At 38.8% G+C, this 115,343-nt stretch carries 102 protein-coding genes (2 of these 102 cut by a window edge); 38 read left to right on the top strand and 64 right to left on the bottom strand.

What is annotated here, in order from left to right; translation table 11 throughout:
* The 6 genes from hflX to tsaE all read right to left on the bottom strand — a co-directional run.
* Positions 1 to 417: the 5' end (the start) of a ribosome rescue GTPase HflX gene (gene hflX / locus PCNPT3_RS02335; RefSeq protein ID WP_015464265.1), read on the bottom strand. It extends 876 nt beyond the left edge of the window; 417 of the gene's 1,293 nt are visible here — the first part of the coding sequence; it begins with the start codon at positions 415 to 417; the stop codon falls past the left edge of the window.
* Positions 418 to 518: 101 nt separating this feature from the next.
* Positions 519 to 746 carry an RNA chaperone Hfq gene (gene hfq / locus PCNPT3_RS02330; protein WP_015464264.1) on the bottom strand — a complete coding sequence of 76 codons (228 nt, stop codon included), beginning with the start codon at positions 744 to 746 and terminating at the stop codon, positions 519 to 521.
* A gap of 212 nt (positions 747 to 958) precedes the next feature.
* On the bottom strand, positions 959 to 1,882 hold the full coding sequence (gene miaA / locus PCNPT3_RS02325; RefSeq protein ID WP_041771244.1) for a tRNA (adenosine(37)-N6)-dimethylallyltransferase MiaA: 924 nt from the start codon (positions 1,880 to 1,882) through the stop codon (positions 959 to 961).
* The gene (gene mutL / locus PCNPT3_RS02320; protein ID WP_015464262.1) at positions 1,875 to 3,677 is read right to left on the bottom strand and encodes a DNA mismatch repair endonuclease MutL; all 1,803 of its coding nucleotides are present in this window, start codon (positions 3,675 to 3,677) and stop codon (positions 1,875 to 1,877) included. Before mutL ends, miaA begins: the two co-directional genes overlap by 8 nt.
* A gap of 18 nt (positions 3,678 to 3,695) precedes the next feature.
* Positions 3,696 to 6,440 (bottom strand): LysM peptidoglycan-binding domain-containing protein, encoded by a 2,745-nt coding sequence (locus PCNPT3_RS14315; protein ID WP_015464261.1) that lies wholly within the window; start codon positions 6,438 to 6,440, stop codon positions 3,696 to 3,698.
* On the bottom strand, positions 6,437 to 6,895 hold the full coding sequence (tsaE, locus tag PCNPT3_RS02310; protein WP_015464260.1) for a tRNA (adenosine(37)-N6)-threonylcarbamoyltransferase complex ATPase subunit type 1 TsaE: 459 nt from the start codon (positions 6,893 to 6,895) through the stop codon (positions 6,437 to 6,439). Before tsaE ends, PCNPT3_RS14315 begins: the two co-directional genes overlap by 4 nt.
* An 843-nt stretch (positions 6,896 to 7,738) precedes the next feature.
* Between tsaE and queG the strand changes: the two genes are divergently transcribed.
* The 3 genes from queG (at position 7,739) to PCNPT3_RS02295 (ending at position 11,038) form a co-directional block, all read left to right on the top strand.
* Positions 7,739 to 8,908 carry a tRNA epoxyqueuosine(34) reductase QueG gene (gene queG, locus PCNPT3_RS02305; RefSeq protein ID WP_015464259.1) on the top strand — a complete coding sequence of 390 codons (1,170 nt, stop codon included), beginning with the start codon at positions 7,739 to 7,741 and terminating at the stop codon, positions 8,906 to 8,908.
* A 192-nt stretch (positions 8,909 to 9,100) separates the two neighbouring features.
* The gene (locus PCNPT3_RS02300; RefSeq protein ID WP_015464258.1) at positions 9,101 to 9,493 is read left to right on the top strand and encodes a DUF2750 domain-containing protein; all 393 of its coding nucleotides are present in this window, start codon (positions 9,101 to 9,103) and stop codon (positions 9,491 to 9,493) included.
* A 174-nt stretch (positions 9,494 to 9,667) separates the two neighbouring features.
* Positions 9,668 to 11,038: an L-serine ammonia-lyase gene (locus tag PCNPT3_RS02295; RefSeq protein WP_015464257.1), complete on the top strand. Its 1,371-nt coding sequence runs from the start codon at positions 9,668 to 9,670 to the stop codon at positions 11,036 to 11,038.
* 20 nt (positions 11,039 to 11,058) lie between these two features.
* Here PCNPT3_RS02295 and PCNPT3_RS02290 read toward each other — a convergent pair whose 3' ends face one another.
* Both PCNPT3_RS02290 and PCNPT3_RS02285 read right to left on the bottom strand, forming a co-directional pair.
* A complete protein-coding gene (locus PCNPT3_RS02290) occupies positions 11,059 to 11,511 on the bottom strand; it encodes an FKBP-type peptidyl-prolyl cis-trans isomerase (protein WP_442852366.1) in 453 nt (150 codons plus the stop codon).
* A 35-nt stretch (positions 11,512 to 11,546) separates the two neighbouring features.
* Complete coding sequence (locus PCNPT3_RS02285; protein ID WP_015464255.1) at positions 11,547 to 12,704, bottom strand: amino acid permease; 1,158 nt, start codon at positions 12,702 to 12,704, stop codon at positions 11,547 to 11,549.
* Between the two features lie 236 nt (positions 12,705 to 12,940).
* Between PCNPT3_RS02285 and udk the strand changes: the two genes are divergently transcribed.
* Complete coding sequence (gene udk / locus PCNPT3_RS02280) at positions 12,941 to 13,576, top strand: uridine kinase (protein ID WP_015464254.1); 636 nt, start codon at positions 12,941 to 12,943, stop codon at positions 13,574 to 13,576.
* Here udk and PCNPT3_RS02275 read toward each other — a convergent pair.
* Together PCNPT3_RS02275 and PCNPT3_RS02270 are read right to left on the bottom strand one after the other, a co-directional pair.
* Positions 13,571 to 14,044: a LabA-like NYN domain-containing protein gene (locus PCNPT3_RS02275; RefSeq protein ID WP_015464253.1), complete on the bottom strand. Its 474-nt coding sequence runs from the start codon at positions 14,042 to 14,044 to the stop codon at positions 13,571 to 13,573. The genes udk and PCNPT3_RS02275 overlap by 6 nt on opposite strands.
* Positions 14,045 to 14,164: 120 nt before the next feature.
* On the bottom strand, positions 14,165 to 15,445 hold the full coding sequence (locus tag PCNPT3_RS02270; protein WP_015464252.1) for a DEAD/DEAH box helicase: 1,281 nt from the start codon (positions 15,443 to 15,445) through the stop codon (positions 14,165 to 14,167).
* 332 nt (positions 15,446 to 15,777) lie between these two features.
* Here PCNPT3_RS02270 and PCNPT3_RS02265 point away from each other — a divergent pair, with 332 nt between their 5' ends.
* On the top strand, positions 15,778 to 17,370 hold the full coding sequence (locus PCNPT3_RS02265; protein WP_015464251.1) for an ABC-F family ATPase: 1,593 nt from the start codon (positions 15,778 to 15,780) through the stop codon (positions 17,368 to 17,370).
* 66 nt (positions 17,371 to 17,436) lie between these two features.
* Here PCNPT3_RS02265 and clpB read toward each other — a convergent pair whose 3' ends face one another.
* The 3 genes from clpB to rluD form a co-directional block, all read right to left on the bottom strand.
* Positions 17,437 to 20,001: an ATP-dependent chaperone ClpB gene (gene clpB / locus PCNPT3_RS02260; protein ID WP_015464250.1), complete on the bottom strand. Its 2,565-nt coding sequence runs from the start codon at positions 19,999 to 20,001 to the stop codon at positions 17,437 to 17,439.
* Positions 20,002 to 20,135: 134 nt separating this feature from the next.
* Positions 20,136 to 20,891, bottom strand: coding sequence for a peptidoglycan editing factor PgeF (gene pgeF / locus PCNPT3_RS02255; RefSeq protein WP_015464249.1), 756 nt, complete (start codon positions 20,889 to 20,891; stop codon positions 20,136 to 20,138).
* A 42-nt stretch (positions 20,892 to 20,933) separates the two neighbouring features.
* Positions 20,934 to 21,902: a 23S rRNA pseudouridine(1911/1915/1917) synthase RluD gene (rluD, locus tag PCNPT3_RS02250; RefSeq protein WP_015464248.1), complete on the bottom strand. Its 969-nt coding sequence runs from the start codon at positions 21,900 to 21,902 to the stop codon at positions 20,934 to 20,936.
* A gap of 172 nt (positions 21,903 to 22,074) precedes the next feature.
* Here rluD and PCNPT3_RS02245 point away from each other — a divergent pair, with 172 nt between their 5' ends.
* Positions 22,075 to 22,836, top strand: coding sequence for an outer membrane protein assembly factor BamD (locus tag PCNPT3_RS02245; protein ID WP_041771243.1), 762 nt, complete (start codon positions 22,075 to 22,077; stop codon positions 22,834 to 22,836).
* An 88-nt stretch (positions 22,837 to 22,924) separates the two neighbouring features.
* Here PCNPT3_RS02245 and PCNPT3_RS02240 read toward each other — a convergent pair whose 3' ends face one another.
* From PCNPT3_RS02240 to PCNPT3_RS02230, 3 genes are all read right to left on the bottom strand, one after another.
* Complete coding sequence (locus PCNPT3_RS02240) at positions 22,925 to 23,263, bottom strand: P-II family nitrogen regulator (protein WP_015464246.1); 339 nt, start codon at positions 23,261 to 23,263, stop codon at positions 22,925 to 22,927.
* A gap of 125 nt (positions 23,264 to 23,388) precedes the next feature.
* On the bottom strand, positions 23,389 to 23,703 hold the full coding sequence (locus tag PCNPT3_RS02235; RefSeq protein WP_015464245.1) for a TapY2 family type IVa secretion system protein: 315 nt from the start codon (positions 23,701 to 23,703) through the stop codon (positions 23,389 to 23,391).
* 37 nt (positions 23,704 to 23,740) lie between these two features.
* Positions 23,741 to 24,148 (bottom strand): type IV pilin protein, encoded by a 408-nt coding sequence (locus PCNPT3_RS02230; RefSeq protein ID WP_041771242.1) that lies wholly within the window; start codon positions 24,146 to 24,148, stop codon positions 23,741 to 23,743.
* Between the two features lie 328 nt (positions 24,149 to 24,476).
* On the opposite strand from PCNPT3_RS02230, the gene PCNPT3_RS02225 reads away from it, so the two are divergent.
* Positions 24,477 to 24,992, top strand: a complete 516-nt coding sequence (locus PCNPT3_RS02225; RefSeq protein WP_015464243.1) for a GspH/FimT family pseudopilin — start codon at positions 24,477 to 24,479, stop codon at positions 24,990 to 24,992.
* A gap of 621 nt (positions 24,993 to 25,613) precedes the next feature.
* Here PCNPT3_RS02225 and PCNPT3_RS02220 read toward each other — a convergent pair.
* The 10 genes from PCNPT3_RS02220 to murJ all read right to left on the bottom strand — a co-directional run bounded on the left by PCNPT3_RS02220 (position 25,614) and on the right by murJ (position 38,868).
* Positions 25,614 to 28,964 (bottom strand): PilC/PilY family type IV pilus protein, encoded by a 3,351-nt coding sequence (locus PCNPT3_RS02220; RefSeq protein ID WP_015464242.1) that lies wholly within the window; start codon positions 28,962 to 28,964, stop codon positions 25,614 to 25,616.
* A 9-nt stretch (positions 28,965 to 28,973) separates the two neighbouring features.
* Positions 28,974 to 29,438: a pilus assembly PilX family protein gene (locus PCNPT3_RS02215; RefSeq protein ID WP_015464241.1), complete on the bottom strand. Its 465-nt coding sequence runs from the start codon at positions 29,436 to 29,438 to the stop codon at positions 28,974 to 28,976.
* Entirely contained in the window at positions 29,438 to 30,400 is a 963-nt protein-coding gene (locus PCNPT3_RS02210) for a PilW family protein (protein WP_015464240.1), read from the bottom strand. Before PCNPT3_RS02210 ends, PCNPT3_RS02215 begins: the two co-directional genes overlap by 1 nt.
* Positions 30,400 to 30,984 carry a prepilin-type N-terminal cleavage/methylation domain-containing protein gene (locus PCNPT3_RS02205; RefSeq protein ID WP_015464239.1) on the bottom strand — a complete coding sequence of 195 codons (585 nt, stop codon included), beginning with the start codon at positions 30,982 to 30,984 and terminating at the stop codon, positions 30,400 to 30,402. Before PCNPT3_RS02205 ends, PCNPT3_RS02210 begins: the two co-directional genes overlap by 1 nt.
* Positions 30,985 to 31,347: 363 nt before the next feature.
* Positions 31,348 to 32,292: a 4-hydroxy-3-methylbut-2-enyl diphosphate reductase gene (gene ispH / locus PCNPT3_RS02200; protein WP_015464238.1), complete on the bottom strand. Its 945-nt coding sequence runs from the start codon at positions 32,290 to 32,292 to the stop codon at positions 31,348 to 31,350.
* Between the two features lie 9 nt (positions 32,293 to 32,301).
* Positions 32,302 to 32,736, bottom strand: coding sequence for an FKBP-type peptidyl-prolyl cis-trans isomerase (gene fkpB / locus PCNPT3_RS02195; protein WP_015464237.1), 435 nt, complete (start codon positions 32,734 to 32,736; stop codon positions 32,302 to 32,304).
* Positions 32,723 to 33,244 (bottom strand): signal peptidase II, encoded by a 522-nt coding sequence (gene lspA, locus PCNPT3_RS02190; protein WP_015464236.1) that lies wholly within the window; start codon positions 33,242 to 33,244, stop codon positions 32,723 to 32,725. The genes fkpB and lspA overlap by 14 nt, the downstream gene beginning before the upstream one ends.
* Positions 33,245 to 33,378: 134 nt before the next feature.
* On the bottom strand, positions 33,379 to 36,213 hold the full coding sequence (gene ileS / locus PCNPT3_RS02185) for an isoleucine--tRNA ligase (protein ID WP_015464235.1): 2,835 nt from the start codon (positions 36,211 to 36,213) through the stop codon (positions 33,379 to 33,381).
* A 29-nt stretch (positions 36,214 to 36,242) separates the two neighbouring features.
* Positions 36,243 to 37,172 carry a bifunctional riboflavin kinase/FAD synthetase gene (ribF, locus tag PCNPT3_RS02180; RefSeq protein WP_015464234.1) on the bottom strand — a complete coding sequence of 310 codons (930 nt, stop codon included), beginning with the start codon at positions 37,170 to 37,172 and terminating at the stop codon, positions 36,243 to 36,245.
* A 133-nt stretch (positions 37,173 to 37,305) separates the two neighbouring features.
* A complete protein-coding gene (gene murJ, locus PCNPT3_RS02175) occupies positions 37,306 to 38,868 on the bottom strand; it encodes a murein biosynthesis integral membrane protein MurJ (protein WP_015464233.1) in 1,563 nt (520 codons plus the stop codon).
* Positions 38,869 to 39,281: 413 nt separating this feature from the next.
* Between murJ and rpsT the strand changes: the two genes are divergently transcribed.
* On the top strand, positions 39,282 to 39,542 hold the full coding sequence (gene rpsT / locus PCNPT3_RS02170; protein ID WP_015464232.1) for a 30S ribosomal protein S20: 261 nt from the start codon (positions 39,282 to 39,284) through the stop codon (positions 39,540 to 39,542).
* An 80-nt stretch (positions 39,543 to 39,622) separates the two neighbouring features.
* Here rpsT and PCNPT3_RS02165 read toward each other — a convergent pair whose 3' ends face one another.
* Positions 39,623 to 39,883 carry a DUF4404 family protein gene (locus PCNPT3_RS02165; protein WP_041771356.1) on the bottom strand — a complete coding sequence of 87 codons (261 nt, stop codon included), beginning with the start codon at positions 39,881 to 39,883 and terminating at the stop codon, positions 39,623 to 39,625.
* A 110-nt stretch (positions 39,884 to 39,993) separates the two neighbouring features.
* Positions 39,994 to 40,974: an elongation factor P--(R)-beta-lysine ligase gene (epmA, locus tag PCNPT3_RS02160; protein ID WP_041771241.1), complete on the bottom strand. Its 981-nt coding sequence runs from the start codon at positions 40,972 to 40,974 to the stop codon at positions 39,994 to 39,996.
* Between the two features lie 440 nt (positions 40,975 to 41,414).
* On the opposite strand from epmA, the gene frdA reads away from it, so the two are divergent.
* From frdA to frdD, 4 genes are read left to right on the top strand one after another with little or no spacing between them, the layout of a single operon-like run.
* Positions 41,415 to 43,199 (top strand): fumarate reductase (quinol) flavoprotein subunit, encoded by a 1,785-nt coding sequence (frdA, locus tag PCNPT3_RS02155; protein ID WP_015464229.1) that lies wholly within the window; start codon positions 41,415 to 41,417, stop codon positions 43,197 to 43,199.
* Positions 43,196 to 43,933, top strand: a complete 738-nt coding sequence (locus PCNPT3_RS02150; RefSeq protein WP_015464228.1) for a succinate dehydrogenase/fumarate reductase iron-sulfur subunit — start codon at positions 43,196 to 43,198, stop codon at positions 43,931 to 43,933. Before frdA ends, PCNPT3_RS02150 begins: the two co-directional genes overlap by 4 nt.
* 43 nt (positions 43,934 to 43,976) lie before the next feature.
* Positions 43,977 to 44,366: a fumarate reductase subunit C gene (locus PCNPT3_RS02145; RefSeq protein WP_015464227.1), complete on the top strand. Its 390-nt coding sequence runs from the start codon at positions 43,977 to 43,979 to the stop codon at positions 44,364 to 44,366.
* 9 nt (positions 44,367 to 44,375) lie between these two features.
* Positions 44,376 to 44,753 carry a fumarate reductase subunit FrdD gene (frdD, locus tag PCNPT3_RS02140; RefSeq protein WP_015464226.1) on the top strand — a complete coding sequence of 126 codons (378 nt, stop codon included), beginning with the start codon at positions 44,376 to 44,378 and terminating at the stop codon, positions 44,751 to 44,753.
* 69 nt (positions 44,754 to 44,822) lie between these two features.
* Here frdD and efp read toward each other — a convergent pair whose 3' ends face one another.
* Positions 44,823 to 45,392: an elongation factor P gene (gene efp / locus PCNPT3_RS02135; protein WP_015464225.1), complete on the bottom strand. Its 570-nt coding sequence runs from the start codon at positions 45,390 to 45,392 to the stop codon at positions 44,823 to 44,825.
* A 32-nt stretch (positions 45,393 to 45,424) separates the two neighbouring features.
* Between efp and epmB the strand changes: the two genes are divergently transcribed.
* A complete protein-coding gene (gene epmB / locus PCNPT3_RS02130; protein ID WP_051043823.1) occupies positions 45,425 to 46,438 on the top strand; it encodes an EF-P beta-lysylation protein EpmB in 1,014 nt (337 codons plus the stop codon).
* A 38-nt stretch (positions 46,439 to 46,476) separates the two neighbouring features.
* Positions 46,477 to 46,794 carry a hypothetical protein gene (locus PCNPT3_RS02125; RefSeq protein ID WP_015464223.1) on the top strand — a complete coding sequence of 106 codons (318 nt, stop codon included), beginning with the start codon at positions 46,477 to 46,479 and terminating at the stop codon, positions 46,792 to 46,794.
* Positions 46,795 to 46,806: 12 nt separating this feature from the next.
* Here the strand turns inward: PCNPT3_RS02125 and xerD are convergent, their stop codons facing one another.
* Positions 46,807 to 47,703, bottom strand: coding sequence for a site-specific tyrosine recombinase XerD (gene xerD / locus PCNPT3_RS02120; protein WP_015464222.1), 897 nt, complete (start codon positions 47,701 to 47,703; stop codon positions 46,807 to 46,809).
* Positions 47,704 to 47,740: 37 nt separating this feature from the next.
* On the opposite strand from xerD, the gene fldB reads away from it, so the two are divergent.
* The 4 genes from fldB to rlmA all read left to right on the top strand — a co-directional run bounded on the left by fldB (position 47,741) and on the right by rlmA (position 53,087).
* Complete coding sequence (fldB, locus tag PCNPT3_RS02115) at positions 47,741 to 48,259, top strand: flavodoxin FldB (protein WP_015464221.1); 519 nt, start codon at positions 47,741 to 47,743, stop codon at positions 48,257 to 48,259.
* 669 nt (positions 48,260 to 48,928) lie between these two features.
* A complete protein-coding gene (gene pflB, locus PCNPT3_RS02110; RefSeq protein WP_015464220.1) occupies positions 48,929 to 51,214 on the top strand; it encodes a formate C-acetyltransferase in 2,286 nt (761 codons plus the stop codon).
* Positions 51,215 to 51,449: 235 nt separating this feature from the next.
* A complete protein-coding gene (pflA, locus tag PCNPT3_RS02105; protein ID WP_015464219.1) occupies positions 51,450 to 52,190 on the top strand; it encodes a pyruvate formate lyase 1-activating protein in 741 nt (246 codons plus the stop codon).
* Between the two features lie 75 nt (positions 52,191 to 52,265).
* The gene (gene rlmA, locus PCNPT3_RS02100) at positions 52,266 to 53,087 is read left to right on the top strand and encodes a 23S rRNA (guanine(745)-N(1))-methyltransferase (protein WP_015464218.1); all 822 of its coding nucleotides are present in this window, start codon (positions 52,266 to 52,268) and stop codon (positions 53,085 to 53,087) included.
* Positions 53,088 to 53,146: 59 nt separating this feature from the next.
* Here rlmA and yfbV read toward each other — a convergent pair whose 3' ends face one another.
* Positions 53,147 to 53,596 (bottom strand): terminus macrodomain insulation protein YfbV, encoded by a 450-nt coding sequence (gene yfbV / locus PCNPT3_RS02095; RefSeq protein ID WP_015464217.1) that lies wholly within the window; start codon positions 53,594 to 53,596, stop codon positions 53,147 to 53,149.
* A 398-nt stretch (positions 53,597 to 53,994) separates the two neighbouring features.
* Here yfbV and PCNPT3_RS02090 point away from each other — a divergent pair, with 398 nt between their 5' ends.
* The gene (locus tag PCNPT3_RS02090; protein WP_015464216.1) at positions 53,995 to 55,212 is read left to right on the top strand and encodes an acetate kinase; all 1,218 of its coding nucleotides are present in this window, start codon (positions 53,995 to 53,997) and stop codon (positions 55,210 to 55,212) included.
* A gap of 66 nt (positions 55,213 to 55,278) precedes the next feature.
* The gene (pta, locus tag PCNPT3_RS02085) at positions 55,279 to 57,441 is read left to right on the top strand and encodes a phosphate acetyltransferase (protein WP_015464215.1); all 2,163 of its coding nucleotides are present in this window, start codon (positions 55,279 to 55,281) and stop codon (positions 57,439 to 57,441) included.
* A 77-nt stretch (positions 57,442 to 57,518) separates the two neighbouring features.
* Here the strand turns inward: pta and PCNPT3_RS02080 are convergent, their stop codons facing one another.
* Both PCNPT3_RS02080 and PCNPT3_RS02075 read right to left on the bottom strand, forming a co-directional pair.
* Positions 57,519 to 58,433 carry a class I SAM-dependent methyltransferase gene (locus PCNPT3_RS02080; protein ID WP_015464214.1) on the bottom strand — a complete coding sequence of 305 codons (915 nt, stop codon included), beginning with the start codon at positions 58,431 to 58,433 and terminating at the stop codon, positions 57,519 to 57,521.
* Complete coding sequence (locus PCNPT3_RS02075; RefSeq protein WP_015464213.1) at positions 58,411 to 59,493, bottom strand: AI-2E family transporter; 1,083 nt, start codon at positions 59,491 to 59,493, stop codon at positions 58,411 to 58,413. The genes PCNPT3_RS02080 and PCNPT3_RS02075 overlap by 23 nt, the downstream gene beginning before the upstream one ends.
* A gap of 531 nt (positions 59,494 to 60,024) precedes the next feature.
* Here PCNPT3_RS02075 and adhE point away from each other — a divergent pair.
* Positions 60,025 to 62,682, top strand: a complete 2,658-nt coding sequence (gene adhE, locus PCNPT3_RS02070) for a bifunctional acetaldehyde-CoA/alcohol dehydrogenase (RefSeq protein ID WP_015464212.1) — start codon at positions 60,025 to 60,027, stop codon at positions 62,680 to 62,682.
* A gap of 183 nt (positions 62,683 to 62,865) precedes the next feature.
* The gene (greB, locus tag PCNPT3_RS02065) at positions 62,866 to 63,357 is read left to right on the top strand and encodes a transcription elongation factor GreB (protein ID WP_015464211.1); all 492 of its coding nucleotides are present in this window, start codon (positions 62,866 to 62,868) and stop codon (positions 63,355 to 63,357) included.
* Between the two features lie 18 nt (positions 63,358 to 63,375).
* Here greB and PCNPT3_RS02060 read toward each other — a convergent pair whose 3' ends face one another.
* From PCNPT3_RS02060 to putA, 4 genes are all read right to left on the bottom strand, one after another.
* Complete coding sequence (locus PCNPT3_RS02060) at positions 63,376 to 63,759, bottom strand: VOC family protein (protein ID WP_015464210.1); 384 nt, start codon at positions 63,757 to 63,759, stop codon at positions 63,376 to 63,378.
* 87 nt (positions 63,760 to 63,846) lie between these two features.
* Positions 63,847 to 65,343, bottom strand: coding sequence for a sodium/proline symporter PutP (gene putP / locus PCNPT3_RS02055; RefSeq protein WP_015464209.1), 1,497 nt, complete (start codon positions 65,341 to 65,343; stop codon positions 63,847 to 63,849).
* A gap of 220 nt (positions 65,344 to 65,563) precedes the next feature.
* Positions 65,564 to 66,277 carry a hypothetical protein gene (locus tag PCNPT3_RS02050; RefSeq protein WP_015464208.1) on the bottom strand — a complete coding sequence of 238 codons (714 nt, stop codon included), beginning with the start codon at positions 66,275 to 66,277 and terminating at the stop codon, positions 65,564 to 65,566.
* Positions 66,274 to 69,462: a bifunctional proline dehydrogenase/L-glutamate gamma-semialdehyde dehydrogenase PutA gene (putA, locus tag PCNPT3_RS02045; protein ID WP_015464207.1), complete on the bottom strand. Its 3,189-nt coding sequence runs from the start codon at positions 69,460 to 69,462 to the stop codon at positions 66,274 to 66,276. Before putA ends, PCNPT3_RS02050 begins: the two co-directional genes overlap by 4 nt.
* Positions 69,463 to 70,018: 556 nt before the next feature.
* Between putA and PCNPT3_RS02040 the strand changes: the two genes are divergently transcribed.
* Positions 70,019 to 70,615: a pentapeptide repeat-containing protein gene (locus tag PCNPT3_RS02040; protein ID WP_015464206.1), complete on the top strand. Its 597-nt coding sequence runs from the start codon at positions 70,019 to 70,021 to the stop codon at positions 70,613 to 70,615.
* 123 nt (positions 70,616 to 70,738) lie between these two features.
* On the opposite strand, the gene PCNPT3_RS02035 is transcribed toward PCNPT3_RS02040, so the two are convergent.
* Positions 70,739 to 71,941, bottom strand: coding sequence for an NAD(P)/FAD-dependent oxidoreductase (locus PCNPT3_RS02035; protein ID WP_015464205.1), 1,203 nt, complete (start codon positions 71,939 to 71,941; stop codon positions 70,739 to 70,741).
* Between the two features lie 182 nt (positions 71,942 to 72,123).
* Positions 72,124 to 72,894 carry an FKBP-type peptidyl-prolyl cis-trans isomerase gene (gene fkpA, locus PCNPT3_RS02030; RefSeq protein WP_015464204.1) on the bottom strand — a complete coding sequence of 257 codons (771 nt, stop codon included), beginning with the start codon at positions 72,892 to 72,894 and terminating at the stop codon, positions 72,124 to 72,126.
* Between the two features lie 127 nt (positions 72,895 to 73,021).
* Between fkpA and PCNPT3_RS02025 the strand changes: the two genes are divergently transcribed.
* Both PCNPT3_RS02025 and PCNPT3_RS02020 read left to right on the top strand, forming a co-directional pair.
* Positions 73,022 to 74,005, top strand: a complete 984-nt coding sequence (locus tag PCNPT3_RS02025; RefSeq protein ID WP_015464203.1) for a WD40 repeat domain-containing protein — start codon at positions 73,022 to 73,024, stop codon at positions 74,003 to 74,005.
* Between the two features lie 12 nt (positions 74,006 to 74,017).
* Positions 74,018 to 74,227 (top strand): SlyX family protein, encoded by a 210-nt coding sequence (locus tag PCNPT3_RS02020; RefSeq protein WP_015464202.1) that lies wholly within the window; start codon positions 74,018 to 74,020, stop codon positions 74,225 to 74,227.
* A 240-nt stretch (positions 74,228 to 74,467) separates the two neighbouring features.
* Here the strand turns inward: PCNPT3_RS02020 and PCNPT3_RS02015 are convergent, their stop codons facing one another.
* The 5 genes from PCNPT3_RS02015 to PCNPT3_RS01995 all read right to left on the bottom strand — a co-directional run bounded on the left by PCNPT3_RS02015 (position 74,468) and on the right by PCNPT3_RS01995 (position 78,660).
* On the bottom strand, positions 74,468 to 75,751 hold the full coding sequence (locus PCNPT3_RS02015) for a TRAP transporter large permease (protein ID WP_015464201.1): 1,284 nt from the start codon (positions 75,749 to 75,751) through the stop codon (positions 74,468 to 74,470).
* Positions 75,752 to 75,769: 18 nt separating this feature from the next.
* Complete coding sequence (locus PCNPT3_RS02010; RefSeq protein ID WP_015464200.1) at positions 75,770 to 76,279, bottom strand: TRAP transporter small permease; 510 nt, start codon at positions 76,277 to 76,279, stop codon at positions 75,770 to 75,772.
* A 43-nt stretch (positions 76,280 to 76,322) separates the two neighbouring features.
* Positions 76,323 to 77,279, bottom strand: coding sequence for a sialic acid TRAP transporter substrate-binding protein SiaP (locus tag PCNPT3_RS02005; protein WP_015464199.1), 957 nt, complete (start codon positions 77,277 to 77,279; stop codon positions 76,323 to 76,325).
* A gap of 476 nt (positions 77,280 to 77,755) precedes the next feature.
* Positions 77,756 to 78,115: a hypothetical protein gene (locus PCNPT3_RS02000; RefSeq protein WP_015464198.1), complete on the bottom strand. Its 360-nt coding sequence runs from the start codon at positions 78,113 to 78,115 to the stop codon at positions 77,756 to 77,758.
* Complete coding sequence (locus tag PCNPT3_RS01995; RefSeq protein ID WP_015464197.1) at positions 78,115 to 78,660, bottom strand: pilus assembly PilX N-terminal domain-containing protein; 546 nt, start codon at positions 78,658 to 78,660, stop codon at positions 78,115 to 78,117. Before PCNPT3_RS01995 ends, PCNPT3_RS02000 begins: the two co-directional genes overlap by 1 nt.
* Positions 78,661 to 79,000: 340 nt before the next feature.
* Between PCNPT3_RS01995 and aroQ the strand changes: the two genes are divergently transcribed.
* The 6 genes from aroQ to PCNPT3_RS01965 all read left to right on the top strand — a co-directional run bounded on the left by aroQ (position 79,001) and on the right by PCNPT3_RS01965 (position 83,451).
* On the top strand, positions 79,001 to 79,453 hold the full coding sequence (aroQ, locus tag PCNPT3_RS01990; RefSeq protein ID WP_015464196.1) for a type II 3-dehydroquinate dehydratase: 453 nt from the start codon (positions 79,001 to 79,003) through the stop codon (positions 79,451 to 79,453).
* 131 nt (positions 79,454 to 79,584) lie between these two features.
* Positions 79,585 to 80,472, top strand: coding sequence for a 50S ribosomal protein L11 methyltransferase (gene prmA, locus PCNPT3_RS01985; protein WP_015464195.1), 888 nt, complete (start codon positions 79,585 to 79,587; stop codon positions 80,470 to 80,472).
* Between the two features lie 136 nt (positions 80,473 to 80,608).
* Positions 80,609 to 81,568 (top strand): tRNA dihydrouridine synthase DusB, encoded by a 960-nt coding sequence (gene dusB / locus PCNPT3_RS01980; protein ID WP_015464194.1) that lies wholly within the window; start codon positions 80,609 to 80,611, stop codon positions 81,566 to 81,568.
* Positions 81,569 to 81,581: 13 nt separating this feature from the next.
* Positions 81,582 to 81,881, top strand: coding sequence for a DNA-binding transcriptional regulator Fis (gene fis / locus PCNPT3_RS01975; RefSeq protein WP_015464193.1), 300 nt, complete (start codon positions 81,582 to 81,584; stop codon positions 81,879 to 81,881).
* 549 nt (positions 81,882 to 82,430) lie between these two features.
* On the top strand, positions 82,431 to 83,009 hold the full coding sequence (locus PCNPT3_RS01970; RefSeq protein WP_015464192.1) for a YjaG family protein: 579 nt from the start codon (positions 82,431 to 82,433) through the stop codon (positions 83,007 to 83,009).
* 166 nt (positions 83,010 to 83,175) lie between these two features.
* On the top strand, positions 83,176 to 83,451 hold the full coding sequence (locus tag PCNPT3_RS01965; RefSeq protein WP_015464191.1) for an HU family DNA-binding protein: 276 nt from the start codon (positions 83,176 to 83,178) through the stop codon (positions 83,449 to 83,451).
* A 170-nt stretch (positions 83,452 to 83,621) separates the two neighbouring features.
* Here the strand turns inward: PCNPT3_RS01965 and purD are convergent, their stop codons facing one another.
* The 4 genes from purD to nudC form a co-directional block, all read right to left on the bottom strand.
* Entirely contained in the window at positions 83,622 to 84,908 is a 1,287-nt protein-coding gene (purD, locus tag PCNPT3_RS01960; protein ID WP_015464190.1) for a phosphoribosylamine--glycine ligase, read from the bottom strand.
* 515 nt (positions 84,909 to 85,423) lie between these two features.
* The gene (purH, locus tag PCNPT3_RS01955; RefSeq protein ID WP_015464189.1) at positions 85,424 to 87,016 is read right to left on the bottom strand and encodes a bifunctional phosphoribosylaminoimidazolecarboxamide formyltransferase/IMP cyclohydrolase; all 1,593 of its coding nucleotides are present in this window, start codon (positions 87,014 to 87,016) and stop codon (positions 85,424 to 85,426) included.
* 664 nt (positions 87,017 to 87,680) lie between these two features.
* Positions 87,681 to 88,748: a uroporphyrinogen decarboxylase gene (hemE, locus tag PCNPT3_RS01950; protein ID WP_015464188.1), complete on the bottom strand. Its 1,068-nt coding sequence runs from the start codon at positions 88,746 to 88,748 to the stop codon at positions 87,681 to 87,683.
* 48 nt (positions 88,749 to 88,796) lie between these two features.
* Entirely contained in the window at positions 88,797 to 89,615 is an 819-nt protein-coding gene (gene nudC / locus PCNPT3_RS01945; protein ID WP_015464187.1) for an NAD(+) diphosphatase, read from the bottom strand.
* A 138-nt stretch (positions 89,616 to 89,753) separates the two neighbouring features.
* On the opposite strand from nudC, the gene rsd reads away from it, so the two are divergent.
* Positions 89,754 to 90,227 (top strand): sigma D regulator, encoded by a 474-nt coding sequence (gene rsd, locus PCNPT3_RS01940; RefSeq protein ID WP_015464186.1) that lies wholly within the window; start codon positions 89,754 to 89,756, stop codon positions 90,225 to 90,227.
* 50 nt (positions 90,228 to 90,277) lie between these two features.
* Here the strand turns inward: rsd and PCNPT3_RS01935 are convergent, their stop codons facing one another.
* Together PCNPT3_RS01935 and PCNPT3_RS01930 are read right to left on the bottom strand one after the other, a co-directional pair.
* Positions 90,278 to 90,649 carry a DUF3802 family protein gene (locus PCNPT3_RS01935; protein ID WP_015464185.1) on the bottom strand — a complete coding sequence of 124 codons (372 nt, stop codon included), beginning with the start codon at positions 90,647 to 90,649 and terminating at the stop codon, positions 90,278 to 90,280.
* A gap of 223 nt (positions 90,650 to 90,872) precedes the next feature.
* Positions 90,873 to 92,174, bottom strand: a complete 1,302-nt coding sequence (locus PCNPT3_RS01930; RefSeq protein ID WP_015464184.1) for a peptidoglycan DD-metalloendopeptidase family protein — start codon at positions 92,172 to 92,174, stop codon at positions 90,873 to 90,875.
* A gap of 201 nt (positions 92,175 to 92,375) precedes the next feature.
* Between PCNPT3_RS01930 and metK the strand changes: the two genes are divergently transcribed.
* Both metK and PCNPT3_RS01920 read left to right on the top strand, forming a co-directional pair.
* The gene (gene metK, locus PCNPT3_RS01925) at positions 92,376 to 93,524 is read left to right on the top strand and encodes a methionine adenosyltransferase (protein ID WP_015464183.1); all 1,149 of its coding nucleotides are present in this window, start codon (positions 92,376 to 92,378) and stop codon (positions 93,522 to 93,524) included.
* A gap of 38 nt (positions 93,525 to 93,562) precedes the next feature.
* Positions 93,563 to 94,021: a SprT family zinc-dependent metalloprotease gene (locus PCNPT3_RS01920; RefSeq protein WP_232207368.1), complete on the top strand. Its 459-nt coding sequence runs from the start codon at positions 93,563 to 93,565 to the stop codon at positions 94,019 to 94,021.
* Here PCNPT3_RS01920 and PCNPT3_RS01915 read toward each other — a convergent pair.
* The 4 genes from PCNPT3_RS01915 to PCNPT3_RS01900 form a co-directional block, all read right to left on the bottom strand.
* Positions 94,001 to 94,744, bottom strand: coding sequence for a TrmH family RNA methyltransferase (locus tag PCNPT3_RS01915; RefSeq protein WP_015464181.1), 744 nt, complete (start codon positions 94,742 to 94,744; stop codon positions 94,001 to 94,003). The genes PCNPT3_RS01920 and PCNPT3_RS01915 overlap by 21 nt on opposite strands.
* A 12-nt stretch (positions 94,745 to 94,756) precedes the next feature.
* Complete coding sequence (rimI, locus tag PCNPT3_RS01910; RefSeq protein ID WP_015464180.1) at positions 94,757 to 95,212, bottom strand: ribosomal protein S18-alanine N-acetyltransferase; 456 nt, start codon at positions 95,210 to 95,212, stop codon at positions 94,757 to 94,759.
* Positions 95,196 to 95,594, bottom strand: a complete 399-nt coding sequence (locus PCNPT3_RS01905; RefSeq protein ID WP_015464179.1) for a DNA polymerase III subunit psi — start codon at positions 95,592 to 95,594, stop codon at positions 95,196 to 95,198. The genes rimI and PCNPT3_RS01905 overlap by 17 nt, the downstream gene beginning before the upstream one ends.
* 172 nt (positions 95,595 to 95,766) lie before the next feature.
* Complete coding sequence (locus PCNPT3_RS01900) at positions 95,767 to 96,423, bottom strand: Qnr family pentapeptide repeat protein (RefSeq protein WP_015464178.1); 657 nt, start codon at positions 96,421 to 96,423, stop codon at positions 95,767 to 95,769.
* A 492-nt stretch (positions 96,424 to 96,915) separates the two neighbouring features.
* Between PCNPT3_RS01900 and PCNPT3_RS01895 the strand changes: the two genes are divergently transcribed.
* Entirely contained in the window at positions 96,916 to 98,493 is a 1,578-nt protein-coding gene (locus PCNPT3_RS01895; RefSeq protein ID WP_015464177.1) for a BCCT family transporter, read from the top strand.
* Positions 98,494 to 98,580: 87 nt separating this feature from the next.
* Here PCNPT3_RS01895 and PCNPT3_RS01890 read toward each other — a convergent pair whose 3' ends face one another.
* From PCNPT3_RS01890 to PCNPT3_RS01845, 10 genes are all read right to left on the bottom strand, one after another.
* On the bottom strand, positions 98,581 to 99,297 hold the full coding sequence (locus tag PCNPT3_RS01890) for a 3'-5' exonuclease (RefSeq protein ID WP_015464176.1): 717 nt from the start codon (positions 99,295 to 99,297) through the stop codon (positions 98,581 to 98,583).
* An 8-nt stretch (positions 99,298 to 99,305) separates the two neighbouring features.
* Positions 99,306 to 101,174, bottom strand: a complete 1,869-nt coding sequence (locus PCNPT3_RS01885) for a DUF294 nucleotidyltransferase-like domain-containing protein (RefSeq protein ID WP_015464175.1) — start codon at positions 101,172 to 101,174, stop codon at positions 99,306 to 99,308.
* 424 nt (positions 101,175 to 101,598) lie between these two features.
* A complete protein-coding gene (polA, locus tag PCNPT3_RS01880) occupies positions 101,599 to 104,409 on the bottom strand; it encodes a DNA polymerase I (protein WP_015464174.1) in 2,811 nt (936 codons plus the stop codon).
* A 267-nt stretch (positions 104,410 to 104,676) separates the two neighbouring features.
* Positions 104,677 to 105,789, bottom strand: a complete 1,113-nt coding sequence (locus tag PCNPT3_RS01875; protein WP_015464173.1) for a 1-acyl-sn-glycerol-3-phosphate acyltransferase — start codon at positions 105,787 to 105,789, stop codon at positions 104,677 to 104,679.
* 51 nt (positions 105,790 to 105,840) lie between these two features.
* Positions 105,841 to 107,052 (bottom strand): HDOD domain-containing protein, encoded by a 1,212-nt coding sequence (locus PCNPT3_RS01870; protein ID WP_015464172.1) that lies wholly within the window; start codon positions 107,050 to 107,052, stop codon positions 105,841 to 105,843.
* A gap of 10 nt (positions 107,053 to 107,062) precedes the next feature.
* A complete protein-coding gene (gene fre, locus PCNPT3_RS01865) occupies positions 107,063 to 107,758 on the bottom strand; it encodes an NAD(P)H-flavin reductase (RefSeq protein ID WP_015464171.1) in 696 nt (231 codons plus the stop codon).
* A 41-nt stretch (positions 107,759 to 107,799) separates the two neighbouring features.
* On the bottom strand, positions 107,800 to 109,269 hold the full coding sequence (ubiD, locus tag PCNPT3_RS01860; protein WP_015464170.1) for a 4-hydroxy-3-polyprenylbenzoate decarboxylase: 1,470 nt from the start codon (positions 109,267 to 109,269) through the stop codon (positions 107,800 to 107,802).
* Positions 109,270 to 109,346: 77 nt separating this feature from the next.
* Positions 109,347 to 110,615 (bottom strand): transcription termination factor Rho, encoded by a 1,269-nt coding sequence (gene rho / locus PCNPT3_RS01855; protein ID WP_015464169.1) that lies wholly within the window; start codon positions 110,613 to 110,615, stop codon positions 109,347 to 109,349.
* 144 nt (positions 110,616 to 110,759) lie between these two features.
* Entirely contained in the window at positions 110,760 to 111,086 is a 327-nt protein-coding gene (gene trxA / locus PCNPT3_RS01850) for a thioredoxin TrxA (protein WP_015464168.1), read from the bottom strand.
* 424 nt (positions 111,087 to 111,510) lie between these two features.
* On the bottom strand, positions 111,511 to 112,002 hold the full coding sequence (locus PCNPT3_RS01845) for a MarR family winged helix-turn-helix transcriptional regulator (RefSeq protein ID WP_015464167.1): 492 nt from the start codon (positions 112,000 to 112,002) through the stop codon (positions 111,511 to 111,513).
* 256 nt (positions 112,003 to 112,258) lie between these two features.
* Here PCNPT3_RS01845 and PCNPT3_RS01840 point away from each other — a divergent pair, with 256 nt between their 5' ends.
* The 3 genes from PCNPT3_RS01840 to PCNPT3_RS01830 all read left to right on the top strand — a co-directional run.
* Positions 112,259 to 113,434 (top strand): multidrug effflux MFS transporter, encoded by a 1,176-nt coding sequence (locus PCNPT3_RS01840; protein WP_015464166.1) that lies wholly within the window; start codon positions 112,259 to 112,261, stop codon positions 113,432 to 113,434.
* Positions 113,435 to 113,838: 404 nt separating this feature from the next.
* A complete protein-coding gene (gene rhlB, locus PCNPT3_RS01835; RefSeq protein WP_015464165.1) occupies positions 113,839 to 115,095 on the top strand; it encodes an ATP-dependent RNA helicase RhlB in 1,257 nt (418 codons plus the stop codon).
* Between the two features lie 5 nt (positions 115,096 to 115,100).
* Positions 115,101 to 115,343, top strand: the beginning of a protein-coding gene (locus tag PCNPT3_RS01830) for a Ppx/GppA phosphatase family protein (protein WP_015464164.1). It continues 690 nt past the right edge of the window; 243 of the gene's 933 nt are visible here — the first part of the coding sequence; its start codon is at positions 115,101 to 115,103; the stop codon falls past the right edge of the window.

Raw genomic sequence — 115,343 nt, 5'->3', positions numbered from 1 at the left:
ACCACGTATTAAGCGTGTTGACATATGTTTTAGCTGGGCAAGTTCAATTTGTAACTTACCTTCATAGGTACGTGCTCGTTGGGCAAATATATCTAAAATAAGCGCGGTACGATCGAGCACTAAACATTCACAAAGAGCTTCTAGATTACGTTGCTGTGCGGGGGAAAGTGAATGATTAAAAATAACAACATTTGCGCCCAAAGTGCGCACGCCATCAGCGATTTCCTGTGCTTTTCCGGTGCCCACAAAATAACGAGGATGTGGCGTTTTTCGAGGTCCTGTGATCACGCCAATGGAAGCGACGCCTGCTGAGCTTACTAATAACTTTAACTCATCAAGATCCTCTTTTTTAGCATCATCAGAAAAGGTCATATGGACTAAGAGTGCCCGCTCTCCGGCTTTGTAACGATCAAACAATAAAAGCTCCAAAATAGAAATATAAAAATTAATCCTACCACAACAAAGATCAAAGGTTCGATAAAAAATCCTTCATTCAAGACACCGATAGTGCCTTGAAATTATTCTGAGGGAGGAAGGATCGAAAAAGGACGCGTCGGAACAACCGTCGAAATAGCATGTTTGTAGACCATTTGACTCACCGTGTTTTTCAGTAAAATAACAAACTGATCAAATGATTCTATTTGCCCTTGTAACTTAATGCCATTCACTAAATAAATAGCAACCGGTATATGTTCTTTACGTAAAGTATTCAAGAAGGGATCTTGTAATGATTGTCCTTTCGCCATTATTGTCTCCTATTATTATTGTCACTGCCTAGTATAAACAACCACTCAATAAAAAATGCACTACATGTTAATTTTTTTGATCTACAACACTTTCTTTATTTTATTTTAATCAAAGCGTTAGTATTATTTGAAGTGACAAGGGATCTCTTCTTTCTTAGACAGCATACAAATACGTATATTTATTGTTCACCATTGACGTCCGTATTTTTACATCATGTGCTACTTTTCATTATTTTATCAAAATTACAAGGATCTTCACTTTCAAGCCAAGTTAACTCCGTTTTCCAGCCTCGTAACCACGTCATTTGTCGTTTAGCAAGCTGACGCGTAGCAACAATACCTCTAAACTGCATTTCATCATGATCAATTTCACCTTCTAAATATTGCCACATTTGTCGATAACCAACGCAGCGCATAGCAGGAAGATCTAAATGCAGATCCTTACGCGCTTTTAATTTTCTCACTTCGTCTTCAAAACCAGTTTCTAACATATTGATAAAACGTTGCTCTATGCGCTGATGTAATGTTGTTTTTTCCTGTGGCGCAATCGCAAATTGACGAACATTAAAAGGGATAGGCTCACTTTTGATTTGCGTTAAGTCAGTCATGCTTTTACCTGATATTCGGTAAACTTCAAGCGCCCTTGAAAGGCGCTGTGGATCGTTAACATGGATGCGTAGCGCCGCCACTGGATCTATTTGAGCCAACTTATCATGCATAACTTGCCAGCCGAGCTGCGCAGCTTCACTTTCTATTTGCGCGCGCGTATCCGCACAAGCCTGCGGTAACGGTGATAGTCCATCAATTAAAGATTTGTAATAAAGCATCGTCCCCCCCACTAATAAAGGGGTTTTGCCTCGCGCACAAATAGACGCCATTAACGCTAAAGCATCCTCTCTAAAATTACCCACTGAATACGCTTGTAAGGGATCTAAAATATCCACTAATGCATGTGGTGCAAGCTTGCGCTCAGCAAGTGTCGGTTTTGCAGTGCCGATATCCATGCCTTTATAAATTAATGCAGAATCTACACTAATAATTTCACAGTTTTCTTGTGTCGCTAAACGGATAGCAAGATCTGTTTTTCCCGAGGCCGTGGGTCCCATTAAAAAAATGGCAGAGGGGTATTTATGCATCACAGACGCCTTGGAGTAAGAGAGAAAGATCTGGCTCAAAAAAGAGCCCACTGGTTGTTTCTAATGAGCAATGTTGCTCTATGTTTTGTAATAATTCACAGCCATCACTAAAGAGCCATTTCTTATCTTGAGTTTGTAACTGCGCATGGGTTCGCACGATCAAGGCACAAAAATCATTAACTTCAGATTCCGTTAAGGCCTCCTCAAAAGATTTTAAATACGTTAATAACACCGGTAATATTTTAGCGACAGGGCCTTGGCGTAATAGTGCAGGTACTTTACTCACAATTAATTTCTGCATTTTTTGTTTTACGCTAAAACCTAAACGCTGCAAAAGGATTTCACCAGCAGCGTTTAAAGACGGCAATTGTGAGTCTAAAGATAAGCGCACCGGTAATAATAAAGGTTGTGCTATTACTTCTCCGTTTTTCCAAGCCTCAAATAATCGTGTTTGTTGTAAAAGTTGATCCGCTTTTGGCAAAGATAAAAGGTATAAAGGGGAGCTACTTCCCGTTTTATTTACAGAGGCTTGCAGCAATAAATAGTATTCAGAAACTATGGCCAAGGGTAATGTTAATCGACTTTTTGGTAGTGTGGATATTTGCGATTCCGGTACAACATGTGGACGAATAAAGTCACAATAAGCATTAACTTGCGCCTCATCAATAGGGGCTTGATAATGATGTTTTGGTGTATACGTAGGCGTTGGGATGCTCTCGTTTGATGACGCATTGGTGACCGGACTCGGTATATAACTAGGTACGGTTTCACCCTTCTGACTTGTCGCCATTAACATCTCAGGATCGTTTAACGTCACGCTCAGTGTACTCACAATAAAATCATGCACCCAACGCGCTTGATGAAAACGCACTTCATGCTTAGACGGATGTACGTTTACATCCACTTGCTCTGCGGGGCAATCAATATAAATAACAAAACCGGGGAAGAAACCTGCGGGTAATATACGCGCATAGGCTTGCTTTATCGCATGATTAACCAATCGGTCACGAATGATCCGACCATTAATATAACAATATTGTACATCGCCTAAAGTCCGAGGTGAGAGCCTATCTGAGATCCAGCCCGATATTTTTAAACCCTGATCGGCGCTTTCAAAGTGTAAAGCACTTTTGACAAAGCTATCACTGCAAATACTCGCCAAACGTTTTAGTTGTTGCGTTGGCGTTGAGGCAGGGCGATATTGACGGATTATTTTACCGTTGTGTTTTAGCGTAAATGAGATATCAAAATAACTAAGCGCTAAACGACGAATTAATTCATCAATATGCTGAAATTCAGTTTTTTCGGTTTTTAAAAAGCGTCGACGCGCGGGTGTATTAAAAAATAAATCTAAGACTTCAACAGTGGTCCCTTGTGGGTGTGCGCAGGGCTTAATATGCACTTGCATGTCTCGCCCTTCTGCAATCGCTTGCCAAGCCTGCTCTTGATCCTGCGGTTTTGACGTAAACGTTAGCCTAGAAACAGAGCTCACACTTGCCAGAGCTTCTCCTCGAAAACCTAAGCTCATTATTGCTTCAAGATCATCAAGGTGACTAATTTTACTCGTTGCATGACGGCTTAACGCTAAGGTCAATTCATCTTTGGCGACGCCTTGTCCATTATCTTTAACACGTATGCACTTTGCCCCCCCTTTTTCAATGTCGATCTCAATACGCGAAGCCCCTGCATCTAAGCTGTTTTCTAATAACTCTTTGACCACAGAAGCAGGACGTTCAACCACTTCGCCGGCAGCAATTTGATTGGCAAGACGAGGCGCTAAAATTTGAATTGGCATAAGGGCAGATCCGAAAATTTAACTCACAGGTATACGTAGAAGTTGACCTACGGAAAGTCCTGTTGAGTTTAAATGGTTAAATTGTTTTAATCTTTTAATCGACACGCCATAACGCGCAGCAATCACAGAAAGAGATTCTCCACTACGCACTTTATAATGTGTCGATGCTACGTTATTTTCAGGAATTTTAAGCAGTTGCCCCACATGTAGCGTGGCGGACGATAAATTATTATAGCGCATTAACGTGGACACACTAAGCGCATTTTGATTGGCGATTAATGACAGATTTTCACCTGACTTCACTTTATGCATTGGTTTTTTTAATGGCGCATTAATACCTGACAACTTTAATTTTTGTCCTATCCTTAATGCGCTACTACGCAGCTGATTAATACTTTTCAAGCGTGCGCTACTGAGCCCATATTGTTGCGCTATCACAGATAACGATTCGCCACTTTTAACGGTATGCTGGGTTTGTCTTACCTTATTTTTTACAGCATAAAGTTTTAATTTTTGTCCGACCGATAATCTGCTCGAGTTTAAATGATTAAAGCGCATAAGATCACGGCTACTCAGATTATATTTTTTCGCAATCACCGATAACGACTCCCCGCTTTTAACGCGATGCACCGATTGACGTGCTTGGGGTTGTGACGCATACAGTTTTAATTTTTGACCGACGGCTAATTTGCTAGAGCTTAAATGATTAAAGCGCATAAGATCTGCACTGATAAAACCATAACTGTGTGCAATCACAGATAGTGACTCACCACGTTTTACGATATGTAGCCTTGTTTTTTTCGTCTTATCTGCCTTTGATAAGACATTACTTGGTGCACGCACATATAATTTTTGGCCGATGTTAACCGAGTTGGAACGTAACTTATTCCAACGTTTAAGATCGGCTAACGATATCTGCTGATCGCGGGCAATCTCCGATAACGAATCGCCTTTTTTCACTTTATAATAACGAGAGGCTTTCTCTTTTTTCTGTCGTGCTATTTGTGTATAGCTGATCCCCGGTATTTTAATTTTCTGACCGACATTAATCGAATTTTTATGTATATTATTATACGCTTTTAAGCGAGTCATATTAATATTATACTGGGCAGAAATAATAGATAAAGACTCGCCACGTTTAACGATATGTACACTTGCCGTTGACAACACCGCATCCGTTTCTGCCATCACTCGTTGCGTCGCCACTCCGGGTATTTTAATTTTTTGACCTACACGTAACGTACTAGAGTGTAAGTTATTTTGTTGTTTTAACTGACTCACTGAGGTGTTATAACGTTGCGCGATAATGGACAATGACTCACCATTTTTTACTTTATACACGCGCGGGATCTGCCACTTATTTTCTAGGCTAGCATAAGCGCGATTATCAGAGGGTACATCGTGTTTCACCACCAGCTCATAATCTGCAGGAATTTTTAATACTTGGCCAATGCGCAGCGTATTAGAATGCAGATTATTATAGGATTTTAACTGATTCAGAGAAATACTGTAGCGAGTCGCTAAGTTAGCTAATGATTCACCACTGCGCACCGTATGCTTGATAGCACGTTTACGCTGGGCAAATAAAGAGTCATGGGGAGGCGAGTCAATGAAGTGTTTGTAAATTGCCTTAAAGACAGCATTAGCGACTTTCTTTTGATAAGACGCCTGCCCTAACAAGCGCTCTTCTCGATGGTTGGTAATAAAGCCAGCTTCCACTAAAATAGAAGGGATATAAGGCGATTTTAAAACAGCAAGGCTCGCTCGCTCCGGTCTTTTTTTATGTAGCTTCGTAATTTTACCTAATTCAGAAACAACGCCTCGCGCCACTTCTGCGCCCACTAACATCGAATTAGATTTCGACATATCGAAAAACATTTTATTTAAAAAAGGTACACTGGACGATTCTTCTTTTATTTTACCTTTACCCCCGAGTAACTCTGAATGTACTTCATGATTTTCCATACGTCGACCCATTTCAGAATTCGCACGTTTATCCGATAAAATCCAAACGGAAGCACCACTTGGTTGACTCGAAGTAAAACCATCGGCATGAATAGAAACTAAAAAGTCGGCTTTACCTTGATGTGCTATCTCAGAGCGTTTATTCAAATTAATATAATAATCGCCCGTACGGATCAAAATCGCCGTCATGCCTTTTTGTTGATCAATGCGTCTTTTAAGGCGCTTCGCTATTTGTAACGTTATTTTTTTTTCTTGACTGAAACGTCCTAACGCACCGGGATCTTCTCCGCCATGACCTGCGTCAACCGCAATAATGACGTCACGTCCAACCCGAACAATCTTGCGAGGTGGCACTTTTTTTACCGGGATACTTGTGGCCTTATGCGGTAAATCTATCACCAATCGGTGCCCATAAGGTTGTGCAGGAGAAAGTGCAAAAATAATTGCTTTACTGGCTTGTTTTAAATCGATAACTAAGCGGTAAACGCCTTCTTGATAGGTCGCACTGTGACGAATATTTTTAACCAAAGGCCCTTTATGTTTAATTTTAGTGAAATCAAGCACACTCGTGGTGGACTTTAAATCAATCACTAAACGATCCGGCTTCTTTAAATAATGTATGGCATATTTGGCTTTTTGTGATAAATCCAAAACAACGCGCGTATTTTCCGGAGATGGCCATGATCGCACGCCATTTAATGTGTTTTGCGTAGATGCAAAAACAGCACTCGAAAAACCAAATAAGAGGCAACTCATTAAAAATAAAGGTAAGGTCAGTCGTCTTTTTCGCTCTTTCATAGTTTTTTTAATACTCTTTGGCCATTTTCTGTATTTGCTTGCAATTCGATACAGCGTTGCTCACCGACATAACGTAATGTTAAATCAATATCTGCTTGCGCTAACACGCCTTCTCCACGCTCTGGCCATTCGACAAGACAATGACTTTGATCTGTAAAATAGTCGCGGATACCCATAAATTCTAATTCTTCAGGAGAGCCTAATCGATATAAATCAAAATGATAAACAGTCCAAGTTTCAAGTTCGTAAGGCTCTACCAATGTATAAGTAGGGCTTTTAACATGACCTTTATGACCTAAACCTTGAATGAAACCTCGTGTTAACGTGGTTTTACCAGCACCTAAATCACCGTGTAAATAAATACAAATGGCAGTGTCACATGCGGCACTCAAACGTTTACCAAACAGTACCGTTTGCTCTGCATCTACTAAATTTTCTTTATATAAATCAAACATTATGGGTTTACTAATTTCCTAATATAAGGGAAGAGATCACTGCCTAATAAATCTCTAGGCTCTTTTTTACGGTAAACGCTCTACTAAAGCATGGATACATACCGCTGGTGCGTTTAAGCTTTATTCGACGAAGTCAATGATAGCAGAAACAACATCTTATATACCACCACAGGGCATATCCATTCATCCTGTATCTGCGACTTCAATCTGCTTTCCATCAAAAACTAAACTTCCATCGCCTTTAAAATAACCAATCCAGCATTATTAGGTTGTCATGCTCCGATGCAGTATAGCGATATTATTCAACTTCTGCGATAGAGAGACCCAATACACAAGCACTCTTTTATGGATACTTATACCCATATCATACGAATAAATAAATGCATCTGCATCAATGACACTCAAAGAATCAAAGAATGAAGCCTGATTTTAGATCGCTCACTGTGTAATATGCTTTTATTTATCACTTGTGTAAATACTTTTACCATGGCATAGCTACTTAATGAGATTTAAAAGGCCAAAAAACAGATATCCTCATACCTTGGAATGCCTATAGCGAAACAATATTTATACCCCCTTGAGTTACGATTTGTTCAGCCATACGCTTACGATTATTAAGAAGGACTGCTTAAATGTAAAAAAGTTGCATAAATACATGACTAAAGTCCGTAAAATTCCAAACTTTTCCCGCCGAAAGATAATGTGAACCATGGGCCATATCCTCGTTAATTTAATCTCACTTCCTCTCTATTTTTACTGCTGCCTAGTATATAAAAAATGTGCTAGACTGCTTTGAATTTTAAACACAACAAAGCCCATAAAGTTAGACTCTATGAGAATGAAATGACCCAATCAGAACCTATCTTAGAAAATCCTACTAGCACAGAAAATATTGGCCTGATTGGTCTTGCTCAAGACATAAAAATGTGGGGGAAAGAGTTGGGATTCCAACATGTTGGTATCACCGATACTGACCTTAGTGCACATGAAGAAAAGTTACAGCAATGGTTAGATAACGGCTACCACGGCGAAATGGACTATATGCAAAAACATGGCATGATGCGCGCTCGCCCTGCCGAGTTACTTCAGGGTACATTACGCGTGATATCCGTGCGTATGGATTATTTACCAGAAGATGCACAATTTGCACGGACATTACGCAATAAAAATAATGCCTATATCAGTCGTTATGCCTTGGGCCGTGATTACCATAAGGTATTACGAAAACGCCTCAAACAACTGGGTCAAAAGATAGAATTACAAGTGGGTAAACTGGGTTATCGCCCCTTTGTTGACAGCGCGCCTATTTTAGAGCGCCCTCTCGCAGAAAAAGCAGGCCTTGGCTGGGTCGGAAAACACTCGTTACTTATTGACGGGAAGACCGGATCATGGTTCTTTATCGGTGAGCTATTAATTGATCTCGCACTGCCTATTGATAAACCCGTCGAAGAAAAATGTGGACAATGCGTTGCCTGCATTAAAATATGCCCAACGGGCGCTATTGTTGCGCCTTATGTTGTCGATGCACGGCGCTGCATCTCATATCTAACGATTGAATTACAAGGTGCTATTCCCGTTGAATTTCGTAAGGCATTAGGAAATCGGATATACGGTTGTGATGACTGCCAGTTAATTTGTCCTTGGAACCGTTTTTCTAATACAACGCAAGAAGCTGATTTTCAAGCGCGTTCGCAGCTCAAAGAGCAACCTTTATTAGACTTGTTTGCGTGGACTGAAAAAGAATTTTTAACAAATACCGAAGGTTCTCCTATTCGCCGTATTGGCTATCAACGTTGGCTGCGTAATATCGCCGTCGCTCTGGGTAACGCACCTTGTCATGTTGAAACGGTGCAAGCCCTACAATTAAAATTAAAAAATAGCGATGATGCATTGGTTAATGAGCACATACAATGGGCGTTAGAGCAACACCAACAAAATATTCCCATTCACAACGAGCGCCTGACTAATCGATTAGTACGCAGTATCGAAAAAGGCCTACCGCGTGATGCCTAAAATGCGGATTTTGTCCGCATTTTAAAAGATAAATGAAAAAAATATAACCGATATCTTCTTAAAAGAGAAAAAACTCATCAAGCTTGGTACAACGTCTTCATTTCACCTTTTATAACTCGCTAAAATAGCGCTTGTCATGCTATATAATGCAAACTACGCTTGAACCATATCGCATTGCAAAAAGGTAAACATATGAATAGCACATTAACCCCAAAAGATGTTGAATCTATACAACAAAAAAACGCTAAAAATCGATACCAATATTTTTTAGAAGAAGTGTTAAAAAACCAACAAATTTGGTTACTCATTGATGAGTACGGTAGCGTGATGCTTAATAGTGAAGATGAAGACTGTGTACCCGTTTGGCCTAATGAAGAGTTTGCCTTAGCTTGGGCAACGGAAGAGTGGTCTCACTGCACGGCAAGCCCTATTTCGTTAGAACAATGGCACAAGCTTTGGACCCCTGGTTTAGAAGAAGATGAATTACTTTTAGTTATCTTTCCAACCCAACATTGTGAGGGCTTGATCTCATATGTCTATGATTTTGATGCTGAGTTAAAAAAACAAGCCAAAATTCAACCTTAGCTCATTAATGAAACATAAAAACAATGTATACTCACGGCTACTAAGTAAGTACTAACACACTTGGTTGTCATTGAATTATCAATCAACAATCAACAATCAACAATCAACAATCAACAATTTGAAAGTTAAACACCTCCAACGTGGTGATTGAATAACATTAGATCAGGAAACATTATGCTATCCATTTTTGATATTTACAAAATTGGTATCGGGCCATCTAGCTCTCATACCAATGGCCCTATGATTGCAGGCTATCAATTCACCCAATTAATTACCGATAAACTGACCCATATTGAACGACTACAAGTTGATCTTTATGGATCTCTTTCCCTCACTGGAAAAGGTCATCATACCGATAAAGCGATTATTTTAGGCTTAGTGGGTTTTCAACCTGAGAACATTAAAAGCAACACAGCAAATAAGATTTTTAATGACTGTAAAACAGAAAAAACACTTTCATTATTAGGCAAAAAAGAGATCACGTTTGATCCTGAACTCTGTATTATTTTCCACACGGAAAGTCTGCCTTTACATGAAAATGGCATGTCTATCAGTGCATTTGACAAAGAAGATAATCTATTAGAAAAAGAAGTTTACTATTCTATTGGTGGCGGCTTTATCAAGACTGAAGCGCAAATGACCGATAAGAATAGCGCTCAAAGTGTTAAGCTTGCTTTCCCGTTTACATCCGCAGACAGCTTGTTAACACTTGCCGATACAGCGGGCCTTAGCATCGGCACTTTGATTCAAAGAAACGAACTTAGCTACCGTAGCGCTGAAGAAATAGAAGCAAAAACAGAGAAAATTTGGAAAGTTATTTCCTTATGTTTAGAGCGAGGCCTAAAAACAGAAGGTGTTTTAGAAGGGGGTCTTAATGTTATTCGACGCGCGCCAGCCCTACTTAAAAACTTACAAAGCAATGCTAATATAAGCAATGATCCGATGGAAATTTTAGATTGGATCAACCTTTATGCGTTTGCTATTAGTGAAGAAAATGCAGCCGGCGGACAAGTTGTGACCTCTCCGACTAATGGCGCGGCAGGTGTTATTCCCGCCGTAATGATGTATTACAATCAATTTATCCAAGAACTGAGCAAAGCGCAACGCAGAGACTTTTTAGCGGTATCAGCAGCCATTGGGATGCTCTATAAGGTGAATGCTTCTATTTCTGGTGCAGAGGTGGGTTGCCAAGGTGAAATCGGTGTTTCAGCCTCTATGGCGGCTGCTGGTTTAACGGCTATTCGTGGTGGTACGAATGAGCAAATTTGTATTGCAGCTGAAATTGCGATGGAACATTCGTTAGGTATGACCTGCGATCCTATCGGTGGTTTAGTACAAATCCCTTGTATTGAGCGTAATGCTATGGGCGCCCTGAAAGCAATTAATGCCTCACGCATGGCTTTAAAACGTAATAGCAAGTCCCTTATCTCTTTAGATAAAGTGATTGAAACTATGTATCGTACGGGTAAAGATATGAACCGAAAATATCGTGAAACATCGCTAGGCGGGCTAGCAATGATCCACTTAGCCCCACCTTGCGAGTAACATTAATATTGATGCTTGGATTAATTGATTTTTATTAATTCAACTTCAAAAATTAACAAAGATCCTGCAGATATTTTACCCGTACTGCGGGATCCATACGCTAAATCACTCGGGATATAAAAACGAAATTTATCTCCTTCAACCATTAGTTGTACCCCTTCAGTCCAACCTTTGATCACTTGATTTAATTTAAACGAAATTGGCTCACCTCGATCGACCGAACTATCAAAAACAGTACCATCTAATAACGTGCCATGATAATGCACCGTCACTTTGGTTTTCTTATCAGGATGCGTTTCGCCACTACCCGCAGTTAGGATCTCATATTGCAATCCAGAGGCAGTACTTTTAACGCCCTCTTTTAATTTGTTTTCTGTTAAAAAATCAGCACCAATTTTAATGTTTTGGGCTGCATTTTTAGAACTTGTAAAATGTTGAAATATAAAAAACAAACCAACAAGCACAATAATAATAATCAGAGTTTTAGACACTATGTATCCCTTTTAATTTATATAAGTTGTGAGACTAATAAAAACAGACCAAACAAAAAGCAAACAGCTAAAGAGAGAGATCCGCCACACACTTGATAATATGTAACGTTGATTTTATTAATACGTATTTGTCTTACCATTGCTAAGGGAATAAAAATAGCTAAAAACACTAAAATTAAACCGGCATAGGCCAATACACCAATGAATTGATCTTGTGCCCATATAGCGCCAAACATAGGTAAAGAGAACGTGATCACAGCAGTAACAAAACGATTTTTTTCAAATAGATCTCTATTTTGATCAAAGAGTGACATGGATACGCCAATAAATGAGGTTAAAATCGCTAGACTGGTGAATAAGCTTAAAAACATTTCTAAGTTTTTATGTGTTTTTCCTAAGATCGAAATTAAATCAGAGACATTTGAAAAATGCACTAATTGATGCAGAGGTAAATTACCCGCTACTGCATAAAGCCATAAGAGATAACAAAAAAGCGGTATTGTTGAGCCGATAACGACCATATTACGTAACTGCTTATGGGTGGCTTCTTGATTATATTTGACGACAGAGGGGATCACGACCATAAAACCAAAACTGGTAAATAATACCGCACTATTTTTAATCAATTCTATTTTATTCTGATTACTGACTTGTAATATATTATCCAATGCCATATTCGGTAATAAATAAATTAAAATAAGCAATAATGCTGAAATCATCACGAAAAATAAAAGACGATTTAATTTATCAATCATCGCAGTTCCTTGTGCAATAAAAAATGCACTGACGCCCGTAAATATAATTTGGCTTTGTAGTAAACTGATTTGTATTGAAAAACGATTTAATAGTTGTTGTAAGATATCTCCTGCACTGACGATATAAGCTATCATCAAGCAGACAACCAAAGCATATAACAATGCATTAGTCAGTAATTGCCCACCTTTTCCTAAGGTTTTACGTGCAATACTATTCATGCCCAGGCCACCACCTGATTTTAAGGTTGCCTCCAGTAATAATAGGGCTGCATACGTTGTACCCAGCCAAATAAACAACATTAACAATGTACCCCAAAGTAGCCCAAACTGCGCTAATACCATTGGAATAGCTAACATTCCAGCTCCGACGGCTGTTCCTGCAATTAATAACGTCCCACCCATTAATTTTGAATTGATCATATTACCCTTATTTTTATTTTCTTTAACAAAACGATGAATGACCTGAGTTGTTCCAAATCATATAAATAGGCTGTTAGATTACCTTTAAAAGCAATTAAAAAGCAACTTTAACTAAACCAGCGTCTTTTTGCTGACAGCGAAGCGGATTCCTGTAGTATACGGCGCAACATTTGCTCCATCATCTAACATGAATGTGCGCTTCCTTTTCATTACTTACCTATAAAGGTTTTATCGTTATGCCAAATAAATCTGATTGTTTAATTATTGCAATTGCCGGAGCTTCGGCCTCTGGGAAAAGCCTCATTGCAAATACTATTTTTGAAGAGTTAAAATCAGATCTTGGAGAAGCCAAAATTGCGATCATCTCTGAAGATTGCTATTACAAAGATCAATCGCATATGACAATGGATGAGCGCTTAAAAACAAACTATGACCATCCAAACTCACTCGATCATGAATTACTTAATACGCACTTACAACAGTTGATCCAAGGGAAATCCGTTGATATTCCACAGTATTGTTACAATACGCATAATCGATTACCAAGTTGTACCACTATCTACCCGAAAAAAGTGATCATTCTTGAAGGTATTTTACTGCTGAGCTCACCGCCTTTACGTGACCAATTTCATGCCAGTATTTTTATGGATACGCCACTTGATATCTGTTTGTTACGACGTTTAAGTCGCGATGTTGCAGAGCGCGGACGCACGATGGAATCAGTACTGAGTCAATATCAAAGAACCGTGCGCCCAATGTATGTTCAATTTATTGAACCTTCAAAACAACATGCAGATGTGATCATCCCGCGTGGAGGCAAAAACCGTATTGCGATTGAGATGCTTAAAGCGAGAATTTTGAACCTTTTATAATAAAAGCGAAGTTCCAATCGGATTAAACACACTGCAACTGTCGATCAGTGCTTTTGCAGTGTACTTAGGCACACCATATACTTGTGTTTCTACCTTATCGCGTTTATTGACAGTCTCTAATAAAATAGCAAAATCACCATCCCCCGAAAGTAAAATAATACAATCAACCCGTGGCGCTATTTGCATAATATCAATGGTGATCCCAACATCCCAATCTCCTTTTGCACTGCCATCACAACGCTGAATATAAGGCTTTAATTTTATTTCAAAGCCGAGATGGCGTAATACATCTTGAAATTTTTGTTGTTGCCTATCACCTTTATCAATTGCATAAGCAAAGGCATAACAAATATCCCCTTGCTCTTTAATCTGTTGCCATAACTTACGATAGTTAAATGATTTTTTATACGCATCACGAGAGGTATAATAAATATTTTGCACATCCGCAAAAATTGCAATTTTTTTCATAGTAGACGCTCCTTATTATTGATTAAGCCTCTCACAAGCTCACTTTATTTACAATCAACAAGCCATAACAACTGACACAAAATACAGACATAAAAAAACGCTCCTTAGAGCGTTTTTTTATTATTTACCGACAAAATTACTACGTACTCGGCTTTGTCTTGCACCGTTATTGGCTCCGGTGCGTTGCCCATCTTTATGCTCTACTCTCGGTTTTTTAGGCTTTTTAGGCTTCGCTTCGCGCGAATCTAACACCGATGGCGGTAAAGGCGTACCTGGCTCAAAACCCGGCTGAACCTTACGAGGAATGATTTTTTTAATTAATTTTTCAATATCTTTTAATAGTTTAAATTCATCTTCGCAAACTAAAGAGATAGCTTCGCCTTTATTACCTGCTCGGCCAGTACGCCCAATACGATGCACATAATCTTCGCTCACATGAGGCAAATCAAAGTTAACCACTTGCTCTAATTGGTCAATATCAATACCACGAGCAGCAATATCGGTTGCCACTAACACCGTGATTTTACCTTCTTTAAAAGAGGCTAATGCGCGCGTTCTTGCCGCTTGGCTTTTATTACCATGGATAGCAGCAGAAAGAATGCCACGTCCTTCAAGTTGTTTAACTAAGCGATTGGCACCATGCTTTGTCTTTGAAAATACCAACACTTGTTTCCACTTATTTTCTTTGATTAAAGTGCTTAGTAATGGGGATTTTTTAGTTTTATCTACTTCATAAATAAACTGCGTTACACTTTCAGCCGTTGTATTACGAGGGCTAACTGAAATTTCAACAGGATCATTTACCAACCCTTTTGCCAATTTACGAATATCATTTGAAAACGTCGCAGAGAAAAGTAAATTTTGGCGTTTCTCAGGTAAAAATTTAATGATACGTTTAATATCATGAATAAAGCCCATATCTAACATTCTATCGGCTTCATCAAGTACCAATACTTCTAATTGCTTAAAACGTACTGCATTTTGTTGGTAAAGATCTAATAGACGCCCTGGCGTTGCAACTAATACATCAACCCCTCTGCGTAATAATTGCATTTGTGGGTTTATTTTAACGCCACCAAAAACAACCGCAGAGCGCAGTGGTAAATTTTGACCATAATTACAAACACTTTCATGAATTTGTGCGGCGAGCTCGCGCGTAGGCGTTAAAATTAACACACGCACTTGGTTTGCTTTAGCACGCTCTCCCTTCATTAAGTTTGCCAATAAAGGCAAGGTAAATCCAGCGGTTTTACCGGTGCCCGTTTGCGCGGCTGCCATCACATCTTTACCAGATAATATAACCGGTATTGCTTGTTCTTGGATGGGTGAAGGCTTAGTGTAGCCTTGCTCTTTTACTGCACGTAACAACTCTTCAGGTAAACCAAGGGAGTCAAAACTCATAAATTAATCTCTTATATAAATAAAGGTTTTCATAAAATAGGGGCGTAGCTTACAGCAAAGCCATGCGCAGATCTGCTTTAAATCCCTAGGCCACATAAATAAGCACTCTAATAGACTAAATACACTTTTATGGGTTCTTGCATTCAGGGTTTATTAACCTGACTGATAGTTCAGATATAGCATATCGTGAAGATTTTGCCTCTTTATAGTAGAGATACCTTTCACTTTTCGCTGATAAATTGAGCATTTTTATCGCTCTGCTTTTGCTTCTTGGAGTATCATGGGTATAATAGCGCGACTTTTTTATTCATGTTTACTTTAGGAACATTGCCTTGCTTAGTACAAACAATATCACCATGCAATTTGGTGCAAAACCACTTTTTGAAAATATCTCAGTTAAATTTGGTACAGGTAACCGTTACGGTTTGATCGGCGCCAATGGCTGTGGTAAATCTACCTTTATGAAGATCTTAACCGGTGATCTTGAGCCGAGTGCAGGTAATGTAAATAAAGATCCGAATGAGCGCATTGCAAAATTACACCAAGATCAATTTGCTTTTGAAGAATTTAGCGTTGTTGATACCGTTCTAATGGGCCATAAAGAAATGTGGACTGTTATGAACGAACGTAACCGTATTTATTCTCTACCTGAAATGAGCGAAGAAGATGGCATGAAAGTAGCCGATCTTGAAAATGAATTTGCTGAAATGGATGGTTATACAGCCGATTCTCGCGCTGGAGAGATCCTATTAAGCGTAGGCATTCCCCTTGAACTACATCAAGGTTTAATGTCAGGCGTTGCCCCTGGTTGGAAACTTCGAGTGCTACTTGCACAAGTATTGTTCTCAAACCCAGATATCATGTTACTTGATGAGCCAACCAATAACTTGGACATCGATACCATTCGCTGGCTTGAAGCCGAATTAAATGCGCGCCAATGTACAATGGTCATTATCTCGCATGATCGCCATTTCTTAAATTCAGTATGTACACACATGGCGGATATAGATTACGGTGAGTTGCGTTTATATTCTGGTAATTATGATGAATATATGACGGCTGCGACCGCGACACGTGAACGCTTACTTTCTCAAAATGCAAAGAAAAAAGCACAACTTTCAGAATTACAAGACTTTGTAAGTCGCTTCTCTGCAAATGCATCAAAAGCAAAACAAGCAACATCTCGTGCTAAACAAATGGATAAGATCCAACTTGAAGAAGTAAAAGCATCAAGTCGTGTTAATCCTTATATCGTTTTCAAGCAAGAGAAAAAATTATTCCGTAATGCCTTAGAGATGATAGGCGTCAGCAAAAACTTTGACAAACCTTTATTCCAAAACATGAACCTAATGGTTGAAGTCGGCGAACGTATTGCCATTATTGGTCAAAATGGTGTGGGTAAAACCACTCTGTTACGCACATTAATGGGCCAAATTGAAGCCGATTCAGGTACGTTTAAGTGGTCTGAAAATGCGAATCTAGGTTACTACGCGCAAGATCATTCTTATGCCTTTGCAGAAGATAAAACGCTAATGGAATGGATGGCACAATGGATGCAACCTGGTGATGATGAACAATCGGTACGTGGCACGCTAGGTCGCCTACTCTTTGGTTCAAATGATATTGGAAAATCCGTTAAAATTATATCTGGTGGTGAACAAGGACGTATGCTCTTTGGTAAACTGATGATGGATAAAGCCAATATTTTATTAATGGATGAGCCGACCAATCACTTAGATATGGAATCTATTGAGTCACTTAACTTAGCACTTGAAAATTATGATGGCACATTACTTTTTGTGAGTCACGATCGTGAATTCGTATCCTCTCTTGCAACACGTATTATTGAAATCAAAGAAAAAGAAGTGATTGATTTCCATGGTACTTATGCAGAATACTTAGCAAGTCAGGGCGTCGAAGTTTAAATTCTTCCTCTCTCATAAAAAAAGGGCTTACGCCCTTTTTTTTATGTCTTTTTCTTACGCCACTTCTTATTGTTTAAAAATAAGAGCACCATTACGTACATCTACTTTTATATTTTGCCCCTCTTTTAATGTTTCTGAGAGTATTTTATGGGCCAAAGGATCTTCTAATAGTTGTTGGATCGCTCGTTTTAATGGACGTGCTCCATAAACAGGATCAAATCCAGCTTCCACCATAAAATCAACACTACCTTCACTGAAAGTAAGAAAATAATGACGCGCTTTAAGGCGAGCTTGGAGTTTATGTAATTGAATGATCGCTATCGATTTTAGGTGCTGACGCCCAAGCGGATGAAAGACCACCGTTTCATCTATTCGATTTAAAAATTCAGGTTTAAATTTCTCACGTAACACACCTAATAAACGTTGTTTAATATCTTTATAACTCGACTCGTCAAAAGAATCCTGAATAATATCAGAGCCAATATTAGAGGTCATAATGATCACCGCATTGCGAAAATCAACCGTACGACCTTGGCCATCCGTTAAACGTCCGTCATCTAAAACTTGTAGTAAGATATTAAAAACATCTGGGTGCGCTTTTTCTATTTCATCGAGTAAGATCACTGAATACGGTTTACGACGCACAGCTTCGGTTAAATACCCTCCTTCTTCATAACCGACATAACCCGGAGGCGCTCCGACTAATCGAGAAACAGAGTGTTTTTCCATAAATTCAGACATATCGATACGGACCATATTGTCTTCACTATCGAATAAAAAATGCGCTAAGGCTTTACAGGATTCTGTTTTACCCACGCCTGTTGGGCCTAAGAATAAAAAGGAGCCGATAGGTTTATCTGGGTCGCTAAGCCCGGCTCGACTACGCCGAATAGCATTAGCAATGGCGTTAATCGCCTCATTTTGCCCCACCACACGCGTGTGTAGATGTTTTTCCATTTTAAGTAATTTTTCACGCTCACCTTGGAGCATTTTATCAACGGGGATCCCTGTCCAATGCGCCAAAATTTCAGCAATTTCATGCTCTGTTACACAATGCTTGAGTAGCGTCATGTCAGTCATTTCAGCTTGAGTGGCGAGATCTAATTGCTTTTCAAGCGCCGGTATTTTCCCATATTGCAATTCAGACATACGAGAAAGATCACTCGCGCGCGTTGCAACCTCAAGATCTAAACGCCTTTGCTCAAGTTCTTTTTTTATGTTTTGAGTCCCGGAAAGGGCTGCTTTTTCTGTTTTCCATACTTCATCAAGTACTTTATATTCTTTACCTTTTTGGCGTAATGATTTTTCTAAATCTTTTAAACGCTCAATGCTGGCAGGATCTGTGTCATCTTGAAGTGATTTTTGCTCTACTGTTAATTGAATGATTTTACGTCCCAATTTATCTAAACATTCAGGTTTTGAGTCCAGTTGTAAACGAATACTCGACGCTGCCTCATCAATTAAATCAATCGCTTTATCAGGTAGCCTTCTATCTGCAATATAACGATGTGATAACGTCACAGCAGCCACAATAGCAGGATCAGTAATTTCTACTTTATGGTGTAATTCATAGCGCTCTTTAAGGCCTCGTAAAATAGCAATACTGTCTTGAACGTTAGGCTCATCCACTTGTATTTTTTGAAAACGTCTCTCTAATGCCGCATCTTTTTCGATATATTTACGATATTCATCTAATGTTGTTGCCCCGACACAATGCAATTCACCACGCGCCAGTGCAGGTTTTAACATATTGCCCGCATCCATAGCACCTTCACCTTTGCCAGCACCGACCATAGTATGTAATTCATCAATAAAGAGGATCACTTGGCCTTCTTTTTTAGCCAGCTCGTTAAGAACATCTTTTAAACGCTCTTCAAATTCACCCCGATATTTAGCGCCCGCAATCAAAGCGCCCATATCTAACGATAAAACGCGTTTGTTTTTAAGTCCATCAGGCACTTCACCATTAACAATTCGCTGCGCAAGCCCCTCTACAAGCGCAGTTTTACCCACGCCCGGCTCACCTATGATAACGGGATTATTTTTAGTACGGCGCTGTAAGACTTGGATCATACGACGCACTTCATCATCGCGTCCAATAACAGGATCTAATTTTCCAAGCTCAGCGCGCTCAGTGAGATCTATTGTAAATTTAGCCAACGCTTGGCCTTGCTGCGCATCATCACCTTGCTGCTCAGTGCGCATTCTTTTAATCGACTTTAGCACTTTAGCTTTGCTGATTGTCAGTTGTTTTAAAATCTCACCCAGCACGCCTTTATCTTCACAAGCTGCCAGTAAGAAATATTCAGAGGAGAGTAACTTTTCTTTGTTTTTTTGAGTGTATTTATCACAAAGATTAAATAATATGCCCAGCTCAGCAGAGAGTACAATATCTCCCCCAATGCCGGAGACTCGTGGAATTCGATCTAGCGCACTTGAAAGGTGAGAGCGAAATACATTAATATTCACCTCTAAATCGTCTAATATTTGACGAATAGCACCCCCTTCTTGATCCAATAATACGCGCATTAAATGAATGCCTTCGATATATTGATGATCATGACCTAATGCTAATGATTGAGCATCTGAGATTGCTAATTGAAATTTACTGGTGAGTTTATCTAAACGCATAATAGCCTCCTATATAGTTCTAAGATGCGGTCAGATCATGTTTATTTCAAGGTTGAAACAAAAAGATTTAGCGCTAAGTCGCATTTGTTTTTAAAAAAAGGATAAGTGCATTGAATAATCAAAGGTCAGGGGCTTCAAGCCTCATCAATATAAATCAGTGTCGCCATACGTCCACAGACACCATCTCGGCGATATGAATAAAAAAGTGAGGGATCACTATATGTGCAATGATCGCTATTAGTAATTTCTGCGACATTAAATTCTTGTATTCGCAAACGCGCTAACGCATGTAAATCAGCAAGATATTTATCGCCTTGCGCCGTAAAAGCCACTGCCGACTGTTGATCATGGCGCATAAATGCGTTGCGGACATCAGAGCCGACTTCAAAAGTGCTCGGACCAATACACGGACCAAGCCAAACTAAAAGATCGCGACTTTGAATGCAGAGTTGTAAACATATATGAGCAATCGTTTTTTCAATGATAGCGTCGCATAAACCACGCCATCCTGCATGAATAGCACAAACAAAAGAGCCTTGTTTATCTGTGATCATTATGGGTAGACAATCCGCCGTCATAACTACACACACTTGCTGTTGTAACTGAGTCCATACGGCATCAGCTTCTGTTTCTGCTTCTTGCGCGTTGCCTGCTGTCAGGTTTAATAAAATCGTGCTGTGCGTTTGTTTTAACCAACAAAAAGGCGCATCTAATTGTAGATGCGCCTGTAAATTTTGACGGTTTTTTAACACTAAGCTTATGTGATCGCTCACATGAGAGCCTAAATTTAAACCTTGATATACACCTGAACTAACCCCGCCAAGGCGGGTCGTAGAATAACATTTAATATGCTTAGGAGCAGACCAATTTGGCTCTATTAACTTTAACATAAGACTCCTTTACCCTTACTAAATAGGGGTTCTTAGCACATTCTATTGCTCATAAAAGATAGCATCAGCACGTAACACAGCGGCCAGTTCTTTCATATCGTCTGGTACAGGTGCATGCCATTCCATTATTTCACCGGTGATAGGATGCTCTAAACGTAGCATGATTGCATGCAACGCTTGACGCTTAAATGCACGTAATGTCGTCGTTAACGACTCACTCGCACCTTTAGGTGGACGAGGACGACCACCATAGACAGGATCTCCCGCTAATACATGACCAATATGTGACATATGCACACGGATTTGGTGCGTACGCCCCGTCTCTAAACGTAAACGTAAACGTGTGTGCGCGCGATACTTTTCAGCAACTCGGTAATGCGTCACCGCATGTTTACCACCTACTGTCGCTACGGCCATTTTAACTCGGTTAGCCTTATCACGGCCAATCGGCGCTTCAACGCGCCCGCCTGCCGTAAAGCAACCCATTGCTATCGCATCATATTCACGCGTAATTTCACGTGCTTGTAAGCTCGTCACTAAATGCGTTTGCGCTGGCACTGTTTTAGCAATGACCATGAGTCCTGTCGTGTCTTTATCGAGACGATGCACAATACCGGCACGTGGCACTTCGACAATCTCAGGATAATGATGCAGCAATGCATTTAATACCGTACCGTCTGGATTACCCGCACCAGGGTGTACCACTAAACCTGCAGGTTTATTGATAACCAAAATATGCTCATCTTCAAAAATAATGTCTAAAGGAATATTTTGCGGATGGAAAACCACTTCGTCTTCTAACGTTGCATTCACTTCTACTTGCTGGCCAGTGTATACTTTTTCACGAGGGCGATTGACGGTAACATCATCAATTTTAACAAGATCATCTAAGATCCATTCTTTAATGCGCGTACGAGAATAATCAGGAAATAATGCAGCCAGTGCTTTATCTAAACGAAATCCCAGTTGCAAAATGGTAACTTCTGCAGTTAAATGTAACGGTTGACTCATATTTTATTCTCTTCTCTTTCTCTGCGCATATTGCGTCTAGTAAATTTATTTATACGATTTAATCAAAGATCTTGGCACTTTTCTCTTTTTTAACTTTTCTTTTGCAAGTTGATAGAAGATACTGTGCGATTTACTTAGTATTATTTATTCAGTTATAGGCATTATAACACTTATGAAAAAGATCCTCAGACTAATAAGCACTTCCGTATTGATTGTTTTATTTATCAGTAGTTGCTCGTCCTCAAAAACCGAAAAACCTAAAGTTGAAGATAAGCCACCGAGTGTTTTATACCAAGATGCCAAAGCACAGTTACAAGCGGCTAACTATGAAAAGGCCAGTGAAATACTCGAAGCATTAGACAGTCGATACCCTTTTGGTCCGCATTCAGATCAAGTTCAATTAGATCTTATCTATAGCTATTATAAACGTGATGAAAGTGCATTAGCACTCGCCAATATTGACCGATTTATGCGTTTAAACCCGACACATCCCGATCTTGATTATTTATACTATATGCGAGGCCTCACTCAAATTGCAGCAGATCAAGAATTCTTCCAAAGTCTCTTTAATATAGAACGCTTTGACCGCGATCCAAGCCATGCACTACAAGCATTCAAAGATTTCTCTCAACTGGTGAAGTTTTATCCTAAGAGTCAATATGCCGCCGATGCTCAGTTGCACCTTATAGACATAAAATCGCGCTTAGCACGTTACGAACTCAGTATTGCAAAATGGTACTTTAAGCGCGAAGCTTATATCGCCAGTATTAATCGGACTAAAATAATTTTAAATAATTATCCAGATAGCGACAGCATTGAAGATGCCTTAGTACTGATGATAAAAGGCTATGAACGCCTAAATTTAGTTACCCCAAAAACGAATGCGTTGGCAATTTTAAAAATGAATTATCCAAAAAATCGTCTACTTAAATAAATAGCGATAAAAAAACCGGTGTTATCTCATAACACCGGTTCTTTAAATCATTAACACTTCACATGTTTCAGAATAATAAAGCCTTTAACTAAACAGCCTCAGCATCTTCCTCACCGGTGCGAATACGAATAACACGTTCAACTGGCATAACAAATATTTTTCCATCACCGATTTTACCCGTCTGTGCGGTTTGCATTATGACCTCAATGCAACGCTCCACGTCTTCTTTTTTTACCACAAGTTCAATTTTAACTTTCGGTAAAAAATCGACCATATATTCTGCACCACGGTATAGTTCAGTGTGTCCTTTTTGACGGCCAAAACCTTTCACCTCGGAGACAGTCATCCCCGTAATATCAATATCTGCCAGTGCTTCTCGTACATCGTCCATTTTAAATGGCTTAATGATAGCTTCTATTTTTTTCATCACGATCTCTTTAATCAAGGTTATAAAATATTATGCCTTTTCGCATCATACGTTAAGACGTTAGCGGGGCAAGATATTTTACACTTTGATGCGATAAGCATCCTATCCCAATACAATATATCACCTTAGAATTTCGTTTTTTTAGAAACAGAGAAGGCCTCTTGACCTATAAAGTTATGTTTCGGAAGCACACATTCCATAACATGTATAACGTTTGAACTGCTAACACCATCCGAAAAATACACTTTTTCTCCAAGTAAGCTTTTTGCCAACACAGGAGAAGATCTTATAACACTATTAAATTCACGAATCACTTTACTTTGATCTTCTAATTGTACATAACATTTATACTTAAGCGTCTCTCTCGGCTTCGGCTCTGCAAAAGAATACGTACTTAGCAATAAAATAAATAACCCGAACAATATTTTTTTAATTCTCATCCTTTTTCCCCTTCCTTATAGCAACTTAAATACGCTTTTATTTCCAACATTTATCCGTCGCGGTGCCCGTTGCACTCTTTAGCTGATATTGGTTGATACTTAAGGTGGCACATTCTTTATCTTTTGCTTGCGCGTTAATGGCAGTGGCCGTTAACGTAAAACCTTCTGCAGGTGTGGTTGAGGTGCTCTCAATCGAATAATACCGATTTTCAGTAAACGGATTGGTCTTAAAATTTAAGTCCTTTAAATCTGTCGCATAAACATGCTGAGAAATGTAATGTAACTCTTGCATATTAACCAGTTTAATTAACATTGTTTGCGCCTCAACACGTTTTGATCTAAGCATATAACTACTATAACTAGGGTAAGCGATAGAGGCTAACACGCCAATAATTGCCATCGTGATCAATAACTCAATCAGTGTAAATCCATTTTTTTTCATCATACTTCCTTATCTACTCGATTAATAAATAAATTCTAACAAATATATCGTTCTACAACTGCACCGCTCAAGGTCATTTATCAAAAGCAATCACAATGATGCCCACTACTTTAAAGCACCCCGCCCTAAAATCACAATAAATAATCAATAACAATACAAACCAACCCCCCCCCCCCCTAAAGAAAGACGGAAAGATAAATGCAGAACCAAAAAAATATCACGCACAATTTAGAAAAAAATAGACTGTTAATACAATTTACCTTGCCTAAGTACTTGTATATGCTTAAAAGCACGGTATTCTATCTATCCTTTCCCTCAGGTATTATTGATCATGTCCTTACAAAAAGGTTTTACCCTAATAGAGTCTTTGATCGTATTCGCTATTATTGCGGTTCTTTTTATGATCGCCGTTCCAAGTATGAGCTCATTAACACAAAAAAGTAGAGTAAAGGCAGGGGCGAACAACCTGACCATGTTACTGACTTATGCACGAAACCAATCTATCAATACCCTACAAAATATTACGATATGCCCTTTATCTGCAACCAATAACTGTACAAAAATATGGGGAAATGGTATTGATATTTTTATTGATAAAAATAAAAATAAAATATTAGATACTGAGGATATGCTCCTTAAAAAAGGTCAAAAAATACACGCGAAAGATACATTGATATTCCCCACTGACGGTATCACTTTTACACCTCAAGGCGCAGTCACCAACTTACCTAGTACGCCCATTTTTCATTATTGTAGCGCTGACATGCATATGCGCATTAAACTATCTTTCAATGGAAAAAGTAAGACTGAGCACGTCGATGACATGACAAAATGCATCACAAAGTAATACGGATGGGCCTGTTTATCGCAACCTATAAATAGGCCTGATCTACTCCTGTATAGAAACTCCTTAGACGTCAGACAATACCGGACAGACCTCGACTCCTGTATAGAAACCCCTTAGACGTCAGACAATACCGGACAGACCTCTACTCCTGTATAGAAACCCCTTAAACGTCAGACAATACCGGACAGACCTCGACTCCTGTATAGAAATCCCTTAAACGTCAGACGATACCGGACAGACCTACTCCTGTATAGAAATCCCTTAAACGTCAGACAATACTGGACAGACCCTACTCCTGTATAGAAATCCATTAAACGTCAGGAAATACTCAAAGCATATGCATCGAAACTCTTTAAGCGTCCTGCTTAGCCCTTTGTTAATATACTATTATGTCTTCGATGCTAACGATAAGCGTGCGTTAGCGGGCATCGATACAATGCTCTTTTATCTGTTTTTTTGTCACAATAGACAAATTTGATAAGCTATCTTTTAATAAAACAAAAGCGAGGATATCACTAAAAAGTAATACCCTCGTACGCATAAATCAGCTAAAGCATATTTCAGAGCCTATTTATGATTAATGAAGCGTTTATAAGTAACCCTATTTGACAGGTTTTTAGTCTACGGCTCAGCAAAAAAACTATATATTTTGTTGTACATCTTGTAGGTAGACGCACGTAATGTACCACTATAAGACGTTTTTCCACCACCTGATGAACTTATGAGCTTATCCCCACTGCCTACACCTAAGAGATTGATCACTCGCTCACCTTTATCATTTATACCCGAGTAAATAACTAAATCATCCGGTATGCGTGAACCGATGCCTTTTTTAAGCGTTTTAAAGTGATTTAATCCCGTATGAATATTCACAGAATATAGCCAACCTTCACCCAAGTTACTGACACCACAAGTGATGGTTGATAACGCACTCGGTACATAGCTAGTGAAGTACACATTACCGTCTAATAAAGTACCTCGCCCTAATGCTTTTTCGCCAACAATATTAAAATTATATTTCCAGCCTGGTGAATTTTCTAAATTAAGATGATTTAAGTTAGTGTTACTTTTCTTCGTAACGCTTAAGTCTAAATCATACAAATTTTTATTTTCTATGGGAGCCGGTCGTTTTTGCTTAGGTTCAAACATGAGTGGTAACACATTAAAATCTTGCAAAAAATAAAATCTATCTTGCGTCGTTACTTTGGTCGAGGGTGATGTTCTGTCCCCTGAGCCAATAAGCAGACCATCGTAAGCCAACTGTGTCGGAGATATTGTTGAGTGCGTCATATCTTTATAGCTACGCACAATAACAGGCGCGTTAAAAAAGCGTCGATCATCAAGTACATTATTATCCGCTAATTGTGCAAATTTAAAAGATGACCAGAGATTTGGTAGGCTACCTTTAAGATCCATTCGCCACACATTACCACCGGTATCGGCGGCATATATACGATCAATATAACCATCTTCATCACTGTCTAAAATACTCACTTTCGAGGCAAAAGAATGCGCCATACATGATTGGTTCTTCGCCGGATCGGCGACACAAAGATCTTCTTCAAAAGATTTGATTAACTTACCCGTTAACGCGTTTACAATATAAATAGCGCGCCCTTGTGAATCTTCACAGCTATTATCTTTGGTGCGTTGGCAAGTATCTTTTTGTGGATCGTAACCGCCTCCAAAAAAGAGAGCCGGAATAATTGTTGTTTTACCGTCTTTTTTATAAGCAATTTCCCCCGACTGCGGGATAGACCACGTTTCCCCTAACTCTGAAAAACCTCGACTTTGAGGGGTTATTTTCCATAAGAATTTAGGATTATTCGCATTACTTACATCTAAGGCATAATAACTACTACCGCCTCGGCGCATACCTAATACTGCGATCATTTTATCTAATTTCTTTTTAGAGTCGTATGTTTTTATCAGCATTGGCGATAAATCCATACCGTAATTATGCTCTTCGCTACTTCCTTTGGTTTTTAATTGCATCGCATACGATAACAATTCAGCGGGTATGAAAGCCCAATTCTCTTTTACTGTATTGCCTTCATCAGTAAATAAATGCACAAACCCAGAATTATTACCCACTAAAAAGCGCACCACTTGCTTACCATTTTCTACATAAGGGATCACTAATGGTTTTGAATGCAAAGGATCTGCAAATATATTTTTTCGCAGGCCTTTATTATTGGCATCTTTCGTCTCACCTAATAACCATTTTAAGGTAGGTATTAGCTCGCTCTCTTGGGGTAGTCCTAATTTTTTATCTGTATTGGCAGCATAATAAGTTTTCAATGTTGCTATCGAGGGAGCAAGCAGTGTACCGTTAGTCCCTATATTGCTGTATATATGACGTTGATCCGCTTGCATGGCTTCAAACATAGCCACAATGCCGCCTTTTTCTACATTATTACCATCTTTGTTACCTCCCCAAAAAGTAGAGGCATGGTTTTTAATATTACCGGTTTTATTGATCGCTGTCTTTTTGTTACGATCTACGATCATCCCTTCAGAATTGATTTTTAATTTTTTTATATTACCTATCCAAAGGCTATTTTTACTCGGTAAAAAAGAAGAATAATAAAGTGTATTTAAGTTACGCGTAGAGTCAAAACTGTCACTGCCTATCGCAGGAGACGATAAACTGCCCGTTTCATTTAAAATAGAGATGATCATCTTTTTAAAGGCTTTTTGTAATGCAGAGGCATTACTGGCAGGGAAATATTTTCCTCCGCCTAATTCAGCTGTTTTTTTGAGTAAATCGGTCGCGTCTGTATCAGAAGTAATATCACCAAAACCAATTGTGTAAGTGGTAATATTTTGCTCTTCTGCTAACTTGGGGTTGATATCATTATTAAACATCCATTGTGTCAACACTGGCATATAGCTATTTGCAATCCCCTTCAAATTAGAGTTAGGGTTATCCCTTTTTATTAAGGAGCCAATTTCTTTTTGTAAGGCATAAGGGGATGAAGGATCACCATCAGTCATTAATACTAAGTAAGATTTTTCTTGGCATGTTTTAAAAGGTGAAGTGTAAACCCCAGCATCCTCTGCTTTCATATCTCGTATAGGTTCCGATCCTTTAGCCGTTTTCCCTGATTTAACATTTAGGCCTGCATAATATAGATAACTTTCAAACACAGTCTCTAATAATGGGGTATTAGTACTAGATTCTATTTTTAAATTATTTATCGATGCTACCAATTGTTCTTTTTCAGGTTTATCCCTTTCTTTTACGCGATGAATGATACGCCCGCCAGATCCTTTTGAATTAAAAATTGACAGACCAAAGTCCACTGAGGGCGTACTACTGATCAATGTAGTTATCACTTCTTTCGCTATATCGACTCTGCTTCTCGTGTTATTAGATGCCCTTTTATTCATATACCAATAATAATAATTAGCGGTATATAATGTTACTGCGTCAGGAGAAGTAAATATTTTTTTGTTTTTTTTGTTTTTTTTGTTTTTTTTCATATACGGAGATTTTTTATTATTGATAGGGTATTCCGTATTGTTTTTATCATCTTGATCCGCTTTGCAATCATAAATTTCGGTTTGATAAACCCAGGCTAATGGTGCCCACGAATACTTATTTCCTCTTACTATTGCAACTCTCACATTGTCCGTATACTGCCCGAATTTTTTTAAAGGGGTAAGTGAAGATTGGCAATGATTCTGACTACCTGCCTGTAAATGTCGATATGGATTTAAGTTCGAATCTCCCGATGTCGACCAATATATCTTTTTTTCTTTAGTGTACTCTCTATCCGCGGAAAATTTTTCCTCGGGTACTTTAACGCTTGTTAACATACTTCCTGAATTATCAAAAATGATCAGGACCTGTGGACGGATATTGTTGGTGCCTGACATATCAGAAAAAAACATTTCTGTATCATCAGCTTGTATGAGGGGCGAGAAAAGTATGACGAACAAACTAAAATACTTAAATATAGATGACATAAAAACTCCTTAATGTTTAATTTTTTGCTCAATGCCGACTTCTAGCATATTGCTGCCCCATTTCTTTCCATTGATTTGGCGTCCAAAATCATGTGTTAGTTGTACACTGAGATAACGACATTTAAAACGGCCATTATCAAACGCATTTTTACTACGCTTACAAGGAATAGGCTCACTTATTTTAAATATTTTAGCTTTGACATCAGGAAATAATATCAACGATTGTGGATCGGATCCTTTTTTTAAAATTAAATGTTGTAATATGGTTACATCTGTTGTGGTGCCTGAATCTTTATAGGCTAAAATTTCAGAACTGGCAGCCAGTAATGTCATATTCGACGTATCTAAAGATCCTCTCGCATCTGCCATTTTCAGTCCACTAGACGTATTTTGCATCACCATAAAACCTAAAATCATTAATAAAGGCAATGTCATGATGACAATAAAAAGAACAATGCCACGTTGCTTATGCATTATGAGCCCCTACTTTGGTTAACAAACATTAAAATACGTGAGAATACTTTTCTTTTATAAGCATCTTTAAACGCATCTAACTTGGTATCACCCAATTGATAACTATCTGTATTGGTATAATTGAGTGTTTCATCGCTAGCACGTACTAATAAGAAAATTTTAACACCTATCACCCGTCCACTTCCCCAGTCCCATGCACTCACATCCTTACTGCTTACAATCGAATGTACAGAGCGGTCTCGATCAACCGTTTGCCTCGCATCGAGTAAAAACATAATACGCATGTGCTCTACACCTTCAGCAATGATCGCATCTCGGTTCATTTCATCTTTTTGTAATGATATTCGGCGTAATCGAGACACACCGGCTTGTTTGTCTATGTAATAGACATGGTGAATATATTGCCAATGGTCACTACCTGGCGGAGTGACTTTTCCTAGAGAGACTTTAAGGTGGGATATATCTATATTAAGATAGTAACGAAGTTCATCATAATCATCGCTTTCGCGTAAGCCACGTACACGTTTAATTGAAATATAATCATTACCAGGAACAAGTGCGATACTGGCATCATTATTCGCTAAGCATGACATAATAAAATCAGTATTATTATTAGGTACGCGTGATGCCCATAATGGGCGGAATCCAGTGGCGGAGGGGAAAGAGCCTAAGCCATCATTATCGATACAATCTTTTGCGGCGTCTATGCTAGGGATATCTACCCATAATTTACTATCGCCACCGGGCGCTTCGGCAAAAAAATAACTACGTTGCAGATCTTGAGATAATATTTGTAAAGCAAAGTCGCCATTTTCTACTTGCTCATTAGCACGCAGCGTTTCTGAGGTGATATTATTGCTAAATTGAAAGACCTTAAAGATAGCGCCCATCAAAAATAATCCTAAAAACATCGCAATCATCAATTCGAGTATGGTAAAACCGTGTAAATAACGTTTATTCATTATCTGATACCTACAAAGTATTTAATACTCACTTGTTGCCGACGCTTACCTGCGTTCCCACATCTTTTATTCAAACTCGCATTGGCAGAACCTTTAGCAGCATCCACACCTTCCGTATTAGCTGACCATGATAATACAACGGTGATAATACCTTTTGCATCCGTTTCAATACAACCTTCTGCGTTGACTAATCCTTGCTGGGTTTGTTTGATTGATTTATCTTTTTGTTTGTTTAAATCAGCAAGGAGCATTTTACTGCGCCATTCAAGAAGATCATTATCACGTATGTTTTCACCACTACACTGCGAATATTGACCTTTGTCATCAACACAACCCGGTTTTTTTAATGTTTCTTTTTGCAGGCTTAAGGTATCGTAACCCTTTGCATTTTTTATTAACCAGACATGGTTGAGTTGCATACGCTCGGTAATATCAACCAATAATGAATTCGCTAAGCTTATTTGCTGCGTTGTACCCACTGTTTTGAGCGCAACTGACTGCATACTGGCTAACCCCAATAATGCAATAGCAACAATAAAGCTACTTACCATTACCTCAATCAGACTAAATCCTTTTACTTTCATTTGCCCTACCTAGCATCATTATTTCATCAAAAACAAAGTGACATTTATAATTCGTGTATATGAAAAAACGCACAGCATTAGCTAGCATACATCAACAAGACGAACAATAAGTGACCATACACTGATCACAAAAAAAAAGATATAGCTTGATTATTGTTAAGTAAATATCAAAAACACTATGATTGTAATAATATAAATCCATTTTACTCCAAAGATGCTGTGGGTTTAGTACCTTAAGGTGGCTGTAAATGTTGAATGTTTTTTATGCGGAATATATGAAAGGAAATATTATAAAAAAAAACATAAATATAATTATTTATATTTATGTTTTTGGGGAGTTTTTTTATACTAATGCCAAGTCGTTTAGTCGACCTGTTTAATACGCAGTTCCGCAGGGACATCAAAAACAATGTTTTCTTGTACCCCAGGGTTCTCTGTTATTGATTCTCCACCAAGCGCTTTTAACTTTGCAAGCACAGCTTGCACTAACACTTCAGGGGCAGATGCGCCTGCCGTTACGCCCACTTTATCGACATTATCAAACCAAACCGCCTCAATATCGGCTGCGCTATTAATTAAATAGGCATTCACGCCTGCATAATTCGCTTTTTCACGCAGACGATTAGAGTTAGATGAATTAGGGGAGCCGACGACAAGGACAAGATCGGTAAGTTTTGCTAAGTCTTTCACTGAATCTTGACGGTTTTGTGTTGCGTAGCAAATATCATTTTTACGTGGCCCCTCTATTTCTGGGAAATGTTTACGTAAAGCATCAATAATATCGGCGGTGTCATCAATCGACAGCGTTGTTTGCGAGCTATAACAAAGATTAGTCGGATCTTTGATGCTCAGCTGTGCAACATCACTCACGTTCTCTACTAAATATATCCCGCCAGCACTATTATCATACTGACCCATCGTCCCTTCTACTTCGGGATGACCTTGATGGCCAATTAAAATACATTCTTGACCACGGCGACTGGCGCGCGTAACTTCCATATGCACTTTGGTAACCAATGGGCAGGTGGCATCAAATACTTTTAAAGCGCGACGTTTGGCTTCGGCGCGTACTGCTTGTGATACCCCATGCGCACTAAAAATAACAATATTATCATCGGGCACTTCATCAAGATCCTCGACAAAAATCGCACCACGCGCTTTTAAACCATCAACAACATATTGGTTATGTACGACTTCGTGACGCACATAAATAGGCGCAGGAAAAATATCTAACGCGCGCTCTACAATCGCGATTGCGCGATGTACGCCGGCACAAAAACCACGCGGATTAGCCAGTATTATTTGCATATGAACTTCCTAATTTAATACTTCTACAACATCAACATCAAAAGTTAACGTTTGTCCTGCAAGTGGGTGGTTAAAATCCACTGTCACACTATCGGCCACTATCTCACGAATAACACCCGGTAACTCGCTACCATCGGGTTGCGTAAAAGCCACAATAGTACCCACTTCAGCAGGGGTCTCTTTACTGAATTTGCTCAGCTCTAAATGATGTATATTATCGGGATTTATGTTTCCAAAAACATCCTCAGGCGCTAATGTAAATGTTTTTGACTGCCCTTCTTTAAGGCCCAATAATGCAGCTTCAAAGTTAACACTCAAACTATTATCACCTAAAATAAATTTATGTGGCTTATTGTCAACTTTACTACTGTCAACGGCAGATCCATCTGCTAAGCGCATGGAAAAATGCATTAATACGGCGCTGTCTTCTTTAATGATGCTCATTTTCTTTTTCCTCTTTAATACTTGCGGCTGACGCATTGAAGATGCCATCTAAGATTAACAAAGCGGCACCTATAAAAATAGAGATATCGGCCACGTTAAAGGTCGGCCAACGATAAAAACCTAAATCAAAATCTAAAAAGTCGACAACATAACCAAACATTAAACGGTCTACTAGGTTACCTAAGGCACCTGCGAGTATCAATGCAAACGCGATATTTTCACGGCTCTTGGTTACCCTGTTTTTATACAAAGAATGCACTAGAAAAGCAGAAACAAGCACAGCAATTGCAGTAAACAAATAACGTTGCCAACCACCTGCATCGCCTAAAAAGCTAAAGGCGGCGCCATAGTTTCGTGCATAAGTAAAATTAAAAAAGGAGTATACTTCGATACTTTGATGCAACTCAAATCCTTCGACCACCCAATATTTAGACGCTTGATCTAACAACAAGATAAGCATGGTTAGCCATAACCAGCGAATTCCCGATTTTTCAACATTTTGTGTCATTTTATCTCTCTTCTTACTTAAAAAAATACTTATCTAGCGTCGGTTAGTCTATTACAATAAGGATCTTATCGCTGATATAAAAAAACGCCTTAAATATTAAGACGTTTTTCTTTTAAAGCGCAAATTTCAGCGTATTAAGCAAATTGTCTAGATTCACCTTCACCTTCAATATTGCTAATACAACGGATACATAATGAAGCATGTGACGCATTCGTCCCTACTGTTTCAGTATGGTGCCAACAACGCTCACATTTTTCATAGATACTTTTTTCAATGCTAACTACTAAGCCATTCATGTCCGTTTTAAGTGCATTTTCAGGCGCATCAGACAATGCTTTAACAGTTGCTTTTGATGTGATCAATATAAAGCGCAATTCATCGGCAAAAGTATTTAATAATGTCGCGATGCTATCGTCAACATAGAGAGTAACTTCTGCTTCAAGTCCTCCTCCAATAATGCCATCTTTACGCGCAAGCTCTAATGCTTTATTGACTTCAGCGCGCACAGCGATCACTTGTTCCCAAGTTTGATTGCTAAGAGCTTCATTATCATTAAGTGCAAACAAACCCTCATACCAAACGCCAGTGAATACAAATTCATCACGTTCACCTGGCATACGACCCCAGATTTCATCAGCAGTGAAGCTTAAAATAGGCGCTATCCAACGAACCATTGCTTCAATAAGGTGATACATTGCAGTTTGGCAACTACGACGCGCAATACCTTCAGATTTTGCTGTGTATTGACGATCTTTAATGATATCTAAGTAGAAACTACCTAGTTCAATAGAACAAAAATGCGTTAGTTTCTTATGCACAGCATGTAAATTATAAGCATCATAATCAGCAATTAACTCTTTTTGTAAGCTATCCGCTTGCGCCACAATCCAGCGATCAAGCGCTATCATGTCAGAGCTTGCAACCATATCCGTTTTAGGATCAAAACCATTTAAGTTAGATAACAAGAAACGCGCTGTATTACGTATACGGCGGTAACTGTCAGCGCTACGGTTTAATATCTCATCAGAAACGGTGATCTCACCCGTATAATCTGTTGAAGCAACCCATAAACGCAGTACATCAGCACCTAAATTATTCATCACGACTTGCGGAGACATCACATTGCCTATGGATTTAGACATTTTTTTACCGTCGCCATCTACCACAAAACCGTGTGTTAATACTTCTTTATACGGCGCTTTATTTTTAATCGCCATACTGGTCATTAATGATGATTGGAACCAGCCACGATGTTGATCTGAGCCTTCAAGATAAAGATCAATATCAGCTACCGATCCATCTTCTTTTATATATTCAGGACGCATGCCCACAACAGCCGTGTGTGTTGTACCCGAGTCAAACCAAACATCAAGCGTATCGGTTACTTTACGATATTCTTGTGCTTCAAAACCTAATAATGATTCAACGTCAAGATCCCACCATGCTTGGATCCCTTCTTTTTCGATTTTAAGCGCAATAAGCTCCATCATTTCGACACTATTAGGATGCAGTTCATCGGTTTCTTTGTGTACAAATAAAGCGATAGGCACGCCCCAAGTACGTTGTCGTGAAATACACCAATCAGGTCTATTTCCGATCATTTTTTCAATGCGCTGCTCACCCCATGTCGGGATCCATTTTACATTCTTAATTTCTTGTAATGCGCTATCACGTAAACCTTTTTGATCCATCGAAATAAACCATTGTGGCGTAGCACGGAAAATAATAGGGGTCTTATGGCGCCAGCAATGTGGGTAGCTATGCTTAATTTTTTGGTAGCAAAGTAAAGCGTCTTTTTCAGTTAACACTTCAACCACACGATCATTGGCTTTAAACACATGCATACCGGCAAAGTATTCAGTGTCAGGACGGAAAACGCCGTTATCAGCAACCGGGTTTGCGACTTCTAAGTCATATTTTAGACCCACTGAATAATCGTCTTGTCCATGTCCAGGCGCAGTATGTACACAGCCTGTACCCGCTTCTATGGTGACATGATCAGCAACAATAGCCGGTACTTGTAAGTCTAAAAATGGATGTGAAAACAATTGTTTTTCTAAATCGAGGCCACTACAAATTGCTAATGTTTTAGCACCTTCAATTTTATAACGTTGTAGACAACTTTCAGCTAACTCAGTCGCTAAAATTAAACGACGGGGACCGGCTTGTATTAATGAATATTCTACTTTTGCAGCTAAAGCGATCGCGCGGTTAGCAGGTAATGTCCACGGTGTTGTCGTCCAAATAACCATGCAGATATCGCCACTACCAAGATCATCACTTTGTGCATTAAAACAAGCGAGTACTTTTTCTGGCTCAACAGCGCAAAAAGCGACATCGACAGCTGGTGACATTTTATCTTCATATTCAACTTCAGCTTCGGCAAGCGCCGAGCCACAGTCAGTACACCAATGAACAGGTTTTGAGCCTTTAAGTAGGTGTCCTTTACTAATGACTTTCGCAAGAGAGCGCACAATATTAGCTTCTGTTTTAAAGTCCATCGTTAGGTATGGATTATCCCAATCACCTAATACGCCTAAACGTTTAAAATCTTTACGTTGGCCGTCAACTTGACGGGCTGCATATTCACGACATTTAATACGAAATTGTGCGGCAGTTAATTTTTTACCCGGCTTACCGTGTTTTTGTTCTACTTTTAATTCAATCGGTAAACCATGACAATCCCAACCTGGAATATAAGGTGCATCAAAATCAGATAATGTTTTAGACTTTATAATAATGTCTTTTAATATTTTATTAACCGAATGACCAATATGAATATCACCATTTGCATAAGGAGGTCCATCATGCAAAATAAATGTTTTTTTACCTTTTTTAGCAGCACGGATCTTTCCGTAAAGATCATTGCTATACCAATTTTTTAACATATTAGGTTCGCGATTAGCAAGATTTGCACGCATCGGGAAACCTGTTTTTGGGAGGTTTAATGTACTTTTATAATCACTCATCGGTTTTATTCCATGTTACGATTGAATTGTTAATTGTTTTGATGCCACTGTTGGGCTTGCGTAATATCTTTTTTTATTTGTTCTTTTAAAGCGTCAAATGAGCAAAACTTAACTTCATCTCGTAATTTCTTTTCTAAAATCACTTGTAGCTGAGAGCCATAAAGATCACCCTCAAAATTTAGAATATGTACTTCTAACTGTTGCTCAGTTCCATTGACGGTAGGTCTTGTGCCTATGTTTGCCACACCACGATAAATGCGTCCAGCGATACCTTGAACACTGACCACAAAAACACCTGAAACAGGTGCGACACGACGTTTTAAAAAGATATTAGCAGTAGGGACACCAATCGTTCGTCCTAATTTTTTACCATGACTTACTCGTCCCGCTATATTGTATTTTCGTCCCAACATTTTTTGAGCTTGTTGTAATTCACCAGACGCTAAAAATTGTCGAATAGCGGTACTACTTATTCGCAGATCTTGATGCATTAAGCTTTGTGTATCAAGTACCACAAAACCCTGTTTTTTACCCGCCTCTTTAAGTAACTCAAAGTTACCTTTGCGCTGATACCCAAAATGGAAATCATCACCCACGACTAAAAACTTTACATTTAATTTCTTTATCAATAATTCATTGATAAAGGTGTGAGCCTCCATATTAGCAAATTCTCGCGTAAACGAAATACACAATAATCGATCTAATTTTAATTTTTGCAATTGCACAAATTTATCGCGCAATCGGCTCAAGCGAGCAGGGGCTTTTGCACCTAAAAATAATTCTGCTGGTTGTGGCTCGAATGTCATTAACATGGAAGGAACGCGTAAGCGCTTAGCTTCCTGCAATAGGCGAGATAAAACAATTTGATGACCTAAATGAATGCCATCAAAATTACCAATGCTTAAGACGCAGCCTTGGTGTCTTGTTTTAAGATTATGAATACCACGCACTAATTCCATTATTTTGACTTAAATTTTTTAAAGAAAAGAAAATGATTATATAGCATACCTAGCCCCAATCAAGGTGCAAAACGCATCAAAAAGACAAGTCCTTTGTGTGCGTTTCATAATGTTGACGACTTATTCATTAAATTTACGTCGTAGATATTTTAAAATGACGCACACGTAAACCTAATAACAACGCGCAAAAAAGATAAACAGCGCCTCCGGATATAATAAACAAGGCAAGTTTATAAGTCGCTTCAAATTGAGAGTATTGGCTCCATTCTAGCAATAACGGATTAAAGTAAAAAATAGTCCCCCCCATCAGTAAGGCTGCAATCACGACTCTTAGCAACACAAATACCGTATCGGCTTGTTTTTTATAAACCCCGCGTTGATATAAACCAAACCATAATAATCCGGCATTTAAAGAGGCAGAAAGCGCGGTCGCGATGGCGAGGCCCACATACCCAAAAGGAAACACAAAAATAATATTAAGGATCATATTACTAACCATGGCGATAATGCCAAATTTAACCGGGGTCTTAGTATCTTGACGGGCATAATACGCAGGCGCTAATACCTTTACTAACATAAAACTAAGTAAACCTGAGCCATATGCCCATAAACTCATCGCTGAGTGGCTAATATCACCCAGTGAAAATTCACCACGCATAAATAAAACACGTAACATTGGCTCAGCCAAAATAATCAGTCCCAACATAGCAGGAACCCCTAACAAGAACACCATGCGAATGCCCCAATCGATGGTTTTTTTAAACTCATCGCCAGATTTTTGCAAATGTGACGCAGATAAACTCGGTAAAATAACGGTCGCAATGGCTATCCCAAACAAGCCAAGTGGAAATTCTAATAATCTATCTGAATAATAAAGCCAACTAATTGAGCCTGTTTGTAAAAAACTGGCAATAAAAGTATCTAATAACAAATTAATTTGACTGACGGATACACCAAACAAGGCAGGGATCATCAAGGTTCTAATTTTTACCACCCCCGGATGATGCCAATCCCAACGGGGTCTTACCAACATACCCTCTTTACGCATAAACGGGATTTGAAAACAAAACTGAATAATGCCTCCTAATAAAACGCCGATAGCCAAACCAAATTCAGGTTGCGCTAAATGAGGAGAAAGAAGTAATGCACACGCAATGATGGCGACATTTAGAAAAACAGGCGTAAAGGCTGCGACGGCAAATTTACCCATCGTATTTAAAATAGCCCCAGAGAGCGCGGTGAACGTAATAAACCATAAATAAGGAAAAGTAATTTTAAGCATATTTGATGCAAGTTCAAATTTGTAAGCATCAGGCCCGCCATTATACCAGTCTAGAAACCACCCGAATCCAAATAATGCAGTGATCACCGAGGAGCCTAATACGCCCGCTATCGTGAGGAGAGTGACAATACAACCTAAGGTGCCCGAGACCGCAGCCACTAATTTTTTGACTTCACTTTTAGGTTGCGTCTTCTCATATTCAGTCAGTACCGGTACAAAGGCTTGAGAAAATGCACCTTCTGCAAATAAACGACGTAAAAAATTAGGGATTTTATTGGCAAAGAAAAAGACATCAGCAGCAGCTCCTGCCCCCATTAAATGTGCAATAACAACATCACGAACTAATCCTAATATACGCGAAATAAAAGTCATGGAACTGACAATCAAACCGGATCTTAATAATTTTTTACTCACAAACGTTCCCTAAACTTCATTTAGCTCATTTATTGATCGACTTGGGTTTTAATGCCCATAAATATAACGGATATTGAATATTTTTATAAAAAAAATAAAAATAACAAACAAGATATTGTTTTTCTATCTAAAAAACAAATAAATAAGGTCACCTCTTTATGTATTTATGAGTATAAATGCCCAATTAGCGCTCGATCACAAAGAAAATTACAAATACATACAAATTAAAGCGCGCTTAATTTGCTTCTCTCTAGTGTAAAGTATAAAATGCGCGCAGTTTAACCATCTGTCAGGATCATTCACAGTTTTTTTCAGCGGTTAATTATAAAAACCATTTGACAATACACGTGTTACAAGGCATATTCCCCGATCTTTGATTATACCTTGTTATACAGAATTTAGGAGTTAGGATCTTGGCTAATATCAAGTCTGCTAAAAAACGTGCGATTCAATCTGAAAGACGCCGTAAACATAATGCAAGCCGTCGCACAATGATGCGTACATTTATTAAGAAAGTTGTTGTTGCAATTGAAGCTGGTAATAAAGAAGTTGCTACAACTGAATTTGTTAAGCTACAAGCAATGTTAGATAAATTTGCGACTAAAGGCTTAATAAATAAAAATATGGTTGCTCGTAAGAAAAGCCGTTTATCAGCAAAAATTAAAGCACTTTAATTTTAAGCTGAATAAAAAAACCGACTTTATGTCGGTTTTTTTGTATCTAAAATTTATACATCTGTTTTATAAAAAAAACACTAAATTCCCATCCCCGCAAGTGTGTTCATAATATCTTTGATCACTTTCCCAACGACAGGACTTGTTTCTTCAAACAAGAGTAATTGTTGTGTTATCTTTTTATTGCGTAAATACTGCGCAGGATCACCCGACAAAATAGCCTCTTGTAATTGATCATGTACCTCTTTTAGCGTACCGGCAGTACACTCATCCGCAATAATATTATTATTTAAAATATTAGATAGTTTATCAAACTCTGATTGTATTTTTTGTATTGACATAAACACCTCACAAATCATCATTTCCACTCTCATATTAAGCATATATCAAATTATTTAATAAAAGAGATAACAAACTAAAAACAGTGAGCTAACACTCTAAAAACATCCCTTTATGCACCTTTTATGCTAAAGCTCAATACTTTATCGATATGTTTTTGCGCTGTCGCAAGCATTATCAAACGATCAATTCCCAATGCAACGCCTGCGCAATTGGGCAATTTATTTAATGAGGCCACAAAACGAAAGTCGATGGGCATTTCGGGTAATGCATTCGCTCTACGTAAACAATTATCATGCTCAAAGCGCCGTAACTGCTCTGCACTGTCATTTAGCTCATGAAAGCCATTAGCGAGTTCAATACCTTTGTAATAGACCTCAAAACGCTCAGCAACGCGCTTATCTACAGGACTAATACGTGCAAGGGCCGCTTGTGATGCGGGAAAATCATAAATAAAACAAGGTTTCTCTTGTGCAATAACCGGCTCAATTGCAAAACAAAAAAGTAATTGCAGCACGGTATCAAAATCCTTTTCATTGTCTAACACCTCACCAAGATGCAAAGACTGCCCCGCCTCTTTTAATTGCTCTAAACTCGCGCTTAAGGGATCGACTTGCAGTATCTGCATAAAAGCGTGCTGATAGGTCATTTTTTTAGCGGGCTCACAAGACAGCACTTGTTGTAATAATTGATCCATTTCTTGCATTAATTGGAAGTGGTCAAAATCAATGCGATACCATTCTAACAATGTAAATTCAGGATTATGATAACGCCCAGATTCTTCATTACGAAATGCTTTAGAAATTTGGAAAATAGAGCCACTTCCGGCGGACAGTAAGCGTTTCATATGAAATTCAGGAGATGTCTGTAAATATAAAGGCGTACCTAACGGCTCTGCTTTTTCAATGCTAATTTCAGGCCCAATAAAATAGGTTTTAAAACAAGCGAGATGCTGATCCGTAACGCCCGATTGACTTAAACTTGGCGTTTCCACCTCTAACAAATCACGATCGATAAAAAACTGACGAATACCTTGTATGATACGCGCACGTTTTTTCAATAAAAGTATATTTGCATCCGGTAACCAATTCATATTATTCCCTTTTAATTGATAACTATTAAGCTTAACAAACTGTTGTATAGACATGATACTTAAAGATGCTAAGTCAGCAAGCCAAATTGGGCTTCGCTTCCCATCGATAAAATTTAAAGCGTAATATCCCACAGGCAGATTGTATGAAACATGACCACTATAAATATAAATCTCAGATCGCGCAGAGCCTTAAATAGCACTACAAGCAAGGCTGTACAAGGCTTCTTCGATAGCGGGGGTATATAACAGGTCTATTGAGTTCCCCTTAAATCGATAAAATCACTTTATTTTTACATTGAGTTAAGCATCTTTGATTTAAAACAAAGTTCACGCGGATCCTTCGTTAACTCCTTTAAAAACACTACCGCTCTCACATCTTTTTAAACTATGATTGTTACAATTACGTATGAAAAGTTCATATTTTTTTGATGGAGATGCATGTGCAAATAATTACTACCGATGTCGCGATCATAGGGGCAGGAGGTGCAGGGCTACGTGCTGCACTTGAAATCGCAAAACAACAACCAGAGCTCAATATTGCGTTGATCTCTAAAGTTTACCCTATGCGCAGCCATACCGTTGCGGCAGAAGGCGGGGCAGCCGCTGTCACTCAAGATCACGACACGTTGGATCATCACTTTGATGATACCGTTTCGGGTGGAGACTGGCTCTGTGAACAAGATGTCGTACAATACTTCGTTGAAAATGCACGCGAAGAATTGATCCAATTAGAGCATTGGGGATGTCCTTGGAGCCGTAAAGAAGATGGCTCTGTCAATGTACGTGCCTTTGGCGGTATGAAAATAGAGCGCACCTGGTTTGCAGCCGATAAAAGTGGCTTCCATCTGTTACACACTCTTTTTCAAACCTCATTACAATACCCAAATATCACCCGCTTCGATGAGCATTTTTGCTTAGATTTGATTATTGAAGACAACAAAATCCAAGGCGTTTTACTGTTAGATATTGCAGCCGGTGAAGTTAAATTAATACAAGCAAAATCTGTGATCATGGCGACCGGAGGTGCTGGGCGAGTATATCGTTATAATACCAACGGCGGTATTGTAACCGGTGATGGCATGGCTCTCGCTTATCGTCATGGCGTTGCGCTACGCGATATGGAATTTGTACAATATCACCCAACAGGACTACCTGGCAGTGGCATCTTAATGACTGAAGGTTGCCGTGGCGAGGGTGGAATATTAACCAACAAAGACGGCTATCGTTACTTACAAGACTATGGAATGGGTCCTGAAGTGCCTCTTGGCACCACTAAAAATAAATATATGGAACTTGGCCCGCGCGATAAGATCAGTCAAAGTTTCTGGCAAGAGCAACAAAAAGGCAATGTATTTAAAGGTAAACGCGGTGATTACATACACCTTGATTTACGCCACCTTGGCGAAGCTCTCATTAATGAGCGCTTACCTTTTATTCGAGAACTCGCAAAAGCCTATGTCGGTGTTGATCCAGTCCATGAGCCTATCCCTGTACGCCCAACCGTACATTATACTATGGGAGGCATTGAAACCAATAACAAAACAGAAACATCTATCCAAGGCCTATATGCCGTTGGTGAATGTGCATCTGTCGGCTTACATGGAGCTAACCGTTTAGGCTCAAACTCACTGTCAGAAATTGTCGTCTTCGGCAAACTTGCAGGCCAAGAAGCGGGCCTTTATGCATCACAGCAGACGCACTCTGATAGACAAATATTAGAAACAAAAGCACAAGCAATAGTGCAACGAACAGAAGCATTTTTACACAGTAATGGCACTGAAAAAATGTCAGATATTCGTGATGAAATGGGCGATACAATGGAAGAAGGCGTTGGCATTTACCGCACCGCAGTTTCTATGCAAAAAACCATTGATACATTACATGCACTTAAAGCGCGCTATAAGAATATAAAAATTGAAGATAAGTCGAGTGTATTTAATACTGAATTTTTATATGCCATTGAGCTTGGACATCTCCTCGATATCGCATTATCCATGGCATATAGTGCTATCAACCGAGAAGAATCACGTGGTTCACATCAACGTATCGACGGCTTTGAAGCACGCGATGATAAAAAATACTTAAAACATAGTCTCGCGTATTTTAAAGAAGATAGCGCGCCACAAATAAAATATTGTGATGTCACTATCACTCGTAGTCAGCCAGCACAAAGAGTTTATGGTGCAGCTGGTGATAAAAAAGCAACGTTAGAGGGTATAAAATGAGCAAAGACATGATGCTTATCGATATTTTACGCTATCACCCGGAAACGGATGACAAGCCATACACGCAGAGTTTTGAACTTCCTTATGATGAAAACATGTCTATCTTAGATGCATTGCAATATATCAAAGATAATATAGATGCGACTGTCAGTTTTCGTTGGTCATGTAAAATGGCCATCTGTGGGAGTTGTGGCCTGATGGTCAATAATGTACCAAAATTAGGGTGCAAAGTTTTTTTACGTGATTATTATCCTAAAACCATTAGTTTAGCGCCGTTAACTAACTTCCCTATCGAGCGTGATCTTGTTGTCGTAATGGACGATTTCATGGAAAAACTCGAATCGGTAAAACCTTACCTTATCCCTGGGGATAATGTTTGTACTGCGGGCGGAGAATACAAACAAACGCCGTTGCAAATGGAAAAATACAAGCAATTTTCAATGTGTATTAATTGTGGTCTTTGTTATGCTGCATGTCCACAATATGGACTAGACAAGCACTTCATTGGTCCGGCGGCTCTTGCTCTGCTGGCCCGTTATGAACGCGACGACCGTGATGCTGGTAGCGCGCAAAGAATGAAAATAGTGAACCAAGAAGAAGGTGTTTGGGGCTGTACGTTTGTCGGTTACTGCTCTGTCGTCTGCCCTAAAGGGGTGGATCCAGCAGCGGCTATCCAACTACTTAAAGTTGAAAGTAGTAAAGATTATCTAATCGGTTTATTTAACCCCGATTAAATGCCTAAATTCCATTTCATTGTTATCAATGCAGGAGAAACAGATGAGTAAACGTAAGCCTTATACGTATCAAATAGAAACCAATTGGTGGTTAAAATCGCGGTTTTATACAATGTATATGCTCCGTGAAGGTAGCAGTGTTTTTATTACCTTCTATAGCCTTGTACTAACTTGGGGATTACTCTGCTTAAGTCGCAGTGAAGCCGCTTTTAATAGCTGGTTAGACACGTTACAAAATCCTTTGTTTATCGCATTACACCTAATCGTTCTTATTTTTGCGTTATACCACAGCATCACTTGGTTTGCTTTGGCGCCAAAAGCGATGGCTTTATGGATAAAAGGCAGACGCCTTGAAGATAACGTGATTGTAGCAACGCATTATGCGGCTTTTGTCGTGATTAGCGTTTTGTGCTTATTGCTCATAACTTTATAGGAGAATGTGATGACAAAATTAACAGAAAAAGTATATGTACGCTCACATGAGCCTATTTTTTGGGGCTTATTTGGCGCAGGAGGCATGCTTTGTGCTTTTCTTACGCCCGTCATGATACTTATCACCGGCTTACTTATCCCGATGGGTTACATTGATAGAAGTCATTTTAGTTATAATAACCTGCATAGTTTTGCGGGTACTTGGTATGGTGCGATCATTATTTTGGTGCTTGTTGCCCTACCGCTTTGGCATACATTACACCGCATTTTTCATGGTTTACATGATTTAGGCGTTAAACGTGGACGTGACCTGCAACAAGTGCTTTGTTATGGCTTTGCTTTTTCAGTGAGTGTCTTTGTATTTGCATTATTAATACAAATGTTTTAATAAAAGATATCAATATAACGCATAAAAAAACCAGCATAATGCTGGTTTTTTTTATCGGTAATAGCGAGGTTATTTTTTAACACGCCCTACATATTCTGCACTACGCGTATCCACGCGTACCACTTCACCGATTTGAATAAACAAAGGCACGCGAATAGTTGCGCCCGTTGCAAGTGTTGCTGGCTTACCGCCCGTTCCTGCGGTGTCACCTTTAAGGCCAGGATCGGTGTCTGTCACTTCAATTTCAACAAAATTCGCAGGGGTCACTGCAATAGGATTATCATTCCACAGTGTGATTGTGCATATATTTTGTTCTACTAACCACTTTTCCATATCACCGACGGCTTTTGCATCCGCAGCCACTTGCTCAAATGTATTGTTATCCATAAAATGATAAAACTCGCCATCATTATACAAATACACAAGTTCAATATCCATAACATCAGCAGCTTCGACCGTCTCACCTGATTTAAATGTTTTTTCAACCACTTTACCAGACAATAATTTACGAAATTTAACACGGTTAAAGGCTTGCCCTTTACCCGGTTTCACCAATTCATTATCAATGATGGCGCAAGGCTCTTTATCGAGCATGAATTTTAGCCCACCTTTGAATTCACTGGTACTATATGTAGCCATAATAACCTCTTTATAAATTAATTTTAAAAATGATGAAAATAATTAACGTGAATAATACCGATACAGCGCCCTCTTGGCAAAAAGAACTCGCCAATGCGATTAAAAATCCACAGCAACTATTGGAATTATTAGACTTAAATCCCGAAATGTTTGCTTTAAGCGAGCCTGCTCGTAAAAACTTTCCAATGTTAGTGCCTTTACCTTTTATCAAAAAAATGAAAAAAGGTGACATTAACGATCCGCTTTTAAGACAAGTGTTGCCAATCACGGATGAAGATAAACAAGTCGAAGGCTATAGCATCGATCCATTACTAGAGCACGATAATAGCATCCAAGGTGTCTTACATAAGTATAAAAGTCGCATTTTATTGGTTTTAAAGTCAGGATGCGCTGTTAACTGCCGTTATTGTTTCCGTAGGCACTTCCCCTATCAAGACAATAACTTAAATAAAAAACAATTGGCAGAGGTGATCCTTTATCTAAAAGCGCACCCAGATGTCAATGAGGTGATCTTAAGTGGGGGCGACCCATTGATGAGCAAAGATGATTTTTTAGATTATGTGATCAATGAACTACAACAGTTAAAACAATTAAAACGCTTACGTATCCACACGCGTTTACCTGTTGTTATCCCGCAACGCGTCACCGATAGGCTTTGTGAAATATTAAAAGCCACGCGCTTACAAGTTGTTTTCGTCGTACATATTAACCATGCGCATGAAATTGATAAGGCCTTTAAAATAGCGATGCTAAAACTCCACCATGCGGGCATTCAACTTCTTAATCAAAGTGTCTTGTTACGAGGCGTCAATGATAACGCAGAGGCACTCGTCGCGCTTAGCGAGGCCCTGTTTGACGCACACATCCTCCCTTATTACTTATTTCTACTTGATAAAGTACAAGGCGCACAACATTTTGACTTAGAAGAGCAAAAAGCCAAAGCACTGCTTTTAGAGATAAGCGCTGCCCTACCGGGTTATTTAGTGCCTCGACTAAGCCGCGAAATCGCGGGAGAAAAAAGTAAAACATTAATAACTCCGCTATAATAAAAACAAATATAGCCAGGCTCTCCAAAGGAAATGAAATGAGTAAAGAAAGCGTACTGAAATTACTGCAAGAAAATGTGAAAATAATTTATCATCAAGCTGTCGATGCAGATAAAGTACTCGCACATTTACATAATAAAAAAGAAAATAGTTTTACGCATATTTTTAAAGAGCAGAGTGCCTTTAAAAATCATTCCTCTACTTTTCTACCTTATGTAGAGGAATTGGCAGCCGATTTACAAGCCATACAGACAGAAGATGACACGCAGTATAAAAGGTTATTACCTAGCATCATTGTAAAAATAGAGCTTTTATTTAAAACATTAAACGCCTTTAAAACGCAGATAAAAGATTAAAGAAATTCAGTTTTAAGCGCGTGGATGATGCATTTTATGCAATTCTTTTAATCTATCTTGCGCAATATGCGTATATATTTGGGTGCTAGAGAGGTCGCTATGACCCAGAAGCATTTGTACCACGCGCAAATCGGCGCCATAATTTAAAAGATGCGTTGCAAAGGCGTGGCGCAACACATGCGGAGATATTAAGGTCTTATCGATATTGCAACGTAACGCATAATATTTAATACGATGCCAAAATGTTTGCCTTACCATTTGCGAACCACGTCGACTTGGAAAAAGAATATCACAGCTTCGCCCCTTGAGTAATTCAGGGCGAACCTCTTCAATATAGCGATCCACCCAATAATTGGCCTCTTCGCCCAGTGGCACGAGACGTGTTTTTTCGCCTTTACCCGTCACTCGCACTACGCCTTGTTGTAAGTTTAACTCTTGCATTTGTAAACCTACGAGCTCTGAAACACGCAGACCCGTTGCATATAACAATTCGAGCATCGCTTTATCCCTAAACTGTACGCTATCACTTAAATCTGGCGCGGATAAAAGTCCGTCAACTTCTGACTCAGACAACGATTTAGGTAATGGCTTTAATGTTTTGGGACTTTGTAGTTTGGCACTCGGATCGTCATCTCGTAATTTCTCGCGACATAAAAATTGATAATAGCGACGTAAGGCACTCATTAAGCGTGCCGTTGAACTGTTTTTATATGCGATGTCCGAGTATAAACGGAAGCTAAAATAATCACAGAGATCTTGATAACTGGCTTCTGCTAACACTTTATTATTTGCTTCTAAAAAATTCTGCACCAAACACAAATCAAAGCGATAAGACGCTAATGTGTTTTGTGATAAGCCTCGCTCTAGCCACAGTGAATCTAAAAATTGGTCAATCGTTAACGCTTGCATTAAACTATCGCTCTCTTTGGGTATAAAGGTTATAAAAATGAAAATCGGCTTATTTTATGCGTCTAGTACATGTTACACCGAAATTGTGGCAGAAAAAATCCAAGCTTTTATCGGTGACGATCTCGTTGATATTTATAACATAAAAGAGACTGGGCTGAGCCAAATAAAAGACTATGATATTGTTATTTTTGGAATATCTACCTGGGACTATGGTGAATTACAAGAAGATTGGGGCGCTTTATGGAGTGAAGTCTCCGCATTAGAGGTAAGCGGCAAAATAATCGCCATTTTTGGATTAGGCGATCAGCAAGGATACGGAGACTGGTTTATAGATGCCGTTGGCATGTTACATGATGAATTATGTGCACAGTCACCTACGTTTGTTGGGAAGTGGCCAGTTCAAGGTTATGAGTTTGGTGCATCAAAAGCGCTCTGCGCAGATAAACAACATTTTTTAGGTCTGGCTATCGATGAAGACTCTCAATACGAACTCACTGATGAGCGAATTGAAACCTGGTGTTTACAAATTTTAGACGAAATACAATCGCACCTATAAGTATTTAAAAATACCAAGCAACATTCACCCAGTATCCCTAATAAAAACAGACGCATACCCGAGTATGCGTAAAAAAATCAAGGTAAATGTGTTTTAAAAAAAATGAAATCAGATAAAAAACCAATATTTTAGAAAAAAAATAACAACTATTCCCGTTGAATGTCACATTTTTGTACATAAAACAGCCTAAATTAGTTAAAACAACAATAATCTGTAATAAAATTACATCCTCTATTAAAATATTGACCTGCGTCAAGTTTGCACAAGAAGTCCTTTGTTAAACTCATTTTGTTCTCAATATATAAATAACAGCTGACGCGAAGTAAGCTAAAACAGCCCATGTATCGGCATTATTATTGCATGATACAAACGTTCAATACCACGTCAATAAAGATGTTATTTCTCTGCCTTTTAAAAGACGAGTTTATTAAGTATTTTGAACAGTCTGTTAAATGATTTGATAAGCACTTAGCGCTTAACTAAATGATGAAAACAGTTTTATTTGCCATGATGGCACTCAAATTTGAAATGATGTTATTTATTGCATCTTGGTCATTTGAGACCATATTAACAGTGGCAACAATGATTGGTTAAGCCATCAGCGTTAATGCTGACACTAAAACCAATTGATAAGAATTTTTAATACTCTAACAACAAAGGTAAATCTTTATGATTAAATTAAATGAAGACTTTGCATCAGCATGGAATGGTTTTGCTGGTGATGAATGGAAAACCGACGTAAATGTTCGTGATTTTATTCAAAAAAACTACTCTCCTTTTGATGGTGATGAAAGCTTCTTAGCCGGCGCAACTAAAGCAACTGATACGCTTTGGGAAAAAGTCATGGTTGGCATTAAACAAGAAAATAGCACCCATGCTCCTGTTGATTTTGATACTGATGTTGTTTCAACAATCACATCTCATGATGCTGGCTACATTAATAAAGATTTAGAAACTATTGTTGGCCTACAAACTGAAGCTCCTCTTAAACGTGCGTTGATCCCTAATGGCGGCATCCGCATGATCGATGGATCTTGTAAAGTTTATGGCAAAGAATTAGATGCAGGCATTCGCAAAACTTATTCTGAATTCCGTAAAACACATAACCAAGGTGTTTTCGATGTTTACACGGGTGACATTCTTAAATGTCGTAAATCAGGTATCTTAACTGGTTTACCTGATGCATACGGCCGTGGTCGTATCATTGGTGATTATCGCCGTGTTGCACTTTACGGAATCGATTACTTAATGGCTGACAAATCTAAACAGCATAGAAGTTTAGAAGCAGAGCTTGTTAAAGGTGAAACGATTGAAGATACGCTTAAATTACGTGAAGAAATCTTCGAGCAATACCGCGCTTTAGGCCAAATGAAAGAAATGGCTGCAAAATACGGCTCTGATATTTCAGGTCCTGCAACATCAGCTAAAGAAGCTATCCAATGGACTTACTTTGGTTACCTAGCTGCTATTAAATCTCAAAATGGCGCTGCAATGTCATTTGGTCGTACTTCTACTTTCCTTGATATCTACATTGAAAAAGATATTCAAGATGGAAAAATTACAGAAGAAGAAGCACAAGAGCTTATCGATCACTTGGTAATGAAATTACGTATGGTACGTTTCTTACGTACGCCTGAGTATGATGACCTATTCTCTGGCGACCCTATCTGGGCAACAGAATCTGTCGGTGGTATGGGTGTTGATGGACGTACGCTTGTTACTAAAAACAGCTTCCGTTTCCTACATACGCAATACACTATGGGCCCATCTCCAGAGCCAAACATTACTATTTTATGGTCTGAAGAATTACCAATTAACTTCAAAAAATACTGTGCAAAAGTATCTATCGATACTTCTTCTATCCAGTATGAAAATGATGATTTAATGCGTAATGACTTCGACAACGATGACTATGCAATTGCATGTTGTGTTTCACCAATGATTGTTGGTAAACAAATGCAATTCTTTGGTGCTCGTGCCAACTTAGCAAAAACGCTTCTGTACGCAATTAACGGCGGCGTTGATGAGAAGACTAAAATGCAAGTAGGTCCAACTACGCTACCTGCTATTACTTCTGAAGTGTTAGATTACAAAGAAGTCTACGACAACTTAGATCACTTCATGGATTGGTTAGCAGATACCTATGTGACTGCACTAAACTGTATTCACTATATGCATGACAAATATAGCTATGAAGCATCATTAATGGCACTACATGACAGAGACGTTGAACGTACAATGGCATGTGGTATCGCAGGTTTATCAATTGCAGCTGATTCACTTTCAGCAATTAAATATGCAACCGTTAAACCAATTCGTGATGAAAATGGTATTGCGATTGATTTCGAAATTATCGGTGATTACCCTAAATTTGGTAATAATGATCCACGTGTTGATGATATGGCTTGTAACCTTGTTGAAGTCTTCATGAAAAAAATCCAATCACACAAAATGTACCGTAATGCGCGTCCGACTCAATCTATTCTTACTATCACATCTAATGTGGTATACGGTAAGAAAACAGGTAATACACCGGATGGCCGTGCTGCAGGCGCACCTTTTGCTCCAGGCGCAAACCCTATGCACGGACGTGATGAGAAAGGTGCTGTTGCATCTTTAACATCTGTTTCTAAACTCCCATTTGCTTACGCACAAGATGGTATTTCATATACTTTCTCTATCGTACCAAACGCACTGGGTAAAACAGAAGATTCACAACGTGCAAACCTTGCAGGTCTAATGGATGGTTACTTTAAACATACGCCAGAAATCGAAGGTGGCCAACATCTGAATGTTAACGTAATGAACCGTGAAACATTATTAGATGCAATGGATCACCCTGAAAAGTACCCACAACTTACTATTCGTGTTTCTGGTTATGCTGTGCGTTTTAACTCTTTAACTAAAGAGCAACAAAACGACGTGATCAGCCGTACGTTTACATCTAATATGTAAATACAATAGATAAACAGGTTAACTTTTAACGTAGCCTGATATACTAAAAAAGGTTTCATCTTCACGGGTGAAACCTTTCTTTTTATGTGCCAATACCTTTCATTTTAATTGACGTAAATATTTCATTTATTACGCTATTTCGATAAAATCAAAAGGTAAGTACATTCACAGATTGGCACAATGATGCACATGGATCATATATAAAACAATCATACTCATGCATTAGAGGACTAACATGTCAGTAATGGGACACGTTCATTCAATTGAAACCTGTGGCGCCGTCGATGGCCCCGGCATTCGTTTTATCATTTTTTTACAGGGCTGTTTAATGCGCTGTAAGTATTGTCATAATCGCGACACTTGGGCGCTTGATGGTGGCAAAGAGATGAGTGTTGAAGAATTAATGACTGAAATCGTACAATATCGTAATTATATGCAAGCATCAGGAGGTGGTATTACTATCTCTGGTGGCGAAGCGATGCTCCAACCTGAATTTGTTAAAGCGATGTTTGAAGCTTGCCGTCTTGAGGGGATCCACACTTGTCTTGATACGAATGGCTTTGTAAGACGTATTGATGATACGACCAAAGCGGTACTGGAGTTAAGCGATCTCGTGTTACTTGATATCAAACAGATAGACGATCATAAGCATATTGATTTAACCCATGTGAGCAATAAATACACATTAACTTTTGCTAAGTATTTAGCCGAAATGAACCAGCCCGTTTATTTACGTTATGTCATCGTACCGGGTTATACCGATGCGCTTGAGGATGCACATGCGTTAGGTAAATTTATTGCACCGATGAAAAACATCGAAAAAATAGAATTATTACCTTACCATGATTTAGGCCGACATAAATGGATTGCGATGGGTGAGTCGTATCCTTTAGAGGGAGTTGATTCCCCGTCGAAACAAACCATGGACACCATAAAAAATATTTTATTGGAATATAACGATTGCGTCATTTATTAAACACCTGACGTTATCTATTTAGAGTAAGGAGCTTTGCTCCTTCACCCACTCCCGCCCTACAAAATAAGATCCCTTATGAACGCATTTATTTGTCCGCTGTGTAGCACCTCTTTTAGCACTGAAAATAACACTCAAATTTGTCAAAATAATCATCATTTTGATATTGCCAAAGAAGGCTATCTGAACCTGTTACCCGTGCAAGCTAAAAGCTCTAAAAACCCCGGCGATAATAAAGAGATGATGCAAGCAAGGCGCGCTTTTTTAAACAGTGATGGTTACCTGCCAATGGCGCAGAAGTTATGTGAACTGGTGCAACAAAAACTCAGTGAACAAAGTGCACCTCATATTTTAGATCTCGGCTGTGGGGAAGGTTATTACACGCACTTATTAGAAAAAGGCCTAAGCCCACAAGCTTATATCAGCGCCTTAGATATCTCAAAAGTCGCTATCCGCTATGCGGCTAAACGTTATAAGAACATCAACTTTTGTGTGGCCAGTGCTTATGACGTCCCACTGAGCGATCATTCTCTCGATGCGTTAATTCGGATTTACGCGCCCTCTTTAGACAGTGAATTACAACGTTTAATCAAACCTGGGGCTTATCTTTTTACCGTCACCCCCGCGCCACGCCATCTTTTTCAGCTGCGTGAGAAAATATACACTCACGTGAATGAGCATGTCAGCAGTCATAATGCGCCAGCAGGGTTCCAAAAAATACAAAGCGTTAATGTAAATTATATGCTGAGTATTGAAGCCGAGCAGACGTTAAAAGACTTGATCCAAATGACGCCGTTTGCATGGAAATTTAATGAGCAAAAGATGCAGACTCTTTTGGATGAAAAGAAATGGGAAATTGAGTGTGATTTTAATATTGAAATTTACCAAAAAGAGTTTTAATAAAAAAGGCAGAGTCACTTCACACACTCTGCCTTTTTTAAGAACGCGATTTAAGTGATTTAAAGCAGTTCATTATTTTGTAAAAAATTATCGCCACCTTGTTCAAACGCGTTTTTAAGTAATAGCGCCAAATCCGTATAACGAGGACGTTGCGTCATTACCCGATCTTTTTTATGCTGAGAATTTAACGCTTTATCAATCTCGGCATACCACATTAAGAGTTGTGAGGGTAAAAACGTTTGTGAGCGCTTACCCAACCAATATAAACCTTGTAATGGCATACTCAGTAAAAACAAAATAAACGTAACCGTCGTTTCAGGATGCATAGTAATAGGTAAAAACGAACTAAAAACAATACTTATCAATATGAAAACAGGCGTTATTTGCATCGCAAAACGCGTATAGAAAGTAACTTTACTATCGATAAAAAGGCAGTTCAACACTTTTTGTTGTGGCCAGATTTTTAAATAACCCAGTCCTTGTTTTAATATTTCAAAGAAAATATTCACGCGTACCTCCAGTCATTTATTTTTATACCATTTATCAACACTAGCAGATTTTACAATATTGTAAAAAATAAAAACACTGCAAAATTAATATTACATGGATCTTTGCATCTATTTCAAGCAAATCAGAAATCACTGTAACTTTATTACGAAAGATAATTTACAGCGGTTTTTTTGGGGCTTTTTTCTGTTTTTATAAGTAATTTACGCTGAAAATTGATTTAAAATAATATTTGTTCATTTGCCTTTGTAATTTTATTACAAAAGCGTAAAATTTCTTGCAGTATATAAAAAAGATTATTTATCTCGATTTCATCGGCAAATAATCTCTTTTATATGCCATGCATCAGCACTTTTTATGTACTGATTTTACCCTATTTAATTACTTATTGGAATTTTTTATGAGCAGTAAACTCGTTCTTGTTCTTAACTGTGGTAGCTCTTCTCTTAAATTTGCAGTCGTCAATGCCGTCAATGGTGAAAACCTTATCAGTGGCTTGGCTGAATGTTTTAACTTAGCCGATGCACGTATCAAATGGACAACACACGGAAAAAAAGACTCAACAAATCTTCCACCAATGAGCGCGCATTCTGAAGCCGTTGCCTATATCGTTGAACATATCATTAAAAAAGAAGGTAGCTTGGCGAGTCAGTTTGTTGCTATCGGCCACCGTATTGTTCACGGTGGTGAAAAATTCACGCACTCTGTACTCGTTGATGAAAATGTCATCAATAACATCGAAGAATGTATTTCACTTGCACCTTTACACAATCCTGCTCATGTTTTAGGTATTCGTGCGGCTCAAGCAGCCTTCCCTGAACTTCCTCAAGTTGTTGTATTTGATACAGCGTTCCATCAAAGTATGCCAGCTAAAGCCTTTATGTACGCGCTACCGTATGCACTTTATAAAGACAAAGGTATTCGTCGCTACGGCATGCATGGTACGAGTCACTTATTTATCACCCAAGAAGCTGCCATTGCACTTGATAAACCAATCTCAGAGCTGAATATCATCTCTGCCCATTTAGGTAACGGCGCCTCGGTTACCGCGATTAAAAATGGCCAATGTGTTGATACTAGTATGGGCATGACACCGCTTGCAGGCCTCGTAATGGGCACGCGCTGTGGCGACCTTGATCCAAGCATTATTGAACATTTAATTGCGCATGAAGGCTACACTATCGAACAAATCATGGATATTTTGCAAAAAGAAAGTGGTCTATTGGGTATTTCTGGGATTTCGAGTGATTTTAGAACCATTACTGAAGAGCATCTTAAAAACAACCCGAGAGCGACACTTGCTTTAGATATGTTTACTTATCGCTTAGCAAAATATATCGCCTCTTATGCAGTGCCTTTAGGGCGTATTGACGCGATTGTCTTTACCGGTGGTATCGGTGAGAACTCTGCTTTGGTTCGTCAAAAAGTATTAGAGCTTCTGTCTATTTTTTCCTACCACGTTGATGTTCAAAAGAATGAAACAACAATACTTGGTAAGTCAGGTATTATCAGCACGCCTGACAGCCCTATCGCAATGGTTATTCCAACCAATGAAGAATGGGTTATTGCAAAAGATGCTGTAGCACTTGTTGAACAATCAGCACCTGTTTGTGCTTGATTAATTTTTTTAAGGGAGTAAAACAGCTCCCTTATATTATCTAGATCTTAATTTTAAGGAATTATTATGTCCCGTACTATTATGCTCATTCCTATTGGCTCAGGCGTAGGTGTTACCTCCGTCAGTCTTGGAATGGTTCGCGCTATGGAACGTCAAGGTATCGCAGTTAACTTTTTCAAGCCAATTGCACAGCCTCGCCCTGGTGACACAGGCCCTGAACGCTCTACCGCAACGCTGCGTAATGCCTCTGTTCTTTGCCCGCCTGAACCTTTTGCAATGAAATATGCAGAAAACATGCTTTCATCAGGACGCAAATCAGATCTACTTGAAAATATTGTTGAGCGTTTCCGTCAAGGCACCAAAGACAATGATGTGATCATTGTTGAAGGTTTAGTACCGACTGATAAACATCAGTTTGCCAATGAAATTAACTACAGCATTGCTAAAGCATTAAACGCTGAAATGGTTTTTGTGACGCATCCAAGTAATGATTCTTCACAACAGCTAAAAGAGCGTATGGAAATTGCCGTTGATGCTTTTGGTGGTAAAAAGAATAAACGTATTGCGGGCTGTATTATCAATAAAGTCGGCGCACCGGTTGATGAACATGATAAAAGTCGTCCAGATCTTAGTGAAATGTTTGATATCCCAGAAGTAAATGCGCAAACAAATCTTGAAGTATTACAAATGTTCAGCAAGAGCCCATTACCTATTTTGGGTTGTATTCCTTGGAGCGCAGATCTTATTGCCCCACGCGTACAAGATTTAATACAATACTTAGATGCACAAGTGCTAAATAAAGGTGATGCTGCGCATCGACGCTTACATTCCGTTACTTTTTGCGCACGCTCAATTCCAAATATGCTAGAGCACTTTAAAGCGGGCTCAATGCTAGTGACTTCAGGCGATCGTAGTGATGTGATCATTGCTGCGTGTCTTGCTGTTATGAATGGTATGAAAATTGGTTGTTTACTGCTTACTGGTGATTACATGCCAGAAGACGAAGTGATGAAGCTTTGTGAACGCGCGATGGAAACAGGTTTACCTGTATTACTTATCAAAAGTAACACATGGAAAACGGCGCAACGCCTACAAAACTTCAACATGGAAATACCCGTTGACGATATAGAGCGTATTGAAAAAGTACAAGATTATATTGCTAGCCATATTGATAATCATTGGTTAAGTACATTGACCAATGATTCTACTTTGTCACGCCGTTTGTCTCCTCCTGCGTTCCGTTATCATTTAACTGAGCTTGCACGTCAAACTAGACAACGTATTGTATTGCCAGAAGGTACGGAGCCTCGCACCATTCAAGCTGCACTTATTTGTGCACAACGTGGCATTGCAACACCGGTTTTATTAGGCGATCCTAAAGAGATCCATCGCATTGCTTCACTACAGGGTATTGAATTAACAGATGATGTTGAAATCATTAACCCACTTGATGTGTTCGAAAACTACGTTGCACCTATGGTTGAACTACGTAAAGCGAAAGGCTTAACCGCCGTCGTTGCACGTGAACAATTACAAGATACCGTTGTATTAGGCACCATGATGTTAGCTGAAAATGAAGTGGCAGGTCTTGTATCTGGCGCTGTGCATACAACAGCAAATACTATCCGCCCAGCACTACAGCTTATCAAAACAGCACCGGGCGCAAGCTTAGTGTCATCAGTCTTCTTTATGTTACTACCTGATCAAGTTTTCGTTTATGGTGATTGTGCTATTAATCCCGATCCAACAGCCGATCAACTTGCTGATATCGCTATCCAATCAGCAGATTCTGCCATTGCTTTTGGTATTGAGCCTAAAGTTGCGATGATCAGTTACTCTACGGGTGACTCAGGTGCGGGATCAGATGTTGAAAAAGTACGTGAAGCAACTAAAATTGCACAACAACGTCGTCCAGACTTATTAATTGATGGTCCACTTCAATACGATGCGGCTGTGATGGAAAATGTTGCAAAAAGCAAAGCGCCTAACTCTAAAGTTGCGGGCCAAGCAACTGTATTTATCTTCCCAGATCTAAATACAGGTAACACGACTTATAAAGCAGTACAACGTAGTGCTGACTTAATAAGTATCGGTCCAATGTTGCAAGGTATGCGTAAACCTGTGAATGATTTATCACGTGGCGCATTAGTCGATGATATCGTTTATACGGTCGCGTTAACGGCTATTCAAGCAACACAATCACAACAACGTGATGCGGCTAAAAAATAGTAATACTTAGTAAAAAGCCCGTTAATGCGATGCATTAACGGGCTTTTTTATACTTTAAAAAGACTAAAGACTAAATACTACAAACTAATCAATAAACACTTCAAACTGCGCTCACTGTTAATATTGATAAAATGCGCTTCAGGCTCTATTCTTTTGATGATTTTTGCCTCGGGGCATTGCTCCGCAAGCGTGCGCTCTAAAAAAGCAAAATCTAAATCAGGAGAGTTTAAACACAATAAGGCAAGCCCGCCTGTATTTAATAATTCAGGTAGACGACGCATTATTTTAGGGTAATCACGCTCTATATTGATTGAGCCCTTTTGTAACGAAGGCGGATCCGCAATGACAATATCATAAGGTCCAAGACGTTTTAGTTTGCCCCAAGATTTAAAAAGATCATGACCCAAATATTTTACTTTACTCAAATCATGGCCATTTAAACGGTGGTTATCACGACCAACCGCCAAAGCCGCTTTACTCATGTCTAAATTAATAACGCGTTTTGCGCCCCCTTCTATCGCCACCGATGAAAAACCACAAGTGTACGAGAAAAGATTTAATATCGACTTATCTTGGGCATTTTCACGTAACCAATTTCGCCCATTTTTCATATCTAAAAATAAACCATAATTTTGATTACGGCCTAAGTTTAAAGTATATTTCAAGCCATTTTCAATACCGACAAGATCCTGTACTACCTCGCCCCACAAGAGTTGGGTCGGTGCATGATCTCGGCAGCGATATTGCACTTGTATACTTTTCACCCCAAAGTTAATACTTTGCATTTTATGTAAAAGCTGGGTACTCAGTAAGGTCAGATCGTCAAGGCTCTCTTCTTTATAAAGAATAATTAAGATCACCGGAGACAACCACTCAATATTGATATGGCTGGTCTCTAAATGTTGAAATCCTCGCCCATGGTAAAGGCGTTGCAATTCATTTTCTGGTAATTGAGCAATACGTTCCCAATTAATCTTTTCTAATAATTTCATCGTTACAGGCACTCTTTTCTTCTTTTATTAATTCATCAATTTCTTCATCTGAGCTGAGTAATATAGCAAACCAAGCCCCCTCTTTACTATTTTCTAAGGCAATTTTACAGATCATGGTTAAAGGCACCGACAATAACATGCCCACCATACCTAATAACCACCCCCAAAAAATTAAAGATAAAAACACCACCAATGTAGAAAGCCCTAAGCTACGCCCCATGTATTTAGGCTCAACCATGTTACCCATGATCATATTGACCGCCACAAACAGACCGATAACAATCGATGCCGAGCCCATACCTAATTGTAAAAAGGTTAATATCACCGTAGGCACTGCGGCCAAAATAGAGCCTATGTTGGGAATGTAATTTAATAAAAAAACCAATAAAGCCCAGAGCACAAAAAAATCAACGTTCATGATCCATAAAACAAAGCCAATAATAAGCCCCGTTGCCAGACTAATTAATGTTTTTATGGCCATATAGCGGTTAACCATATTTAAAAAGCGTTGCATGCGTTTTTCTTTACCAATGGGATCATCAAAGGCGATATGCAATTTTTTACTAAAGCCTTCTCCTTCAACCAACATAAACACAACGGTCAATAACAATAAAAAGATATTACCTAACATACTACTAAAGCCACTGAGAGTTGCCGTCACTAGGGTCATCACTTTAGCCGGATTAAAATAAGATTGAATTTCAAACTTATTTATTTCAATGTGATGTTCCCCCATCCACTGCACTGCCCAACTCAGTTGCGTCGACAGTTGCGCTTCATACGAAGGCAATGCTTGTCTAAATTCATTCACCGAACTACCTATAACCCCCCCTAAACCAATAAAGAGAAAAAAGATAAAGCCAATAATTAAGGTGATAGCAAAACCTCTTGGAATGCGATATCGCTCTAAAAAGTTAACCGCCGGATTACAAATAATGGCAATAAATAACGCCAGTAAAAAAGGCACCACAATAGGGGCTGCAATTTTAATACCCGCAAGCGCAATAACAAGAGAGGCGCAGCACAATAGTGAGCGCGCCAATGTAGATACATTTTGCATAAAAACCCATTAATAAAAATTAACCAAATAAGATAACTTAATATAGCAGGCAAATCGGCACTAATAAATACGTTATACCAAAGGAATTAATTAAGTTTTCATGTATTGCGTAGGAAAAATTAACACTAGCAAGGCGTGGGTTGTAGGAGAGTGTTGTTCTCACTTCAAAGCTCACAACGCAGGGTGGGATAATTTCAACAAGCAAGACGGGTAACCTTTTTAGTTCCTTTGGCATTATTAACTTGTTCAATTTGTATACAAAAAATCAACGCGGGCGTATATTGGAAGCAGATCTTAAATAGAATAAAAAATACGTGATAAATAAACAAAATGGCAATTTATCAGCATGATATAAAGATTTAAGCATTATGTTGTAACTTACTTACAACATGATCTCGATCAAGATCTCATAAATGCAAATTCCTATACTAAGTATGAAAGTTTTTTACTAAGGTCGATGAATTAAAAATCATCAAAATTTTATTAAAACATTTTTAAACTTTATAATTTTATACACTTTTGGAGAAATATATGACGGTAAGCACAGTTGCAGAGCTAGAAGCTCTGATCAGCCGAGTAAAGGCTGCTCAGGAAGAATATTCTACTTTTTCACAAGAAAAAGTAGATGAAATATTCCGTATGGCAGCACTTAAAGTATCAACACACCGTATCGAACTTGCTAAAATGGCCGTAGAAGAAACGGGCATGGGCATCATGGAAGATAAAGTAATTAAAAACCACTTTGCTTCTGAGTTCATTTATAGCAAATATGCAACCACAAAAACATGTGACGAAGTCTCTCGTAATGATGAATTAGGTACGGTAACGCTTTCTGAGCCGATGGGAATTATTTGTGCAATCATTCCGACCACAAACCCAACTTCAACCGCTATCTTTAAAACATTAATGGCACTTAAAACGCGTAATGCTTGTATTATTGCACCGCATCCACGTGCTAAAAAATGTACTAACTACGCAGCTCAAATCGTATTAGAAGCAGCGGTTAAAGCCGGCGCGCCGAAAGATATTATTGGTTGGATTGATGTACCCTCGTTAGAACTAACTAACACTATCATGAAACATAAAGACACAGCGGTTATCCTTGCGACGGGTGGCCCTGGTATGGTTAAAGCAGCTTACTCATCAGGTAACCCTGCTATCGGTGTAGGCGCAGGTAACACACCTGTTGTTATCGATGAAACAGCAGATCTAAAACGTGCGGTTTCTTCTATATTAATGTCAAAAACATTTGATAACGGTATGATCTGTGCTTCAGAGCAGGCTGTCATTGTTGTTGAATCTCAATACGATGCATTTAAAGCGCGCTTAGAAGAATACGGCGCAGTTATCCTTAATAAGAAAGATGCAGATAAAGTCGCGAACATCATGTTTATTGATGGTGCACTTAACGCGAAAATTGTAGGCCAAACAGCCTATACGATTGCAAAACTTGCTGGTGTTAAAGTGCCTACTTCCGCTAAAATTCTAGTGGGCGAAGGCGATGAAGTGACCGTTGAAAATATGTTTGCACATGAAAAACTATCTCCAACTTTAGGCCTATTTAAAGCAAGAGACTATGATCACGCAGTGATCCAAGCACAGCTTGTACTCGATATAGGTGGTGTAGGTCATACAGCGGCGCTTTACACAGATCAAGATGCAAACTCTAAACGTGTTGATGCGTTTGGTGTTGCAATGAAAGCATGTCGTATTCTTATTAACTCTCCTACTTCTCATGGTGGTATTGGTGACCTGTATAACTTCGGTTTTGCTCCGTCATTAACGCTAGGTTGTGGCTCACACAGTGGTAACGCTGTCTCTGAAAACGTTGGCCCACAACATTTATTGAATACTAAAACCATTGCGAAGCGAGCTGAAAATATGTTATGGCATAAACTACCTAAATCAATCTACTTCCGTCGTGGCTGTTTACCGATTGCGATGACTGACTTAGCAGACAAAAAACGTGCAATGATCGTAACGGATGGTTTCTTATTCGCTAATGGTTATGTTGACAGTCTTGTTGAGATTTTAAAAGCGCAAGGTACACACGTTGAAGTATTCCACCAAGTAGAAGCTGATCCAACGCTTTCTATCATCAAAAAAGGTGCTGCCGCATTAAATGCATTTAATCCTGATGTTATTCTTGCAGTAGGTGGTGGCTCTCCAATGGATGCAGCGAAAATCATGTGGGTTCTTTATGAGCATCCTGAAACAAACTTTGAAGATTTAGCAATGCGCTTTATGGATATCCGTAAACGTATTTACAAATTCCCTAAAATGGGTATTAAAGCGGATCTTGTTTGTATTACAACAACGTCAGGTACCGGTTCAGAAGTAACGCCATTTGCCGTAGTAACGGATGATGAAACAGGTAAAAAATACCCTCTTGCAGATTATGAACTAACACCAACAATGGCTGTTATTGATGCAAACTTAGTCATGGATATGCCTAAATCACTTTGTGCATTTGGTGGTTATGATGCCGTTACTCATGCAATCGAAGCTTATGTTTCAATTCTTGCAAATGAATATTCTGATGGCCAAGCATTACAAGCCCTTAAATTATTAAAAGAATTTTTACCAAGCTCTTACCACAACGGTAAAAACGATGCAGTTGCACGTGAGAAAGTGCACAATGCAGCAACAATTGCCGGAATGGCCTTTGCACAATCATTCCTAGGTGTGTGTCACTCTATGGCGCATAAATTGGGTAACCAATTCCATATTCCACATGGCTTAGCAAACGCATTGTTATTGACTAACACTATTCGTTACAACGCAACAAACAAACCAACTAAGCAAGGTACGTTCTCTCAGTATGACCGTCCGAAAGCACGTGCGCGTTATGCAGAAATCGCAATCCACCTTGGCTTCTATGAAGGTAATACTGAAGATAAAATCAACAGTCTATTAACTTGGTTAGAAGAGCTTAAAGTTGAATTAAACATTCCACTTTCAATTCGTGATGCTGGCGTTAATGAAGCTGATTTCTTAGCCGCACTTGATGATCTTGCAGAACAAGCGTTTGATGACCAATGTACTGGCGCAAATCCTCGTTACCCATTAATTGCAGAGCTTAAAGAAGTGTTACTTGCATCTTATTACGGTACGCCATACGTTGACGTTATGGATGCACCAGTTGCAAGCGTAAAAGAAGAAAAAAAAGCAGATAAAAAAGCGAAATAATCTTTTTTAAATGCACCAAGAAGCCCGCTTTATGCGGGCTTTTTATTGTCTAATGACTTATAAATAACGACTCTATTCATGCATTAATTGTTGATCACCCTGCTTTTGGCGTAAAACACTTGCAAATATAAATGGGATCGTTATAAAGAAAGCTCTCTTATCTTTTATTAATGGTGTTATATCTTGCGGACTAATTTAATCACTCCTGAAGGCTTTAAAACGCTGCAAACAGAGTTAGAACACCTATGGCGCGAATATCGCCCAGAAATAACTCGTAAGGTTACCTGGGCCGCCAGTTTAGGTGACCGATCTGACAATGCAGACTACAAAGAAAATAAACGGATTTTACGGCAAATAGATTCACGTATTCGTTTTTTAACAAAACGCCTACAACAAGTCAGCATTATTAGCCCCTCAAAACAGCAAGCTAATAAAGTGTTTTTTGGTGCGAAGCTCAGTATCGAAAATGATGAAGGTGAAATAAAAAACTTTAAAATAGTCGGTCCCGATGAAATTTATCAACGAGGCACGTTACAAACACGTAAAGATTATATTTCGATTGATAGCCCAATGGCGCGGGCGTTATTAAAATTAGAAGTGGATGATGAAGCGCAAGTTAAGACGCCAACAGGCATACAAACTTGGTATATCCTAACAATAGATTATGACTTTTAAATTTACATAAATAACAATTTAGCGCAATTTATCGACGTGTTGATCGATCAAAATAGGATTTCCATCGGGATCGATAATAATAAAATCGGCAGGTCCCGTAGAATTTTCATCGACTTCTGTCTCAAATTTAATGGCGCGTGATTTAAGTGTTTTTTGCAGTTCACGGATATCAACAAAATCATCAAGTGGCGTACAGTCTTCATCCCAACCGGGATTAAACGTCATCACGTTTTTTTCAAACATCGCATTAAACAAGCCAATCGTATGCTTGCCATTACGCATTATTAACCAATGTTTATCCGCATCTCCACCAATCACTTTAAAATCTAATCGCTCGTAAAATGATTTTGATTTCTGCAGATTTTTAACGCTTAAACTGATTGAAAAAGCCCCTAATTTCATGCATTTCTCTTTTGGTTTATATAAAATTAATTTGGAAGCCCACCTTATAGCAACGATATTCTTAAATAAGAGGGCTTCCAATAAACACTAAGGTAATTCTTTTAGGTTTATTTTGTATTGCTCATATTGCGCAAGCACTTCGTCTCCTGGCTTTTTAGTCAGTAGACTTGCAGCCACAATAGCGATACAGGCAAAAATGATCCCAGGGACAATTTCATATAACTCAAAAATACCCCCACTTAGTTGTTTCCAGATGACGATAGAGATGCCACCGACTAAGATACCGGCAATTGCGCCCTGACGGTTCATACGTTTCCAGTATAGGCTAAATATTAATACCGGCCCAAACGCGGCCCCAAATCCAGCCCAAGCATAAGAAACGAGCCCTAATACGGAGCTATCAGGATCCATCGCTAAGAACAGTGCAATTAACGATAAAATAACCACGCCAATACGCCCTACCATCACCACCTCTTCCGAGCTTGCACTTGGTTTGAAGATGTTTTTATAAAAATCTTCTGCTAATGCAGAGGATGAAACCAACAATTGTGAATCAGCCGTGCTCATAATAGCAGCCAAAATTGCAGCTAATAAAATGCCGGCAATTAATGGATGGAAAATCGCATTTACTAACAGCATAAAGATTTTTTCACCATCGGCCAGTACTAACGTTGGGTGGCCCTGTACATACAATAAACCGACCAAGCCAACTAACAAGGCGCCTGCCATTGATAATGCAGTCCAAATAACGGCAATGCGTCGCGCTTTGACTAAATCTGCATTACTGCGTGTCGCTTTAAAACGCGCAAGAATATGGGGTTGTCCAAAATACCCTAGGCCCCATGCAGATAACGAAATGATGGCAATCGCCGATAAAGGCTCACCATCCATGCCAATCCACAAGCTTAATAAATTAGGATCAAGTGCGTTTAAATCGAATGTTAACTGTGTGAATCCACCTTGCATGGCGGCTATCGGCACAATCATTAAGGCCGCTGACATCAATAATCCTTGAACGAGATCCGTCCATGAAACAGCTAAGAACCCTCCAAACAAAGTGTAAGAAACCACACACGCAGCACCGATAAACACAGCAACACGATAATCAAGACCAAAAACGGTTTCAAATAACTTGCCACCTGCTACAAGACCGGAGCTGGTATAAAAAAGAAAAAACATAAGAATAAAAAAAGCTGCAATGCTTTGGATCACTTTGGAATTATCATTAAAACGTCGTGATAAATATTCGGGTAAAGTCAGCGCATTATTCGTCGTGATGCTATACGTTCTTAAACGTTTGGCACAAATAAGCCAGTTCAGCCAAGTACCAATTAATAAGCCACCAGCAAGCCAAAAAGACTCGATCCCAGCAGCATAGGCATACCCAGGCAAACCTAACAATAGCCAGCCACTCATATCAGATGCACCCGCGGAAAGCGCAGCAGGCCAAGGCCCGAGTGTTCGCCCGCCTAAAAAGTAATCCTCTGAGTTCTTCGTTCGCTTATATGCATATAAACCTATCCACAACATCGCTATTAAATAAGTAATGAATGTTGCCGTAATTGCAAAATTGTTCTCTATCATATGTCTCTCCGTTTTATTTCTCTACTGCAGATAATAAACATAAGTGTGTCATTCAAAAAACACACCGATGATATATAGATAAAGATATATTGAAGCCTATGCTCAATAGCGCTTCAATATATTCCCATATTTATTAATTACGCGCTTTTCGGTTTTTCTTTAACAAATCTGTAAATTAAACATGCAGCCACATGTGAAATTTTTGCTTATAGCAAAGGAATTATAGGTCGCCACAACCTAGCTCAAGCAAGGTTGCATTGCCTCCCACGGCAGTCACATTAATCGTACGCACTTTCTCTGTAATGTAGCGCAGAATAAAGTGACTATCGGTTAAGGTCGTTAATTTTTCTAAATCAGTTTCGGCGACAAGCTGTGCAAGTAAACCCGGGCTAGCTGCAAGCTTTCGATTAATGGCAATACATTCTTGCTCATTACCGACATAGGCAACACCTGCAAGCACCGCGTCCTGCATTAATTCATCACTTATTGCAGGGGTGCTTATCTGCACCACCGCACTAGGCACTCCCGCTAATAACAACGCGTTTAATAATTTATCCGCCATTGCTTGGTGCGTTTTAGGTAAGCATAAAAGCAGGCAGTTGCCGGTCACTAGTGCCGCGCTTATCTGCGCTACTAATCCACAAAAAGAAGCCTCTACACTCATTCGTACAACAAACAAACCACGTCCCGTTGTGTATAACACATTGCTTTCACCTGTCGGTCCGGGCATATTTTGCTCTGTCGCTATCAAACTTAAAGCCTGCTTGATTTGGTACAACACCATTTTAGTACATACGAAACCCAGTTCGGGATCTTCTGCCAGTTCGAAGGCCCATTTTTTTAGAATATCTGCGCGCGCAGTGACGCCCACCGCATTCCACATTTCCCATTTATCTTGAGCTGACTCAACCATGTTTTTCGTGTGCAAATTCATACTCGGCTCTCCTGTGTTTGAGAAATCATAGTTTGCGGATCTAAAATCCATTGCTTAGTAAAACGATAAAGATAACGAGGCCCACCCGCTTTTGGCCCTGTTCCTGATAAGCCTTGCCCACCAAAAGGTTGTACCCCAACAGCGGCCCCAATTTGATCGCGATTAATGTAACAATTACCCACTCGCGCTTTTGCTTCAATACACTGATAGCTTGCTTCATTACGACTATGTATGCCCAAGGTTAGTCCAAATTCACTGTCATTGATTTGCTTAACGACTTGCTCTAATTGCTCTGCGCGGTAGCGAATAACATGTAAAATCGGCCCAAATTGTTCACTCTCTAAGTTGTCTAGCGCGTTTATCTCAAACATTGTCGGGGCAACAAAGTGACCTTGTGCGCAACTTGCGTCTAATTCGCAGTGTGCCAGTAACTGATACTTATCCGTCATGTATTGAATATGCGCCTCTAACTTCGTTTTGGCTTGTTCATCAATCACCGGTCCTACATCGGTGCTGTGCAAATAAGGCACCCCGATTTTCAACTCTGCCATTGCGCCTTTGATAAGCGTCAACACTCTATCTGCGATATCTTCTTGTATAAATAAAACGCGTAGCGCGGAGCAGCGCTGCCCAGCAGCCGAAAATGCAGAGTTAACAACATCTCGCGCAACCTGCTCAGGTAGTGCTGTACTGTCGACTATCATGGCATTAAGACCGCCTGTCTCTGCAATAAAGGGCACAGGTAACGTGTCACGACTTGCTAGAGTGCGATTAATTAATTGCGCTGTTGGCGTTGATCCTGTGAACACAACACCTTGGATGCGTGCATCTTTGGTTAGTTGCGATCCCACATCTTTTCCCGTTCCCGGTAATAGATGAATTGCTTCTTCAGGAAATCCTGCGCTGAGCATCAACTCAACGGTGCGCGCTGCTATTAATGAGGTTTGCTCGGCAGGTTTAGCAATCACGGTATTACCGCTCACTAAAGCGGCCCCTACTTGACCAATAAAGATAGCAAGCGGGAAATTCCACGGGCTAATACACACAAAGACACCTCGGCCTTGGCGCGTAATGTTGCGACTGATTTCATCAAAACCAATTTGGGTGTGCACCGCAGAAAGATGCTCATTCGCTTGATGCGCGTAGTAACGACAAAAATCGATCGCTTCACGCACTTCATCAATACTATCGTGCAGTGTTTTACCCGCCTCTAAATGACATAACGCGACCAACTCTGGCATGTTACTCTCGAGTAAATCGGCTAAGACATTCAATTTCTTAGCGCGAATAGTAACGGGGGTAGCGCTCCATATTGGATAGAAATCAGTGGCAGCTTGCAATGCTTCGGACACCAGTTCAGGAGATGAAAAGAGTACCGAGCCCACATGTATATTTTTATCGTAAGGTGCATTTACTTGCTGTAATAATTGCACATCATTAGATGTTTGACTGGCATAGTGACGCTCACCATTCACAATGGCTCCCCCTACCCAAGTGCGGTGCATATGTGTGTTTAAAAGGGTTTCAAACGGTAAGCATTCACTTTCGATATCAACATTAATGCTAGATGAATTTTTACGCTCTGCAAAAATATAAGGCGGTAAAGGGATCAATCCATTATGTAACGTAGAGCGTTTTTCTAATGTATCCACGGGATGCTCTGTTAATTCATCAACCGGGCAATTAGCATCTACTAAGCGATGCACGAAAGAACTATTCGCCCCATTTTCTAGCAGACGTCGCACCAGATAAGGTAAAAGATCTTGATGGCTACCTACCGGTGCATAAATACGTAAATTATCCGCAAACATATCTAGAGCATGGCGATAAAGGGACTCTCCCATTCCATGCAAACGCTGAAATTCATAATGAGGGTGCGTTGACATAACTGCAATAGCACTAATTGTCTGTGCATTATGACTGGCAAATTGAGGGTAAATAAGCCCCTGTATATGTTTAGCTAATAAGAAGCGCGCACAAGCAAGATAAGACACGTCAGTTGCTTCTTTACGGGTATAGACGGGATAGGCTGCGTAACCTTTTTGTTGTGATAATTTTAATTCACTGTCCCAATAGGCGCCTTTAACAAGACGTAGGGGGATCCTATCACCTTGTGATTTAGCTAATGCAGCCAACCATACAAGAACAGGTAAAGCCCGTTTCATGTAAGCCTGTACCACTAAGCCTAATTTCCCCCAACCTTGTGCTTCTTCACTTCTATATAATTTTTCAAATAACACCAGTGATAACTCTAATCTATCTGCTTCTTCTGCATCAATGGTTAAACCAACATTGAGCGAGCGCGCAAGCTTAATTAAACGGATCACCGTATTATACATCTCATTTAATACGCGATCTTTTTGTGCCACTTCGTAACGAGGGTGTAATGCGGATAATTTAATAGAGACTGTTGCCTCTGTTTTTGAAGCACCCTCTAAATTATTTTGCACACCGACAGACTCAATGGCTTGCACGTAAGATTTAAAGTATTTTTTCGCATCTTCAGAGGTTAATGCAGATTCACCGAGCATATCATAAGAATAATTGATGCCTTGATCGGTAAAGTTTTTACCATTTTTTTGGGCTTCTTTAATACTACGCCCCAACACAAACTGGTAACCCATTATTTTCATCGCTTGATTCATCGCGTTACGAATAACAGGCTCTGAAGCTCGATTCACTAAACGACTGATCATGCTTGCGGGTGAGCCGTCTTTACGCACATCCATGCTGACGACTTTACCGGTCAATAATAATCCCCAAGTCGATGCATTAACAAAAACAGAATCAGAATTTTTAAGGTGGGACTTCCAATCGGCAACGCTCAGTTTATCTCGGATCAATGCATCCGCCGTCGCAATATCAGGGATGCGCATCAAGGCTTCTGCAAGGCACATTAATAAGACCCCTTCTTTACTGTCGAGACTGTACTCCAGTAATAAGGCATCAATCATTTGCACGGATTTTTTATCCGCACGTACGCGCCGGATCAGTTCACTTGCATTATCAGCAATATGCTTTTTTTCTAAAGCCGTCGCGCTCGCCATGGGTAACAGTTCTTTTAACCAAAGTGCTTCATCAACCATATATAAAGGTGAGATCAATGACCATAGTTCCTCTATTGGCCGCTCTATAAAATCTTCAGACAACGTATCGTTAGCACAAAAATGTAGATTAGTACTCATAACTTCTCCTTGTGATCTCGCCTTTATAAAAATAAAATGTGATCGTTTTTTAAAAGAACTAATATATTTTAGGTTAAATATCAATAAATTCGAACTCTATCATGTAGATAAGAGCCGATAATAAATCTATAGATGACAGATTAAAATGTTGAAAAAACGATGTGTTAAAATAGAAATACACAGTTTCATTTAACAAATTCGCAACAACTCAGTTAAATAGTAAATGGTTTGTGACGCCCTTTATTACCCCTTACTTTAAGTACGGGTAAGGGTGCGGGGTGAACGCTGTTTAATACTTAAGCAAGTGGATGTTACGTAGTTTTTTCTTTTAAGTATGACACTGTCATAAATTTGTTAAAATATAATAATAGATCAGCGGGATGTTTCTATACGATCTCTATTAAAAAATGCGACACCTTTATCAAAAACACCCATTTATATGCTTAAATTGCATGATCTCGCATAAAAAACAAAAAAATAAACAGCCTTTCTTTTAAAAAAAACAAAAAAAACTCGCTGACATAAACTATTCAAGCCAACAAAAGAGGTGATTAAGATGCTAACAACAGATAAAAAAATCTATTGCGAAGAAAAAATAACGGCAATTGATTTTGTAAAAGGCAGTCTTGAAGATAAAGAATTTGATAACTGTATTTTTGAAAATTGTAATTTTAGCGACGCCACCTTTAAGCACTGTCACTTTAATGATTGTGAGTTTATCAACTGCAATATGAGCATGCTTAATATCGAGTACAGTAAATTCATTGATGTTGCATTCGTTGGTTGTAAATTAATTGGCATTAACTGGAGCAGAGTCGCTTGGCCTCTATTTATTTTTAATAGCCCCATTAAATTTTATCAATGCATTCTCAATGACAGCTCGTTCCATGCTTTAATTCTGCCAGAAATAATTATTGAAGAGTGTAGTGTGCAATACGTAGATTTTAGAGAAGCGGATTTGAATAATGCCAACTTTACGAACTCCGATTTTAATGGCAGTTTATTTAATAAAACAATACTAAACAGAGCTGACTTTACCGATGCCGTCAATTATCAGATAAATATATTACAAAACGAGGTGACTAAAGCCAAGTTTAGCCGCTTTGAAGCTTTAAACTTACTGCATAGCCTAGATATTGAATTAGTGGATTAAAACGTTCCCTCTCCCCTCTTTTATCGAGATAATAATTCAGTTAATTCTTATCTCGTGTCGACTTAATAAAAATACGCGTCCAGCCACTATAGCGGACGTTTATTTTTTATTTTATGAGTACATTTAAACATCTTGTCCGGCGGCCCAGCCACTTGCCCATGCCCATTGGAAATTAAACCCACCGAGCCAACCACTGACATCTAATGCTTCACCAATAAAATACAGACCCGCGGTATTTTTGCATTGCATGGTTTTCGATGAGATAAAATCGGTATCGATACCACCTAAGGTAACCTCTGCGGTGCGATAGCCCTCTGTTCCGTTAATGCTCGGGTGCCATTGATGAAATAACTGGCTGATAGCTTGTAATTCTTTTTCGTTATACTGCTTCATTGGTCGGCTTTCAATATCGACACTTTGCAGTAAACATTCCACAACACGTTTTGGTAACTGCTGTGCAAGTAACGTTTTTAAACCTAATTCAGGTCGATTTAATTGTGTCGACGTCAGTAAGGCAAACAGATCAATACCTGCCATTAAATCTAATGTTAATACTTCACCCGCCTGCCAATAGTTCGATATTTGTAAGATCACCGGCCCACTTAAACCACGATGCGTAAATAATAATGCCTCGCTAAAACTGACTGTCTTATCTTTTTTGCCCGCTTTAACAACGCAACTTGCTGTTGCAGGTAAACTAATCCCCGATAAGGCGCTAAACATCTCTTTCTGAGCCTGTTGTAAGGTAAAAGGTACCAAGCCTGCACGTGTTGCTTGCACCTCTATTTGGTACTGTTGTGCTATTTTATAGGCAAAGGGGGTCGCGCCCATTTTCGGTAAGGATAACCCCCCCGTCGCGATCACTAATGAATGGCACTCTAACGAGCCTTGTTTTGTTTGTACGCTAAAATGATGATCTCCACTTTGACTGTGTGCTAAAACGTCCGTTTGTAACTGCACTTTTACCCCAGCCTCACGCGCTTCATCAAGTAGCATTTTAATAATTTGTTTCGCACTATCATCACAAAATAATTGACCATGATCACGCTCATGCCAAGCTATCTTATGTTTATCCACCAGCGCAATAAAATCCCACTGCGTATAACGACTTAATGCAGATTTAACAAAATGAGGGTTACGACAAAGATAATGCATAGGCTCAACATAAAGGTTCGTAAAATTACAACGCCCACCGCCGCTCATTATAATTTTTTGTCCTGCACGCTTCGCATGATCAAGCACTAAAACGCGACGTCCACGCTTGCCCGCTTCAATTGCACACATTAACCCCGATGCACCGGCACCGATGATAATTACATCCCACATATTTAACCTCTGATTTTATCGCTAACTAAACGCTCTGCATCATACGTTAAGATATTAAATCTGCGAACCTAATTAAACGTTAAATTTTTATTACCTTTTTAATCAAAGATAAAAATTAAAAACAATAAAAATAAAACAAAAAAAAGATCGCATAAAGCGATCTTTTTTAATGAACATTTAGATTATTTAGTTTTAGCAGGTGCTTCAATTGCTAATAATTCAACTTCAAAAATCAATGTTGCACCGGCAGGGATAGTACCCGCGCCTTGATCGCCATACGCAAGATCAGCAGGGATCACAAATTTCATTTTTTCGCCAACACTCATTAACTGTAGACCTTCAGTCCAACCCGCAATAACGCGATCGAGTGGGAATTTAGCAGGTTGACCACGTTTAATAGAACTGTCAAATTCAGTACCATCAATTAATGTACCGACGTAATGCACACTGACAGTATCCGTTAATTTTGGTTTTGGACCGTCAGCTTTAGTCATCACTGAATACTGTAAACCAGATTTAGTAACCGTTACGCCTTCAACTTTTGCATTTTCATCTAAGAATGTTTTTGCTTCGAGTGCAGATTTAACTTTATCTTCTTCCATTTTTTTAGTCACAGCAACTTTAACGGTTTCGTCATATTTTTTTAACGTTGCCATCATTTCTTCGTCTGTTAACTTAGAATTACCACGTAAAGTATCAGAGATACCATCAATAATGATTTCTTTATCAAGCGTCATACCAAATTCAGCTTGTTTCTCAAGCGTACTTTCTACGTAACGAGAAAATGAAGCACCAATCGCATAAGCCACTTTATCTTGCTCTGTTGCAAAGTTCGCTGCAGACTCGGTAGAAACAGCTTGATCTGTTGCTGCTTGTGCTTCATCTTTGTCATTACAACCTACAGTAAGTGCAATACAAGCGGCTAGTAAAGATACTTTAAATACGTTTTTCATTGTTACTCCAATTAGTTATTAGTTTTTTACTTTGTTAATATATACCTAAAATAGGCGGTATACGCTATTAAAATTTAATAGCATATACTAATCTTAATTATTATTTTTACCAAAAGTTAATCACAATATGCAGCTAAATTTCTCGGTTAAAACATTTTTTCTTTTATTGAGCCTTTTATTTATCTTATCCTGCTCACAATCTGATACGCCTCTAAAGCAGTATGAACACGCTGTTGAGGGCACTTTTGCAGCTGAGATATCGCAAAATGGCGATTATTCAATAATTTCAACCATTTCGCATGGTATTCGTCTTTGGGATAATCGTAATCATCAATTATTATTCAACTGGCGACATGGCGAGATTAAAGATAACGCCATCTATATAGTACGCATATCTGCAAATAATAATTACGCCCTCTCCGCTAGCACCCATGAGTTTGCCATTTGGGATATCAAAACAGGTAAATCACTCGGTTTTTACAAAGTCACCGATTCCCCGATCCGAGACATCCAAATTTCAGAAAATGGGCGTTACGTCCTTTATGGACAAGTTAATGGCAAACTAGTTCATCTTGATTTGAAAACAGGCAGACGTTTAGAGATGCCTATTCACAGCGAAAAAATAAATAGTATCGACATGTCTGCCAATGGGTTGTATGCCCTTTCTGGTGGAAACGATCACCGCGCTTTTTTGTGGAATACTAAAACAGCACAAGTTATCCAAGAATTCAATTTCAAAAATCGTATTTCAACGGTGCGTCTCGAAAAAAATGGACGCTATGCTTTTATTGCTGACACTCAAAAATCAGCTCAAATATGGGATCTTAAAACAGGAAAGTTACACAGTTCGCTCATCTATAGCGCGCGTCAGTCAATATTTTCTTCTGTACGTTTCATTGATAATGGTAAATACTTATTAACCGGTAACGGCACTAAAATGTTACGTTTATGGAATGTTGATACTGGTTTAATGGAGCAACAATGGATGGTGAGTCCCCGAGACGGTATACGACCACAAACAGCAGTAGTATATTCCGCTACATTATGGGATGCTAATAAAATTGCCAGTGAAAGCTCTGCCGGGCTTCTTGAAATATGGCCAATGAATTAACTTGGATCAACAATGACTATAGAAACACGTATCGACCAACTTGAAATGAAACTTTCTTTTCAAGAAGATAATCTAGAGACTTTAAATACTGAAGTTTTTGAGCAACAACGTAAATTGCATATATTAAGTGAACAAGTTTCTTACTTAGTACAAAAATTAAAAGAAGCAGAGCCAGATAACAATGGCCCCGATGAAGTCGATATGCGCCCTCCTCATTATTAGAACGCACTATCTTACTGTGCGTCTTAATTGAGGCTTAGAGTGCTCTTCACGACTCAATTAACGCGTTAAATAATATATTCACCTCTTATATAATAATACGTTAAAACGATAATCTATTTTTATTTGTCAATTGCAAACCTAAAAAACGGGACGTGATATAGCGGTTTATACAAACCTTTATATCACGCCCCGTTTTTTTTGCTTTACGGTCATTTATCTCCGCACATTTATCTTTATATTTTACAATCCATACCCCAACATAACGCCCGGTAAAAACAGCGTGATTTGAGGAAAAACAGCCACTAAGAATAAAACAACAAATAATGGGATCAATAGAGGAAGCACCCCTTTGGTTATTGTATGGAAAGGTATATTACCCACCTTAGCAACCACATATAGTGCCATCCCCATAGGCGGTGTCAAAATACCAATCATTAGGTTTAAAATTGCCATGACGCCAAAGTGCACAGGATCAATGCCCACAGACACAGCAACAGGAACTAAAAAGGGCACCAATAATAAAAGTAATGCTAATGATTCAATAAAGGTGCCTAAAAATAATAATAATAAGTTGATCATCAGTAAAAGAACAAGAGGATCATCACTTATCGACAAGAAAAAGTCTGCCATTTGTTGAGGTAATTGTACCCTGGCGATGATCCACCCAAATACAGTGACGCCCATGACCATTAACGCCACAACAGAGGTTGTTGATACTGTCTCTTTTAATAACTTAATCAACTTTTTAATGGTTAACGTGCGATAAACAACCGCGCCCAAAAATAAAGCATAAAGCGAAGAGATAATAGCCGCTTCTGTCGGCGTAAATTTACCGGAGAAAATGCCCCCGATAATAATAAAAGGCGTTAACAAAGATAAAAAGGCTTCTTTAAAGGCAACCATCTTCACTTTCAATGACGCTTTAGGCAGTGTTTTATAGCCACGTTTTTTCGCGATAAAATAAGTCATGACCATTAAGGCGATACAACATAATAACCCGGGGATAGCGCCCGCTAAGAATAAAGCGCCGATAGAGGTGCCAGAGACAACACCATAAATAATTAAAGGGATCGAAGGCGGAACAAGAGGCCCTATAATACAAGAAGCTGCCGTTAATCCACCCGCAAAATCATCATCGTAACCTGCATCACGCATCGATTTTATTTCTAATTGCCCAAGCCCTCCCGCATCCGCTAAAGCCGAACCTGACATGCCAGAGAAGAGTAAACTCGCTAAAATGTTTACGTGCCCTAAGCTACCAGTGATATGACCTACCATGGATTTTGCAAAATTAAAAATACGCTCAGTAATACCTGAGCTATTCATTAAATGCCCGGTTAGTACGAAAAAAGGCACCGCAAGTAATGTAAAATTGTTTAGCCCATCTACCATTTGCTGAGCAGCAAAGTTAATGCCCATACTTTGAGTGGCAATTAAAAATACAAAACCAATAAAAATCAACGAAAACCCAACAGGCATACCCGCAAAAAGTAACGCTAACCAACCCACGATTGTTGCAAACATAATGTATCCTTAAAATATTTAATCCGTTGCTTCCGTGCTTAACTTAAATCCAGCAGGCGTTGTTAAATGACACCACTCACGGCGAATATAATAAAGTTTTTGTAGTTGTCTAAATAACATAAAACATCCTCCTAATGGCAGAGATAAGTTCATCCAATAGGCTGATATTCCTAATGTTATTAATTCAAAAAAGGCATTACGTTGCATATATGCATAACCGTAATAAATCATAGTGACAATCGTTGCTAGCACACAAATCTCTAAGATAAACAACATGCCATATCTTAAATTTCGCGGTAGTTTGTCCGAGAAAAAGGTGATTTTAACGTGCTCGTCTTTTTTTATGCCGATGCCACACCCAATAATGGCCATATACAAAAAAAGTACTCTGGCAAGCTCTTCACTCCATAATGAAGGCGAATCAAAGAGCCAACGTGATGCAATTTGCCAAGTTAAAATACATAACAGGGAAACCATTAATGGCACTGTTATGATTTCTTCAATATTATCAATAATTTTACGAAACATAAGAAGCTCCTAATAAAGGCTGGCCGAAACCAGCCTTAGGTAACTATTTAGACATGATTTCTTCGATCACATTGCTACCTATTTTCTTATCAAATTCAACATAGATAGGTTTCATTGCATCTCTGAATGGTTGTAATTCAGGGTAGCTAACTGTAATACCTTCTTTTTCAAAGAAGCTAATCAATTCTTTTTCTTGTTGCTCTACAAATGCGGTATGTTTTTTACCGACAAGCGCAGTCACTTTAGTAATAATGTTTTGTTGCTCTGCACTCAGTGTTTTCCAAGTATTATTACTAATTAATAACATTTGATCGTTCACAATATGATTGGTGATAGCCAAATGTTTCTGTACTTCATAGAACTTCATGGTATTAAACGTAGGTAATGGATTTTCTTGACCATCCACCGCGTTGGTTTGTAATGCTAAATAAACTTCTGAGAATGCCATCGGTGTTGGAGATGCTCCCGAATATTTTGCAAACATCAAATTTGCTTTAGCATTAGGAACGCGTAATTTTAAACCTTTAAAATCAGCGATGTTATTTAGTGGTCGATTAGAAGACGTTTGACGAGTACCGTTATACCAAGTATCAAGTGCTCTCCATCCATATTTATTTAACATTTCATCACGAACACTTAGACCAAAATCAGAATTAAAAATACGTTTAATATGTGCAAAATCCTTAATAACATAAGGCAACATAACCGCACCTGCACGAGGGATCCAAAGCCCCATTCGTCCAAACTCTGCGTACGTAAAATCTAAATCACCCAAGGTTAATTGTTGTAACATTGCGCGATCATCTCCAAGTTGTGCACTGGGATAGAGTAAAACTTTCATATCCCCTTTGCTCAATTCAGATATTTTATCGGAAAATAATTTTGCAGATACATATTCAACAGATCCAACGCTCGCTTGTAATCCCATTTTTAGCGTTGTCTGCGCATATGAGCTAGCAGCAAAAGCGAGAGACAATAATCCTACCGTTAATCTTTTCATCTTGTATTCCTTACTATGAATGAATGATCATAAGTTATATTCAATTATGAACTTAACGATTAAGATTATAATTTAACGGAGCTTTACTTCAACAAGGCAAGGCCATAAACGTGACAGAAGCAGATCATAAAATCAAAATGGGAATGTAATCAACAAGTTGTAATTTACACTTGGAGTTGAGCTCCATTAAAAAGCGTTATGCACATCACAATAATTCAATATATATCGCGCGGTTTCATAAATTTATTATTTATATTGACGAAAATAAAGCATTGTTTTTAATCTATTATTAAAAATAGGGGTATTTAAGAGCACCCTCCTTATCAATATTTTTTTGAGTGAGTTCATGATCTAAAAATTAAGGCCTAAATATTTCTTTTCACCGGCCTCCACATCCTCATTACAGCGTAAAAAAACACACGATCCAAGAAGGGATCATCGAGATCCGATAGAAATATTTATTGTTTAAGAAGTCTTTAAAGGAGTTTACTTAACGAGTATTCTTGCTTTTTTTTATTAAAATCAGACCACGATATACTGACTTTTATGACCTGAATATTTTTCCCTAATATCTGTTTATACTTAACCTCCTTACGAAGCGTATATTGCACTTTCCCAATACGACGTTTTTCTTCTATCTTTGCCCGTTCTAATACAGAGCCCCTCAACAAAGCGGTCTTAACTAAAGATAAAGCGCCAACATACGCCAGATTGTTTTGCTGCTGCGTATTTAAACGTTTTTGTAAGCCTAGCGTAAATAACAACGTTAAACTCACAATCCATAATGAGATCAATATTTCAACAAAGGAGGATCCCAATACTGCATTTTTGCGCATCAAAAGTCTCTCCATGTTAAGGCCATAAAATCATAACAAGTCGACACCTTTTGAGCTTCATTCGTTTTATGCTTGGGATTTTTGTCTAAGGCTGGGCACGCAGACAAGCGTTTAATATTAATACTGATATTTTTATATGCTTGCCCATCAAAAGAGATCCCCTCCGAAGTTACCTTGATAGAGCCTTTGTTTTGCTTGGATAAATTTAACGTAAAAGGAGGATCTTTATTTTTAAGGTAAGGCGCACAATTATCATGCTTTGAAAGGTGACAGCGTTTATCTATATAGGCACTTATGCGCTGCGCACCCTCAACTGAAGTGATCTGAGATGCTATAAAACGAATGCCAGAGTCCGCATGTGTAAAGGCTTCTAAACGGCGAAAGTTATCTGCCAAACGCTGCTCATCTAAACGCACAATTGAGGCCATCTTAATACTAAAAGTAAGACAGGCCATACTCAATAAGATCAGTAAACTAAAAACGGCAAAACCTTGGTTTTTTATTTTTAAAAAGTCCGCAGCATGCCCCTTCGAATACATCAACATAGAGCCTCCTGCTCTCTTTTATGCTTAAACATATTTTAAGTTTAGTCGCGTTTATCCGCGCAGCTTATCTGCGCAGAAAACGCTAAGCGTTCAATATTGATCCTCGATAAAACAAAACTAGCTAGTTATTTAGCAAGCAGATACACTCTAATACCATAGGAATTAATTAAGTTTTCATGTATTGCGCAGGAAAAATTAACACTAGCAAGGCGTGAGTTGTAGGAGATAGTTGTTCTCACTTCAAAACTCACAACGCTGCTAGGGATAATTTAAACAAGCAAGATGGGTAACCTTTTTAGTTCCTTTGGTATAAAGTCCCCCCGATTAGGAAGCACTTGTTATGTCTATAAAAACAATTAATGTCTTAGTTTTAAATGGTCCAAATCTGAATTTACTTGGCCAACGAGAGCCTAACTTATATGGAAAGCAGACACTCCAAGATATCATTACCGGTTTAGAGCGTGAGGCAAATAACTGTAATATCAAGCTCACTCACCTACAATCTAATCGTGAATATGAGTTGATTGAAAAAATTCATGACGCCTTTGCTCACATTGATTTTATTATTATTAATCCCGGTGCGTTTACGCATACGAGTATTGCCTTAAGAGATGCTTTATTAGGGGTCAACATCCCTTTTATCGAAGTACACTTATCGAACATACATGCGCGAGAAAAATTTCGTCAGCACTCCTATTTATCGGATATCGCACAAGGTGTTATCTGTGGTTTAGGTGCACAAGGTTATTCTTTTGCGTTGCAATCAGCACGCCAACACTTTACTACGCAATAAAGCCCAAGTTGGAGCCTTATGATACCTGCACCTTGCACGTCTTCTGTAGGCACCGCAAAGCGCGGATAAATTGGTATAATCGCCTTATCCCCTGTATTGTTGCGCCCTTACAATTTTTTATGGACTAAATCATGCCTTGGATACAATTAAAACTAAATGCAACCGCCAAAAATGCAGAAGCGATTGGTGAATTATTAATGCAAAAGGGGGCGCTTTCAGCCACCTTTACCGACGCGCATGATACGCCTGTTTTTGAACCCTTACCGGGTGAAACTCGTCTTTGGGGCGACACTGATATTACAGGGCTTTATGAAGCGGATGCTGATATGCAAAGCATTATCACCGATCTCAAAGCCAGCCCTCTTTTAGACGATAATTTTGCACATAAAATCGAGCCCTTAGAAGATAAAGATTGGGAGCGAGAATGGATGGATAATTTCCATCCGATGCAATTTGGTAAGCGTTTATGGATTTGTCCTAGCTGGAAACCGGTTCCAGATGAAAATGCGGTTAATGTGATGCTTGATCCTGGCCTTGCTTTTGGCACTGGCACGCACCCAACAACCGCACTTTGTCTAACTTGGCTTGAAGGTCAAGATTTACGAGACAAAGTGATCATCGATTTTGGTTGTGGCTCAGGCATTTTAGCCATTGCGGCGCTGAAATTAGGCGCTAAACGGGTCATCGGTATTGATATAGACCCACAAGCCATCACCGCAAGTCGTGATAACGCAACGCGTAATGGCGTATCAGATCAACTTGAACTGTATTTAGCAGATGATTTGCCTAATGGGATCCAAGCGGACGTTTTAGTCGCAAATATTCTAGCGGGTCCACTTCGCCAATTATCAACGCAAATTGAAGCCCTCGTAAAAGATCAAGGCAGTCTTGCACTTTCTGGCATACTCGAAGATCAAGCACCTGAATTGCTTGATGTTTACGGACAATGGTTTGTCATGAATCCCGCTAATATTCAGGAAGAATGGGCACAGCTTTCGGGTGCTAAAATACGTAAATAACGATAAAACAACGGGCAAGATCTCATTCTTGCCTAATTTGCAAGAAAAATAATTAACAAATGCTTAATTATTAACCTTTATTATCTTTGCAAAAATGCGTACACTACGCGCCCTTGACTTAGAGAACGTTCATTATATGCGCATTGGGAAATATCAATTAGATAACAACCTTATTCTAGCACCCATGGCAGGGGTCACTGATCTTCCCTTCCGTGAACTTTGTAGAAAGTTAGGTGCTGGTTTAGCGGTATCAGAAATGTTGTCTTCTAATCCGCGTGTATGGGATAGTAAAAAATCTAGATTAAGAATGGATCAGCGCAATGAATCTGGTATCCGCTCTGTGCAAATTGCAGGAGCAGATCCTGGTGAAATGGCCAAAGCGGCACAAGTATGTGTGCAAAACGGCGCACAGATCATTGATATTAATATGGGCTGTCCCGCCAAGAAAGTGAATAAAAAGAAAGCTGGCTCCGCGTTATTGCCACACCCTAAACTGGTGCAAGCCATTTTAGAAAGTGTTGTCGATGCTGTGGATGTCCCTGTTACTCTAAAAATTCGCACTGGTTGGGATCCTGAAAATAGAAATGGTCTGCAAATCGCTCAAATTGCTCAGCAATCTGGTATCCAAGCACTTGCAGTGCATGGTCGCACTCGGCAATGCCTTTATAAAGGCGATGCTGAATACGATACAATAAAAATAATTAAAGAAAATGTAACAATTCCGGTGATTGCCAATGGCGACATCACCAGTGTAGAAAAAGCTAAATATGTGCTCGACTACACTGGCGCTGATGCCATTATGATTGGACGAGGCGCACAAGGTGCACCTTGGATATTCAATGAAATAAACCACTACTTAAAAACAGGCGAGAAAAAATCTCCTCTGGAAAAAAAGGAAGTGGCCCAAATACTCTTAGGACATGTACAAGCATTGCATGCCTTTTATGGAGAAGTGATGGGCCCTCGGATTGCTAGGAAGCACGTAGGTTGGTATTTGCAAGCGCAAGACAAGTTTTGTTGCTTTAGACAACAATTTAATCGCATTGATTGTGCAAAAACACAATTAATAACATTAGAAACTTATTTAAATAATTAAAGAGTTAATACCCATGTTTGAACAAAATATTCACCAAGAAGCACTTATTACCACCACTAGTATTCCCGCTACTGGGCAAATAACTCAAAAACCATTACGAGATTCAGTTCGTCAAGCCGTTTCCGGCTACGTCGCACAACTAAATGGTCAAGATACTACTGAGCTATACGAGCTTGTTTTATCTGAAGTAGAAGCCCCTATGCTCGATATTATCATGCAATACACACGTGGCAACCAAACACGTGCAGCAACGATGCTCGGTATTAACCGTGGCACGCTACGTAAAAAATTAAAGAAATATGGTATGGGCTGATCCTAGATCATAAATAAAAACAGCGACTTTTTAGTCGCTTTTTTTATCTTTAAAATTGACGTTTAGCGTCTTTAGCATCACTTTTTATAGCCTTTCATAGTAGCAACCTGTATCAGCAGTATATAAAAGATCTGCGACGATCCCTTTTCTGCGCACCCACAATTTCGCATTATAAATGACATTTAAAACCAATTTAATCACAACTCATAACGCGTGACACGTCACAACGGAAAAGGTCATGATCATTAACAAAGATGACGCCTTAAGCGACTCGAAGCCCAAGTATCTGATAAAGCCTCTCTATTAAAAGATCATAAAAAAGATCCACTAATGGTGGCTTTTTTTATGATCCGCTATATTCTATCTCTGTTACTTATTACACTTATGATCTGCAGGAATTTGTACGTTAATGCATCATAATATAGGGTAAATAAGTATCGAATCGACAAAGTACAATATTTGTCGCACTTTTTATATCTCGTAGACCCGATATCACTATCTAGCCTACGTATTGGTCGTCATACTTTATTCTCTTAGTTTAGGAAAGATATGCTTTTATTACCCATTAACGAACAATTAACAAACCTACAAAGTTGGCAGCAAAGTGTTTTTTGCATGGCATTAAGTGAACATTCTCGTTTACATTTCCACCTCTTTTGTGAAGCCATTGAGAGTGATAATAAGCAAAAAATTGATCAATTCAATCAATTGTTTTGGGATAAAATGATCAATAAAGGTACAAAAGTGAATTTTGGTATTCAACAAGAAGCCTTTGATGACATTATTCCGAATACCAGTGATCATGATTTCTATGGTGTGTACCCAGCGATTGATCATTGTGTCATTTTAAGTTGCGCCTTTAATTCTTTTTTAAGTAAATCTAAAGACGAAGCGCTCAATGCGAGTCAAACTGCATTCTCCAGCATTGCCAGTTTTCTTGAATTACAAAAAGAAACAGATCTCAGTGAACTTGAATTACAAGAAAGTACTCTGTTTAAAACGCAACTTGCTTTTCAAAATGCACTTTTAATACAACTTGATAATTTACGATCGCCAGAATTAATCAAAAAGATTAAAGCGTTTGTTATCGACCAAGGCGCAACCAATCTGGGTATCGCATACGATTAATAGCTTTTTTGTGATTTTTAACACAATAAAAACAAATAATAATAATAAATCAGATATTTAACATCTTTACCCTTTACATCCATAAGCAATATGCAATACATTGGTTAGTAGCCTTCTACTTGTATAAAGCTAAATTTAATAACCTATTAACAATGGAAATATATCGATGAACAAAACTCAACTTGTTGCACAAATCGCAGAAAAATCAGAACTAACTAAAGTGCAAGCCAAAGCTGCTGTAGAGCAAATTCTTGCTAGTATCACCGATAGCCTAAAAGATGGTGAACCTGTACAGTTAATTGGCTTTGGTACATTCAAAGTAAATCACCGTGCGGCGCGTATTGGCCGTAACCCACAAACCGGTGAAGACATTCAAATTAAAGCTGCTAATGTACCTGCATTTGTTGCTGGTAAAGCATTAAAAGAATCTGTAAATCACTAAGACTTGTCTTAGTTTGAAAAACAATAAAAATGAGCCATTGGCTCATTTTTTTTGTTTTGCATTGCGCATTATATTTTTTATTTGAGTATTCGTTACGTAGGCTTAAATTTTACGTATAAAAAAACCGATATTATCATATCGGTTTTTCCTTTTTCTGCGAATAATACTACCTATTTGAGGGCTTCACGCTCGATAGCGCGATATGCGATATCCGGGCGATAGAACAAATCAGGCGCCTCTATCTGCGCGCAAAGCGCATACGCTTTTTGCTGTGCTTGCGTCACATCAGTGCCTAGCGCCGTCGCACACAATACACGACCTCCGGTGCTGCGCAGCTTTGCATCATGCATTTGCGTACCCGCATGGAATACTTTTAAATCTGCAGTATCTTTAGGGAGTTGACCTATCGGTAAATGCTTATCGTAACTGCTAGGGTAACCCGTAGCCGCTAACACAATCCCAACAGCTGCGCGCTCATCAAACTGTGCTTGCATGCCCTCTAACTCACCATTGACTCCCGCCAAACATAAGGCCACTAGATCAGATTGCATGCGCAATAAGATAGGCTGCGTTTCCGGATCGCCAAAACGGCAATTATATTCAATGACTTTTGGGGTGCCATCAGCTTGGATCATTAATCCTGCATACAGAAAACCGCTATAAGGATTTCCTTCTGCTGCCATACCCTCAACAGTAGGATAAATAACCGTCTGCATAATGCGTTGATGCATTTCAGGCGTTACCACGGGTGCGGGTGAATAAGCGCCCATTCCGCCTGTATTTGGCCCTGTATCACCGGCGCCAACACGTTTATGATCTTGACTTGTTGCCATCGCCACCACATTTTTACCATCGACAAGGACAATAAAAGAGGCTTCTTCACCCTCTAAAAATTCTTCAATGACCACGCGGTGCCCCGCTTCACCAAAAGCATTTCCAGCCAGCATATCTTGCACAGCGTTTTCAGCTTCCGCTAAAGTAAGCGCTACAATCACGCCTTTTCCGGCAGCCAGACCATCGGCTTTAATAACAATCGGCGCTCCCTGTTCACGCACATAGGCTAAAGCAGGCGCAACCTCAGTGAAGTTCTTGTAATATGCGCTTGGGATGTTATGTCTGGCTAAAAAGTCTTTACTAAACGCTTTTGAGCCCTCTAATTGCGCAGCTGCCTTTGTTGGACCAAAACAGGCGAGGCCAGCCTCGGTAAAAGCATCAACAATGCCCATCACTAAGGGGCCTTCTGGGCCAACGATCGTTAACTCAATTTTATTTTTTAAGGCAAATTCTATTAACGCGGGAATATCTTCAACGTCAATCGCTACATTAGTCACTTTATTTTCTTGTGCACTTCCCGCATTACCTGGGGTGACAAAAACATTTTTTACTTGTGTATTTTGTGCCACTTTCCAAGCTAGCGCATGCTCTCTACCACCACTACCAATAATTAATATATTCATTTAACACCCTTTACTGATATCACTGTCTAATACCAATAGAATTAATGAAGAGATCATGTATTACGCAGAAAAAATTAGCACTAGCAAGGCGTGAGTTGCAGGAGATAGTTACTCTCACTTCAAAACTCACAACGCGGGTAGGGATAATTTAAACAAGCAGACTGATCACTTTTTTTAGTTCCCTTGGTATAGCCATCTATTGGAAAATATAATAAACCTATGTTATCTCAAAATGTTTATCTGGCTTGCTGATAGCAAAGGAATTAATTAAGTTTTCATGTATTGCGCAGGAAAAATTAATACTAGCAAGGCATGAATTGTAGGAGATAGTTGTTCTCACTTCAAAACTCACAACGCTACTAAGGATAATTTCAACAAGCAAGACTGATCACCTTTTTAGTTCTTTTGGTATGAGTTAGTCTCTTGAAATATTATGGGTATAAACTTTATCTTTTAAAGATGCGAGCAAACTAAATATTATGCCGACTCGCATTTTTTATTAAAAAATCAAAATATTAATGACGGAAGTGGCGCATATCCGTAAACACCATCGCCATATTATGCTCATCGGCAGCAGCGATGATCTCTGCATCACGAATAGAGCCACCCGGTTGAATAACACAAGATATCCCTGCGTCAGCGGCTGCATCGATACCGTCTCTAAAGGGGAAAAATGCATCAGAGGCCATCACTGAGCCTGCGACTTCTAAATTTTCATCGCTGGCTTTAATGCCTGCAATTTTGGCACTGTAAACGCGGCTCATCTGCCCCGCTCCCACACCAATTGTTGCATTTTTCTTCACGTATACGATGGCATTAGATTTGACGTATTTAGCAACTTTCCAGCTAAATAAAAGATCAGAGAACTCTTCTTCTGTCGGTTGGCGTTTAGAGACAACACGTAAATCAGCGCGTTCAACCATACCTTGATCGCGTTGTTGTACGAGCAAACCACCATTAACACGTTTAAAGTCAAAGTCAGGTGCTGTTTCACCCCATTGACCACATTCTAACAAGCGTAGATTTTTCTTGGCTGCTACTATTTTTAGTGCTTCTGGACTTACTTTAGGGGCGATAATCACTTCAACAAACTGTCGCGATACAATCGCTTCTGCAGTCTCTGCATCTAATTCGCGGTTAAAAGCAATAATACCGCCAAAGGCTGAGGTAGGATCGGTTTTATAGGCGCCTTCATAAGCCTCTAAAATAGAGCCTGCCATCGCAACACCACAAGGGTTAGCATGTTTGACTATCACACAAGCGGGCTCGATAAATTCTTTAACACAAGATAAGGCAGCATCTGTATCTGCAATATTATTATACGATAACGCCTTGCCTTGTAATTGTGTTGCCGTTGCAACACACGCATCTTGCAAGTCATGCTCTATATAAAAAGCAGCTTTTTGATGTGAATTTTCACCATAGCGCATATCTTGTTTTTTCTTGAATTGCATATTGAATGTGCGTGGGAAAATAGACTCTGCATCACCCTCTTTATTGTCACCGTAACTCGGTACCATGCTTCCAAAATAATTAGCAATCATGCCATCATATTGTGCACAATGCTCATAAGCTGCGATCGCCAAGTCAAAACGGGTGCGATACACTAAACCACCTGAGTTCTTATCCATTTCTTGCAGAACGCGTGCATAATCACTGGCATTAACAATCACTGTCACGTCTTTATGATTTTTAGCAGCAGCACGAAGCATCGTTGGTCCACCAATATCTATATTTTCAATGGCATCTTCTAATGTGCAATTTGGATCTGCCACTGTGGCTGCAAATGGGTAAAGATTAACCACTACCATATCGATCGCATCAATTGCATTTTCACGCATAATTGCTTCGTCAATACCACGGCGCGCTAAAATACCACCATGAATTTTTGGGTGCAGTGTTTTTACACGCCCATCCATCATTTCAGGGTATCCAGTATAGTCGGAGACTTCCGTTACTTTAATTCCATTATCATGAAGAAGCTGACAAGTGCCTCCTGTTGATAAGATAGCAACGCCTCTCTCCGTTAATTCGCGCGCAAACTCGATGATCCCAGTTTTATCCGAAACACTAATTATCACTCGTTTTATAGGTTGGCTATTTTCCATTTTCTTACACATTCCTCGGTTAAATCGATCTCGAGCAACAACCCAAAAAGGGCTGCTTTGAACTCATGTAATACAGATATTAATATTCAAACCGCAACACAACAGCAAAGCATGACAATCTCAATGAAGCACGTTTAAGGTTGCTTGAGGTTGCGCGCACATTCTACCTGAAAAAACGTTAAAAATTGAGCAGTTTTAATAAAAAAAGAAAATATTCCAATAATTACCCTCTCTATTTATAGCGAAGCGATAAGGTAATAAAAACATTAAAATCATAAACTAACAGAAGATATATAGTTCCATGACACTTCAAAGTACAAATTAAGCAAGCCAAATTAGGCCGATCTTCACGCATAACATTATAACATGCGATGCTTTAATTGAGGCTTTACGAGGGGGGATATAGTTCATGTCGCTAGCTCTTTAGACGCAGCTCTAATAGCCAACATCAAAAAAGAGAAGTAAACATTATAGAGCTGTCTTAAATGGCTATCAGCGCCAGAGACGGTAGTTGTATTTGAGCTAACATGAGCATCTCAGTAAAACGACGCTTGAACCTCATAGCCTAAAAAAATAGCGAGCATTTGCTCGCTATTTTCGATGACGATAGATACGCACCCGTCTCTGCTTTTTATATTAATAAAAGAGAGAAGAGGCGCCGCCGTTAATTAGTGTGATATGGCGCACTTAATTCATGGACGGCATCCACAAATATTTTGGCGTTTTCAGGTGGAACATCTTGATGAATACCATGGCCTAAATTAAAGATATGGCCAACACCGTTACCGTAACCTTTTAGGATCGTATCAACTTCTTGACGAATACGAGATCCGGACGCGTATAAAATAGAAGGATCCATATTGCCTTGTAAGGCCACTTTATCACCCACACGCGCTTTGGCCGTTGCAATATCTATCGTCCAATCTAAACCAATACAATCACAACCCGTCGCAGCTATCTTCTCTAACCACTGCCCGCCATTTTTAGTAAATAACGTAACAGGTATTTTTTGACCCGCATACGTGCGATGTAATCCATCCACTATTTTATGCATGTATTGCAATGAAAACAGCTCATAATCACGAGGAGATAACACCCCACCCCAAGTATCAAAAATCATCACCGATTGCACGCCGGCTTCAATTTGAGCATTTAAGTATTGGATCACACTGTCTGCCAGTTTATCCAATAATGCATGTAAAATAGCAGGATCAGCAAATGCCATTTTTTTAATTTTAGTAAAGGCTTTTGATGTGCCACCTTCAACCATGTAAGTTGCGAGTGTCCACGGGCTACCTGAAAATCCGATAAGAGGGACAGAACCATCTAGCTCTTGACGAATACGGCGCACTGCATTCATTACATATTGTAATTCACCTTCAGGATCAGGCATGATCAAATTATCGACATCTTTTTTACAACTGATCGGACGTTCAAATTTTGGACCTTCACCGGTTTCAAAATAAAGCCCAAGACCCATTGCATCCGGGATAGTTAAAATATCTGAGAATAAGATAGCAGCATCAAGATCAAATCGACGTAAGGGTTGCATGGTCACTTCACACGCTAAATCTGCATTACGGCAAAGCGACATAAAGTCCCCTGCTTGTGCGCGGAGCGCTTTATACTCAGGTAAATAGCGCCCTGCTTGGCGCATCATCCATACCGGCGTTTTATCTACTTCTTGCTTTAATAAAGCGCGAATATAACGATCATTCTTTAATTCTGTCATGCTTTTTTTATCCCATCGATTCGATTTGTGCATATGCTAACTTAAATATTAAAAAGAGTCACACTCTGCCAATACTTGGTTAATTAATTCTCTTGCAACCGTGCCTTTATTTGGCAAAGCAGGTAGATTATCTATGGCGTACCAAGCTGCGCTATATATTTCATCTTCATCAACGCAAATCTCACCAGAATCATGATCCGCGATATACGCCATCATCAAGGAGTGTGGAAACGGCCAAGGCTGACTGCGTACATAACGAATATTTTTTACCTTAATACCAACTTCTTCATAAACTTCGCGTTGCAGGCACTCTTCGAGAGTTTCACCGGCTTCCACGAATCCAGCTAACACGGTATATATTTCTTCATTACTTTGATAATGGCGTTGATGTAAGGCCAGTAATATCTCTTTATCTTTGCGAATTGCGACAATAATACAAGGTGAAATACGCGGGTAACAACGATGCGCGCAGGCGCTACAATGACAAGCAATTTCCCATTCCACACGTTGCATCTTTTCACCACACTGCCCGCAGTACTGATGCGTTTGATAAAACAATGCAACTTGTAAAGCCCGCCCCAGCATATTAAATAACGTCTCATCAATTTTACCGAGTAAAATACGGGCATTTTGGTAGCTACCACATTTAAACGTACTGGCATCAGATGCGACTATCAAATAGCAAGGATGGGACTGATACTCACCAATCTTTATTTTAGAACGGAGCATCGAGGCCGGTAAAGACAATTCAGTTGCATCGCCATAAGGAATAGACTCATCTAACTCTTGCAAAATTATTTTTTTATGCGCGATAATAAACCACCACGCCTTATTTTTTGCACCCATTACATTTAATGCATCGCTCATTTATGATCCTTCTGGTTAATGATTTTGCTTAGCTCACAGTTATACATCAATATCCCCCTTAAACTCAAATTCAAGTTGACGACTTCACTTTTTTTATATAGTTTTGATATAAATAAAAACAATAATACTGGAGATGACATGTTACGTAACATTGAAAAAGTAAAAGCAGAATGGGGTGGGACACTGAACGTTATAGATGGTTGGCTTGCAAACCGTCAACAATTGGTTGTTTTATATTGTAAGCTTGTCGGTACCTCTACTGAGCAACAAAAAAAACAAGAACTGCCTAGCCAAAAAGAAATAACAAATTTTTGTCAAACCCTATTGGATTATACATCAACAGGTCATTTTGGTATTTATGAACAAATTATCTTGCAATGTAAGCTCGATGGAGAACAAAATCTTAAAATTGCACAAGAGCTATATTCTCGCATCACCACCACCACGGATACCGCCCTTAATTTTAATGACAAATATGCTGAGAATGCAACTGAAATAGCATTACTCGACTTTGATGACGACTTATCAGAACTCGGTCAAAAAATGGAAGAGCGCTTTGAACGAGAAGATCAACTTCTCGAAGTTTTAATGTTACATAACACCCTTGTATAATAATGATGCGATGTAAAAGAGAATAATCTATATTATTCTCTTTTACATTATCACTCTATATTTTTTTGTAACTTAAGCGCACTTAATATAGCGGCTTCTGAATCTAAACTGTTTTTTATTAATAAAAAATATTCAACAATAAATTCAACCTGTTGCTCGCTGGCAAGTTGCCCCCAAGCACGTCCCAAAATCTGCTCTAAATCGTCAATAAACTGATCTCCTTCAGCAACAACATCTAAACGATCTTGCTTACTTAAATTCACTTGTTGCGCGCAAAATACCTGCAATAAATCGACGACCTGAGTTTCTACCACTTCCGCCACCATAATATCTGCACGAGGGCCACTGTTGGTTTCAAAAAGGTTTAAATTATCTGCAAAATAACCTATACATGCATCGTATGCATCACTACCTAATAACATTTTATATTCCTTTATATTTCATTAAATAGAGGCTTTATTAGTTTATATACCATGTTACCTCATATGCGACCTCAGGTTCTCCTAAGACGCTTATAAGGCAATATTTGAGCGCGTGTTAGCGATTATCATGGGTATAAGATAAAGCTTCTTCTCCTGCACACTAATCTTGTCCTCTTTGCACATAAATAGAGACGCTTAAATATAGTGTGATCCTTATTAAAAATCAGGCTTCCTTGATCTCATTTAGAAAACCATCGCGACGCTTATTAAATGCTTTTTTATCTTTTCTAAGTACACTCTTAGATAAAGGTAGATTTACTTTCATCGCATTAACAGCGCGACCATTAATATGAAATTCATAATGCAAATGAGGCCCTGTTGAGCGCCCAGTATTACCCGACTTGGCAATTAAATCGCCCATCTCTACACGCTGACCTCTGCGTACTAATATTTTACTTAAGTGTAAAAAACGCGTGGTATATTTACGGCTGTTTTTAATAACGATATAATTTCCTGCAGCCGGGTGATAACCCGCACGTAAGACAATGCCGTCACCGATAGAATAGACCCTTGTCCCTACTACAACTGCAAAATCAGTCCCTAAATGCGGGCTCACTCTTTTCGTAATAGGATGTAAACGTCTTAGATTAAAAGGTGAACTAATACGTGGGTGTCCATTAACGGGTAGTCGTCGATAGGCTTTACTCAAACCTAGACCATCTTCATCATAATAACGACCATCTTCACTTAAAAAGGCAGTGTAGGTTTTAGATCGTGTTTTAATCAATACCGCTAATACTTCACTGTCAAAACTGTATGTGCCATCAATATAATTTTTTGCGACTAAAACTTTAAAACTATCACCGGCACGAAGTTGTCGATTAAAATTGATTTTTTCTTCGAGCGCATTTGAAATTTGCTGTATTTGACCCGCCGATAAACCTGCGTGTTTAGCATTAATGTAGAAACTGCCAGAAATAATGCCTTTATATAAACTGTGTGACCAAACGCCTTTCTTTGTTTCTAATAATGAAACATATTCGTCACCTTTAAGCGTGAAAGTCAGTGTACTGGCTCTATCAATGATAACTTTTAATACTAATAATTTATTTTCAGCATTCATTAACATTTTTAATTTTTGTCCAGGCAATAGATTACCTAAACGTAAATATTTTTGATCCACATCGAGCAATTCTTGCAATAACGCAGCAGAGAGGCCTTCTCGCTGAAATATTTCACTGACGGTATCGCCAGCTACAATTTCAACATCTACTTTTCTATCACCCTCTTTATTTGCAAAACGCATACCAAATTCATCTGCTATCGCTGATAGTGGCTCAACGGATGCACTATTACCATGCTCTGAAGATAATGTTAAAATACGTTTAATATGTTTAGATTTTTGCTGTTGACTCGGTAAAAAGGCGATCACCAATAAAAACACAAACAATAAAATCAAGGCAAAAAAATGTTTTCTGGGGAGGTTATTAATAAACTGAAAAAAGGCTTCTATTTGTATACGCAAGGAAATCTCCACAATAAAATTCGGGATAAAGAACTAAAGCGCTAAAGTATATATTATTTTATTTAAAATTCTAAACAAAATAAATTCAATTAAGCTTTGCGCTATAATTATAAGGTGTTTTTTTTATCTAACAGATGTACTATAGCCGTCTAGATGTAAGAACATCTAAATCTATTTTAGTTCACTATTCGAGGAGTTCACATGTCACGTGACTTATTCACTTCAGAGTCTGTATCTGAAGGCCATCCAGATAAAATCGCCGATCAAATTTCTGATGCGGTATTGGATGCAATTTTAAAACAAGATAAAAAAGCGCGCGTAGCATGTGAAACTTACGTCAAAACAGGTATGGTTATGGTCGGTGGCGAAATCACCACGGATGCATGGGTTGATATCGAAGAAATCACCCGCAAGACCATACGTGACATCGGTTACACCAGTTCAGAAATGGGCTTTGATGCCGATTCTTGCGCGGTCTTAAATGTAATAGGTAAACAATCTCCGGATATCAACCAAGGTGTGGATCGTGATGATCCCTATGAGCAAGGTGCGGGCGATCAAGGTTTAATGTTCGGTTATGCCACTAATGAAACTGAAGTGTACATGCCAGCTCCTATTACTTATGCACATCGCTTAGTAAAGCAGCAAGCTGAAGTACGTAAAAGTGGCAAGCTAGGCTGGTTACGTCCCGATGCAAAAAGCCAAGTTACTTTTGCTTATGAAAATGGCGTAATTGTTGGAATTGATGCAGTTGTACTTTCAACGCAACATTCTGAAGATATCGCCCATAAAGATCTTGTTGAAGCCGTCATGGAAGAGATCATCAAACCCGTATTACCTGCTGAATTGCTATCCAAGCACACTAAATACTTCATTAATCCTACCGGTCGTTTTGTTATCGGTGGCCCTGTTGGCGATTGTGGCTTAACGGGTCGTAAAATCATTGTTGATACCTACGGTGGCACAGCGCGTCACGGTGGTGGTGCATTCTCTGGTAAAGATCCTTCTAAAGTGGATCGTAGTGCGGCTTATGCTGCACGTTATGTTGCTAAAAACTTAGTGGCAGCTGGCCTTGCTGATCGTTGTGAGATCCAAATCTCTTATGCGATTGGTGTTGCGGAGCCGACATCTATCAGTGTTGAAACTTTCGGCACAGAAAAGGTAAGTAAAGATCTTATTATTGAGCTTATCCGTAAACATTTTGATCTACGCCCTTACGGTCTGATTAAAATGTTAGATCTTATCCAGCCAATTTATCTATCTACCGCTGCATACGGTCACTTTGGCCGTGAAGAGTTCCCTTGGGAAGCTTTAGATAAAGTAGAAACATTAAAATCTGACGCATTCTAATTTAAAGAATGCCCACAGAAGAAGATAAAAAAGCACTTATGCATAAAGGTGAAGATTGTTTCATCGAAGCTGAGTGCTTTTTTGATCGCCCTTTTAAACGCCCGATCTACCAATTTGATCAACGAGGTAAAGCCGCAGCGACAGCCCATCTACAACGTAATATGATCCGTTTTAATCCGATCTTATACCGCCAAAATAAAAATGAGTTTATTCACCAAATTGTAGCGCATGAAGTCGCGCACCTTATTACTTTTGCCGTTTATGGAAAAGTGCGACCGCATGGTAAAGAGTGGCAAAAAATAATGCGCAGTGTTTTTTCGCTCCAAGCAAAAACGACACATTCTCTTAATATTGAAGATGTACAAGGGAAGTTGTTTTTATATCATTGCTTATGCACAGAGCACAAATTAACCGTGCGCCGGCATAATAAAATATTAAAAGGCAGTCAATATCATTGCCGAAAGTGTCAAAGTAAATTAACGCTTAAAGTTATCTAAAATTATCCCTGTTGCCATGGCGACATTTAACGACTCGGCGGCGCCAAAATTAGGGATCGTGATCTTATCTGAGATTAAATGTTCAAGCTCATCAGAAATACCATGCGACTCACTGCCCATCACAATAAAAGCACTTTTAGGGAGCGCGCATTGGTGTAAATTACTGCCCTCAAGATAAGCACCAAAAATAGGTTTCTCCTGAATGGCTAAATACTCAACGAGAGGCGTGTGACTTACATTAATACGCGCAAAAGATCCCATGCTAGCGGCAATCACTTTCGGGTTATAAAAATCGGCACAATCTGGACTACATACTATATTTTTAACCCCATACCAATCAGCAACGCGGATGATAGTGCCTAAATTTCCGGGATCTCCCACTTGATCTAAGACGAGAATTAATTCTTGAGATGCGATCGTTGGCAGTGTTGCCGTTTTACACTTAGCAACCACCAGCACACTATTATTAGAGAGCAACGTTCCCATTTTTTTTAATTCATCGCTGCTGACTTCTGTGCATAAGGGCACAAGCTGATGCGTAGATAAAAGTGTATTGTTTTTATTAATATAAGTCGACGTTGCAAAAACTTGTTCAATGACAAAATCAGATCGCAATAACTCAGCGACATTCTTTTCACCCTGGACAATAAACAACCCTTGTTTTTTACGTTGTTTTTTTTGTTCCAAACTTTTAATGAGTTTTAACTGATTTTTAGAAAGCATTTTTTTTCCAACTTAAAGGTGGCAACACATAATGATCGCATCTTCACGACCTTTTTGCAGTGGATAATAATCATGGCGCCGGCCAACTTCGACAAATCCGAGTTGTTCGTATAATCGCCATGCCGTCGTATTTGATACGCGTACTTCAAGCCAAATTTCTTGCTCGTTTTTAGATCTAGAAAAATCTAATAATGATTGTAAAAGTAATTTACCAAAACCTTTACCTTGCTCATCACTCGCTATCACAATATTCATCAGCGTCACTTCTCCGGCAACGGAGCTTGCAACATAATAACCAATGACGCGATCCTTATCGATGAGTAGATGATTAAAATAGCGCTTTCCAAAATTACTTAAAAAGAGTTTTTCTGACCAAGGGTGTGAATGTGCTGATTTTTCAATTTTTGTTACACATGCAATATCATTGAGTCCCATCGGCACAATGGTCACATCAGGCGGTTGCGTCACAGTATTGTTTCCATAATTGTTTTTTCTTATTAGCATCAAGGCATAACTGCGAGAGTGGAGGAGAGGTCAAAACATGAGAGCCGGTAATGTTTTCATCTATAGCGCCCAGCGTAGACCAAATAAGTGCGGGAAGATCTGCTTTTAATTGCAAGAATTCAGACATAGTGCAGTAATACACTTGTTCTGCTTTAATATTAAAAGCCTTTAATATATTCATTAATAAAGGCGCAACACGATCCTGCTCAGCACAAATAATTAATAACTGGCAAGTACTTAATACAAGCGGTAATTTAGTTTGTAAATACGTAAAACCTTGTCCATTACGTAATAGCCAACGGGTTATACCCATTTCTTGTAAATACAGCGCTTTTTTATGTTGCATAAGCTACCTTATGATGCACGAAGCACTGCAATATACAGTAATCATAACTTAAACGATATCGCTTCTGGCAATATACCTATACCCATGATACTTAAAAATGCATTTATCCGTTAGAATGATCATAGGTATATGATGCTTTGTTTCACAGTTAGCCAAATGATGCGATAGCTCCTTAATCGGGATAGATTATAAGGCCTAAAGGTGATAATAATTGCTCTTGTTGCCAAGCACATATTTTAACGCCAGAGAGGTTAACACGGCGCGGATCTAACGAATAAAGATCAGAATAACGAATGTCACAATCTTGTAGATTAAAAACACCCCAACTCTCTGCAGAAAACTCGCTACGGCTTAAATCAGAACCTTTAAAAGAAGCGCCTTGCAAATTTGCTCCTAGCCAACGATTTTCAAAAAGATCGCACTTCTCCATGCATTGATTAGAAAAATTGGCATAAGATAAATTACAACCCGTAATATAAGCAGAGCAAAAGTATGCACTGTGGCTGATCTGATTAACAAATCTCGTTTTTAAAAAGTTAGCGCCTTTTAAGTCGCAATCTCGAAATTCAACCCCAAAACAATTTGCCCCATAAAAGTTTGCCATCGATAGTTGGCAGTGTTTAAAACTTGCCTCACGTAAATCACTATATTCAAATTTACAACCCAGATCTGAACCCGATTCCAAAAATTTACAGTGAATAAATTGCGCATCTCGTAAATTTGCATGGCTAAAATCACAGCCGTAAAAATGACAAGATTCAAAACATTTTCCCTCTAAATCTTGCTCAGTAAAACTAATATTTTCAAATATTTTATTGCTCTGTAACATACGCTATCCTCTGTTGGCATAACCCGCAGACTAGCATTCTAATATATAAAAATCCAAAAAAAACCACCCTTACAAATCAACGTGTTAAAAGCATCTAAATACACCCTATACAAGCCCAAAACAGCAAGCTAAGAGGCTTTAAGTCGACAAACGAATGCAGGCAAACTGAAAAAGTTTATTTTTATTTTAAAAGCAGACAGGAACACGTCAATAAATTGAAAAAAAGAGGAAGAAACAACGAGAAAAACACGATGACATTCTCTAGATTAAACAATAGAAAGTCACCGTTTAATATATTTATCTGCAAATAAGGGCAGACTTTGTTAAGATCTTATTTGTTATACCCCACTTCGTGACGCTCGTTTTTAACTAAAAAAGACAAATACGACGTATTAAAAGAAGAGATAAGAAGCGCTAAGAAGCGCGCTTGAACTATTATAGGTATATCAATAAATTCACTAAAGAGAACACAATTTCTCTAACTGAGGTTAAATGAGTTTAAACAAAGATAAATATAGTATAGATAATACAGATTACACCGTTGGACAAGATAATGTTCAAAAATGGGGGTTTGATGTCCATAATCCTGTTTTTGGTATCAGTGCAGGTCTTATCGGCCTTTTTCTTCTCGCCGTCTTAATTGTTGACCCACAAACATCCAAAGCCTTTCTCGATGGTCTTAAATGGCAAATTATAAATACTTTTGACAGTCTATTCATGTGGGCCACTAATATTTTTGTGATCTTCTGTTTGGTTCTTATTGTCACTCCCTATGGGAAAATTCGCTTAGGTGGCGATGACGCGAAAGCAGATTACAGCACGCTTTCTTGGCTCTCCATGTTATTTGCAGCCGGTATGGGTATTGGTTTAATGTTTTGGGGTGTTGCAGAGCCCCTTGCATATTATACAGGGTGGTTTGAAACCCCTCTAAATGTCGCAGCAAATACACCTGAAGCTATTCCGCTTGCTCTTGGTGCAACCATGTTCCATTGGGGATTACACCCTTGGGCTATTTATGGCGTTGTTGCTTTATCACTGGCTTTCTTCGCATATAATAAAGGTCTACCTCTTTCTATGCGTTCTGTGTTTTATCCTATCTTAGGAGATCGCACTTGGGGATGGCCTGGACATTGTATTGACATCCTAGCCGTACTTGCGACTTTATTTGGCTTAGCGACCTCTCTAGGCCTCGGAGCGCAACAAGCCGCAAGTGGGTTCCATCACGTATTTGGCATTGATGCAGGTTTACCATTACAAATCACCATTATTATCGTGGTCACCTTACTTGCCGTCGTATCTGTTGTACGTGGTATTGATGGTGGCGTAAAAGTGATTAGTAATATTAATATGCTTCTCGCTATTGTATTAGTTGTCTTTGTTGCGTTGGTGACGCTTGCCGTTACGATGGGAACTATTCCGCAAACCGTCATGGGCTATATTGAAAATATTATACCGCTAAGTAACCCGATTGGTCGTGAAGACGAAGCTTGGATGCATGGCTGGACTGTATTTTACTGGGCATGGTGGGTTTCATGGTCTCCTTTTGTTGGTATGTTCATTGCACGTATCTCACGCGGACGCACAGTGCGTGAGTTTATCAGTGCAGTATTGCTAATTCCAACCAGTGTTACTATTTTATGGATGTCCGTTTTTGGTGGTAATGCCATTGATCAAGTGATCAATAAAGTGGGTATTTTAGGTGACAAAGGTCTTACTGAAGTGCCTCTCGCAATGTTCCAAATGTTTGATGCTTTACCGTATGGTAACGTTTTATCACTGTTAGCCGTTGTTCTTGTGTTGGTGTTCTTTATCACCTCATCAGACTCAGGCTCTTTAGTCATCGATAGTATTACCGCCGGTGGTAAAGTAGATGCGCCTATTCCTCAACGTATTTTTTGGGCGTTAATTGAAGGTGCTATTGCTATCGCTCTTCTTTGGATTGGTGGCGCTGATGCAGTTCAAGCCTTACAAGCTGCGACTATTTCAACGGGTCTGCCTTTCACCATACTTCTACTGATCATGTGTGTTTGTTTGATCATGGGGATGCGCACCGAGAAACATCGCGCTTAAGCTACCCTTATAAATAATAAAAAAGCCAATGTGATTTTTACATTGGCTTTTTTTATGACTTCATTTTAATTTTTTAGATATTTAAATTTATAACCATAACTCTTTAATCGGCGTATCTTCATTAAAATGATACTTAATTTGTGCTTGCAATAACTCAGCTGTCGCTATCGCATCGGTTAATGCATCGTGCGGTGAATATGCAGGTAAATTATAACGTACCCGGCTATTAGCTAAACGAATAGACTCCGATTGATGCCCCTTTAACCAGTTAATAAACCCTTTAGAATATTTATTTTGTACATCAGCCTCTATTTGCATCGTATCAATCACTGGAAATATAATGCCTTCTTTGAGTTGGGCTCGTAAATCCAAATCAAAAAAATCACGCTCAATACGCCGATAATGTACCACCACGACTTTACCTGCTAGCTCCTTTAAAAGAGGCTCTAATATACTTAACAAGTCAGGCGCCCCCTGTAAATCAGAATGCGTAATGCCATGAATAATAATTGAATTTTCTTTTAAATTATCTTCTGGATTGATATACCACTTTTTAGCCTTTCTACAATAAATTCGTTGTAAATCAAATGGCACAAGACCAATGCTGATAATGCTATTTTGCTTAGAATCAAGGCCTGTCGTTTCAAAGTCTAACGCGACAAATTCAATATCACTTAATTTTGTTTCGTCGTGATAAGTCCCTTTTTTATAAAACTCATATAGATGTTTATTTTTACTCTGTAATGCCTTTAGTTGTAAAAAGGCATGCCAATTTAAGATCTCTTTATTGGTAAAATTATGCATTAATGACCTTATAATTTGGTTGCACTATAACGATATTTTAAAAAGTTTTGGGCATTACTGAGCACCAAAAAAGCATCTTTTAAATGCCGACGCTCAAAATCCGACATATTTTCTGGCTCTATATTATTATCTGGCTCTATCTCTGATTCAATATCCAATGCTTGATGACGTAAACGCACTAAAGAGATCAACTCCATCGCATGCTGTAAATCTTCGCCTTTAGATTTTGGTAATATTTTAGCCTCAATAATATCATCTAGACGCTCAAATGAATTTTGTGACGTCGACCCTATCGCCAATGCATGCACACGTATAAGATCAGCAAGTGGCGCAGTACCACGTCGTTTTAAATTAATTGAATTGTTTTGACGTCCATCTTTTTCCATCACAAAATCTTTAAAGAAACCTAATGGGGGCGTTCTATTACGCGCATTACGTGCGAGGCAAGCCAAAAATCGATTATTCTTTTTAGCGCGGCGCAGTATAAACATATTTAACTGCTCAGCCCATTTTAAACGTCCAAACACACCGACAATATCAAAGAAAATAGAGCAATTTAGTAACGCTTGTGGATCTGGTTTATCAATCCAATTAGCAAAACACGTTTCCCACTGCAATTGGGTTTTACGATACTCAGGATTCGTTGCCATAATATCGCCAGTACAGTAACTATAGCCACAAGTGGCTAAACCATCGCAAACAAATTTTGCCAATTTTTCAAAATATTCACCATGTTTAGCTTCATCATAACTATTATCTAAAATAATGGCATTATCTTGATCCGTTACAATCAACTGCTCGTTTCTGGCCATTGAGCCTAATGCTAAGAAGCAATAAGGAACAGGTGGCTCTCCAAGCTCTTCTTCTGCAAGTTCAAGTAAGCGCTGTTTAAAACTTCGCCCAATTTCAGACATGGCGCGTCCTACCATATGCGAATTGGCATCTTCATTTACCATGCGTAAAAAACAATCTTTTAACTCTTTGGAAAGTTGCTCTAAATCTTCAGTGCTCTGTTGCTGAAAAATACTGCTTACAAATAACAAACTATTTTGTGATTCATAACGAATAATATCGGCAACTTCAATCAAACCGATGGGATATTTATTCTTTAATATGGGTAGATGATGCACGTTATGGCGTAACATTAATAACATCGCTTCAAAAATATACGCGTTATGATCTAAAGATATCAATTTAGTCGACATGATCGTATCAACAGGATCATTTACATCAAGCCCCCCCGCTATCACTTTTACACAAAGATCATGTTCGGTGATAATGCCAACAAAGTTATTATCATCGACGGAAGGATCATTAATAAGCACAGCCGAGACATTCTCTTGCGACATAAACTGCGCAACACTTTGCATTGAGCTTGTATTAGGTAACATTAACGCCTCACGCGTTAATAGCGTTTTTACTTTCGAGCTCATTAATGCATTTGCATCATCACTTTTACTTTCTACCGCTTGCTTTAAGCGCATACTATCTTCTACTTCAACAAAATCAGCAAAAGACTCATAACGATCATATAAATCATGAAAAATAGCTTCGGGTATGCAATATAAAAGCGTATCTTTTACCGATTTAGCCAAAAAACGCACTTTATTATTGGTCAACAAACCCACTTGACCAAACAGCTTTCCTTGATCTAAACGGTTATATAACTCCCCTTTACGTCGATGAATTTCCACCACGCCACTGCGGATCATATATAATTCTTTGCTCGGATCCTCTACCGTATTTATCATGCTTCCCATTCGATAATAAGAGATCTCTATATTTTTAGCAATATAGCTCAACTCCTCTTCAGGCAGGTCAGTAAACGGGTTGTATTGACTAATAAAATCTTGGATCTCTAATAACTCAATTTCCATTATCTTCTCTATAAAGGTAAGTAAATTTATATGATGGTTAATATTCTATACCCATAATACTTCAAGATACAAAATCAGCAAGCCAGATTGGTCTTCTACCATAAAATTGAAAACGCGTTATTCTACATTGCTATTTTATAACAACACCTCAACAACGAAGACAAGTTCATTTGGCTATCCCTTTGGGCGCCAGCTCTAAGTGGGGCTAATCATCCACTCTTTTTTATACAATATTGATAAGCGAAGATTAAAATTTATTAAAGAGGTTTACTGCTAGCGGATTTTTACTAAAAAAAAACCTCTATACATACGGCATGTATAGAGGAAAACTAAGGAAAAACTAAGGAAAAAACTATAAATCTAGCTAGTTCACATAATTAGTCAACCCGCTTGTCAAATAGTTCAAAAAACATTCAACTTATTATTAATGTGCTTCATCCCAGTTATTACCCACTCCAACTTCCGCAAGTAATGGCACATCTAAGATGACGGCTTTTGCCATTATTTCCTGAATAATGCACGTATAATTTTCGACCTGATCTTCTTTAATACAGAAAACCAGTTCATCGTGCACTTGCATGAGTAACTGCACTTGTGAAGGCGCTTGTTTTTCAACCCAAGCAGCAACATCTAGCATCGCCTTTTTAATAATATCAGCAGCAGTGCCTTGCATCGGTGCATTAATTGCAGCGCGCTCAGACGCTTTCTTTAAAATACCATTACGCGAATTAATATGCGGTAATTGTAAACGACGCCCTAAAATTGTTTCAACAAAGCCTTGCTCGCGCGCTTTATCTCGGGTGGTTTGCATATACGTTAAAACGCCCGGATAACGATGAAAATATTTATCCATATACAGCTTTGCATCGGATCGTGATATTTTTAACTGCTTTGCCAAACCAAAGGCGCTCATTCCATAAATAAGGCCAAAATTTATGGCTTTAGCACTGCGTCGTTGATTTGTTGTCACCTCATCGACAGAGACAGAGAAAACTTCTGACGCCGTCGCTTTATGGATATCAAGGCCGGTTGAAAAGGCTTCTAATAAGCCTTTATCTTGAGACAAATGCGCCATAATACGTAATTCGATTTGGCTATAATCGGCTGCTACTATTTTATAGCCTTGCGGCGCAATAAAAGCTTGGCGAATACGTCGACCTTGTTCACTTCGGATCGGTATATTCTGTAAATTTGGATCGCTTGATGATAAACGCCCCGTCACAGTTACCGCTTGATGATAAGAAGTATGTACTCGGCCCGTTTGTGCATTGATCATTTTTGGTAGTTTATCGGTATACGTCGATTTTAGTTTACTCAAACCTCGATGCTCAATCACTAACTTAGGCAACTTATAGGTCTCAGCTAACTCAACGAGTACTTCCTCTCCTGTTGAAGGTGCGCCTTTAGGCGTTTTCTTCAGAATAGGTAATTCTAAATCTTCAAATAGAATGCTTTGTAATTGTTTTGGAGAGCTTAAATTAAACTCTTTACCCGCTTCGATATAAGCTTCTTTCTCTATTTCGAGTAACCTTTTACCAATTTCGACGCTTTGTGCGCCCAGCATAGTGGCATCTATTTCGACGCCTCCTAGCTCAACATCGGAAAGTACGATAGCTAAAGGCAATTCAATATCTTCGTATAACGCCACTAATTTCGGAAATTTTTCTAATTTAGGCCACAACAGTAAATGCAAACGTAAGCTCAATTCAACATGCTCACCTACATAAGGCGTAATGTCTTTAATACTCACTTGATTGAATGGCAGCTGTTTTTTGCCTTTACCTGCGATTGCTTCATAAGAGGCTATCTCAATCTGTAAATATTTTAACGTGAGAGAGGCCTTATCATGTTTGCCTGTACTGTCTAATAGGTAAGATTCAAGCATCGGATCAAATGCGACGCCTTGCAAGTTAATACCTTCAAGACGGAGTACGCTGCGCATAAATTTTAAATTGAAAACCACTTTTTGTGGTGCTATTTTTTCTAATAAGGGCTTCAATTTATCAAGGGTAGCAAGGTACTCTAACTGCGCAGGTGCATCTATATAATCATGCGCGAGTGGTAAATAGAAAGCTTCAATCGTTATCTCTGCACTGTTTTCGTCTGCCACTTGCAGAGCAAAAGAAAATCCAACAATTTTAGCCTGCATATAATCAGCACAGGTTGTTTCTATCGATATTGAAAATAATTCGGCTTTTTCTAATTTTTGAATTAATTGCTTCAATTGCCCTTGCGTATAAATACACTGGTCATGGCGAATAGGCGTTTTTTTGATTTCAAGACTCAACTCAGTATCAGAGGTACTTGGCGTGCTTGTCATCGATGTCGACGCGCCACCTTGTAATATTTGCTCACCGTCGAGGACAGCAGATAACCAGCGTCTAAATTCTAATTTACCAAAGAGTTTAATTAAGCTATCTGTGTCTTGTTTTATCGTTTTGAAATCATCATAGGCAACCTCTAATTCAACATCGAGTTTGATGGTCGCTAATTTATATGACAAACGCGCCATGTCTTCATTATCAGCCATTTTTTTAGCAATCGTTTTACTGCCACGGAATCCTAATGGCGCTAATTTATCAAGGTTTTCATAGATAAGATCCATGCTACCAATACCTTGTAGCATGGCTAATGCCGTTTTAGAGCCCACGCCAGGGACGCCAGGAATATTATCTGCGGTATCACCCATCAAAGCTAAATAATCAATAATAAGCTCAGCTGGCACACCAAATTTCTCAGTGACGCCGTCTATGTCAAGTACACTGTTGGTCATCGTATTGATAAGTAACGTATGCTCATCGACTAACTGAGCCATATCTTTATCGCCCGTACTGATCAATGTTTTAATGCCTTTCGCACTGGCCTGTTTCGACAAGGTGCCGATCACATCATCCGCTTCAACCCCAGGGACAATTAAAATAGGTAAACCCATTGCTTTGATCACTGCATGTAACGGTTCAATTTGAATGCGCAGGTCATCGGGCATACTCGGGCGGTTTGCTTTATATTGTGAGTACATATCATCACGAAACGTTTTACCCTTGGCATCAAAGACGACCACAATATGTGAAGGAGAAAACTGCTGCATTAAGCTTTTGAGCATATTAACCACACCATAAACAGCGCCCGTCGCGTCGCCTGCAGAATTGGTTAAGTGAGGAGGAGAGAAAAAGGCACGATAAAGATACGAAGAGCCATCAACAAGTACAAAAGGATTTTCAGGAATAGTCGCCATCAATTTATTACCCAATAGCAGAAAAATAAAGAAGGATTATAACAGAAAAAAAGCCGACGATAGCAATCTATTCAGCTAAGTGGTTGTTTACTTTTAGGGCGGTAAAACTCTGTGGATAACTCTGTTAGTAATTTTACGATAAATTTGAGCTAGCACAAAGAAAGCTTACAAGGCCTTATTTATCATAGACTTGCACATTTATTTTCAAAACCCATTAAAAATGAAATGTGCATAACAAAAATGTAAGCGCTTTATTTTTAAGCTAATTTACAGGTTAGGTGCATTTTTCACAGGGTTTGCATACATTTTTAAAACCGTCTCTTGTAGCTCAATATCGATTTCATTTAAACGTTTTGCAAAGCGCTCTTTATCCTCGCTATCAATGCTATCTAAATTGACTTTCGCAGCAATGTAATTAGATGGGTGTAAATAATAATTTTGATAAATTTGCTTATCAATGGCGCAGGCAACTTCGTCTGCATCCTTAAAATCACCTTCTAAAGGTTTGCCGAATGCAATGTGTACATGACCCTTTTGGCCCACAATACCTGCAACAATACTGTCTATATCTTCAGATGCAGATTTTTTATACTCACCAAATTTATTTTTTGTATAAAGCTCTTTTGCTTTTTGTTTATCACACGCATCAAATTCATACGAAATAGCCACAGGCACAATATTCAGTTGATTAATGTAATCAGAAAATTCTATTTTTTTCTTTTTGCCATTGATATAAAACATTTTTATGATGGCAGGCTCTGTTTTATCAAATCCATCTTTAGCTCGCCCTTCACGTTGCGCAATCCAAATACTACTGTCGCTTTGTAGAGAGCTGAAAATGTAATCAGAGAGATGCAATAATGCTTTGAGCATTTCACGAGGCGCACTAATTGAACGTTTCACAATAAAGCTTTTATTCATGCGCATTAAATCTGCAATAAAAGGCTTACCTAATAAATTATCACCCGTTGCAATACGTGCAGATTGAAATTCTTCTGCAAATAAGGCCCAATTCATCAAAGCGGGATCCATGGCGATGTCACGATGATTAGACACAAATAAATAATTTTTCGACACGTCCAAATCACATAACCCAGAGGAGGTGAATTTAGTCGTCGTATCTTTTATCATATGATGCATATAATGCACGACTACTTTTTGCATTTCATCAATGCTATTAATCTTTCCCCATTTGTAAGTAAAATAACGACGTAAAAGAGGTCGAATCACACAATGTGTCAGCTTATGCACTTTAGGAAAGCGGAAGCTAATAATCGCATTAATTAACTCATCGTTATTGATCACTCGTAGAATGGCAGCTTGGATCTCGCCATCATTATAAGGTCGAATATCGCTGAATTTATCTGATGATATAGGCATTTTGTCGCTCGTTAGAAAATTAAGTGCGCATTTTACCTGCTTTCAGGCCAATTACCAAGTCGCTTTAAAACGAAATAGCTCTTTACGCACTAAATATCGATAAGTATCTCTGTCAATGTTAGATTTTTTTAAATATTCGCTCAGCCAAGACGCTTTAAATAATCGCGCTGAACGCAGTTGATCGTATTTAGAGAAGCGAATACTTTTAAATAATATTTTTCCCACTTTAGAGCGTTTATCAAAAGCGACATCATCAACTTCTTCTTTCAGCGCATTCACAAGATGAGGAAAAGAAGAACCAAACACAAGCTCAGCCAGTTGATAACTAAGCTCTAACGTTGATTTAGAAAGCAATAAGGCTTGTAACGACGCGGGATCATTTTGCATATTATAAAAGAAATCATGCTGATACTTATTACCTTTTTCGCGAGCTTGTGCCAAACACGCTAAACGTAGCCCTTCAAAAGACACGATATATTGCTGATAACTCGCCACATAAGCAAAATTTACCATCGCCGATAAAAGCATGCCTTCGTGTGGGCGCCGATAATTATCCGCTAACATAAGGGCACTACACGTTTGCCCTAAGGTTAATTCATAACGCCATAATTTTTTAGTAAAAATATCATCATGTTCACGATGTGGCGCAATGCAGTTTTTAAAAAATATCGCAGGGATAAGATAACGTAAAATATCCAAACCAATTAAACCCATTGCAGCTTTCACATCACGGACTTTACGAGGAGAACGCCCAAGTTCAGCCATAAAAAGTTCACTGCCAACAAGCTCGAGCAAACGTTCTCGTATATGAGTATTAAAGCTTAATAAGTGGCTTAACGTAGAATAACGAGGCTCTACGGTTAATAACTTTTTAAGGAGGTCCGTACTGCTCTCTCGTAATTGTAAACGCTCTAACGTTAGCATCTCAGGATCTTCGAGTTTTTTATTAACGACTTTCAGCAATAACTGCTGAAAATAACGGATCAAAAGTGCTCGCCGCTTCTCATCATTTAATTGCTCTAACTCTTTACGTTTTGCTCCTTTTTTTTCCACTTCAAGTAAAGTGCGCTCTTCCCTGCCATTTTTATCTTCTTCTGCATCTTCATCTATCTCTTGAGTCTTCACAACACCTGCATCTAAAACATTATCATGTAATGATTCATCCTCCGATATTTTCCATTTACCGACTAAAAAACGTAAGAAGACTTTATCGACAGATGTCGATAAAGAAGAGGTTTCAATATTATTAATAACAGTAGACATCCTATATTACTTAAATAAAGGCAAAAGCATCACCATAAATATGATCCTTTTGTGCACCTTGTTTTATAAAATCTTCACGTGCGATTTTTGCCATTTCAAAACGACCAACAATATAAATATCGAATGCATTAAGCTCAGAAAAATCATTAAGTACGGCTTGATGCACATAACCTTGATGACCTTGCCAATCCACTTCTGGTTGTTCGACTACCGGATGAAAATGAACATTGTTATGCTGTTTTGCCCACTGTGACGCTTGCTCATCAAAATAAAAATGGGCATATTCCTTAACTCCCCAATATAAATAAACGGGGTTTGTTAACTTTAATATAACAATTTGCTCTAACAAAGATTTAACATAAGAAAAACCAGTGCCTCCGGCCATTAAAATGATAGGACGCGTAGACTTCTCTCTCAAAAAGGCCTCTCCTAGCCCGATTTCAACATCTACAACACCCTCGTTTTGCATTTTCTCAATGACTTGCATCGCATATGTATTTTCCGGTGTTGCACCAATATGCAGCTCAATACATTCACTCAAAGGCGCATTGGCAATTGAAAAATGGCGTTTGTCTTTTTCACCCATCAATACAGATAAATACTGCCCGGCTTTATAAGTCACCTTTTCTGCCGGTTTCAAAAAAACACGATACAGTGAATTATTTAACTTTTCTATTGAGGTAACCTTACAAGTGAGCACTGACATTTATTTCTCTTTTTATTTTATTTTTAACGAATTGATAACAATTATGACAGGATATCCAATTCTTGCCAAAGCGAATCAATTTTTTCTTTTACTTTTTTATCCATTGTTATAGGTAGGCCCCATTCTCGGTCAGTTTCACCTTCCCATTTATTCGTTGCATCAAGTCCCATTTTTGAGCCTAGACCTGATGTTGGCGATGCAAAATCTAAATAATCGATCGGGGTATTGTCAATTAATGTCGTATCTCGAGAGGGATCCATGCGCGTGGTAATAGCCCAAATAACATCATTCCAATCCCGAACATTAATATCATCATCACAAACAATGATAAATTTAGTATACATAAATTGACGTAAAAACGACCAAATTCCCAACATCACTCGTTTTGCATGGCCCGGATAACTTTTTTTAATTGAAACGACCGCCATACGATAAGAGCAACCTTCTGGCGGTAAATAAAAATCAACAATTTCAGGAAACTGTTTCTTTAATATAGGCACAAAAACTTCATTAAGAGCAACACCTAGAATGGCAGGCTCATCCGGCGGGCGTCCTGTATAAGTACTATGATAAATAGGGTTTTCACGCATGGTCACGTGCGTCACAGTCATCACTTGAAAATCATCGACCTCATTGTAATATCCGGTATGATCTCCGTAAGGACCTTCTGGCGCTTCTTCACCGGGCTGTAAATAACCTTCCAAAATAATTTCTGCACTGGCCGGCACGTCTAAATCATTACTCAAACTTTTAGCCACTTTGGTACGAGATCCCCGTAGCAATCCTGCAAATGCATATTCTGATAATGTATCCGGTATCGGTGTCACCGCGCCTAATATAGTGGCAGGATCCGCGCCTAATGCGACAGAAACGGGAAAGGGCTTGCCAGGATTGACTTCTTGCCACTCCCTAAAATCTATTGCGCCCCCTCGATGAGACAACCAACGCATAATGATTTTATTTTTTGAAATTAATTGCTGACGATAAATACCTAAGTTCTGACGTTTTTTATAAGGACCCCGCGTAATGGTTAAACCCCAGGTGATCAAAGGCGCGACGTCTCCCGGCCAGCAAGTCATGATAGGAAGCTTAGTTAAATCAACCTCATCTCCTTGCATTACTATTTTTTGACAAAGCGGATCACGTACCCTTTTAGTTGGCATATTTAATACTTGCTTAAAGATAGGTAATTTTTCCCATACCCCTTTAATGCCTTTAGGCGGCTCAGGCTCTTTAAGATACGCAAGCCATTCACCCACTTCTCGTAATTGCGAGATATTCTCTTTACCCATCGCCATTGCGACGCGTTCGGTTGTACCAAATAGATTGGTAAGCACCGGCATGTCATAACCTTTAGGATTTTCAAATAACAGCGCAGGTCCTCCAGCACGTAACGTGCGATCGGATATTTCCGTCATTTCTAAGTTGGGATCTATTTCTTGTGATATGCGTTTTAATAAGCCTCTATCTTCAAGTTGATCGATAAAATCACGTAAGTCATCAAATTTCATAAGAGCCCTCTGTACAGAAAAAAGTGAAAAAAAACGCTACATAAAGTAGCGTCAACTTAGATTAATAACATGTAAGTTTATTTTGATCTTTGGTTCTTCATCGCAGTAAAGAAATCATCATTAGTTTTGCTTAAACCTAATTTAGAGATCATAAATTCAGTCGCACCGATTTCACCCATAGGATGTACAATTTGACGTAAGATCCACATACGTTGTAGCTCTTCAGCTTTCGTAAGTAACTCTTCGCGGCGCGTACCAGAACGAATGATATCAATCGCAGGATAAATACGTTTTTCAGCCAGTTTACGATTTAAATGGATTTCTGAGTTACCAGTTCCTTTAAATTCTTCGTAAATTACTTCATCCATTTTAGAGCCCGTATCAATCAGGGCAGTGGCAAGAATAGTTAAACTTCCACCTTCTTCAACGTTACGTGCAGCACCAAAGAAACGTTTCGGACGATGTAACGCATTTGCATCTATACCACCCGTTAATACTTTACCTGAACTTGGCACTACCGTGTTATAAGCTCGCGCTAAACGGGTGATAGAATCAAGTAAAATTACCACATCTTTTTTATGCTCAACCAAACGTTTGGCTTTTTCGATGACCATTTCTGCAACTTGTACGTGACGGCTTGCAGGCTCATCAAACGTAGATGCAACTACTTCACCACGAACAAGGCGGCGCATCTCAGTTACTTCTTCAGGGCGCTCATCAATCAATAAAACAATCAATACAGCATCAGGGTAATTAATAGAAATACTTTGCGCTATATTTTGTAGCAACATTGTTTTACCCGCTTTAGGCGGTGCCACAATCAGTCCACGTTGACCTTTACCTATTGGTGAAACAAGATCTAAAATACGTGCGGTAATATCTTCGGTACTACCGTTACCACTTTCAAGTCTAAAGCGTTCCGTAGGATGGATTGGCGTTAGATTTTCGAAAAGGATTTTATTGCGGGAGTATTCTGGTTTATTAAAGTTAACTTTATTTATTTTCAATAAAGCAAAATAACGTTCGCCGTCTTTAGGCGGTCTAATTTTCCCTTCAACACTGTCACCCGTACGCAGATTAAAACGTCGAATTTGACTCGGAGAAATATAAATATCATCCGGTCCAGCAAGATATGAGCAATCAGAACTACGTAAGAAGCCAAAGCCATCTTGTAGTATTTCTAAAACACCAGCGCCGAAGATATCTTCTCCGCTTTTTGCATGTGCTTTTAAGATGGCAAAAATAATGTCTTGTTTTCTTAGGCGCGCTAGATGTTCTAGCCCTTTCGTTTCACCAAGTTGTACAAGTTGTGCGACAGATGTGTTCTTTAATTCGGTTAAATTCATAAGTGGTCTGTTTGAAGTAAATAGATGATTGTTTGATTATTTGAATTGCTCAAATTTTGAGTTGCTAAAGGTAGCATTAAAAAAGACAATAGTCTAGATTGGACTTATTGTATATAACAACTTGTCCAATCTGTGATTTAATTCTTAGATATTTGCATCTAAAAATTCAACAAGTTGGGTTTTAGATAACGCGCCCACTTTTGTTGCTGCTACTTTTCCGTCTTTAAAAAGAAGTAAAGTAGGGATACCACGAATACCAAATTTAGGTGGTGTCGCGCTATTTTCATCAATGTTTAATTTTCCGACTGTAACTTTACCTGCATATTCAGTCGCTATTTCGCTAAGAAGTGGCGCTATCATTTTACAAGGTCCACACCATTCAGCCCAAAAATCAACTAAAACAGGGCCAGCAGCATTAATAACATCAGCATCAAAACTTGCGTCTGTTAAAGTTACGATTTTATCGCTCATTTTTCTCTCCAGAAAGAATTCATTTGTTAATTTATAGTGACTATAACGGTAAAAGTGTCACTTCACTATTTATATTTACTCTATACCCATGATACTTCAAGATGCAAAATCAGCAAGCCAACTTAGGCCTCGCTTCTCTACATAAAATTGAAAAATAGTTATTCTAACTTGGTGTTTTCTAACAACACCCCCACTACATCTCAACGACAAAAATGAATTAATTTAGCTTTCCTTTTTGAGCGAGAGCAAAATTACCATTTTGGTGTTGCATCAATGAAAATAGAATAACCAGTAACACGGGTATAACCATTTTACTATTCGAATGGATTATACAAGTTCCTTAATAAGAAGCAAAAGTACATCCACTTAATTCGACATAAATAGTCATATCACGCGAGACCCTTTACATAACTGATCTCTTTCTCTACTCCCAAGTACCTAATAATTTATCAAGTAAAGTATTAAGCTTTGCTTGCTCCTGTACATCTAACACACTCATTTTCGCATCATGTTTTACATGTAACAATTGCATGATGTCATTAATTAAGCACCTGCCTTTTTCGGTTAACTTTACTAATTTACAGCGTTTATCTTTAGATAAATCAAGACGTTCTACTAGGCCTGCTTGCGTCACTCTACACAGAACTTTGGTGAGACCTCCCGAGCTAAATAACATATTTTGAGATAATTCTGTCGGCGATAAACAATGATCTTCATTACCGCGCAGTAAACTAATTAACACTTCAAAGTCGGCTTGTTGTAATCCTTTTACGTACAAAACATCCATCAAATTATTTTGTAAATGAAAATGGATACGATGCACCCTTAATATGGTGGGTGAATAATGCCGATAAACCTCCGGGCAATATTTTTGTATTCTGCTAATTAATGTAGCCACACTTTTTTGTTTTGACATTATTTTTCTCCTTTCCCCTCTAAATTATATCTTGCTGGAAAGGTAATCTCCAGCTATTATCTTTCCAGAAAGATAATAATACCAATAGAATTTATTAAGCTTCCATGTATTACGCAGTAAAAATTAGCACTAGCAAGGCAAGTGTTGCAGAAGATAGTTATTCTCACTTCAAAACTTACAACTCACAACGCAGGCTGGCATAATTTCAACAAGTAAAACGGATCCCTTTTTTAGTTCCTTTGGTATAAGAGGCCTTATGATCAAAACAATATCTACACCATTACTTATTTTACTCGCCAGTGTCTTTGCAATGACTCCCTTTGCAATTGATAGTTACCTGCCCGCCATCCCCTCTATTGCCAATGAACTAGGTGTTGAAACCTCTTTTGTCGCCGTAACGGTAAGCCTTTATATTTTAGGACTCGCTATTGGCCAACTGATTGGTGGACCTTTATCTGATAATTATGGGCGCATGAAAATAATGGTAATAGGATTACTTATTTTTGCCCTTGGTAGTTTTCTTATCGCCACCATTGGATCCTTACATATGCTATGGATTTGGCGGATGCTACAAGCTCTTGGCGCGGGGATTGCGGTTGTTGGTGTACCTGCAACCATTAGAGATAACGCAGAAGGAAAAGAAGCGGCTAAATTATTTGCACTAATAGCCCTGATCATGATGATAGCGCCAAGTATCGCTCCCGCGTTGGGCACGCTTATCATGAACGTGCTTAACTGGCGTTGGATCTTTATATTATTGGCAATCATTGCGACGATCACCGCTTTATGCACCGTGTTTATCATGCCGAAATCAGATAAAAGAAATAAAAACAAAGAAAAGTCAGGATACCTTAATGTCATAAAAGAGCATAGAGCATTAGGTTACCTCGTCGCTCAGGCCTGTAGTTACACAATGTTAGTGGTGTTTATTACCAATGCGCCTTTTGCTTATATTGAATATTTTTCTGTTGATGAGACACTCTTTTCAGCGCTATTACTTATCAATGTTATCGGACTTGTTGTTATAAATCGTTTGAACAGCTTTTTACTGCATCGATTTACGCCAGACGCCTTATTGAAAGGCTTCCTTATAATGCAACTGTTCGGAGGTATCACTCTCGTAATAAATCTCTATTTTGCCCCACATGACATTTACTTTATCGTACCGGGTTTTGTCATTTGTATCGCATCCATTGGCGGAATACTCGCTAATAGCAATGCCTGTTTTATGAATTATTTTAAAGAAAATGCGGGGGTAGCGGCCGCTTTACTTGGCGCTTCACAATATGCTTTAGGGGCTGGCGTTAGTGCATTAGTTGCAATGTTAAGTCTACATTCACTTTGGCCAATGGTACTGACAATGTTACTCGCGACCCTTGTCGCTTTAATAGGGGCTCATTATAGTTCTCATTATGAGCAAAAACCAAACTAGCTGTCACTAAACAATAAATAACAACAAACGACTCGCCAAGGGGCATATTCCCTAGGGGATTCTATGTAAAATCAATAAGCCAAATAGTACGACGCTCTGCACAGGAACGCACAACGGAGTGACTCTACATTGTGCTTTTAAAAAATAATCGCCCAACGTAAACATTCATTATCATTAATACCTGGTACGCTTAAGTCTCTATCTAAGCGCGTGCCTAAAAACGCATTTTATTACATGAAAAGCGTCTATTTAAAGAGATCCTGCCCCTCTCGATTTTACGGATAAATGTGAATAAACGTCTTCATGAAAAATAAAAAGAGATCCAGCCAAGATCTGAATTATTCATCATTAGGATCTGATGCGCATTGAATGACAATAGCAATATAAGCTGTTATGCTTCGCGGATGAATAAAACACACCTAAGTAAAACAAAATTTATAGATCTTCCTCTTCAGGAAAGTCTACTTTCAGCCTTAACAGAGCTAGGTTTTGAATACTGTACGCCTATCCAAGCGATCTCATTACCTATCACATTATTAGGTAAAGATATTGCAGGTCAAGCACAAACAGGAACAGGCAAAACACTTGCCTTTTTACCTGCTGTATTTAATCACCTATTAATCAATAAAGAGCCTGAAAATCGCAGCAAAGATCAGCCACGCGCTATTATTTTAGCGCCTACGCGTGAGCTTGCTATCCAAATTCATAAAGATGCAATGGTATTTGCTAAACACACGAATTTGCGTTTAGGTTTAGCATACGGCGGTGAAAAAGTTGAAATTCAACGCAATAAGCTAGAAAAAGGTGTTGATATCTTAATCGGCACAACGGGCCGTATTATCGATTTCGTTAAACAAGGCACCATTAACCTTAATAGCATTCAAAGTGTTGTACTCGATGAAGCAGATCGTATGTTTGATCTCGGTTTCATAAAAGATATTCGTTATTTATTTAGACGCATGCCAGAATCTAACCTGCGTTTAAATATGCTTTTTTCTGCAACCTTGTCACATAAAGTACAAGAACTTGCTTTTGAACATATGAATTCGCCTGAGCATATTCAAATAGAGCCAGAGCGTATGACCTCTGAAAATATTAGTGAAGAGCTTTTTTACCCTTCTAATGCAGAAAAAATGCACTTGTTACTCACTCTTATGGAAGAAGAGTGGCCTGAAAAAGCCATTGTTTTTGCTAATACAAAACATACTTGTGAAAAAGTATGGGGTTATTTAGCGGGTGACGGCCTACGTGCTGGATTACTAACCGGTGATGTCCCACAAAAGAAACGTGAAAAAATATTAAGTCAGTTTACTGATGGTGATATAGACGTACTCGTCGCAACAGATGTTGCAGCGCGTGGATTGCACATTCCGAAAGTATCACATGTGTTTAACTTTGATCTTCCCGATGATTGTGAAGATTATGTTCACCGTATTGGTCGAACAGGCCGAGCAGGACAAAAAGGTCAAGCAATCACATTAGCATGTGAAAAATATGCCTTTAATTTACCAGAAATTGAAGCGTTTATTAAACATAGTATTCCGGTCAGTGAATTCGATAGAGATGCTTTAGTTCAGACACTTCCTAAAATGATAGTGACAAAATACAAAGCTCATAATAATCGTCGTAAAGATAGTTATCATCGCGAACATAAGCGCTGATAATTATGGATAAACGCTATACCATTATTGATCTTGGCTCGAATAGCTTTCATATGCTAACCGTGCAAAAAACAAAAAATGGCTTTAGCGTTTATTCTAAACACAAAGAAAAGGTGCGCTTAGCACTCGGTTTAGATGCTCAAAATAATCTCAATTTAGAAACCATGCAAAGAGGTTGGCAATGCTTGCGACAGTTCAAGACTGAACTCGACAAACTACAACCATCTAGGATATTGATCACCGCAACA

Origin of the sequence: Psychromonas sp. CNPT3, from assembly GCF_000153405.2 — a bacterium.
Taxonomy (GTDB): Bacteria; Pseudomonadota; Gammaproteobacteria; order Enterobacterales; family Psychromonadaceae; genus Psychromonas.
The sequence above is the reverse complement of the archived record's forward strand: the minus strand, read 5'-3'. Positions and strand labels throughout refer to the sequence as shown.

What these genes read in the sequence shown, in the direction of transcription:
- PCNPT3_RS02270 (WP_015464252.1), bottom strand. Translation starts at nt 15,445, where the DNA reads ATGAGTTTTGACTCCCTTGGTTTACCTGAAGAGTTGTTACGTGCAGTA.
- trxA (WP_015464168.1), bottom strand. Translation starts at nt 111,086, where the DNA reads ATGAGCGATAAAATCGTAACTTTAACAGACGCAAGTTTTGATGCTGAT.
- PCNPT3_RS02295 (WP_015464257.1), top strand. Translation starts at nt 9,668, where the DNA reads ATGCTATCCATTTTTGATATTTACAAAATTGGTATCGGGCCATCTAGC.
- pgeF (WP_015464249.1), bottom strand. Translation starts at nt 20,891, where the DNA reads ATGTTAAAGTTAATAGAGCCAAATTGGTCTGCTCCTAAGCATATTAAA.
- fkpB (WP_015464237.1), bottom strand. Translation starts at nt 32,736, where the DNA reads ATGAGCATCATTAAAGAAGACAGCGCCGTATTAATGCATTTTTCCATG.
- miaA (WP_041771244.1), bottom strand. Translation starts at nt 1,882, where the DNA reads ATGCATAAATACCCCTCTGCCATTTTTTTAATGGGACCCACGGCCTCG.
- PCNPT3_RS01870 (WP_015464172.1), bottom strand. Translation starts at nt 107,052, where the DNA reads ATGTCTACTGTTATTAATAATATTGAAACCTCTTCTTTATCGACATCT.
- PCNPT3_RS02230 (WP_041771242.1), bottom strand. Translation starts at nt 24,148, where the DNA reads ATGATGAAAAAAAATGGATTTACACTGATTGAGTTATTGATCACGATG.
- PCNPT3_RS02020 (WP_015464202.1), top strand. Translation starts at nt 74,018, where the DNA reads ATGACTATAGAAACACGTATCGACCAACTTGAAATGAAACTTTCTTTT.
- PCNPT3_RS01840 (WP_015464166.1), top strand. Translation starts at nt 112,259, where the DNA reads ATGATCAAAACAATATCTACACCATTACTTATTTTACTCGCCAGTGTC.
- pflB (WP_015464220.1), top strand. Translation starts at nt 48,929, where the DNA reads ATGATTAAATTAAATGAAGACTTTGCATCAGCATGGAATGGTTTTGCT.
- PCNPT3_RS02220 (WP_015464242.1), bottom strand. Translation starts at nt 28,964, where the DNA reads ATGTCATCTATATTTAAGTATTTTAGTTTGTTCGTCATACTTTTCTCG.
- epmB (WP_051043823.1), top strand. Translation starts at nt 45,425, where the DNA reads ATGAAAATAATTAACGTGAATAATACCGATACAGCGCCCTCTTGGCAA.
- PCNPT3_RS02235 (WP_015464245.1), bottom strand. Translation starts at nt 23,703, where the DNA reads ATGAGAATTAAAAAAATATTGTTCGGGTTATTTATTTTATTGCTAAGT.
- PCNPT3_RS02035 (WP_015464205.1), bottom strand. Translation starts at nt 71,941, where the DNA reads ATGTGGGATGTAATTATCATCGGTGCCGGTGCATCGGGGTTAATGTGT.
- udk (WP_015464254.1), top strand. Translation starts at nt 12,941, where the DNA reads ATGCCAAATAAATCTGATTGTTTAATTATTGCAATTGCCGGAGCTTCG.
- mutL (WP_015464262.1), bottom strand. Translation starts at nt 3,677, where the DNA reads ATGCCAATTCAAATTTTAGCGCCTCGTCTTGCCAATCAAATTGCTGCC.
- PCNPT3_RS01995 (WP_015464197.1), bottom strand. Translation starts at nt 78,660, where the DNA reads ATGTTGATGTATTCGAAGGGGCATGCTGCGGACTTTTTAAAAATAAAA.
- PCNPT3_RS01845 (WP_015464167.1), bottom strand. Translation starts at nt 112,002, where the DNA reads ATGTCAAAACAAAAAAGTGTGGCTACATTAATTAGCAGAATACAAAAA.
- polA (WP_015464174.1), bottom strand. Translation starts at nt 104,409, where the DNA reads ATGGCGACTATTCCTGAAAATCCTTTTGTACTTGTTGATGGCTCTTCG.
- PCNPT3_RS02010 (WP_015464200.1), bottom strand. Translation starts at nt 76,279, where the DNA reads ATGTTTCGTAAAATTATTGATAATATTGAAGAAATCATAACAGTGCCA.
- queG (WP_015464259.1), top strand. Translation starts at nt 7,739, where the DNA reads ATGACCCAATCAGAACCTATCTTAGAAAATCCTACTAGCACAGAAAAT.
- PCNPT3_RS02165 (WP_041771356.1), bottom strand. Translation starts at nt 39,883, where the DNA reads ATGTCAATACAAAAAATACAATCAGAGTTTGATAAACTATCTAATATT.
- PCNPT3_RS02050 (WP_015464208.1), bottom strand. Translation starts at nt 66,277, where the DNA reads ATGAATTTGCACACGAAAAACATGGTTGAGTCAGCTCAAGATAAATGG.
- purH (WP_015464189.1), bottom strand. Translation starts at nt 87,016, where the DNA reads ATGGAAAATAGCCAACCTATAAAACGAGTGATAATTAGTGTTTCGGAT.
- PCNPT3_RS02275 (WP_015464253.1), bottom strand. Translation starts at nt 14,044, where the DNA reads ATGAAAAAAATTGCAATTTTTGCGGATGTGCAAAATATTTATTATACC.
- purD (WP_015464190.1), bottom strand. Translation starts at nt 84,908, where the DNA reads ATGAATATATTAATTATTGGTAGTGGTGGTAGAGAGCATGCGCTAGCT.
- efp (WP_015464225.1), bottom strand. Translation starts at nt 45,392, where the DNA reads ATGGCTACATATAGTACCAGTGAATTCAAAGGTGGGCTAAAATTCATG.
- PCNPT3_RS01900 (WP_015464178.1), bottom strand. Translation starts at nt 96,423, where the DNA reads ATGTTACAGAGCAATAAAATATTTGAAAATATTAGTTTTACTGAGCAA.
- PCNPT3_RS02005 (WP_015464199.1), bottom strand. Translation starts at nt 77,279, where the DNA reads ATGAAAAGATTAACGGTAGGATTATTGTCTCTCGCTTTTGCTGCTAGC.
- PCNPT3_RS01890 (WP_015464176.1), bottom strand. Translation starts at nt 99,297, where the DNA reads ATGCATAATTTTACCAATAAAGAGATCTTAAATTGGCATGCCTTTTTA.
- PCNPT3_RS01905 (WP_015464179.1), bottom strand. Translation starts at nt 95,594, where the DNA reads ATGCAACATAAAAAAGCGCTGTATTTACAAGAAATGGGTATAACCCGT.
- rho (WP_015464169.1), bottom strand. Translation starts at nt 110,615, where the DNA reads ATGAATTTAACCGAATTAAAGAACACATCTGTCGCACAACTTGTACAA.
- PCNPT3_RS01970 (WP_015464192.1), top strand. Translation starts at nt 82,431, where the DNA reads ATGCTTTTATTACCCATTAACGAACAATTAACAAACCTACAAAGTTGG.
- PCNPT3_RS01885 (WP_015464175.1), bottom strand. Translation starts at nt 101,174, where the DNA reads ATGGAAATTGAGTTATTAGAGATCCAAGATTTTATTAGTCAATACAAC.
- hemE (WP_015464188.1), bottom strand. Translation starts at nt 88,748, where the DNA reads ATGACAGAATTAAAGAATGATCGTTATATTCGCGCTTTATTAAAGCAA.
- lspA (WP_015464236.1), bottom strand. Translation starts at nt 33,244, where the DNA reads ATGACACAAAATGTTGAAAAATCGGGAATTCGCTGGTTATGGCTAACC.
- rsd (WP_015464186.1), top strand. Translation starts at nt 89,754, where the DNA reads ATGTTACGTAACATTGAAAAAGTAAAAGCAGAATGGGGTGGGACACTG.
- frdD (WP_015464226.1), top strand. Translation starts at nt 44,376, where the DNA reads ATGACAAAATTAACAGAAAAAGTATATGTACGCTCACATGAGCCTATT.
- PCNPT3_RS02080 (WP_015464214.1), bottom strand. Translation starts at nt 58,433, where the DNA reads ATGAAATTATTAGAAAAGATTAATTGGGAACGTATTGCTCAATTACCA.
- PCNPT3_RS02145 (WP_015464227.1), top strand. Translation starts at nt 43,977, where the DNA reads ATGAGTAAACGTAAGCCTTATACGTATCAAATAGAAACCAATTGGTGG.
- PCNPT3_RS02205 (WP_015464239.1), bottom strand. Translation starts at nt 30,984, where the DNA reads ATGAAAGTAAAAGGATTTAGTCTGATTGAGGTAATGGTAAGTAGCTTT.
- aroQ (WP_015464196.1), top strand. Translation starts at nt 79,001, where the DNA reads ATGTCTATAAAAACAATTAATGTCTTAGTTTTAAATGGTCCAAATCTG.
- clpB (WP_015464250.1), bottom strand. Translation starts at nt 20,001, where the DNA reads ATGCGTTTAGATAAACTCACCAGTAAATTTCAATTAGCAATCTCAGAT.
- PCNPT3_RS02240 (WP_015464246.1), bottom strand. Translation starts at nt 23,263, where the DNA reads ATGAAAAAAATAGAAGCTATCATTAAGCCATTTAAAATGGACGATGTA.
- PCNPT3_RS02285 (WP_015464255.1), bottom strand. Translation starts at nt 12,704, where the DNA reads ATGATCAATTCAAAATTAATGGGTGGGACGTTATTAATTGCAGGAACA.
- PCNPT3_RS02225 (WP_015464243.1), top strand. Translation starts at nt 24,477, where the DNA reads ATGTCCTTACAAAAAGGTTTTACCCTAATAGAGTCTTTGATCGTATTC.
- PCNPT3_RS01915 (WP_015464181.1), bottom strand. Translation starts at nt 94,744, where the DNA reads ATGCTTTCTAAAAATCAGTTAAAACTCATTAAAAGTTTGGAACAAAAA.
- pta (WP_015464215.1), top strand. Translation starts at nt 55,279, where the DNA reads ATGTCCCGTACTATTATGCTCATTCCTATTGGCTCAGGCGTAGGTGTT.
- PCNPT3_RS02210 (WP_015464240.1), bottom strand. Translation starts at nt 30,400, where the DNA reads ATGAATAAACGTTATTTACACGGTTTTACCATACTCGAATTGATGATT.
- xerD (WP_015464222.1), bottom strand. Translation starts at nt 47,703, where the DNA reads ATGCAAGCGTTAACGATTGACCAATTTTTAGATTCACTGTGGCTAGAG.
- fkpA (WP_015464204.1), bottom strand. Translation starts at nt 72,894, where the DNA reads ATGAAAAACGTATTTAAAGTATCTTTACTAGCCGCTTGTATTGCACTT.
- pflA (WP_015464219.1), top strand. Translation starts at nt 51,450, where the DNA reads ATGTCAGTAATGGGACACGTTCATTCAATTGAAACCTGTGGCGCCGTC.
- prmA (WP_015464195.1), top strand. Translation starts at nt 79,585, where the DNA reads ATGCCTTGGATACAATTAAAACTAAATGCAACCGCCAAAAATGCAGAA.
- fldB (WP_015464221.1), top strand. Translation starts at nt 47,741, where the DNA reads ATGAAAATCGGCTTATTTTATGCGTCTAGTACATGTTACACCGAAATT.
- PCNPT3_RS02015 (WP_015464201.1), bottom strand. Translation starts at nt 75,751, where the DNA reads ATGTTTGCAACAATCGTGGGTTGGTTAGCGTTACTTTTTGCGGGTATG.
- adhE (WP_015464212.1), top strand. Translation starts at nt 60,025, where the DNA reads ATGACGGTAAGCACAGTTGCAGAGCTAGAAGCTCTGATCAGCCGAGTA.
- putP (WP_015464209.1), bottom strand. Translation starts at nt 65,343, where the DNA reads ATGATAGAGAACAATTTTGCAATTACGGCAACATTCATTACTTATTTA.
- ubiD (WP_015464170.1), bottom strand. Translation starts at nt 109,269, where the DNA reads ATGAAATTTGATGACTTACGTGATTTTATCGATCAACTTGAAGATAGA.
- PCNPT3_RS02025 (WP_015464203.1), top strand. Translation starts at nt 73,022, where the DNA reads ATGCAGCTAAATTTCTCGGTTAAAACATTTTTTCTTTTATTGAGCCTT.
- rhlB (WP_015464165.1), top strand. Translation starts at nt 113,839, where the DNA reads ATGAATAAAACACACCTAAGTAAAACAAAATTTATAGATCTTCCTCTT.
- PCNPT3_RS02150 (WP_015464228.1), top strand. Translation starts at nt 43,196, where the DNA reads ATGAGCAAAGACATGATGCTTATCGATATTTTACGCTATCACCCGGAA.
- hfq (WP_015464264.1), bottom strand. Translation starts at nt 746, where the DNA reads ATGGCGAAAGGACAATCATTACAAGATCCCTTCTTGAATACTTTACGT.
- rluD (WP_015464248.1), bottom strand. Translation starts at nt 21,902, where the DNA reads ATGAGTCAACCGTTACATTTAACTGCAGAAGTTACCATTTTGCAACTG.
- PCNPT3_RS02090 (WP_015464216.1), top strand. Translation starts at nt 53,995, where the DNA reads ATGAGCAGTAAACTCGTTCTTGTTCTTAACTGTGGTAGCTCTTCTCTT.
- PCNPT3_RS02125 (WP_015464223.1), top strand. Translation starts at nt 46,477, where the DNA reads ATGAGTAAAGAAAGCGTACTGAAATTACTGCAAGAAAATGTGAAAATA.
- PCNPT3_RS01895 (WP_015464177.1), top strand. Translation starts at nt 96,916, where the DNA reads ATGAGTTTAAACAAAGATAAATATAGTATAGATAATACAGATTACACC.
- PCNPT3_RS02300 (WP_015464258.1), top strand. Translation starts at nt 9,101, where the DNA reads ATGAATAGCACATTAACCCCAAAAGATGTTGAATCTATACAACAAAAA.
- PCNPT3_RS02000 (WP_015464198.1), bottom strand. Translation starts at nt 78,115, where the DNA reads ATGCGCAAAAATGCAGTATTGGGATCCTCCTTTGTTGAAATATTGATC.
- PCNPT3_RS01965 (WP_015464191.1), top strand. Translation starts at nt 83,176, where the DNA reads ATGAACAAAACTCAACTTGTTGCACAAATCGCAGAAAAATCAGAACTA.
- ispH (WP_015464238.1), bottom strand. Translation starts at nt 32,292, where the DNA reads ATGCAAATAATACTGGCTAATCCGCGTGGTTTTTGTGCCGGCGTACAT.
- PCNPT3_RS02040 (WP_015464206.1), top strand. Translation starts at nt 70,019, where the DNA reads ATGCTAACAACAGATAAAAAAATCTATTGCGAAGAAAAAATAACGGCA.
- PCNPT3_RS01935 (WP_015464185.1), bottom strand. Translation starts at nt 90,649, where the DNA reads ATGTTATTAGGTAGTGATGCATACGATGCATGTATAGGTTATTTTGCA.
- dusB (WP_015464194.1), top strand. Translation starts at nt 80,609, where the DNA reads ATGCGCATTGGGAAATATCAATTAGATAACAACCTTATTCTAGCACCC.
- PCNPT3_RS01920 (WP_232207368.1), top strand. Translation starts at nt 93,563, where the DNA reads ATGCATAAAGGTGAAGATTGTTTCATCGAAGCTGAGTGCTTTTTTGAT.
- ribF (WP_015464234.1), bottom strand. Translation starts at nt 37,172, where the DNA reads ATGGAATTAGTGCGTGGTATTCATAATCTTAAAACAAGACACCAAGGC.
- metK (WP_015464183.1), top strand. Translation starts at nt 92,376, where the DNA reads ATGTCACGTGACTTATTCACTTCAGAGTCTGTATCTGAAGGCCATCCA.
- PCNPT3_RS02075 (WP_015464213.1), bottom strand. Translation starts at nt 59,493, where the DNA reads ATGCAAAATGTATCTACATTGGCGCGCTCACTATTGTGCTGCGCCTCT.
- rlmA (WP_015464218.1), top strand. Translation starts at nt 52,266, where the DNA reads ATGAACGCATTTATTTGTCCGCTGTGTAGCACCTCTTTTAGCACTGAA.
- PCNPT3_RS14315 (WP_015464261.1), bottom strand. Translation starts at nt 6,440, where the DNA reads ATGAAAGAGCGAAAAAGACGACTGACCTTACCTTTATTTTTAATGAGT.
- fre (WP_015464171.1), bottom strand. Translation starts at nt 107,758, where the DNA reads ATGTCAGTGCTCACTTGTAAGGTTACCTCAATAGAAAAGTTAAATAAT.
- PCNPT3_RS01875 (WP_015464173.1), bottom strand. Translation starts at nt 105,789, where the DNA reads ATGCCTATATCATCAGATAAATTCAGCGATATTCGACCTTATAATGAT.
- putA (WP_015464207.1), bottom strand. Translation starts at nt 69,462, where the DNA reads ATGAGTACTAATCTACATTTTTGTGCTAACGATACGTTGTCTGAAGAT.
- PCNPT3_RS02245 (WP_041771243.1), top strand. Translation starts at nt 22,075, where the DNA reads ATGAAAAAGATCCTCAGACTAATAAGCACTTCCGTATTGATTGTTTTA.
- PCNPT3_RS02215 (WP_015464241.1), bottom strand. Translation starts at nt 29,438, where the DNA reads ATGCATAAGCAACGTGGCATTGTTCTTTTTATTGTCATCATGACATTG.
- tsaE (WP_015464260.1), bottom strand. Translation starts at nt 6,895, where the DNA reads ATGTTTGATTTATATAAAGAAAATTTAGTAGATGCAGAGCAAACGGTA.
- epmA (WP_041771241.1), bottom strand. Translation starts at nt 40,974, where the DNA reads ATGAATTGGTTACCGGATGCAAATATACTTTTATTGAAAAAACGTGCG.
- PCNPT3_RS02060 (WP_015464210.1), bottom strand. Translation starts at nt 63,759, where the DNA reads ATGAAATTAGGGGCTTTTTCAATCAGTTTAAGCGTTAAAAATCTGCAG.
- ileS (WP_015464235.1), bottom strand. Translation starts at nt 36,213, where the DNA reads ATGAGTGATTATAAAAGTACATTAAACCTCCCAAAAACAGGTTTCCCG.
- nudC (WP_015464187.1), bottom strand. Translation starts at nt 89,615, where the DNA reads ATGAGCGATGCATTAAATGTAATGGGTGCAAAAAATAAGGCGTGGTGG.
- fis (WP_015464193.1), top strand. Translation starts at nt 81,582, where the DNA reads ATGTTTGAACAAAATATTCACCAAGAAGCACTTATTACCACCACTAGT.